Annotated in this window: 97 protein-coding genes, 2 tRNA genes and 1 pseudogene (2 of these 100 running past the window's edge); 50 read left to right on the forward strand and 50 right to left on the reverse strand. The window is 61.5% G+C overall.

What is annotated here, in order from left to right:
• The 11 genes and pseudogenes from EPZ47_RS02690 to EPZ47_RS30715 all read left to right on the forward strand — a co-directional run.
• Positions 1–184, forward strand: the 3' end of a protein-coding gene (locus EPZ47_RS02690; RefSeq protein WP_135843421.1) for an N-acetylmuramoyl-L-alanine amidase. 1,247 nt of this gene lie to the left of the window's left edge; only the last 184 of its 1,431 coding nucleotides appear in the window; its start codon lies off the left edge, out of view; it ends in the stop codon at positions 182–184.
• Positions 181–2,094, forward strand: coding sequence for a DNA mismatch repair endonuclease MutL (mutL, locus tag EPZ47_RS02695; protein ID WP_135843422.1), 1,914 nt, complete (start codon positions 181–183; stop codon positions 2,092–2,094). Before EPZ47_RS02690 ends, mutL begins: the two co-directional genes overlap by 4 nt.
• Positions 2,094–3,065 carry a tRNA (adenosine(37)-N6)-dimethylallyltransferase MiaA gene (gene miaA / locus EPZ47_RS02700; protein ID WP_135843423.1) on the forward strand — a complete coding sequence of 324 codons (972 nt, stop codon included), beginning with the start codon at positions 2,094–2,096 and terminating at the stop codon, positions 3,063–3,065. Before mutL ends, miaA begins: the two co-directional genes overlap by 1 nt.
• 91 nt (positions 3,066–3,156) lie before the next feature.
• Positions 3,157–3,417, forward strand: a complete 261-nt coding sequence (gene hfq, locus EPZ47_RS02705; protein WP_003186419.1) for an RNA chaperone Hfq — start codon at positions 3,157–3,159, stop codon at positions 3,415–3,417.
• A gap of 12 nt (positions 3,418–3,429) precedes the next feature.
• Positions 3,430–4,731 (forward strand): ribosome rescue GTPase HflX, encoded by a 1,302-nt coding sequence (hflX, locus tag EPZ47_RS02710; protein ID WP_135843424.1) that lies wholly within the window; start codon positions 3,430–3,432, stop codon positions 4,729–4,731.
• Positions 4,732–4,816: 85 nt separating this feature from the next.
• Complete coding sequence (gene hflK / locus EPZ47_RS02715) at positions 4,817–5,986, forward strand: FtsH protease activity modulator HflK (RefSeq protein WP_092222426.1); 1,170 nt, start codon at positions 4,817–4,819, stop codon at positions 5,984–5,986.
• Positions 5,986–6,855, forward strand: a complete 870-nt coding sequence (hflC, locus tag EPZ47_RS02720) for a protease modulator HflC (RefSeq protein ID WP_135843425.1) — start codon at positions 5,986–5,988, stop codon at positions 6,853–6,855. The genes hflK and hflC overlap by 1 nt, the downstream gene beginning before the upstream one ends.
• Before the next feature lie 324 nt (positions 6,856–7,179).
• Complete coding sequence (locus EPZ47_RS02725) at positions 7,180–8,367, forward strand: ATP phosphoribosyltransferase regulatory subunit (RefSeq protein ID WP_135843426.1); 1,188 nt, start codon at positions 7,180–7,182, stop codon at positions 8,365–8,367.
• Between the two features lie 54 nt (positions 8,368–8,421).
• The gene (locus tag EPZ47_RS02730) at positions 8,422–9,714 is read left to right on the forward strand and encodes an adenylosuccinate synthase (RefSeq protein ID WP_072340143.1); all 1,293 of its coding nucleotides are present in this window, start codon (positions 8,422–8,424) and stop codon (positions 9,712–9,714) included.
• Between the two features lie 1,125 nt (positions 9,715–10,839).
• Positions 10,840–10,893: pseudogene (locus tag EPZ47_RS30710) on the forward strand (hypothetical protein); the annotation flags it as partial.
• 201 nt (positions 10,894–11,094) lie between these two features.
• Positions 11,095–11,799: a methyl-accepting chemotaxis protein gene (locus tag EPZ47_RS30715; RefSeq protein WP_406550201.1), complete on the forward strand. Its 705-nt coding sequence runs from the start codon at positions 11,095–11,097 to the stop codon at positions 11,797–11,799.
• 227 nt (positions 11,800–12,026) lie between these two features.
• Here the strand turns inward: EPZ47_RS30715 and EPZ47_RS02740 are convergent.
• Together EPZ47_RS02740 and EPZ47_RS02745 are read right to left on the reverse strand one after the other, a co-directional pair.
• Positions 12,027–12,113: transfer RNA gene (locus tag EPZ47_RS02740), tRNA-Leu, on the reverse strand.
• A gap of 176 nt (positions 12,114–12,289) precedes the next feature.
• Positions 12,290–12,376 (reverse strand) — tRNA-Leu (locus EPZ47_RS02745).
• Positions 12,377–12,603: 227 nt separating this feature from the next.
• Here EPZ47_RS02745 and rnr point away from each other — a divergent pair.
• The 14 genes from rnr to EPZ47_RS02825 all read left to right on the forward strand — a co-directional run bounded on the left by rnr (position 12,604) and on the right by EPZ47_RS02825 (position 31,396).
• Positions 12,604–15,222 (forward strand): ribonuclease R, encoded by a 2,619-nt coding sequence (gene rnr / locus EPZ47_RS02750; RefSeq protein ID WP_135843428.1) that lies wholly within the window; start codon positions 12,604–12,606, stop codon positions 15,220–15,222.
• A complete protein-coding gene (gene rlmB, locus EPZ47_RS02755; protein ID WP_135843429.1) occupies positions 15,219–15,980 on the forward strand; it encodes a 23S rRNA (guanosine(2251)-2'-O)-methyltransferase RlmB in 762 nt (253 codons plus the stop codon). Before rnr ends, rlmB begins: the two co-directional genes overlap by 4 nt.
• A gap of 309 nt (positions 15,981–16,289) precedes the next feature.
• Positions 16,290–16,718, forward strand: a complete 429-nt coding sequence (rpsF, locus tag EPZ47_RS02765) for a 30S ribosomal protein S6 (protein WP_003186395.1) — start codon at positions 16,290–16,292, stop codon at positions 16,716–16,718.
• A 28-nt stretch (positions 16,719–16,746) separates the two neighbouring features.
• Complete coding sequence (gene rpsR, locus EPZ47_RS02770) at positions 16,747–16,977, forward strand: 30S ribosomal protein S18 (protein ID WP_002551829.1); 231 nt, start codon at positions 16,747–16,749, stop codon at positions 16,975–16,977.
• A gap of 36 nt (positions 16,978–17,013) precedes the next feature.
• Positions 17,014–17,907: a hypothetical protein gene (locus EPZ47_RS02775; protein ID WP_135843430.1), complete on the forward strand. Its 894-nt coding sequence runs from the start codon at positions 17,014–17,016 to the stop codon at positions 17,905–17,907.
• An 18-nt stretch (positions 17,908–17,925) separates the two neighbouring features.
• Positions 17,926–18,372, forward strand: coding sequence for a 50S ribosomal protein L9 (rplI, locus tag EPZ47_RS02780; protein ID WP_047227319.1), 447 nt, complete (start codon positions 17,926–17,928; stop codon positions 18,370–18,372).
• A gap of 136 nt (positions 18,373–18,508) precedes the next feature.
• The gene (gene dnaB / locus EPZ47_RS02785) at positions 18,509–19,906 is read left to right on the forward strand and encodes a replicative DNA helicase (protein ID WP_135843431.1); all 1,398 of its coding nucleotides are present in this window, start codon (positions 18,509–18,511) and stop codon (positions 19,904–19,906) included.
• A gap of 186 nt (positions 19,907–20,092) precedes the next feature.
• Positions 20,093–22,393: a YgiQ family radical SAM protein gene (locus tag EPZ47_RS02790; RefSeq protein WP_135843432.1), complete on the forward strand. Its 2,301-nt coding sequence runs from the start codon at positions 20,093–20,095 to the stop codon at positions 22,391–22,393.
• 280 nt (positions 22,394–22,673) lie between these two features.
• Entirely contained in the window at positions 22,674–23,600 is a 927-nt protein-coding gene (locus EPZ47_RS02800) for an Ssp4 family T6SS effector (RefSeq protein WP_135843433.1), read from the forward strand.
• Complete coding sequence (locus tag EPZ47_RS02805; protein ID WP_135843434.1) at positions 23,597–24,058, forward strand: hypothetical protein; 462 nt, start codon at positions 23,597–23,599, stop codon at positions 24,056–24,058. Before EPZ47_RS02800 ends, EPZ47_RS02805 begins: the two co-directional genes overlap by 4 nt.
• Positions 24,059–24,232: 174 nt before the next feature.
• Complete coding sequence (locus tag EPZ47_RS02810) at positions 24,233–27,508, forward strand: transglutaminase family protein (protein ID WP_135843435.1); 3,276 nt, start codon at positions 24,233–24,235, stop codon at positions 27,506–27,508.
• Between the two features lie 88 nt (positions 27,509–27,596).
• Positions 27,597–30,083, forward strand: coding sequence for a circularly permuted type 2 ATP-grasp protein (locus EPZ47_RS02815; protein ID WP_135843436.1), 2,487 nt, complete (start codon positions 27,597–27,599; stop codon positions 30,081–30,083).
• Positions 30,083–30,976, forward strand: coding sequence for a transglutaminase family protein (locus EPZ47_RS02820; RefSeq protein ID WP_135843437.1), 894 nt, complete (start codon positions 30,083–30,085; stop codon positions 30,974–30,976). Before EPZ47_RS02815 ends, EPZ47_RS02820 begins: the two co-directional genes overlap by 1 nt.
• A 42-nt stretch (positions 30,977–31,018) precedes the next feature.
• On the forward strand, positions 31,019–31,396 hold the full coding sequence (locus tag EPZ47_RS02825) for an NUDIX hydrolase (RefSeq protein ID WP_135843438.1): 378 nt from the start codon (positions 31,019–31,021) through the stop codon (positions 31,394–31,396).
• Between the two features lie 72 nt (positions 31,397–31,468).
• Here the strand turns inward: EPZ47_RS02825 and EPZ47_RS02830 are convergent, their stop codons facing one another.
• On the reverse strand, positions 31,469–31,660 hold the full coding sequence (locus EPZ47_RS02830; protein WP_135843439.1) for a hypothetical protein: 192 nt from the start codon (positions 31,658–31,660) through the stop codon (positions 31,469–31,471).
• A gap of 68 nt (positions 31,661–31,728) precedes the next feature.
• Complete coding sequence (locus EPZ47_RS02835) at positions 31,729–32,316, reverse strand: LOG family protein (RefSeq protein ID WP_135843440.1); 588 nt, start codon at positions 32,314–32,316, stop codon at positions 31,729–31,731.
• Between the two features lie 342 nt (positions 32,317–32,658).
• On the opposite strand from EPZ47_RS02835, the gene azu reads away from it, so the two are divergent.
• On the forward strand, positions 32,659–33,105 hold the full coding sequence (azu, locus tag EPZ47_RS02840) for an azurin (protein ID WP_135843441.1): 447 nt from the start codon (positions 32,659–32,661) through the stop codon (positions 33,103–33,105).
• A 110-nt stretch (positions 33,106–33,215) separates the two neighbouring features.
• On the opposite strand, the gene nadE is transcribed toward azu, so the two are convergent.
• The 3 genes from nadE to EPZ47_RS02855 all read right to left on the reverse strand — a co-directional run bounded on the left by nadE (position 33,216) and on the right by EPZ47_RS02855 (position 36,328).
• Positions 33,216–34,043, reverse strand: a complete 828-nt coding sequence (gene nadE / locus EPZ47_RS02845; RefSeq protein ID WP_135843442.1) for an ammonia-dependent NAD(+) synthetase — start codon at positions 34,041–34,043, stop codon at positions 33,216–33,218.
• A gap of 4 nt (positions 34,044–34,047) precedes the next feature.
• Positions 34,048–35,274: a nicotinate phosphoribosyltransferase gene (pncB, locus tag EPZ47_RS02850; RefSeq protein ID WP_135843443.1), complete on the reverse strand. Its 1,227-nt coding sequence runs from the start codon at positions 35,272–35,274 to the stop codon at positions 34,048–34,050.
• A gap of 148 nt (positions 35,275–35,422) precedes the next feature.
• Positions 35,423–36,328 (reverse strand): LysR family transcriptional regulator, encoded by a 906-nt coding sequence (locus tag EPZ47_RS02855; protein WP_135843444.1) that lies wholly within the window; start codon positions 36,326–36,328, stop codon positions 35,423–35,425.
• A gap of 178 nt (positions 36,329–36,506) precedes the next feature.
• On the opposite strand from EPZ47_RS02855, the gene amaB reads away from it, so the two are divergent.
• From amaB to EPZ47_RS02905, 8 genes are all read left to right on the forward strand, one after another.
• On the forward strand, positions 36,507–37,997 hold the full coding sequence (amaB, locus tag EPZ47_RS02860) for an L-piperidine-6-carboxylate dehydrogenase (protein WP_135843445.1): 1,491 nt from the start codon (positions 36,507–36,509) through the stop codon (positions 37,995–37,997).
• 157 nt (positions 37,998–38,154) lie between these two features.
• A complete protein-coding gene (gene amaA / locus EPZ47_RS02865; protein WP_135843446.1) occupies positions 38,155–39,438 on the forward strand; it encodes an L-pipecolate oxidase in 1,284 nt (427 codons plus the stop codon).
• Between the two features lie 370 nt (positions 39,439–39,808).
• The gene (locus EPZ47_RS02870) at positions 39,809–40,942 is read left to right on the forward strand and encodes an ABC transporter substrate-binding protein (protein ID WP_135843447.1); all 1,134 of its coding nucleotides are present in this window, start codon (positions 39,809–39,811) and stop codon (positions 40,940–40,942) included.
• 223 nt (positions 40,943–41,165) lie between these two features.
• The gene (locus EPZ47_RS02875) at positions 41,166–42,080 is read left to right on the forward strand and encodes an ABC transporter permease subunit (RefSeq protein WP_135843448.1); all 915 of its coding nucleotides are present in this window, start codon (positions 41,166–41,168) and stop codon (positions 42,078–42,080) included.
• 3 nt (positions 42,081–42,083) lie between these two features.
• Positions 42,084–43,367 (forward strand): high-affinity branched-chain amino acid ABC transporter permease LivM, encoded by a 1,284-nt coding sequence (gene livM / locus EPZ47_RS02880; RefSeq protein ID WP_135843449.1) that lies wholly within the window; start codon positions 42,084–42,086, stop codon positions 43,365–43,367.
• The gene (locus EPZ47_RS02885; RefSeq protein ID WP_135843450.1) at positions 43,364–44,236 is read left to right on the forward strand and encodes an ABC transporter ATP-binding protein; all 873 of its coding nucleotides are present in this window, start codon (positions 43,364–43,366) and stop codon (positions 44,234–44,236) included. The genes livM and EPZ47_RS02885 overlap by 4 nt, the downstream gene beginning before the upstream one ends.
• Positions 44,233–44,949, forward strand: coding sequence for an ABC transporter ATP-binding protein (locus tag EPZ47_RS02890; protein ID WP_135843451.1), 717 nt, complete (start codon positions 44,233–44,235; stop codon positions 44,947–44,949). The genes EPZ47_RS02885 and EPZ47_RS02890 overlap by 4 nt, the downstream gene beginning before the upstream one ends.
• Before the next feature lie 855 nt (positions 44,950–45,804).
• Complete coding sequence (locus EPZ47_RS02905) at positions 45,805–46,569, forward strand: SDR family oxidoreductase (RefSeq protein ID WP_135843453.1); 765 nt, start codon at positions 45,805–45,807, stop codon at positions 46,567–46,569.
• 22 nt (positions 46,570–46,591) lie between these two features.
• On the opposite strand, the gene EPZ47_RS02910 is transcribed toward EPZ47_RS02905, so the two are convergent.
• From EPZ47_RS02910 to EPZ47_RS30070, 8 genes are all read right to left on the reverse strand, one after another.
• Complete coding sequence (locus EPZ47_RS02910) at positions 46,592–47,725, reverse strand: AGE family epimerase/isomerase (protein ID WP_135843454.1); 1,134 nt, start codon at positions 47,723–47,725, stop codon at positions 46,592–46,594.
• Positions 47,726–47,897: 172 nt separating this feature from the next.
• Positions 47,898–48,470, reverse strand: coding sequence for a HupE/UreJ family protein (locus tag EPZ47_RS02915; RefSeq protein WP_135843455.1), 573 nt, complete (start codon positions 48,468–48,470; stop codon positions 47,898–47,900).
• A 31-nt stretch (positions 48,471–48,501) separates the two neighbouring features.
• The gene (ureG, locus tag EPZ47_RS02920) at positions 48,502–49,116 is read right to left on the reverse strand and encodes an urease accessory protein UreG (RefSeq protein WP_135843456.1); all 615 of its coding nucleotides are present in this window, start codon (positions 49,114–49,116) and stop codon (positions 48,502–48,504) included.
• Between the two features lie 9 nt (positions 49,117–49,125).
• Positions 49,126–49,800 (reverse strand): urease accessory protein UreF, encoded by a 675-nt coding sequence (locus EPZ47_RS02925; RefSeq protein ID WP_135843457.1) that lies wholly within the window; start codon positions 49,798–49,800, stop codon positions 49,126–49,128.
• Complete coding sequence (gene ureE, locus EPZ47_RS02930; protein WP_135843458.1) at positions 49,797–50,297, reverse strand: urease accessory protein UreE; 501 nt, start codon at positions 50,295–50,297, stop codon at positions 49,797–49,799. Before ureE ends, EPZ47_RS02925 begins: the two co-directional genes overlap by 4 nt.
• Positions 50,298–50,556: 259 nt before the next feature.
• A complete protein-coding gene (locus EPZ47_RS02935; RefSeq protein WP_135843459.1) occupies positions 50,557–51,189 on the reverse strand; it encodes a TetR family transcriptional regulator in 633 nt (210 codons plus the stop codon).
• A gap of 155 nt (positions 51,190–51,344) precedes the next feature.
• Positions 51,345–51,896 (reverse strand): hypothetical protein, encoded by a 552-nt coding sequence (locus tag EPZ47_RS02940; RefSeq protein WP_135843460.1) that lies wholly within the window; start codon positions 51,894–51,896, stop codon positions 51,345–51,347.
• A 239-nt stretch (positions 51,897–52,135) separates the two neighbouring features.
• A complete protein-coding gene (locus EPZ47_RS30070; protein ID WP_158296346.1) occupies positions 52,136–52,285 on the reverse strand; it encodes a hypothetical protein in 150 nt (49 codons plus the stop codon).
• Here EPZ47_RS30070 and EPZ47_RS02945 point away from each other — a divergent pair.
• Complete coding sequence (locus tag EPZ47_RS02945) at positions 52,284–54,359, forward strand: AsmA family protein (protein WP_135843461.1); 2,076 nt, start codon at positions 52,284–52,286, stop codon at positions 54,357–54,359. The genes EPZ47_RS30070 and EPZ47_RS02945 overlap by 2 nt on opposite strands.
• 130 nt (positions 54,360–54,489) lie before the next feature.
• Here EPZ47_RS02945 and EPZ47_RS02950 read toward each other — a convergent pair whose 3' ends face one another.
• Positions 54,490–55,020, reverse strand: coding sequence for a ferritin-like domain-containing protein (locus EPZ47_RS02950; RefSeq protein ID WP_135843462.1), 531 nt, complete (start codon positions 55,018–55,020; stop codon positions 54,490–54,492).
• 57 nt (positions 55,021–55,077) lie between these two features.
• Positions 55,078–56,031, reverse strand: coding sequence for a LysR substrate-binding domain-containing protein (locus EPZ47_RS02955; protein WP_178084293.1), 954 nt, complete (start codon positions 56,029–56,031; stop codon positions 55,078–55,080).
• 123 nt (positions 56,032–56,154) lie between these two features.
• Here EPZ47_RS02955 and EPZ47_RS02960 point away from each other — a divergent pair, with 123 nt between their 5' ends.
• The 4 genes from EPZ47_RS02960 (at position 56,155) to EPZ47_RS02975 (ending at position 59,535) form a co-directional block, all read left to right on the forward strand.
• On the forward strand, positions 56,155–56,793 hold the full coding sequence (locus tag EPZ47_RS02960; RefSeq protein WP_135843464.1) for an FMN-dependent NADH-azoreductase: 639 nt from the start codon (positions 56,155–56,157) through the stop codon (positions 56,791–56,793).
• A 135-nt stretch (positions 56,794–56,928) separates the two neighbouring features.
• Positions 56,929–57,819 (forward strand): lipase family alpha/beta hydrolase, encoded by an 891-nt coding sequence (locus tag EPZ47_RS02965; RefSeq protein WP_135843465.1) that lies wholly within the window; start codon positions 56,929–56,931, stop codon positions 57,817–57,819.
• A 207-nt stretch (positions 57,820–58,026) separates the two neighbouring features.
• Positions 58,027–58,308 carry a PsiF family protein gene (locus EPZ47_RS02970; RefSeq protein WP_135843466.1) on the forward strand — a complete coding sequence of 94 codons (282 nt, stop codon included), beginning with the start codon at positions 58,027–58,029 and terminating at the stop codon, positions 58,306–58,308.
• 213 nt (positions 58,309–58,521) lie between these two features.
• Positions 58,522–59,535: an AI-2E family transporter gene (locus EPZ47_RS02975; RefSeq protein WP_092171427.1), complete on the forward strand. Its 1,014-nt coding sequence runs from the start codon at positions 58,522–58,524 to the stop codon at positions 59,533–59,535.
• Between the two features lie 133 nt (positions 59,536–59,668).
• Here EPZ47_RS02975 and EPZ47_RS02980 read toward each other — a convergent pair whose 3' ends face one another.
• Complete coding sequence (locus EPZ47_RS02980) at positions 59,669–60,943, reverse strand: Hsp70 family protein (RefSeq protein WP_135843467.1); 1,275 nt, start codon at positions 60,941–60,943, stop codon at positions 59,669–59,671.
• Positions 60,944–61,238: 295 nt separating this feature from the next.
• Here EPZ47_RS02980 and EPZ47_RS02985 point away from each other — a divergent pair, with 295 nt between their 5' ends.
• Both EPZ47_RS02985 and EPZ47_RS02990 read left to right on the forward strand, forming a co-directional pair.
• A complete protein-coding gene (locus EPZ47_RS02985; protein ID WP_024617360.1) occupies positions 61,239–62,177 on the forward strand; it encodes a DnaJ C-terminal domain-containing protein in 939 nt (312 codons plus the stop codon).
• Positions 62,178–62,227: 50 nt separating this feature from the next.
• Complete coding sequence (locus tag EPZ47_RS02990) at positions 62,228–62,527, forward strand: chaperone modulator CbpM (RefSeq protein WP_135843468.1); 300 nt, start codon at positions 62,228–62,230, stop codon at positions 62,525–62,527.
• A gap of 140 nt (positions 62,528–62,667) precedes the next feature.
• Here EPZ47_RS02990 and ureC read toward each other — a convergent pair whose 3' ends face one another.
• The 22 genes from ureC to cbiE all read right to left on the reverse strand — a co-directional run bounded on the left by ureC (position 62,668) and on the right by cbiE (position 84,626).
• Positions 62,668–64,368 carry an urease subunit alpha gene (ureC, locus tag EPZ47_RS02995; protein WP_135843469.1) on the reverse strand — a complete coding sequence of 567 codons (1,701 nt, stop codon included), beginning with the start codon at positions 64,366–64,368 and terminating at the stop codon, positions 62,668–62,670.
• A 141-nt stretch (positions 64,369–64,509) separates the two neighbouring features.
• A complete protein-coding gene (locus EPZ47_RS03000; RefSeq protein ID WP_014336352.1) occupies positions 64,510–64,815 on the reverse strand; it encodes an urease subunit beta in 306 nt (101 codons plus the stop codon).
• Positions 64,812–65,345 (reverse strand): GNAT family N-acetyltransferase, encoded by a 534-nt coding sequence (locus EPZ47_RS03005; RefSeq protein ID WP_135843470.1) that lies wholly within the window; start codon positions 65,343–65,345, stop codon positions 64,812–64,814. The genes EPZ47_RS03000 and EPZ47_RS03005 overlap by 4 nt, the downstream gene beginning before the upstream one ends.
• Positions 65,346–65,350: 5 nt before the next feature.
• Entirely contained in the window at positions 65,351–65,884 is a 534-nt protein-coding gene (locus tag EPZ47_RS03010; RefSeq protein ID WP_135843471.1) for a GNAT family N-acetyltransferase, read from the reverse strand.
• Between the two features lie 9 nt (positions 65,885–65,893).
• Complete coding sequence (gene ureA, locus EPZ47_RS03015; protein ID WP_047227360.1) at positions 65,894–66,196, reverse strand: urease subunit gamma; 303 nt, start codon at positions 66,194–66,196, stop codon at positions 65,894–65,896.
• 165 nt (positions 66,197–66,361) lie between these two features.
• A complete protein-coding gene (locus EPZ47_RS03025) occupies positions 66,362–67,213 on the reverse strand; it encodes an urease accessory protein UreD (protein WP_135843473.1) in 852 nt (283 codons plus the stop codon).
• 30 nt (positions 67,214–67,243) lie between these two features.
• Complete coding sequence (gene urtE / locus EPZ47_RS03030; RefSeq protein WP_135843474.1) at positions 67,244–67,942, reverse strand: urea ABC transporter ATP-binding subunit UrtE; 699 nt, start codon at positions 67,940–67,942, stop codon at positions 67,244–67,246.
• Positions 67,943–68,075: 133 nt separating this feature from the next.
• On the reverse strand, positions 68,076–68,936 hold the full coding sequence (gene urtD, locus EPZ47_RS03035; RefSeq protein ID WP_135843475.1) for an urea ABC transporter ATP-binding protein UrtD: 861 nt from the start codon (positions 68,934–68,936) through the stop codon (positions 68,076–68,078).
• Positions 68,933–70,012, reverse strand: a complete 1,080-nt coding sequence (urtC, locus tag EPZ47_RS03040; RefSeq protein ID WP_135843476.1) for an urea ABC transporter permease subunit UrtC — start codon at positions 70,010–70,012, stop codon at positions 68,933–68,935. Before urtC ends, urtD begins: the two co-directional genes overlap by 4 nt.
• Positions 70,012–71,514: an urea ABC transporter permease subunit UrtB gene (urtB, locus tag EPZ47_RS03045; protein ID WP_135843477.1), complete on the reverse strand. Its 1,503-nt coding sequence runs from the start codon at positions 71,512–71,514 to the stop codon at positions 70,012–70,014. The genes urtC and urtB overlap by 1 nt, the downstream gene beginning before the upstream one ends.
• Before the next feature lie 160 nt (positions 71,515–71,674).
• Entirely contained in the window at positions 71,675–72,940 is a 1,266-nt protein-coding gene (gene urtA, locus EPZ47_RS03055) for an urea ABC transporter substrate-binding protein (RefSeq protein ID WP_025211599.1), read from the reverse strand.
• A 324-nt stretch (positions 72,941–73,264) separates the two neighbouring features.
• Positions 73,265–74,275 (reverse strand): FecCD family ABC transporter permease, encoded by a 1,011-nt coding sequence (locus EPZ47_RS03060; RefSeq protein ID WP_135843478.1) that lies wholly within the window; start codon positions 74,273–74,275, stop codon positions 73,265–73,267.
• Complete coding sequence (locus EPZ47_RS03065) at positions 74,272–75,219, reverse strand: ABC transporter substrate-binding protein (RefSeq protein ID WP_135843479.1); 948 nt, start codon at positions 75,217–75,219, stop codon at positions 74,272–74,274. Before EPZ47_RS03065 ends, EPZ47_RS03060 begins: the two co-directional genes overlap by 4 nt.
• The gene (locus tag EPZ47_RS03070) at positions 75,216–76,004 is read right to left on the reverse strand and encodes an ABC transporter ATP-binding protein (RefSeq protein ID WP_135843480.1); all 789 of its coding nucleotides are present in this window, start codon (positions 76,002–76,004) and stop codon (positions 75,216–75,218) included. The genes EPZ47_RS03065 and EPZ47_RS03070 overlap by 4 nt, the downstream gene beginning before the upstream one ends.
• A 201-nt stretch (positions 76,005–76,205) precedes the next feature.
• On the reverse strand, positions 76,206–77,585 hold the full coding sequence (locus EPZ47_RS03075; RefSeq protein ID WP_135843481.1) for a PepSY-associated TM helix domain-containing protein: 1,380 nt from the start codon (positions 77,583–77,585) through the stop codon (positions 76,206–76,208).
• 130 nt (positions 77,586–77,715) lie between these two features.
• A complete protein-coding gene (locus EPZ47_RS03080; protein ID WP_135843482.1) occupies positions 77,716–79,842 on the reverse strand; it encodes a TonB-dependent copper receptor in 2,127 nt (708 codons plus the stop codon).
• An 83-nt stretch (positions 79,843–79,925) separates the two neighbouring features.
• A complete protein-coding gene (locus tag EPZ47_RS03085) occupies positions 79,926–80,318 on the reverse strand; it encodes a DUF2946 domain-containing protein (protein ID WP_135847940.1) in 393 nt (130 codons plus the stop codon).
• A gap of 57 nt (positions 80,319–80,375) precedes the next feature.
• The gene (locus tag EPZ47_RS03090) at positions 80,376–80,855 is read right to left on the reverse strand and encodes a copper chaperone PCu(A)C (protein WP_135843483.1); all 480 of its coding nucleotides are present in this window, start codon (positions 80,853–80,855) and stop codon (positions 80,376–80,378) included.
• A 49-nt stretch (positions 80,856–80,904) separates the two neighbouring features.
• Complete coding sequence (locus EPZ47_RS03095; RefSeq protein ID WP_135843484.1) at positions 80,905–81,303, reverse strand: DUF2946 domain-containing protein; 399 nt, start codon at positions 81,301–81,303, stop codon at positions 80,905–80,907.
• 302 nt (positions 81,304–81,605) lie between these two features.
• Complete coding sequence (locus tag EPZ47_RS03100) at positions 81,606–82,328, reverse strand: cobalt-precorrin-6A reductase (RefSeq protein ID WP_135843485.1); 723 nt, start codon at positions 82,326–82,328, stop codon at positions 81,606–81,608.
• Positions 82,325–83,422: a cobalt-precorrin-5B (C(1))-methyltransferase gene (locus EPZ47_RS03105; RefSeq protein ID WP_135843486.1), complete on the reverse strand. Its 1,098-nt coding sequence runs from the start codon at positions 83,420–83,422 to the stop codon at positions 82,325–82,327. Before EPZ47_RS03105 ends, EPZ47_RS03100 begins: the two co-directional genes overlap by 4 nt.
• Positions 83,415–84,626: a precorrin-6y C5,15-methyltransferase (decarboxylating) subunit CbiE gene (gene cbiE / locus EPZ47_RS03110; protein WP_135843487.1), complete on the reverse strand. Its 1,212-nt coding sequence runs from the start codon at positions 84,624–84,626 to the stop codon at positions 83,415–83,417. The genes EPZ47_RS03105 and cbiE overlap by 8 nt, the downstream gene beginning before the upstream one ends.
• Positions 84,627–84,907: 281 nt before the next feature.
• On the opposite strand from cbiE, the gene cobG reads away from it, so the two are divergent.
• The 5 genes from cobG to EPZ47_RS03135 all read left to right on the forward strand — a co-directional run bounded on the left by cobG (position 84,908) and on the right by EPZ47_RS03135 (position 96,695).
• Positions 84,908–86,227, forward strand: coding sequence for a precorrin-3B synthase (gene cobG, locus EPZ47_RS03115; protein ID WP_135843488.1), 1,320 nt, complete (start codon positions 84,908–84,910; stop codon positions 86,225–86,227).
• Entirely contained in the window at positions 86,220–86,846 is a 627-nt protein-coding gene (locus EPZ47_RS03120; RefSeq protein ID WP_047227378.1) for a precorrin-8X methylmutase, read from the forward strand. Before cobG ends, EPZ47_RS03120 begins: the two co-directional genes overlap by 8 nt.
• Positions 86,846–87,577, forward strand: coding sequence for a precorrin-2 C(20)-methyltransferase (locus EPZ47_RS03125; protein ID WP_135847941.1), 732 nt, complete (start codon positions 86,846–86,848; stop codon positions 87,575–87,577). Before EPZ47_RS03120 ends, EPZ47_RS03125 begins: the two co-directional genes overlap by 1 nt.
• Positions 87,577–89,268: a precorrin-3B C(17)-methyltransferase gene (gene cobJ / locus EPZ47_RS03130; RefSeq protein WP_135843489.1), complete on the forward strand. Its 1,692-nt coding sequence runs from the start codon at positions 87,577–87,579 to the stop codon at positions 89,266–89,268. Before EPZ47_RS03125 ends, cobJ begins: the two co-directional genes overlap by 1 nt.
• Before the next feature lie 356 nt (positions 89,269–89,624).
• Positions 89,625–96,695, forward strand: a complete 7,071-nt coding sequence (locus tag EPZ47_RS03135) for a TcdA/TcdB pore-forming domain-containing protein (RefSeq protein ID WP_135843490.1) — start codon at positions 89,625–89,627, stop codon at positions 96,693–96,695.
• On the opposite strand, the gene EPZ47_RS03140 is transcribed toward EPZ47_RS03135, so the two are convergent.
• Complete coding sequence (locus EPZ47_RS03140; protein WP_003186248.1) at positions 96,696–97,292, reverse strand: MarC family protein; 597 nt, start codon at positions 97,290–97,292, stop codon at positions 96,696–96,698.
• A gap of 252 nt (positions 97,293–97,544) precedes the next feature.
• Here EPZ47_RS03140 and EPZ47_RS03145 point away from each other — a divergent pair, with 252 nt between their 5' ends.
• The 3 genes from EPZ47_RS03145 to EPZ47_RS03155 all read left to right on the forward strand — a co-directional run bounded on the left by EPZ47_RS03145 (position 97,545) and on the right by EPZ47_RS03155 (position 99,789).
• Positions 97,545–98,354, forward strand: a complete 810-nt coding sequence (locus EPZ47_RS03145) for a hypothetical protein (protein WP_135843491.1) — start codon at positions 97,545–97,547, stop codon at positions 98,352–98,354.
• 62 nt (positions 98,355–98,416) lie between these two features.
• On the forward strand, positions 98,417–99,142 hold the full coding sequence (locus tag EPZ47_RS03150) for a hypothetical protein (RefSeq protein ID WP_135843492.1): 726 nt from the start codon (positions 98,417–98,419) through the stop codon (positions 99,140–99,142).
• Positions 99,139–99,789, forward strand: coding sequence for a hypothetical protein (locus EPZ47_RS03155; RefSeq protein ID WP_238346702.1), 651 nt, complete (start codon positions 99,139–99,141; stop codon positions 99,787–99,789). The genes EPZ47_RS03150 and EPZ47_RS03155 overlap by 4 nt, the downstream gene beginning before the upstream one ends.
• Positions 99,790–99,827: 38 nt before the next feature.
• On the opposite strand, the gene EPZ47_RS03160 is transcribed toward EPZ47_RS03155, so the two are convergent.
• The 7 genes from EPZ47_RS03160 to prmA form a co-directional block, all read right to left on the reverse strand.
• The gene (locus tag EPZ47_RS03160; RefSeq protein ID WP_135843493.1) at positions 99,828–102,605 is read right to left on the reverse strand and encodes a hybrid sensor histidine kinase/response regulator; all 2,778 of its coding nucleotides are present in this window, start codon (positions 102,603–102,605) and stop codon (positions 99,828–99,830) included.
• Positions 102,606–102,705: 100 nt separating this feature from the next.
• On the reverse strand, positions 102,706–104,001 hold the full coding sequence (gene purD / locus EPZ47_RS03165) for a phosphoribosylamine--glycine ligase (protein ID WP_135843494.1): 1,296 nt from the start codon (positions 103,999–104,001) through the stop codon (positions 102,706–102,708).
• 185 nt (positions 104,002–104,186) lie between these two features.
• Positions 104,187–105,794 (reverse strand): bifunctional phosphoribosylaminoimidazolecarboxamide formyltransferase/IMP cyclohydrolase, encoded by a 1,608-nt coding sequence (gene purH / locus EPZ47_RS03170; RefSeq protein WP_135843495.1) that lies wholly within the window; start codon positions 105,792–105,794, stop codon positions 104,187–104,189.
• A gap of 83 nt (positions 105,795–105,877) precedes the next feature.
• Positions 105,878–106,198: a DNA-binding transcriptional regulator Fis gene (gene fis, locus EPZ47_RS03175; RefSeq protein ID WP_025211617.1), complete on the reverse strand. Its 321-nt coding sequence runs from the start codon at positions 106,196–106,198 to the stop codon at positions 105,878–105,880.
• Positions 106,195–107,202, reverse strand: a complete 1,008-nt coding sequence (dusB, locus tag EPZ47_RS03180; RefSeq protein ID WP_135843496.1) for a tRNA dihydrouridine synthase DusB — start codon at positions 107,200–107,202, stop codon at positions 106,195–106,197. The genes fis and dusB overlap by 4 nt, the downstream gene beginning before the upstream one ends.
• Positions 107,203–107,386: 184 nt before the next feature.
• Positions 107,387–108,616, reverse strand: coding sequence for a DUF3426 domain-containing protein (locus EPZ47_RS03185; RefSeq protein WP_135843497.1), 1,230 nt, complete (start codon positions 108,614–108,616; stop codon positions 107,387–107,389).
• Between the two features lie 30 nt (positions 108,617–108,646).
• Positions 108,647–109,525, reverse strand: a complete 879-nt coding sequence (gene prmA, locus EPZ47_RS03190; protein WP_135843498.1) for a 50S ribosomal protein L11 methyltransferase — start codon at positions 109,523–109,525, stop codon at positions 108,647–108,649.
• A gap of 191 nt (positions 109,526–109,716) precedes the next feature.
• Between prmA and EPZ47_RS03195 the strand changes: the two genes are divergently transcribed.
• Entirely contained in the window at positions 109,717–113,691 is a 3,975-nt protein-coding gene (locus EPZ47_RS03195; protein WP_135843499.1) for a dermonecrotic toxin domain-containing protein, read from the forward strand.
• A gap of 77 nt (positions 113,692–113,768) precedes the next feature.
• On the opposite strand, the gene accC is transcribed toward EPZ47_RS03195, so the two are convergent.
• Both accC and accB read right to left on the reverse strand, forming a co-directional pair.
• Positions 113,769–115,130 (reverse strand): acetyl-CoA carboxylase biotin carboxylase subunit, encoded by a 1,362-nt coding sequence (gene accC, locus EPZ47_RS03200; protein WP_135843500.1) that lies wholly within the window; start codon positions 115,128–115,130, stop codon positions 113,769–113,771.
• A 17-nt stretch (positions 115,131–115,147) separates the two neighbouring features.
• On the reverse strand, positions 115,148–115,343 hold the 3' end of the coding sequence (gene accB, locus EPZ47_RS03205; RefSeq protein WP_003197423.1) for an acetyl-CoA carboxylase biotin carboxyl carrier protein. The gene runs 269 nt beyond the window's last position; 196 of the gene's 465 nt are visible here — the last part of the coding sequence; the start codon falls outside the window, past its right edge; its stop codon occupies positions 115,148–115,150.

A 115,343-nucleotide genomic window follows, 5' to 3' on the forward strand; every position in this document is an offset into this window, starting at 1 on the left:
CGGCAAGATCGCCCAAGGCCCGCGGGACCACCGCGTCAACCCTGGCGAGACCCTGGCGATGATTGCCGTGCGCTACCAGGTGTCGCCCGCGCTCTTGCGCAGCGCCAACAATCTCAAGAGCGACGAGCTCAAGATTGGCCAAACCCTGACCATTCCCGGCAATGAAGTGGCGGCCCAGCAATGAGTGATGAAGTGATCGGCAGCAACGCTCGCATCGAACTGCTCAGCCCCCGGCTGGCGAACCAGATCGCCGCCGGTGAAGTGGTCGAGCGCCCGGCGTCGGTCATCAAGGAACTGCTGGAAAACAGCCTCGATTCCGGGGCCAAGCGTATCGATGTGGATGTCGAGCAAGGTGGCGTGAAGCTGCTGCGCGTGCGTGATGACGGTGGCGGTATTTCTTCCGACGACCTGCCGCTTGCCCTGGCGCGTCACGCCACCAGCAAGATTCGCGATCTGGAAGACCTCGAGCGGGTGATGAGCCTGGGCTTTCGTGGCGAGGCGCTGGCGTCCATCAGTTCGGTGTCGCGCCTGACACTCACCTCCCGCACCCGCGACGCCGAGCAGGCCTGGCAGGTCGAGACCGAAGGCCGGGACATGGCCTCTCGCGTGCAGCCCGCGGCTCATCCGGTGGGCACCTCGGTGGAAGTGCGCGATCTGTTCTTCAACACCCCGGCCCGCCGCAAGTTTCTAAAGGCCGAGAAGACTGAGTTCGATCATCTGCAAGAAGTCATCAAGCGTCTGGCCCTGGCGCGTTTTGACGTGGCGTTCCATTTGCGCCATAACGGCAAGACCATCCTCAGCCTGCACGAGGCCCACGACGATGCGGCCCGTGCCCGGCGTGTGGGCGCGGTGTGCGGTGCCGGTTTTCTGGAGCAGGCATTGCCCATCGAGGTGGAGCGCAATGGCTTGCACTTGTGGGGGTGGGTCGGGTTGCCGACCTTTTCCCGCAGCCAGGCGGACCTGCAATATTTCTATGTGAACGGCCGGGCGGTGCGCGACAAGCTGGTGGCTCATGCGGTGCGCCAGGCTTATCGCGACGTGTTGTTCAACGGTCGGCATCCGACCTTCGTGCTGTTTTTCGAAGTCGACCCGGCGGTGGTGGACGTCAACGTGCACCCGACCAAGCATGAAGTGCGTTTCCGTGACGGGCGCATGGTCCACGACTTCCTTTACGGCACCTTGCACCGCGCCTTGGGCGATGTGCGGCCGGAAGATCAACTGGCGGCCCCGGCTGCGGTCGGCGGCATGGTCCGGCCCACCGGGTTGGACGCAGGCGAGTTCGGCCCCCAGGGCGAAATGCGCCTGGCGGCCAATGCGTTGCTGGAACAGCCCCAACCGCAGCCGAGCTACAACACGGCCGGAACCGGTGCTGGCAGCGGCTATCAGTATCAATACACGCCGCGCCCGCAATCGAACGTGCCGGCGGCTGAGGCCCAGGCGGCCTACCGCGAGTTTTTCAAACCCTTGCCCGAACCCGGCGCGGCGGCATTGCCTGACGGCCAGGGTGACATCCCGCCGCTGGGTTATGCCCTGGCGCAACTCAAAGGCATCTATATCCTTTCGGAAAATGCCCAGGGCCTGGTCCTGGTAGACATGCACGCCGCCCACGAGCGGATCATGTACGAACGGCTGAAAATCGCCATGGCCAGCGAAGGCCTGAGCGGCCAGCCGCTGTTGGTGCCCGAATCCCTGGCGGTCAGCCAGCGCGAAGCCGATTGCGCCGAAGAGCATGTGAGCTGGTTCCAGCGCCTGGGCTTCGAATTGCAGCGCCTGGGTCCGGAAACCCTGGCGATCCGCCAGATCCCGGCGTTGTTGAAACAGGCCGAGGCCAATCGCCTGGTCAGCGACGTACTGGCGGACCTGATGGAATACGGCACCAGCGACCGGATCCAGGCGCACTTGAACGAACTGCTCGGCACCATGGCCTGCCACGGCGCGATCCGCGCCAACCGGCGCCTGGCCCTGCCGGAAATGAACGGCCTGCTGCGGGACATGGAAAACACCGAGCGCAGCGGTCAATGCAACCATGGCCGGCCGACCTGGACCCAACTGGGCCTGGACGATCTGGACAAACTGTTTCTGCGCGGTCGTTGATGAGCCAGTTGCCACCCGCGATTTTCCTGATGGGGCCGACTGCCGCTGGCAAGACCGACCTGGCCATCGAGTTGACCAAAGTCCTGCCGTGCGAGCTGATCAGCGTCGATTCGGCGCTGGTTTACCGGGGCATGGACATCGGCACCGCCAAGCCGTCGAAAGAGCTGCTGGCCGAATTCCCCCACCGCCTGATCGATATCCTCGATCCGGCCGAGGCTTACTCGGCGGCCGATTTCCGTCGTGATGCCCTCCAGGCCATGGCCGACATCACCGCACGGGGCAAGATTCCGCTGCTGGTGGGCGGCACGATGCTGTATTACAAGGCCTTGGTCGATGGGCTGGCGGACATGCCAGCAGCCGATCCCGAAGTGCGTGCGCAGATCGAAGAAGAGGCTGCACGCCTTGGCTGGCAAGCACTGCACGAGCAATTGGCGGCCATCGATCCGGAGTCGGCGGCGCGTATTCACCCCAACGACCCGCAGCGGCTCAGTCGGGCGCTGGAGGTTTATCGGGTCAGTGGCCAGAGCATGACGGCCCTGCGCCAGCGACAATCTGCGCAAAGTACTGAAGCAGCCGCTTCGGGACTGCAACAATTGCCCTATACTGTCGCGAATCTGGCCATCGCTCCGGCGAACCGGCAAGTGCTGCATCGGCGAATTGAACAAAGATTCACATTAATGTTGGAACAGGGATTCATCGACGAGGTCGTAGCCCTGCGTGAGCGAAGTGACCTGCATGCCGGGTTGCCGTCTATACGTGCGGTAGGTTATCGACAAGTCTGGGACTACCTGGACGGCAAGCTGACGTCAGCCGAGATGCAGGAGCGGGGGATCATTGCCACGCGCCAATTGGCGAAACGCCAGTTCACCTGGCTGCGCAGTTGGACTGACTTGCATTGGCTCGACAGTCTCGATTGCGACAATCTGCCACGCGCCTTGAAATACCTCGGGACCATCTCCATATTGAGCTGAGTCCTTGCAATTGCCGTCTATCCTTGGGGGTGTGACGGCCCAAGCCATCTGATTCCGATTTTAATTATTGATCCTTAAAGGAGTGCGGCACATGTCAAAAGGGCATTCGCTACAAGACCCTTACTTGAACACTTTACGTAAAGAGAAAGTTGGGGTGTCCATCTATCTGGTCAACGGGATCAAACTGCAAGGCACGATCGAGTCTTTCGACCAGTTCGTCATCCTGCTGAAAAACACCGTCAGCCAGATGGTCTACAAGCACGCGATCTCGACAGTGGTGCCAGTTCGTCCAATTCGTCTGCCTAGCGCAACCGAATCCGAAGGCGGTGACGCTGAACCGGGTAACGCCTGATAGGAGTCTCCTTTGTTCTTTGAGCGCCACGGTGGTGGTGAGCGGGCCATTCTCGTTCACTTGGATGGACAGGACCCTGAGGCGCGCGAAGATCCGCAGGAGTTTCAGGAATTGGCATTGTCGGCCGGCGCCGAGACCGTCGCGTTTTTCAACGTGCCGCGTCATCGGCCAACCGCCAAATTCCTGATCGGCAGTGGCAAGGTCGAGGAGTTACGCGACCTGGTCAAGGCCGAGCACGTCGATCTGGTGATTTTCAATCACATCCTCACGCCCAGCCAGGAACGTAACCTCGAACGTGTTTTCGAGTGTCGCGTGATCGACCGTACGGGGCTGATTCTCGATATCTTCGCCCAGCGCGCCCGCACCCATGAAGGCAAGCTCCAGGTCGAACTGGCCCAGCTTGAGCATATGAGCACGCGGCTGGTTCGCGGCTGGACTCACCTTGAGCGGCAGAAGGGCGGTATTGGTCTGCGCGGCCCGGGTGAAACCCAGCTGGAAACCGACCGACGCCTGCTGCGGGTTCGCTTGCGCCAGATCAAGGGGCGCCTGGAAAAGGTCCGCAGCCAGCGCGAGCAGTCGCGGCGCGGGCGCAAACGCGCGGACATCCCGACGGTTTCACTGGTGGGCTATACCAACGCCGGCAAATCGACCCTGTTCAATAACGTCACCCAATCCGACGTCTATGCTGCTGACCAGTTGTTCGCCACGCTCGACCCGACCCTGCGCCGGCTCGATCTGGACGACCTCGGGCCGATCGTGCTGGCCGACACCGTAGGTTTCATCCGCCACCTGCCGCATAAGCTGGTCGAGGCTTTCCGGGCTACGCTCGAAGAGTCGAGCAACTCCGACCTGCTGCTGCACGTGATCGATGCCGCCGAGCCGGACCGGATGCTGCAGATCGAGCAAGTGATGGTGGTGCTGGGCGAGATCGGGGCCCAGGACTTGCCGATCCTCGAGGTATACAACAAACTCGATTTGCTCGAAGGCGTGGAGCCGCAGATCCAGCGCGATGCCGATGGCAAGCCGCAACGGGTCTGGTTGTCGGCCCGTGACGGCAGTGGCCTGGACCTGCTCAAGCAGGCCGTGGCGGAGCTGTTGGGCAACGATCTGTTTGTCGGCACGCTGAAGTTACCGCAACGTTTCGCCCGGCTGCGTGCCCAGTTCTTTGAGCTGGGGGCGGTGCAAAAAGAAGAGCATGACGACGAGGGTGTCTGTCTGCTGGCTGTTCGCCTGCCTCGGTCGGAGTTGAACCGACTGGTCAGTCGCGAAGGGTTGCAGCCGATGGAGTTCATCGAGCAACACACTTTGCAATAAAAGCCTGAGAAAGCTGTGTCAGGCATTCTGTAGCATTGGTCGGCGCGCCGTGGGTGCGTCTTTGCTTTATCAGATGGAGAGCGCTATGGCTTGGAATGAGCCGGGTGGCAACTCGAATAATCAGGATCCTTGGGGTGGCAAACGTCGTAACAACGGCGACCGCAAGGGGCCACCAGATCTCGACGAGGCCTTCCGAAAGCTGCAGGAAAGCCTGAACGGTTTGTTCGGTGGTGGTAAGAAACGTGGTGACGATGGCGGCGGTCGTCCGGGCAAGGGCGGCGGTTTCGGCCTGCTCGGCATTGGCCTGGTCGTGCTTGCGGCCGTCTGGCTGTACAGCGCGGTCTATGTCGTGGACGAGCAGGAGCAGGCCGTGGTGCTGCGCTTCGGCAAGTACTACGAGACGGTTGGTCCGGGCCTGAACATCTATTTCCCGCCGATCGACCAGAAGTACATGGAGAACGTCACGCGTGAGCGTGCGTACACCAAGCAGGGCCAGATGCTGACCGAAGACGAGAACATCGTCGAAGTGCCGCTGACCGTGCAATACAAGATCACCAACCTGCAGGACTTCGTACTGAACGTCGACCAGCCGGAAATCAGCCTGCAGCATGCGACCGAAAGTGCCTTGCGCCATGTGGTGGGTTCCACCGCCATGGACCAGGTGCTGACCGAAGGGCGTGAGTTGATGGCCAGCGAAATCAAGGAGCGCCTGCAACGGTTCCTCGATACCTATCGCACCGGTATCACCGTGACTCAGGTCAACGTCCAGAGCGCCGCGGCACCGCGTGAAGTCCAGGAAGCCTTCGACGACGTGATTCGTGCTCGTGAAGACGAACAGCGTTCGCGCAACCAGGCTGAAACCTATGCCAACGGCGTCGTGCCGGAAGCCCGTGGTCAGGCCCAGCGCATCATCGAAGATGCCAACGGTTATCGCGATGAAGTGGTCTCCCGCGCCAAGGGTGAGGCTGATCGCTTCACCAAGCTGGTGGCCGAGTATCGCAAGGCCCCAGAAGTCACCCGTGAGCGTCTGTACCTGGACACCATGCAGGAAGTCTTCAGCAACACCAGCAAGGTCCTCGTGACCGGCAACAAGAACGGCCAGAGCAATCTGCTGTACCTGCCGCTGGACAAGATGGTCGAGAGCGGTCGCAACACCAGCGCACCGTCGACCGGCGCGGCAGCCACCAGCAATGAAAGCAACGCCCGTGCGGCGGATCTGCAGCAACAGCAAGCACGTACCAGGGAGAGTCGCTGATGAGCAATAAATCGCTGATCGCCCTTATTGTCGGTGTCGTCGTGGCGATCGCTGCCTGGAACTGCTTCTACATCGTGGCTCAGACCGAGCGTGCGGTGTTGCTGCAGTTTGGTCGCGTGGTCCAGGCTGATGTCCAGCCAGGCCTGCATGTGAAAGTGCCGTACGTCAACAAGGTGCGCAAGTTCGACGCCCGCCTGATGACGTTGGACGCGCCGACGCAACGCTTCCTGACGCTGGAAAAGAAAGCCGTGATGGTCGACGCCTATGCCAAGTGGCGGGTGAAAGATGCCGAGCGCTTCTACACCGCGACCTCGGGCCTGAAGCAGATCGCCGACGAGCGTTTGTCCCGTCGTCTGGAATCGGGCCTGCGTGACCAGTTCGGTAAGCGCACGCTGCATGAAGTCGTGTCCGGTGAGCGTGATGCGCTCATGGCCGACATCACTCGTTCGCTGAACGCGATGGCGGAAAAAGAGCTGGGTATCGAAGTGGTCGATGTCCGGGTCAAGGCCATCGATTTGCCGAAGGAAGTGAATCGCAGCGTATTCGAGCGTATGAGCACCGAGCGTGAGCGTGAAGCCCGCGAGCACCGCGCCAAGGGTAACGAGCTGGCCGAAGGCATCCGTGCCGACGCCGATCGCCAACGTCGCGTGCTGCTGGCCGAAGCCTACCGTGAATCGGAAGAGGTCCGTGGTGATGGTGATGCCCAGGCCGCTTCGATCTACGCCAAGGCCTATGGTCAGGATCAGGAGTTCTACGGGTTCTACCGTAGCCTGCGCGCCTACCGTGAAAGTTTTGCGAACAAATCCGACGTCATGGTCCTGGACCCAAGCAGCGACTTCTTCCGTTACCTGGAAAAGGCCAAGCCTTGATGCGACGTTGACCTGAGGCACTCCGCCTGGCGGCTAAAGCGTCGGGCGGGGTGATCCTTTGGGAAAACGTGTGTATGATGCGGCAGCCGGGAAATTCCCGGCTTTTTTGCGTCTGCACGTTCGATTGCGTTCTTAGTTGCAGGCGTCGGGTTGAACGACTCGACAGGTTTTTCGAGGAAAGTGCCGGGCGAGGCCGATTGTGGGCCATTCGTCACGTCGCCCTTGCGCGTTTTTTGCCCAAGATGTGCGCATGGCTCAGGCATTTTCTGCTTCACTCAAGGCCAGCCCGAAAGCTGGCCGCCCGGACCATAGGGGAATGGCGTAATGGCAACGGTAGACCGCTGGCTGCTGCCAGATGGCATCGAAGAAGTACTGCCACCGGAAGCTGCGCGTATCGAAGTTGCGCGTCGGCAGGTGTTGGATCTGTTCCAGAGCTGGGGTTACGAGTTCGTCGTCACCCCGCATATCGAGTACCTGGAATCCCTGCTGACCGGCGCGGGCCAGGACCTGGATCTGCGCACCTTCAAGGTTATCGACCCGCAGTCGGGCCGGCAGATGGGTTTTCGTGCCGACATCACGCCACAAGTGGCGCGCATCGACGCCCACACCCTGCGCCGCGAAGGCCCGAGCCGGCTGTGCTACGCCGGCAGCGTGCTGCATGCCCAGCCACGCGCCTTGTCGTCTTCCCGGAGCCCCATCCAGCTGGGCGCCGAGTTGTATGGCGACGCCAGCCCGAGCAGCGACGTGGAGGTCATCAGCCTGATGTTGGCCATGTTGCAACTGGCCGACGTGCCCGATGTCCACATGGATCTGGGCCATGTCGGCATCTATCGTGGCCTGGCTCGCGCGGCCGGTCTGTCGGGAGAAGTGGAGCAACAATTGTTCGATGCGTTGCAGCGCAAGGCCATCGACGAAGTCATCAGCTTGACCGAAGGCCTGCCGGCTGATCTGTCGGGCATGCTGCGGGCGTTGGTGGGCCTGTGTGGCGGTCGTGAAGTACTGACGGCTGCCCGCGAACGCCTCGCCCATGCACCGGCGCCTGTGTTGGCGGCGCTGGATGATTTGCTGGCGGTTGCCGAGCGTCTGTCGGTGCGTTTCCCCGAGCTGCCGCTGTATTTCGACCTGGGCGAGTTGCGCGGTTATCACTACCACACCGGCGTGGTGTTCGCGGTGTTTGTACCGGGTGTGGGCCAGTCCATCGCCCAGGGCGGTCGTTATGACGATATCGGTGCCGACTTTGGTCGTGCCCGTCCGGCGACTGGCTTCTCCACCGATTTGAAAACCCTGGTGACCCTGGGGCGTGCTGAAGTCGAGCTACCGTCTGGCGGTATCTGGATGCCTGACAGTACGGATGCGGCACTCTGGCAGGCGGTCTGTCAGTTGCGCAGTGAGGGTCAGCGTGTTGTCCAGGCCTTGCCCGGGCAACCTTTGGCCGCCGCCCGTGAAGCGGACTGCGACCGGCAATTGATTCAGCAGAACGGGCTTTGGCAAGTATTGCCGCTGGCTTCTTGAGTTTTCCCGCCGGCTGCGGCCGGCACCAAGTTTGCGCGAATGAGGACAAGTGTTATGGGTAAGAATGTCGTAGTCCTGGGCACCCAGTGGGGTGATGAGGGCAAAGGCAAGATCGTTGATCTGCTGACCGAACATGCTGCCGCCGTAGTGCGCTACCAGGGTGGCCACAACGCAGGTCACACCTTGGTGATCGACGGTGAAAAAACCGTTCTGCACCTGATTCCGTCGGGCGTGCTGCGCGAAGGCGTGCAGTGCCTGATCGGCAACGGTGTGGTGGTCGCTCCCGACGCCTTGCTGCGGGAAATCGTCAAGCTGGAAGAAAAAGGCGTACCGGTGCGCGAGCGTCTGCGTATCAGCCCTTCCTGCCCGCTGATCCTGTCCTATCACGTTGCGCTGGACCAGGCCCGTGAGAAGGCCCGTGGCGAGCTGAAGATCGGCACCACCGGTCGCGGCATCGGCCCGGCCTATGAAGACAAAGTGGCCCGTCGCGGCCTGCGCATCGGGGATCTGTTCCACCGCGAGCGCTTCGCCGCCAAGCTGGGTGAGTTGCTGGACTACCACAACTTTGTCCTGGTCAATTACTACAAAGAGCCGGCCATCGACTTCCAGAAGACCCTGGACGAGTGCATGGAGTACGCCGAGCTGCTCAAGCCGATGATGCTCGACGTCACTGCCGAGCTGCACGAGCTGCGTCGCGCTGGCAAGGACATCATGTTCGAAGGTGCCCAGGGTTCGCTGCTGGACATCGACCACGGTACCTACCCGTACGTCACCAGCTCCAACACCACGGCTGGTGGCATCGCCACGGGGTCGGGTTTTGGCCCGATGTACCTGGATTACATCCTGGGTATCACCAAGGCCTACACCACCCGCGTCGGTTCGGGTCCGTTCCCGACTGAGCTGTTCGATGACGTTGGCGCTTTCCTGGCCAAGCGTGGCCACGAGTTTGGTGCTACCACTGGCCGTGCCCGTCGTTGCGGCTGGTTCGATGCCGTCATCCTGCGTCGCGCCATCGACGTCAACAGCATTTCGGGCCTGTGCCTGACCAAGCTGGACGTGCTGGACGGCCTGGAAACCATCAACATCTGCGTGGGCTACAAGAATCAGGACGGCGCTGTCATCGACGCACCGACCGACGCTGACAGCTACATCGGCCTGGAGCCGGTGTACGAGCAGATGCCAGGCTGGACCGAATCGACCGTGGGTGCCAAGACCCTGGAAGAGCTGCCAGTGGCGGCTCGCAACTACATCAAGCGCGTTGAAGAGTTGGTCGGTGCGCCGATCGACATTATTTCGACGGGGCCAGATCGCAACGAAACCATCGTTCTGCGTCACCCGTTCGCCTGATAAGTCATTGATGTAAAACACAAAGGACCCTCGTTTGGGTCCTTTGTCGTTTTTGCCTGCCAGACGGCACGACCCTTGCTACACACCATGAATAATAAGTACTTCTTTTGAAGTGCCATCAAATTAATGGCGTTAGTAGAGGGATTCCCTGTGTCGGCCGTTCTCTCACTGTTACAAAGCCGTTTGTTGCGGCCTGTGTTCGTTACCCTCGGTATCGCCCTTTTGGTGCAAGTGCTGGTGGCGGTTGCGCTGACCCGAAGCACGGTTACCGCGCTGGAGGCCGATCTAGGCGCCCGGCTGGGGGGCGACAGCCAAAAGTTGTCTGGCGAATTGGAACAGGCCGGGCGTGAAGTCACCTCGAGCCTGGACAGTTTGTCTGCCAGCACTCGTCAGCGCCTCACCGCCGGTTTATCCGCGCGTTTGAAGGACGAGCAGGCGCAGTTGCGGGCGACGCTGGAGAAAACCCTCAAGGATTCCGCCAATGATATGGCGCAACTCCTGGCCTCCGTCGCACCCCGCGCCATGTGGGACAGCGATGTGCCCACCCTCTCCGAGTTCGCTCGCCGGGCCCAGCGCAATCCCAACGTGTTGTTCGTCATCTATGACGACGCTGCTGGTGAGCACCTGACCCGCTATCTGAATCGGGAGAACCCGATCAACAAGGCCTTGCTGGAAAAGGGCAAGGGCGAGCGGGCGTTGGATAAGGTGTTGGATGCGGCGAAGAACGATCCGTCGGTGTATTACCTTGAGGCGTCGATCAATCCCAATGGCGTGGAGATCGGCAAAGTATTGATGGGGGTTTCCACGGCTTCCGTGGAAGCCGACCTGAAGGCGCTGGACCAGCGTTTCCTGGCCTTGATCGCCAGCAGCGACCAGTTGGTCGGCGACAGCCTCAAGGGGGCGGCGGCTGACAGCGCCACCGCCATGCGCGGCCGCCTGCAATCGGCCCAGGCCACCGCCACGCAAATGCAGACCAACACCGCGAGCACCGTGCAGGAAGCGGCAGGCACCTTGCGCTGGCGCATCGGCATGGGCCTGGCGCTGGTGGGCTTCGGTGTGCTGGTGCTGCTGGCCGTGGTGCTGGGGCGTCGGGTGGTCAATCGCTTGAAGCTGCTGATCGCGGCGATGAACGATCTGGCGGCAGGCGAGGGCGATCTGACCAAGCGCGTACAAATCAGCAGCAAGGATGAAATCGGCGACATGGCCTCGGCGGTCAATCGCTTTGTGGATAAGTTGCAACCCATCGTGCGGGAGGCGGGGGATGTGGCCCAGCGCACGGGTGTGGAAATCGGCGCGATGACCCTGCGCAACTCCGGTGCCGATGCGGCTGCCGGGATGCAGCGTGATGAAGTGGCCGAGAGTCTGCGGGCGCTGTCGCAAATGGCTGACGAAGCGCAGTCGGAAAGCCAGGCGATGCAGGCGGCCTTGCAGCAAGTGGTGGAAATCCGCCAGGCCACTGATGAAAACACCCGCACTTCGACCAAGGTCAGCGGTTTGATTGAGGCGCTGGCCGGGCAGGTGGATACCGGGGCGAAGGTCATCGAGCGACTGGCGCAGCAGAGCGAGCAGATCGAAGTGGTACTGACGGTGATTCACGGGATCGCCGAGCAGACCAACCTGTTGGCTTTGAACGCGGCCATCGAAGCGGCGCGCGCCGGAGAAACCGGGCGTGGGTTCGCGGTGGTGGCGGATGAGGTTCGGGCGTTGGCGAGCAAGACCCAAAGTTCCACGGGTGACATCCAGGCGCATATCGTGGCCCTGCAGCAGGGCGCTCGCGAGGCGGTGGCTGCGATTGGCCAGGCCGGGCGCCAGGCCAATGAGGGTCTGTTGGTGCTGCGTGACAGCGCGCGCTTGCAGCAGTCGGTGCAGGCCTCCGTGGAGCAGGTGCATGCGGCCATCGGCCTGGCGACCCAGGCGGCGGCGCATCAGGCCCAGGGCGCGCAAGCAGTGCGCGGACGGGTGGAAACCATTCATGCCCAGGCCGAGAAAGCGGCCCAGGCTGTGGTCGAGACCACTGCCAGCGGCAAGGTGTTGGATAGTTTGGCGGCGCAGTTGAAGGCGAGCCTGGGGCAGTTCAGGGCTTGATCGGGCGGCTGGGCTGGCCTCATCGCGAGCAAGCTCGCTCCCGCAGTTGATTTTCAGTGGATGCAGATTTTGTGTCCGACATGAATCCCTGTGGGAGCGAGCTTGCTCGCGATAGCGATTTCGGTGATTCAGATATTTTCGCGTCCGTTTCCAAGGCCCAGAAACGCAAAAACCCGCTTTCGCGGGTTTTTGTGAAGCTTGCAGATCATTGATCTGCTGCTTGAAATTGGTGCCCAGAAGAAGACTCGAACTTCCACGACCTTGCGGTCACCAGCACCTGAAGCTGGCGTGTCTACCAATTTCACCATCTGGGCAGCATCTTCAGCGTTGCCGCTGTTGATGTGGCGCACTATACGGAGCGCGTTTTAATCTGTAAACCCCTGTTTTTGTTTTAGTAATTGCCAAACGAAATTGCAGGTGCCAGAAACGCAAAAACCCGCTTTCGCGGGTTTTTGTGAAGCTTGCAGACCGTTGATCTGCTGCTTGAAATTGGTGCCCAGAAGAAGACTCGAACTTCCACGACCTTGCGGTCACCAGCACCTGAAGCTGGCGTGTCTACCAATTTCACCATCTGGGCAGTATCGGCAACGTGTGTACGTCGTCGATGGCGCGCACTATACGGAGCGTGTTTTTAACTGTAAACCCCTCACGGCAAAAAAACCGCTAAATTTCACGAGCGGTGCTTTTTCGGGCTTCAAAAGGTGGCGCAAAAGACTTTAGAAAAGACATCGCGTGCTTGAAATTTCCCGTTTCATTAAGCCTATGCCAAACTAACCCGCATATAGACAAGGTGAAAACTCTCTAATGGCCGATTGGCAGTCCCTCGATCCCGAGGCCGCTCGTGAAGCGGAAAAATATGAAAACCCTATTCCTAGCCGCGAACTGATCCTGGCGCATCTCGCCGATCGGGGTTCGCCTGCTAGCCGCGAGCAACTGGTCGAAGAGTTCGGTCTGACCACCGAAGACCAGCTCGAGGCCCTGCGCCGCCGTCTGCGCGCCATGGAGCGCGACGCACAGCTGATCTACACCCGGCGCGGCACCTATGCTCCCGTGGACAAGCTCGACCTGATCCTGGGTCGCATCGCCGGCCACCGTGACGGCTTCGGCTTCCTGATCCCGGACGATGGCAGTGATGACCTGTTCATGAGCCCGGCGCAAATGCGCTTGGTGTTCGACGGTGACCGGGCCCTGGCCCGCGTGTCCGGCCTGGACCGCCGTGGTCGTCGTGAAGGCGTGATCGTCGAAGTGGTGTCCCGTGCCCACGAAAGCATTGTCGGCCGTTACTTCGAAGAAGGCGGCATCGGCTTTGTCGTCGCGGACAACCCGAAGATCCAGCAAGAAGTGTTGGTCACTCCGGGGCGTAACGCCAACGCCAAGGTCGGTCAGTTCGTCGAGGTGAAGATCACCCACTGGCCAACCCCGCGCTTCCAGCCGCAAGGCGATGTGGTGGAAGTGGTCGGCAACTACATGGCGCCGGGCATGGAAATCGATGTCGCCCTGCGTACTTATGACATCCCGCACGTATGGCCTGAAGCGGTGCTCAAAGAAGCCGCCAAGCTCAAGCCGGAAGTTGAAGAGAAAGACAAAGAGAAGCGCATCGACCTGCGTCACCTGCCGTTCGTCACCATCGACGGCGAAGACGCCCGGGACTTCGACGATGCGGTCTACTGCGAAGCCAAGCCTGGCAAGCTGCGCCTGTTCTCCGGCGGCTGGAAGTTGTACGTGGCGATCGCCGACGTCTCCAGTTACGTGAAGCTCGGCTCGGCGCTGGACGCCGAAGCCCAGGTGCGTGGCAACTCGGTGTATTTCCCCGAGCGCGTCGTGCCAATGCTGCCAGAGCAACTGTCCAACGGGCTGTGCTCGCTCAACCCCCACGTCGATCGCTTGGCCATGGTTTGTGAGATGAGCATCTCCAAATCCGGCGAAATGACCGACTACTGCTTCTACGAGGCGGTGATCCATTCTCACGCCCGTCTGACCTACAACAAGGTCAGCGCGATGCTGGAGACGCCAAAACTGGCCGAGTCGCGCAAGCTGCGCGGCGAATACACCGATGTGGTGCCGCACCTCAAACAGCTCTATTCGCTGTACAAGGTGCTGCTGGGGGCGCGTCATGTGCGTGGTGCGATCGATTTCGAAACCCAGGAAACCCGGATCATCTTCGGTACCGAGCGCAAAATCGCTGAAATCCGTCCGACCATTCGTAACGACGCGCATAAACTGATCGAGGAATGCATGCTGGCGGCCAACGTGGCCACTGCCGAGTTCCTGAAGAAACACGAAATCCCTGCGTTGTACCGGGTCCACGACGGCCCGCCGCCGGAGCGCCTGGAAAAACTGCGGGCGTTCCTCGGTGAACTTGGCCTGTCCCTGCACAAAGGCAAGGACGGTCCGTCGCCCAAGGATTACCAGGCCTTGCTGGCCAGTATCAAGGATCGTCCGGATTTCCACCTGATCCAGACCGTCATGCTGCGCTCGCTGAGCCAGGCGGTGTACAGCGCCGATAACCAGGGCCACTTCGGCCTGAATTACGAAGCCTACACCCACTTCACTTCGCCGATCCGCCGCTACCCCGACCTGCTCACGCACCGGGCGATCCGCAGTGTGATCCATTCGAAGGCGAACACCCCGCACGTCAAGCGTGCTGGTGCGATGAGTATTCCCAAGGCGCGCATCTATCCGTACGACGAGGCAGCCCTGGAGCAGCTCGGCGAGCAGTGCTCGATGAGCGAGCGGCGTGCCGACGAAGCGACTCGCGACGTGGTGAACTGGCTCAAGTGCGAATACATGAAGGATCGCGTCGGTGAGTCGTTCCCGGGTGTGATCACTGCCGTGACCGGTTTCGGCCTGTTCGTCGAGCTGACCGATATCTACGTCGAAGGCCTGGTGCATGTCACTGCGCTGCCGGGCGATTACTACCACTTCGACCCTGTGCATCATCGCCTGGCAGGCGAGCGCACCGGTCGCAGCTTCCGTCTTGGCGATACCGTCGAAGTGCGGGTGATGCGCGTCGATCTCGACGAGCGCAAGATCGATTTCGAGATGGCGGAAAAAACCATCAGTGCGCCGATTGGCCGCAAAAAACGTGGTAGCGAAACCGCTGCGCCTGCGGCCAAGACCGCCGCCGAGCCTGCGTCGTCCAAGTCCGGGCGTCGCGGTCCGGCCAAGGAAAAAGCCGTCGAGGCCTATCGCCCAAGCGATGCGGCGGCGAAAAACGCCGAGTTGCGCAAAAGCCGTGAGATGAAGCAGGCGTTGCTCGCCGAAGCCAAGAGCGGTGGTAAAGCGGCGTCTGGGGGAAAGACCGGAAGGTCGGCCCCGGACAGCGCGACCAGCAAACCGAGCAAACACCGTAAAGGCCCGCCCAAAGCGGGCTCGGCCCCCGCCAAAAGCGGCGGGGCGCGTAAACCCAAGGCCAAGTCATGAGTCAGTTGGAAAAAATCTACGGCGTGCATGCCGTGGAAGCGTTGCTGCGTCATCATCCCAAGCGGGTCAAGCAGATCTGGTTGGCGGAGGGTCGTAGCGATCCGCGAGTCCAGACCCTGGTCGAGTTGGCCAACGAAAGCCGTGTTGCGGTCGGCCAGGCCGAACGGCGGGAGATGGACGCCTGGGTTGAGGGCGTGCACCAGGGCGTCGTGGCCGAGGTCAGCCCGAGCCAGGTCTGGGGCGAAGCAATGCTCGACGAACTGCTCGATCGCACCGAAGGCGCGCCTTTGTTGCTGGTGCTCGATGGCGTGACCGACCCGCACAACCTCGGCGCCTGCCTGCGTTCGGCGGATGCCGCCGGTGCGTTGGCGGTGATCGTGCCTAAAGACAAGTCGGCAACCTTGACGCCAGTGGTGCGTAAGGTTGCCTGCGGCGCGGCGGAAGTGATTCCGCTGGTGGCCGTGACCAACCTGGCGCGCACCCTGGAAAAACTCCAGCAGCGCGGCCTGTGGGTCGTGGGCACGGCGGGCGAGGCTGAGGTCAGCATTTATGACCAGGACCTGACTGGCCCGACCATCCTGATCATGGGCGCCGAAGGCAAGGGCATGCGCCGCCTGACCCGCGAGCATTGCGACTACCTGGTCAAGCTGCCGATGGCTGGTAGCGTCAGCAGTCTCAATGTCTCAGTCGCGACGGGTGTGTGCCTGTTCGAGGCGCTGCGCCAGCGTAGCGTCAAGACTACCGCCAAGAAGCCTTAAGCCGGACGCAAGTCAAATGTGGGAGCGGGCTTGCTCGCGAAAGCGCAGTGTCATTCAACCTATTTGTTGAATGTCGGACCGCATTCGCGAGCAAGCCCGCTCCCACATTGGTTTTTGTGTATGGATGAAGACTGGTTGTTGTTCAAATAATCACCAATCACCTTGCGCCGCCCTCGGCCCTTCTCTACAATTGCGCCCCTTGCTGTGATGGCAGGCACTTATGTGTCTAGCGTCCACAAGTCCATAAGTGTCATTCACTCCTTGTCTGACCGTTTTTGAGCGGCAGGCTACAACCCGTAAGGAGCATTCATGCGTCATTACGAAATCATCTTTTTGGTCCACCCGGATCAAAGCGAGCAAGTCGGCGGCATGGTTGAGCGTTACACCAAGCTGATCGAAGAAGACGGCGGCAAAATCCACCGTCTGGAAGATTGGGGCCGTCGTCAACTGGCCTACGCAATCAACAATGTTCACAAGGCTCACTACGTGATGCTGAACGTTGAGTGCACCGGCAAGGCCCTGGCCGAGCTGGAAGACAACTTCCGCTACAACGATGCAGTGATCCGTAACCTGGTCATCCGTCGCGAAGAAGCCGTTACCGGCCAATCCGAGATGCTCAAGGCTGAAGAAAACCGCAGTGAGCGCCGTGAGCGTCGCGACCGTCCTGAGCACTCTGACAGCGCCGATGGCGATGACAGCGATAGCGACAGCGACAACAGCGATAACGCTGACGAGTAATCCACGGACCTTTTAAGGAGCCAATCACATGGCACGTTTCTTCCGTCGTCGTAAATTCTGCCGCTTCACCGCTGAAGACGTGAAAGAGATCGATTACAAAGATCTCAACACTCTGAAAGCCTACGTATCCGAGACCGGCAAAATCGTTCCAAGCCGCATCACCGGTACCAAAGCTCGTTATCAGCGTCAGCTGGCCACCGCTATCAAGCGCGCCCGCTTCCTGGCCCTGCTGGCCTACACCGACAGCCACGGCCGCTGAGACCGGGCAGTCGATACGTAGCAAAGGATTGAATGCATGCGCGCCATAGCTGAGTTCATTATGCGCGGCCGTATGCAGGCCACTCTGGTAGTGGCTGGATGCGCGGCATTGCCGTTGTTGTATTGGTTGGGTGCTGCCGCGGTGAGTCTTGTACTCCTGCGGCGCGGATTGAAGGACGCCTTGGGCGTTCTTGCTCTGGGACTGCTGCCAGCCTTGTTCTGGTGGTTGTATTCCGCTGACCCGCGGGCACTCATGGTGCTGCTGGGGTCTTCGGCGCTGGCGTTGGTGTTGCGCGCCAGCGAATCCTGGAACCGCGTGCTGCTGGTCAGCATAGCGATGGGAGTGGTGTTTTCAGTGGTGCTCGGGGTGGCTTTTGCGCTCCAGATCGAGATGCTGTCGCAGGCTTTGATAAAAATCCTGCCCGAGGCCCTCGGTGATCTCTACCAGCAGATGTCGGTAGAGGAGCAGGCGCGTTTCGCGTCCCTGATCGCACCGGTCCTGACCGGCCTGATTGCGGCCTTGTTGCAAATCGTCAGTGTGCTGAGCCTGATTGTCGGGCGCTACTGGCAGGCGTTGTTGTACAACCCGGGTGGTTTTGGTCGCGAGTTTCGCGCCATCCGATTCCCGTTTGGGCTGGCGATGTTGCTGCTGGCGGGCATGCTTCTGGGGCCGAACTTCGGTCCGCAGATGGCCATGCTTACGCCGCTGTGCAGTGTACCGCTGGTATTCGCCGCGCTGGCCCTGATGCACGGGCTGGTGGGGCAAAAACGACTGGCCAGGTTCTGGCTGGTGGGGTTGTACGTCACGTTGTTGCTGTTCATGCAACTGATCTATCCGTTGCTGGTGGTCTTGGCCATCGTCGACAGCCTGATTGATTTTCGCGGTCGTATGGCGCCGAAAGACGCCGACAACGCGAACGGTGAAGGTTAAAAGTTAGAGGATTTTCACATGCAACTGATCCTTCTGGAAAAAGTCACCAACCTGGGCAACCTGGGTGACAAAGTAAACGTTAAGGCCGGTTACGGTCGTAACTACCTGCTGCCTTACGGCAAAGCCACCGCTGCGACCGCTGCCAACCTGGCTGCGTTCGAAGAGCGTCGCGCTGAGCTGGAAAAAGCCGCAGCAGACCGTAAGACCTCGGCTGAAAGCCGTGCTGCCCAACTGGCCGAGCTGGAAGTGACCATCACTGCCACCGCTGGCGACGAAGGCAAGCTGTTCGGTTCGATCGGTACTCACGACATCGCTGACGCACTGACCGCCTCCGGCGTTGAAGTGTCGAAAAGCGAAGTTCGTCTGCCGAACGGCACCATCCGCAACGTAGGCGAATTCGACGTAGCCGTGCACCTGCACGCCGAAGTTGAAGCCACCGTACGCGTTGTCGTGGTAGCAGCCTAAGCAACACCTGTCGGTTGGCACCCTCGGGTGCTAGCCGGTAACATCGGGCACGATCCTGTTTACAGGTCGTGCCCTTTGTCTTTCTGCAATTGCTGATTTTCATAACCCCCTGGGTTTCCCAAAGAATCAAGTGGCCATGAACGAAATCACCGCTCCAGAGCAATACGATCTGCAAACCGCTGCCCTGAAGGTGCCTCCGCATTCCATCGAGGCCGAACAGGCCGTGCTCGGTGGCCTGATGCTGGACAACAACGCCTGGGAGCGGGTGCTCGATCAAGTTTCCGACGGCGATTTCTATCGACATGACCACCGCCTGATTTTCCGTGCGATCGCCAAGTTGGCCGATCAGAACATGCCGATCGACGTCGTGACCCTGTCCGAGCAATTGGACAAGGAAGGTCAGACATCCCAGGTCGGCGGTCTCGGTTACCTGGGCGAATTGGCCAAAAACACGCCGTCGGTCGCCAACATCAAGGCCTATGCCCAGATCGTGCGCGAGCGGGCGACCTTGCGCCAATTGATCGGCATCAGCACCGAAATCGCCGACAGCGCCTTCAACCCGGAAGGCCGCACCGCTGCCGAGATCCTCGATGAAGCCGAACGGCAGATCTTTCAGATCGCCGAGGCCCGGCCGAAAACCGGCGGCCCGGTCAGCGTCAACGACCTGCTGACCAAGGCCATCGACCGCATCGACACCTTGTTCAACACCGACAATGCCATCACCGGCCTGTCCACCGGCTACACCGACCTCGACGAGAAGACCAGCGGCCTGCAGCCATCCGACCTGATCATCGTCGCCGGCCGTCCGTCCATGGGTAAAACCACCTTTGCGATGAACCTGGTGGAAAACGCCGTGTTGCGCAGTGACAAGGCGGTCCTGGTGTACTCCCTCGAGATGCCAGGCGAATCGCTGATCATGCGTATGCTCTCGTCCCTGGGGCGTATCGATCAGACCAAGGTTCGTTCCGGCCAGCTGGAAGACGACGATTGGCCGCGCCTGACTTCAGCGGTCAACCTGCTCAATGATCGCAAGCTGTTCATCGACGATACGGCGGGTATCAGCCCGTCGGAAATGCGTGCCCGAACCCGGCGCCTGGTGCGTGAGCACGGTGAGGTCGGGCTGATCATGATCGACTACCTGCAATTGATGCAGATCCCAGGCTCCAGCGGCGACAACCGGACCAACGAGATTTCTGAAATCTCTCGTTCCCTCAAGGCCCTGGCCAAGGAATTCAACTGCCCGGTGGTGGCGCTTTCCCAGTTGAACCGCTCCCTGGAACAGCGCCCCAACAAGCGCCCGGTGAACTCCGACTTGCGGGAATCCGGAGCGATCGAGCAGGACGCCGACGTCATCATGTTCGTGTACCGCGACGAGGTGTATCACCCCGAGACGGAACACAAGGGCATCGCTGAGATCATCATCGGCAAGCAGCGGAACGGCCCGATCGGCTTCATTCGTCTGGCGTTCATCGGTAAATACACTCGATTCGAGAACCTGGCGCCGGGTAGCTACAATTTTGATGACGACGAGTAACGTGTGCGGGCTTGCTCGCGAAAGCGGTGTGCCCGGCAACCTCAGCGTCGACTGACACACCGCCTTCGCGAGCAAGCCCGCTCCCACAGGGGGGAGCGCAATTTCCGACCATAGCCGTCGGAATTGGTTAATTTTTGTGCTATATTCCGCGCCCGCGATTTTTCATCTTTTATACCGGTCATCGACATGCAAGCAGCCAAGCCGTTATTTGACTATCCCAAGTACTGGGCCGAATGTTTCGGCCCAGCGCCATTCCTGCCCATGAGCAGGGAGGAGATGGATCAGCTTGGCTGGGATTCATGCGACATCATCATCGTGACCGGTGATGCCTACGTCGATCACCCGTCATTCGGCATGGCGATCATCGGCCGTCTGCTGGAAGCCCAGGGCTTTCGCGTCGGGATCATCGCCCAGCCGAACTGGCAGTCCAAAGACGATTTCATGAAGCTCGGTGAGCCCAACCTGTTTTTCGGCGTCGCGGCCGGCAACATGGACTCGATGATCAACCGCTACACCGCCGACAAGAAAATCCGTTCCGATGACGCCTATACCCCCGGTGGTCTGGCGGGCAAGCGGCCGGACCGTGCGAGCCTGGTCTACAGCCAGCGCTGTAAGGAAGCCTACAAGCACGTGCCTATCGTGCTCGGCGGCATCGAAGCGTCCCTGCGCCGCATCGCGCATTACGATTACTGGCAGGACCGGGTGCGTAACTCGATCCTGATCGACGCCTGCGCCGACATCCTGCTCTACGGCAACGCCGAGCGTGCGATTGTCGAAGTCGCCCAGCGTCTGTCCTACGGTCATAAGATCGAAGACATCACCGATGTGCGCGGCACGGCGTTCATCCGCCGCGACACCCCGCAAGGCTGGTACGAAGTCGATTCCACGCGCATCGACCGTCCGGGCAAGGTCGACAAGATCATCAACCCGTACGTGAACACCCAGGACACCCAGGCTTGCGCTATCGAGCAGGAAAAGGGACCGGTTGAAGATCCGAGCGAAGCCAAGGTCGTGCAGATCCTGGCGAGCCCGAAGATGACCCGCGACAAAACCGTGATTCGTCTGCCATCGGTGGAAAAGGTTCGCGGCGACGCGGTGCTGTACGCCCACGCCAACCGCGTACTTCACCTTGAAACCAATCCGGGCAACGCCCGTGCCTTGGTGCAGAAGCATGGCGACGTCGATGTCTGGTTCAATCCGCCGCCCATTCCGATGACCACTGAGGAAATGGACTACGTGTTTGGCATGCCTTACGCGCGTGTTCCGCACCCAGCGTACGGCAAGGAAAAGATCCCGGCCTACGAGATGATCCGTTTTTCGGTGAACATCATGCGCGGCTGCTTTGGCGGCTGCACCTTCTGCTCGATCACCGAGCACGAAGGCCGGATCATCCAGAACCGCTCTGAAGAATCGATCATTCGCGAGATCGAAGAAATCCGCGACAAGGTTCCGGGTTTCACCGGCGTTATTTCCGACCTCGGCGGCCCGACCGCGAACATGTACCGCATCGCCTGCAAGAGCCCGGAAATCGAATCCGCGTGCCGCAAGCCATCCTGTGTGTTCCCTGGGATCTGCCCGAACCTCAATACCGACCATTCTTCGCTGATCCAGTTGTACCGCAGCGCCCGGGCCTTGCCTGGGGTGAAGAAGATCCTGATCGCCTCCGGCCTGCGTTACGACCTGGCGGTCGAGTCGCCGGAATACGTCAAGGAGCTGGTGACCCACCACGTCGGCGGTTACCTGAAGATCGCCCCGGAGCACACCGAGGAAGGTCCGCTCAACCAGATGATGAAGCCGGGCATCGGCAGCTATGACAAATTCAAGCGGATGTTCGAGAAGTACACCAAGGAAGCCGGGAAAGAGCAGTACCTGATTCCGTACTTCATCGCCGCCCACCCGGGCACCACCGATGAAGACATGATGAACCTGGCGTTGTGGCTCAAGGGCAACGGTTTCCGGGCCGACCAGGTGCAGGCGTTCTATCCGTCGCCGATGGCCACGGCCACCGCCATGTACCACTCGGGCAAGAACCCGCTGCGCAAGGTCACCTACAAGAGCGACGCGGTGACCATCGTCAAGAGCGAGGAGCAGCGCCGCCTGCACAAGGCGTTCTTGCGTTATCACGATCCCAAGGGCTGGCCGATGCTGCGCGAAGCGCTGACCCGCATGGGCCGCGCCGACCTGATCGGGCCGGGCAAGAACCAGTTGATCCCGTTGCATCAGCCGGCCACCGACAGCTACCAGAGCGCCCGTCGCAAGAACTCGACACCGGCCGGCAGCCACAAGGTGGGCAAGGAAACCACCAAGATCCTGACCCAGCACACCGGCCTGCCACCACGCGCCAGCGACGGCGGCAACGCGTGGGACAAGCGCGAGCAAGCCAAGGCCGCGGCATTCGCCCGCAACCAGCAGGCCGCCAAAGAACGCAAGGATGCCGCCAAGGGCAAAGGTCCGAAGCCGGCGCGCAAGCCTGTCGTGCCGCGCTGATCCTTGAGCGACAACGTAAAACGCCAGCCTGAGTGCTGGCGTTTTGCTTTCTAGCGGCGGTGCTGGCCGTTTGTTATCGTGGCGCCCGCATAGCCCTTGTGGCGAGGGAGCTTGCTCCCGCTCGGCGGCGAAGCCATCGTAAACCGGCTGGCACGGTCTATCTGGGAAAATTGCATTGGTTTGTTTGGGGCTGCTTCGCAGCCCAGCGGGAGCAAGCTCCCTTGCCACAGGGTTCAGTGTGGATAAAAGTCTCACCCTCCGATTCTCAAGGACGATTCATATGAGCAGCGCTTCAACGGGCATCGGCATGGACCTGAACTTCTCCCAGTTCATGGCCCGCAAACGCATCGAAAGCCAGATCAACCTGCCACGCCTGTTCGCGGCCATCGACGCCGATCCAGGCATTGCCGGGGCGGGCGTGGTGTATGTCGATTCCGAATACAACGTCGTGACCCTGCGCGAATTCAAGCCGATTTGCAGCATCGCGCCCAAGCGCATCATTTTGCGCGAGGCGAAAAAATACATCGCGCCGCAGCAATTCATCGATCAGGTAAAAAGCAGCCCGCGCGAGTCCAAGCTTGGACTTGAAGCAACCAACGCCGGCTTGTCCTGTGTCGCCGCGGTGATTGGTTGGGTGGTGGTGTTCAGTGGAAGCGTCGCTGTGCCCTTTACGGCGGGGGCAAGTGCCTTTGTCGTTGCCCTGGGCGCCGCTGCCGCGACGGCCAGTACCGCGCAATGCGTCATTGGCGGGATGCGGGTGGCGAATGAGCTGACCAACCCGACTGGCAACGATGAGATGAACGACGCTGACTGGTACAACATCGTATCCCCGGTCCTTGACGGGGTTTCCCTGGTGGGCGTCGGCGGGTCAGCCCTGACGACTGTTCGTCTGCTCAAGGCCAATAAAGCGTCTGCCACCGGAAAAAGCTGGTACCAGTTGCTCAAGGGGTTGAACCGGCAGGAACGAAGCAAGTTAACCAAGGAACTGTTGACGCTGAAGGACCCTAGCCTGACCGCAAAATTGCTCAAGCTGCAGCAACGAGCGGGGGCCGTCCCCAAGCGTTATTCTTCTGCGGAAATCAGGCACGCTACGCTGACCCAGATTAAAGACTCCCTGGGTGGCGCTCTGGGCGTTATCGGCAGTTATACAGGGGGCGGCCATGTGAAAACCGTCGCCGTCGGCCTGTACGAGGAGTTCACGGAGTGATCGGCGGGGGCTCACTGAAGAGCTTTCTTGCCCGCTATTTTCCGGTTTTCATGGGCACCATTCTGCTCGGGTGCTTTTCAGGATCAACGCTGCTCGTCTTGGCTGGGACGACTTACTGGCGTGCCTTGGAGGCTTCCGTCAGGGTTGATTATGTCGGGCTCGGCACTTTGGCTCTGGTGGTCATTTTGGTCTTGGGCAACCTCATGATCGCTCGCGGGCGCGCCTGGGCGGTCTGGTGGGTGGCCGGCTATTTCCTGTTATGCCTGGCAGCGGTGTTGCCGATGTTTGCCTACCGACCGCATCAAGGCGTCTACCTGTTCGCTGTGCTACTGCCGCTGCTGGGGCTGTTGCTGCTCAATAGCAAACGCCATCGGGAAATGCGCAGCAAACTGATAGAAATCCGTCGCCAGCGTGAGCTCATCATCCAGGCCGCCAAAGCTGAACGCACACGCCGCTGAGTCGATTCGCTACCTCGGTGCCACATTTATGTGCGCCGCTTTGCACCCGAATGCGAGCATCGCGCGTTTTTAGTGCTCTACTGCGCTATGTAGACGAAGAAAGTGTCCGGCCTGCCTGCATGGCATAAGTCTTGCGCCGCTTTCGATAACGCCCAGGCTCGCAGGAGGCACGCTGTGTCGATCCATGTCGCATTGCATCACGTCACGCATTACCGCTACGACCGCGCTGTCGAACTCGGCCCGCAGATCGTTCGCCTGCGCCCGGCGGCCCATAGCCGCACGCGCATTCTTTCGTATGCGCTGAAGGTTTCGCCCGACCAACATTTCATCAACTGGCAGCAGGATCCCCAGGGCAATTATCTGGCGCGACTGGTGTTTCCCGAGAAAACCCGGGAGCTGCGGATCGAAGTCGATCTGCTGGCGGAAATGGCGGTGTTCAACCCGTTCGATTTTTTCCTCGAGCCCTACGCCGAAAAGATCCCGTTCTCCTACGCGGCCGATGAACGCAAGGAGTTGGCGCCTTATCTGGAAACCCTGCCGCTGACGCCGAAGTTCCAGGCTTATCTGGACGGCATCGACCGCACGCCGCTGCCGGCGGTGGATTTTCTGGTGGCGCTCAACCAGCGCCTGAGCGAAGACATCAACTACCTGATCCGCATGGAGCCCGGCGTCCAGACCCCGGAGCACACCTTGGAGCACGCGTCCGGCTCCTGCCGCGACTCGGCCTGGCTGTTGGTGCAGTTGTTGCGCAACCTCGGCCTGGCCGCGCGGTTCGTGTCCGGTTACCTGATCCAGTTGACCGCCGATGTGAAAAGCCTCGATGGCCCGTCCGGAACCGAGGTGGACTTTACCGACCTGCATGCCTGGTGCGAGGTATACCTGCCCGGTGCCGGCTGGATCGGCCTGGATGCGACGTCCGGGTTGTTCGCTGGCGAAGGACACATCCCATTGGCCTGTAGTCCCGATCCGTCTTCTGCAGCGCCCATCAGTGGCTTGGTGGAGCCTTGCGAGTGCGAGTTCAGCCATGAAATGTCCGTGGAGCGGATCTGGGAAGCTCCTCGCGTAACCAAGCCTTACACCGAAGAACAATGGCTGGCGATCCAGGCGTTGGGTCACCAGATCGATGCCGACCTGCTGGAGGGCGACGTGCGCCTGACCATGGGCGGCGAACCGACCTTCGTGTCCATCGATGACCCGGACGGCGCCGAATGGAACACCGCCGCGCTTGGACCGGACAAGCGCCGGCTCTCCGCCGAGCTGTTCCAGCGCATGCGCAGTCACTACGCGCCCAAGGGGCTGGTGCATTTCGGCCAGGGCAAGTGGTATCCGGGCGAGCAACTGCCGCGCTGGTCGCTCAACTGTTATTGGCGGCGTGATGGGGTGCCGATCTGGCACAACGGCGCATTGATCGCCGACGAGCAGCAGGACTACGGCGCCGATGGCGAATTGGCGGGGCGTTTTCTGACGAGCGTCGCCGAACGCCTGAACATTCCTGCGCGGTTCGTGTTCCCGGCCTACGAAGACAATTTCTATTACCTCTGGCGCGAAGGCGCGTTGCCGTCGAATGTCACGGCCGAGGATCCGCGTCTGGAAGACGCCCTGGAGCGGGCACGCCTGCGCAAGGTCTTCAGCCAGGGCCTGGACAAAGTGATCGGGCAGGTCCTGCCGCTGGCGCGCACCGCCAAGGGCGATCAATGGCAAAGTGGTCGGTGGTACCTGCGGGACAACCACTGCCGGTTGGTGCCGGGGGATTCGCCCCTGGGCTATCGCTTGCCACTGGCGTCCCAGCCTTGGGTGACGGCGGCCGAGTACCCGTTTATCCATCCCACCGACCCGAACCAGGATTTGCCCGAGTTGCCCGACACCGAGCGACTGGCGCGTCATGGCGAGCCGGCCGTCGAACTGGATCGTGTTCCGCAGATCGATAAGTCCGCGGACTGGCTGACGCGCACCGCCTTCTGTGCCGAGGCCCGGGAAGGCCGGTTGTACCTGTTCATGCCGCCACTGGAGCGGGTCGAGGATTACCTGGAACTGGTCAGCGCCATCGAGGCGACGGCCGAAGAGCTGCAATGCCCGGTGCTGTTGGAAGGCTATGAGCCGCCGAGCGATCCGCGCTTGAGCAATTTCCGCATCACCCCCGATCCGGGTGTGATCGAGGTCAACGTGCAGCCATCGGCGACCTGGGATGAGCTGGTCGAGCGCACCGAATTTCTATACGAAGAGGCGCGACAAACCCGACTGACCACCGAGAAGTTCATGATCGACGGTCGGCACACCGGCACCGGCGGCGGAAACCATTTCGTACTGGGGGGGGCGACACCGGCTGACTCACCGTTCCTGCGGCGTCCCGATCTGCTGCGCAGTCTGATCAGTTACTGGCATAACCACCCGTCATTGTCCTACCTGTTTTCCGGATTGTTCATCGGCCCGACTTCCCAGGCACCTCGGGTGGACGAGGCGCGCAACGACGCGTTGTATGAGCTGGAAATCGCTTTCGCGCAAATGCCTCAGCCCGGTGAGGAATGCCCGCCCTGGTTGGTTGACCGGCTGTTGCGCAACCTGTTGATCGACGTGACCGGCAACACCCATCGCGCCGAATTCTGTATCGATAAACTCTATTCGCCGGACGGCGCCACCGGGCGCCTGGGCCTGTTGGAGTTACGCGCTTTCGAAATGCCGCCTCACGCGCGCATGAGCCTGGCCCAGCAACTGTTGCTGCGGGCGCTGGTGGCGCGGTTCTGGCGTGAGCCCTATGCACCGGCGAAACTGGCGCGATGGGGCACCGAGTTGCATGACCGCTTCCTGTTGCCACACTTTATCGAGCAGGATTTTGCCGACGTCATCGAGGAGCTGAACGCTGCCGGCTACCCGCTGCGGACCGAGTGGTTCGCCGCGCACCTGGAGTTCCGCTTTCCCAAGGTGGGCGATTACGCGGTCAGTGGCATCGAGTTGCAATTGCGCCAGGCCCTCGAACCCTGGCATGTGCTGGGGGAAGAGGGCGCGGTGGGCGGCACCGTGCGTTATGTGGATTCATCCCTGGAGCGCTTGCAGGTCAAGCTCAGCGGCCTGGCGCCGCAACGCTACCTGCTGACGTGCAATGGCGTGCCGGTACCGTTGCAACCCACCGGGCGGGTCGGCGAGTTCGTCGCCGGGGTGCGGTTCCGCGCCTGGCAACCGGCCAACTGCCTGCAACCGACCATCCCGGTCCATGCGCCGCTGGTCTTCGATGTGCTCGACACCTGGATGCAACGCTCCGTGGGCGGTTGCCAGTACCATGTGGCCCATCCGGGCGGGCGTAACTACGACAGCCTGCCGGTGAATGCCAACGAGGCGGAGAGTCGGCGAATGGCGCGTTTTTTCCGCATCGGACACACGCCTGGGAAACTTCCGATACCCAACCTGGCAATGGATGACGAGTTTCCCTTCACTCTCGATCTGCGACGTTTTTAACGCCTACACGACACCCGGATATTTCAACTATCCGGGCGTCATCTGCTTGCGCTAGTCTGACCGTTCATTGCTGTCTGCCGAGCTTTCCATGCCTGACCTGCTTGACCGTTACCCGCTGACGACGGGCACCTATCACGAACTACTGGACGACAACGGCGCCGTGCGTCCGCACTGGCGGCGCTTGTTCGACCAATTGCAGCGCAGTACGCCGGCCCAGCTGGTTCAGCGCCAGGCGCTGCTGGCCCGGCAGATCCAGGAAAACGGCGTTACTTATAACGTCTATGCGGACCCGAAAGGGGCGGATCGGCCATGGGAGCTGGACCTGCTGCCCCATGTGATCGATGCCCAGGAATGGAAGCATCTGTCGGCCGGGATCGCCCAGCGCGCACGCCTGCTCAATGCGGTGCTGGCCGACCTGTACGGGCCGCAGCGGCTGATCAGTGAAGGGCTGTTGCCGGCGGAGCTGGTATTCGGACACAACAATTTCCTCTGGCCCTGCCAAGGCATCGCCCCGCCGGACGGGAGCTTCCTGCATTTGTATGCCGTGGATCTGGCGCGCGCACCTGATGGGCGCTGGTGGGTCACGGCGGACCGGACCCAGGCGCCTTCCGGGGCGGGTTATGCGCTGGAAAACCGCATGATCGTCTCCCGCGCCTTCCCCGACCTGTATCGCGACCTGAGGGTGCGACACCTGTCCGGTTTCTTCCGCACCTTGCAGGAAACCCTTGCGCGGCAAGCCCCCAGCGATGGTGAGGCGCCGCTGGTGGTGCTGTTGACGCCAGGGCGGTTCAACGAAAGTTATTTCGAGCATCTTTACCTGGCGCGCCAGCTTGGTTATCCGCTGGTGGAAGGGGGCGACCTGACGGTTCGGGACGCTACGGTCTATCTCAAGACCCTCAGCGGGCTGCGCCGGGTCCACGCGATCATGCGCCGGCTCGACGATGATTTCTGCGACCCGCTGGAGCTGCGTACCGATTCGGCCCTGGGCGTGCCGGGGTTGCTGGAGGCCGTGCGCCAGGGCCGGGTGTTGGTGGCCAATGCCCTGGGCAGCGGCGTGCTGGAGTCACCAGGCCTCTTGGGATTCCTGCCGAAGATCAACCAGTTTCTGTTCGGTGAAGAGCTGATGCTGCCGTCCATTGCCACCTGGTGGTGCGGTGAGCCGCCGGTGTTGGCCCAGGCCTTGGAAAAGTTGCCCCAGCTGTTGATCAAGCCGGCGTTTCCCTCCCAAAGCTTCAGCCCGGTGTTCGGTCGCGACCTGAACGAAGCGCAGCGCGGCCAACTGGCGGCGCGTATGCAGGCAAGGCCCTACGCCTATGTCGCCCAGGAGTTGGCGCAACTGTCCCAGGCACCGGTCTGGCAGGCCGAAGACGGTCACATCCAGCCTCGGGCCATTGGCATGCGCGTGTATGCCGTGGCCGGGAAGGACGACTACCGGGTGCTGTCGGGTGGCTTGACCCGCGTGGCCGCCGAGGCTGACGCCGAAGTGGTGTCGATGCAACGCGGTGGCGCCAGCAAGGACACTTGGGTGCTGGGGGAGCAGGCGCCCGGCGGTGAACAATGGACGGCCCAGCGAACCGTAGGGGTCCACGATCTGGTTCGGCGCGATCCGTACCTGCCTTCGCGGGTGGTGGAAAACCTGTTCTGGTTCGGCCGTTACTGCGAGCGCTGCGACGACAGCGCGAGGTTGCTGCGGATCATGTTGGCGCGCTATGTCGATGGCGACGATCCGCTGGCCCTGCAATCGGCGGTGTCCCTGGGTGAAAGTTTGATGCTGCTGCCCGATGAGGGCGAATTGCCCGAGCGTCTGCTGGCGGCGTTGCTGGGGGACGACTGGTCGTTCAGCCTGCGCTCCAACCTGCAACGCTTGCAGTGGGCGGCCTCGCAGGTTCGCGGCAAGCTTTCCCGGGAAAACTGGCAGGCGCTGGTGGAGTTGCAGCGCGAAGCCATGGAGTTGGAAACCGAGGAACCGGATTTCGGCGAACTGCTGGATTTCCTCAACCGATTGGTGATGTCCCTGGCAGCGTTGTCCGGGTTCGCCCTGGACGACATGACCCGTGACGAGGGCTGGCGCTTCCTGATGATCGGCCGACGCCTGGAGCGCCTGCAGTTTCTCAGCAGCAGCTTGGCCGCGTTCCTTCGCGGTGAAGCGGTGTTCGACCAGGCCGGCCTGGAGTGGTTGCTGGAACTGGGCAACAGCAGCATCACCTACCGCTCGCGTTATCTGGCCGTCGCGCAATTGATCCCGGTGCTCGACCTGTTGCTGCTGGACGAGCAGAACCCCCACGCGGTGCTCTTCCAGTTGAAATTGGTGACCCGTACCCTCAAGCGCCTGAACGATGATTTTGGCGCGCCGCGGGAGACTGCTCTGCCTGAACTGGTGACGCGCCTGTCACGCTTTGATCTGCGCTGCCTGGAAAATCCACTGTTTGGCGAAGCCAGCCTGCGCGCAGCCCTCGACGGGCTGGCCGATCTGTTGCAGGAAGTGGCCGATGTCAGTGGCCAGGTTTCCGATCGCCTGGCCTTGCGTCATTTCGCTCACGTCGATGACGTCAGCCAACGCACGGTGTCCGTCTGATGAACGCTCGCTACCAGATTCTCCACGATACCCATTACCACTACGACAGCCCGGTGTCCCTGGCCCAGCAGCTTGCCCACCTGTGGCCGCGGCCCTGTGACTGGCAGCGTTGCACCGAGCAGCTGTTGCTGATCAGTCCGGAGCCGACGACCCGGCGCGATGAGCAGGATGTGTTCGGCAACCCGCTGACCCGCCTGGCCTTCGAGCGGCCCCATGACGAGTTGTTGGTCAATGCCCGCCTGAGCGTCGAAGTCCTGGCCCGTCCTGAACTGGATTTCACCCTGTCCCCCGCCTGGGAGTCGACCTGTAAAGCGTTGACCTACAGCAGCCGACCGCTCGCCGCGCCGTTGCTGGACGCTTGCCGCTACCGTTTCGAGTCGCCCTATGTGCACCTCAAGCGCAGCTTTGTCGAGTTTTCCGAAAGTTGCTTCCCGCCGGGGCGCCCGTTGATGCTTGGCGTCCGGGCGCTGATGGAAAAGATTTTCGAGGAGTTCACCTTCGACGCCGAAGCGACCCAGGTGGCGACGCCGCTGGTGGAAGTGCTGGAGCGGCGGCGAGGTGTGTGCCAGGACTTTGCCCATCTGATGCTGGCCTGCGTGCGTTCTCGCGGGCTGGCGGCGCGTTACGTCAGTGGCTATCTGCTGACCCAGCCACCGCCCGGCCAGCCCCGGCTGATTGGCGCCGATGCGTCCCACGCCTGGGTCTCTGTGTATTGCCCGGTGCTGGGGTGGGTGGACTTCGACCCGACCAACAACGTGCAACCGGCCCTGGAGCACATCACCCTGGCCTGGGGCCGGGATTTTTCCGATGTGTCGCCGCTGCGGGGGGTGATCCTGGGGGGCGGTAGTCATGATCCCGAGGTGCGGGTGACGGTGATGCCGCTTGAATCGTAAGCAGATCCCACAGGGTATGTATTGAATTGATGAGGAAGGTGCATGTTCCCGGTTTCCATCAAAGGCGTGCTGCAATCCCCCGAAGGTCTGGTCGTGCTGATGCTCAACGAACGGGATGAATGGGAGTTGCCCGGCGGGCGGATCGAGTTGGGTGAAACGGCGGCGCAATGCCTGGCCCGGGAAATCGACGAGGAGCTGGCTGTTGCGGTGAGTGTGGGGGAACCGCTGGATTCGTACTTGTTCGAGGTCATTCCCGGCAAGCACGTCTTCATTTCCACTTACCGCTGCCAGTTGTTGGGCGGTTTTGTGCCGACGGTCAGTCATGAGCACAAGGAAATCGGGCTGTTCGAGCCGGGCCAGTTGCCGGTCAATCTGCCATGGGGTTATCGCGAGTCGATTATCAAAGCGCTGGGGTTGTGAGGGCCGGCAGCGAGGCTGCCGGCCCTGGACACAAACCGTGGGGCCGGATTACATCACCGGGCCCGGAGGGGCTCAGGCGTCGGGCGCCTGGTCTTTCGGTGCATCAACATCATCTTCTGCCGTCACTTCGCCTTCGGTATCCGGGGTCAGTGCTGCTGCTTCTTCTTCAGCTGTAGCTTTCTTGCGCTGAAGCTTTTCCTCTTTCTTCTGCTCCTTGGCCAAGTCTCTCTGACGTTTGGCGAAGGAATAATTGGGTTTAGCCATGGGCGATCCTCTGGGGTCGAAGGTGAGGTTGAGCGGCGCGTATTCTGCCCTGTATTGGGGCCAAGCCGTTAGCTGGGTTTTTGTTCGGCCCATTTTGGCTGCACCGACGGTTGCCACTCGTCCAGCGCATCGAGCAGGCTGTGGGGCGACTCGCTCACTTGCAGCATGTCACGATGCGGCGCGCGGACGAAGCCCTCGCCGACGATATGATCGAGAAAACCGGTGAGTTGGCTGTAGAACCCGTTCACTTCCAGCAGACCCAGCGGTTTACCGTGGTAACCGAGCTGGCCCCAGGTCCAGACTTCGAACAGCTCCTCCAGTGTGCCGAGGCCGCCGGGCAGGGCGATAAAGGCGTCGCTGAGTTCGGCCATGCGCGCCTTACGCGCATGCATGCCATCCACTACCTCCAGGCGGGTCAGGCCGCTGTGGCCGATTTCCTTGTCTTTGAGGCTTTGCGGGATGATGCCGATGACCTCGCCGCCGGCCGCCAGGGCCGCATCGGCGACGATGCCCATCAGGCCCACGGCGCCACCGCCGTAGACCAGGGTCAGCTTTCGTTCCGCCAACGCTCGTCCCAGGGCCTGTGCCGCTTCTCGATAGGCTGGATGGGTGCCGGTGCTGGCGCCGCAAAATACACAAACAGACGCTATGGACATGCTTTACTCCATGATCGGTAACCGATCCAGAGTAAAGCTTGGCCTTGGTTGCGCAAAGCGATTAAACCTCGCGTTGGGGTTTTTCGTAGGTGCCACTGGCGCCGCAGGCGTAGGCGGCGAGCAAGCTGCATAACAGGCTGTTGACGTTCATGAAGGGCGCTCCAGAGAGGTGATGGAGTCGATCATAGAGGGGTGTCATACGTCTGGCTGGTTGATTGTGTCCATCAGGCTGATAGCCTTAAGTTGTATACAATTTTTGATTCAGGTCATAGGAACTTGTCTCAAATTCAGGCAGTCTTCCCCTTTGACGGAATTTTGTTAACCATGCCTTGGAGATTCACGATGTTTGCCAAAATTGTTGCAGTATCCCTGTTGACGCTGGCCAGCAGCCAACTGATGGCAGCGGAGTGCAAGACCACCATCGACTCGACCGACCAGATGTCCTTTAACACCAAGGCCATCGAGATCGACAAGAGCTGCAAGACGTTCACCGTTGAGCTGACGCACTCGGGCAGCTTGCCGAAAAACGTCATGGGCCATAACTGGGTGCTGAGCAAAGAGGCGGACATGCAGCCGATCGCCACCGATGGCCTGGCCGCTGGTATCGACAAGAACTACCTCAAGGACGGTGACGCTCGCATCATCGCCCACACCAAACTCATTGGTGCCAAGGAAAGCGATTCGGTGACCTTCGACGTGTCGAAATTGGCTGCCGGTGAAAAATACGGTTTCTTCTGCTCGTTCCCGGGCCACATCTCGATGATGAAAGGCACTGTTACCCTGAAGTAATCCTACCAGGCACAAAAAAGCGCCCGTTTCAGGGCGCTTTTTTGTGCCTACAAACACCCCCTGTGGGAGCGAGCTTGCTCGCGATGGCGTCAGGCCAGGCACCTCAGAAGTCACGGCGCGTACGGCATCACTCGCTTGTGCTCGGTCTTGCGATAGGTTTCGCAAATGATCCTGAATGCCTCGTCCCGCACCGGCTCGCCGTGCAGGAACGCATCGATCTCGGCATAGGTCACGCCGTGGGACGCTTCATCCGGCTTGCCTGGCGACAGGTCTTCGAGATCGGCGGTGGGGATTTTTTCCACCAGCGATTCCGGCGCGCCAAAGTCACGGGCGATGGCTCGGACCTGGTTTTTCACCAGCCCGCTCAACGGCGCCAGGTCGCAGGCGCCGTCGCCGAACTTGGTGAAGAAGCCCATCACCGCTTCGGCCGCGTGGTCGGTGCCGATCACCAGGCCCTGCTCGGTACCCGCGATGGTGTATTGCGCCACCATGCGCATCCGCGCCTTGGTATTGCCCAGCACGAAATCCCGTGAGAGCGCTGCTTTGCCTTCAAACGCCGCAACTTGATCGGCCAAGGCCTTGACCGCCGGGCCGATGTTGACGGTATGGCGTTCGTCGGGGTCGATGAAGTCCACACAGGCTTGCGCTTCATGCTCGTCGAACTGTGTTTCGTACGGCAGGCGCACGGCGATGAACTTGTAGGCCGCGTTGCCGGTTTCCTCCCGCAATTGGCGCATGGCACGCTGGGCCAGCAGGCCGGCGGTCAATGAATCGACCCCGCCGCTGATGCCCAATACGAGGGTCTTGAGTCCGGAGTTGACCAGGCAATCCTGGATAAAGCTCACCCGGCGAGCGATTTCGGCCTTCAGAGCGGCGTCATCGACGAACGGTGGCTGGACCTTGAGCTGTTCAGCAATCTCACGCTGTACGGCTTGCATGAATTCACTCCTTGCTTGATGTGTCAGAAAGGGCGGCAGGTACTTGGAAAACATGTCGCATGTAGGCGACGAAATTCGGGTCTTTGCAATGGGTCTTGCCGGGCTCGTCTGAAATCTTGGCCACGGGTTGCCCGTCACAACTGATCATTTTAAGCACGATGCTCATCGGCTCCACACCCGGAATATCACAGGTCAGGTTGGTGCCAATACCGAAGCTCACATTAATGCGACCGCGCAAGGCCCGAAATATTTCCAGGCATTTGGGCAATGTCAGGCTATCGGAGAACACCAGGGTCTTGCTCATCGGGTCGATGCCGAGCTTGTGGTAGTGGGCAATGGCTTTTTCGGCCCAGATCACCGGGTCGCCGGAGTCATGGCGCAAACCGTCGAACAGCTTGGCGAAGAACAGATCGAAGTCCTTCAGGAACGCGTCCATGGTGATGCAATCGGTCAACGCGATCCCCAGCAGGCCGCGGTACTCACGCACCCAGCAATCAAGGGCGGCGATCTGGCTGTCGATCAGCCGCGGGCCCAGTTGCTGGTGAGCCATGATCCATTCATGGGCCATGGTGCCCAGGGGCTTCATGGCCAGCTCTCGGGACAGGTGCACATTGCTCGTGCCGACGAAGCGCCCGGGGAAGTCGTGCTTGAGTACGCTCACGACTTCTTCCTGGACGCGGTAAGAAAACCGACGACGGGTGCCGAAGTCGGCGACTTGCAATTCGGACAATTCGTCGGTGCTGGCGTTGGCGGTCAGCCAGTCGAACTTGCGATACAACTGCTCCCGCGCCTGTTCCAGGACAATTTCACGGTAGCGATAGCGATTGCGCACCTCGCTGACAATCGCCAGCAACGGCACTTCGAACAGAATCACATGCAACCACGGCCCGCGCAGGCGGATAAACAGCTCGCCGTTGTCGATGCCGGTGTGGACGTAGCGCAGGTTGAAGCGAAACAGTCCGAGGAAGCGCAGGAAGTCCGGCTTGAGGAAGCTGATGCGCTCCAGGAAGCTCAACTGGTCGGCGCTCAGGTTCAGCTCGGCGAGGCGTTCGATCTGGAAGCGGATTTCCGCCAGATACGGGCGCAGGTCTTCACTGTTGCGGCAGCGAAATTCCCATTCGACTTCGACGTTGGGGTAGTTGTGCAGCACCGCCTGCATCATCGTCAACTTGTAGAAGTCGGTGTCGAGCAGGTTCTGCACGATGCGATCGGCAAACACACTCTCGCTCATAACGGGAATCTCCAGACAGGCCGCTGCGCTGGGCAGCGGGGTGCAGCGGTTTGTGGTGAAGGGGCTAGTGGCGCATAACCTTGGTGGGTATTGCCAGCGATTTTTCGTCACTCTTCTTCTGTGAGGGTGGTTTTACCTTCGGCAGCTCCTACGGCGTGTCAGAGCTATCGATCTGTTCCAGCATCCACTCCACAAAAAGTCGTACCTTGGGCACCTCTGCCGAATGTTCCGGGTAGGCCAGGTAATAAGCATTGGTGCTGGGCATCGCGTGTTGCCAGGGGATGATCAGTTTGCCGTCGGCCAGTTCTTCTTCCACCAGGAACTTCGGCAGCAGGGCGACACCGCAGCCGACCTGGGCGGCACGGATGCACATGTAGAAGGTCTCGAAGCGCGGCCCGTGGTAGCTGTGTTCGGTGTGGTAGCCCTGGCTGTCGAACCAGTCGTGCCAGGCCTGGGGGCGCGAGGCGTTTTGCAGCAGCACCAGGTCGGCCAGTTGGGTCGGGTCGGTGAAGGGCTGGTCCGGCAGGCTGCCCGGCGCGCAGACCGGCACCAGTTCTTCGCCGAACAGCTTCAGTGATTCGGTGCCGGCCCGCGAGCCTTGACCGAAGTAGAACGCCAAGTCGCTGCGCCCTTGCAGCAAGTCATCGGCCTCCTGCTCGCTGCACAGATCTAGATGAATCGTCGGATGCCGCAGGCGCCAGCCCTTCAGGCGTGGGACCAGCCAGCGGGCGCCGAAGGTCGGTGGCGTAGACACTCGCAGGACTTCGGTATCGCCGCCGTAGGAGCGCAGGTAGTGGGTGGACATTTCCACCTGCGTAAGGATCTTTCGCACCTCCCCCAAGTACAAATCCCCGGCCGGTGTCAGTTGCAAGCGTCGGCGCACGCGCCGGAACAACAGGTGCTGCAGCAATTCCTCCAGCTGCGCGACCTGTTTGCTGACGGCACTCTGGGTCAGGTTCAGCTCTTCGGCGGCGCGGGTGAAGCTCAGGTGACGGGTCACCGCTTCGAAGCACTGCAACGCCGTGATCGACGGCAAATAGCGTTTATTGAGCATGATGAGGCCTTATTTCTTGTCGCTCTGCTTATCTAGAGGGAGGCAGCATGAATAAACGGAATGATATCTCGCTTAAAGGTCGTTTGTTGGCAAGACTCAGGCCAGCTACAACTACAGGTCTGATCAGCCGTGATCGTCCGGCTGCCCATTCTTTGTCTTTCGTTTGAGGAAACTCCCCATGGTTGCTGCATTGCTTGATCGTCTCGGCGTCAGCCCGGCCCTTTACCAGAACGGCACACAAGCGGTGCATTCACCCATCGATGGCAGCCGCATTGGCGCCGTGAACTGGGAAGGTGCCGCTGAGGTCGAGCAACAAGTCAGCCGCGCCGAACATGCTTTCGATCTGTGGCGCCAGGTGCCGGCCCCGCGTCGTGGCGAGCTGGTGCGTCAGTTCGGCGACCTGCTGCGCGAGTACAAGGCCGATCTCGGCGAATTGGTGTCGTGGGAAGCCGGCAAGATCACCCAGGAAGGCCTGGGTGAAGTGCAGGAGATGATCGACATCTGCGATTTCGCCGTCGGCCTGTCCCGCCAGCTGTACGGCCTGACCATTGCCTCCGAGCGCCCAGGCCACCACATGCGTGAATCCTGGCATCCCCTGGGCGTGGTCGGGGTGATCAGCGCCTTCAACTTCCCCGTCGCGGTCTGGGCCTGGAACACCACACTGGCCCTGGTCTGCGGCAATTCGGTGATCTGGAAACCGTCGGAAAAGACCCCGCTCACCGCCCTGGCGTGCCAGGCGCTGTTCGAGCGTGTGCTGAAAAACTTCAGCGATGCGCCGCCGTACCTGAGCCAAGTGATCATCGGCGGCCGTGATGCCGGTGAAGCACTGGTGGACGATCCGCGCGTGGCGTTGATCAGCGCCACTGGCAGCACCCGCATGGGCCGTGAAGTGGCGCCGAAAGTCGCCGCGCGTTTCGCCCGCAGCATCCTCGAGCTGGGCGGCAACAACGCCATGATCCTGGCCCCGAGCGCCGACCTGGACATGGCCGTGCGCGCCATCCTGTTCAGTGCCGTCGGCACCGCCGGCCAACGTTGCACCACCCTGCGCCGGCTGATCGCCCATGAATCGGTGAAGGAAGAAATCGTCACCCGCCTCAAGGCCGCCTATTCGAAAGTGCGCATCGGCCATCCGTTGGAGGGCAACCTGGTCGGGCCACTGATCGACAAGCACAGCTTCGACAACATGCAGGACGCGCTGGAGCAGGCCTTGAGCGAAGGCGGGCGGGTGTTTGGTGGCAAGCGCCAGCTCGAAGACCAGTTCCCGAATGCTTACTACGTGTCCCCGGCCATCGTCGAGATGCCGGAGCAGAGCGACGTCGTGCGCAGCGAAACCTTCGCGCCGATCTTGTACGTGGTCGGCTACAAAACCTTCGCCGAGGCCCTGCAACTGAACAATTCTGTGCCCCAGGGCTTGTCGTCGTGCATCTTCACCACCGACGTGCGTGAGGCCGAGCAGTTCATGTCGGCGGTGGGCAGCGACTGCGGCATCGCCAACGTCAACATCGGCCCGAGCGGCGCGGAAATCGGCGGCGCATTCGGCGGCGAGAAAGAAACTGGCGGCGGTCGCGAATCCGGCTCCGACGCCTGGCGTGGCTACATGCGCCGCCAGACCAACACCGTGAACTACTCGCTGGAGCTGCCGTTGGCGCAGGGGATTACCTTTGATTAAGGCTTGAGCCAAGCGGTGACCCCATGTGGGGGCGGGCTTGCTCGCGAAGGCGGACGGTCATTCAACATTAATGTCGACTGGTCCACCGCCTTCGTGAGCAAGCCCGCTCCCACAAAGGGAATGTGTAGTGGTTGGGTTTCATTTCCGGAGTCTGGCAATGCCGTTACGCGAAGAGTGTCTGTGGGAAAAGCTGACGCCGCAAAGGCCTGAAAATACCGCGCTGACGGGTGAAATCACCGTTGACGTCTGTGTGATCGGTGCCGGTTTCACCGGGCTGTCGGCGGCGGTGCACTTGCTGGAACAAGGCAAGCGCGTGGCAGTGTTGGAGGCTCATCGGGCCGGGCACGGTGGGTCGGGACGTAACGTCGGCCTGGTCAACGCCGGTATGTGGATCCCGCCGGACGACATCGAGGCTGGATTCGGCGAAGCGGTGGGCAGCCAGCTCAACCGCATGCTGGGCGCCGCGCCGGCCTTGGTGTTCAGCCTCGTCGACAAATACAACATCGATTGCCAACTTCGCCGCGAAGGCACCTTGCACATGGCCCATAACGCCCGGGGCGAGGCGGACCTGCGCAGTCGCGAAGAGCAATGGAAACGCCGTGGCGCTCCGGTGGAGTTGCTCACCGGAGCGGCCTGCGCCGAGGCTACTGGCACGTCGAAAATCGCTGCTGCGTTGCTGGATCGGCGCGCCGGTACGCTCAACCCGATGGCCTACACCAGCGGATTGGCCAAGGCTGCGAAGGATCTGGGTGGCCAGCTGTTCGACCATTCAGGCGTGACACGTCTGGAGCGCCAGGGCCAACGCTGGTCAGTGCAGACTGCCCAGGGTTCGGTACTGGCCGAGCAGGTGGTGATCGCCTCCAACGCTTACACCGAGGGCGATTGGACTGAGCTGCGGCGCAATTTCTTCCCCGGTTATTACTACCAGGTCGCCTCCGCTCCACTGACCGACGAGGCGGCCCGACGCATTCTGCCGGGTGGGCAAGGTTCGTGGGACACCCGCCAGGTGCTGAGCAGCATCCGCCGGGACAAGGACGGCCGCCTATTGCTGGGTAGCCTGGGCAATGGCAACCGCAAGCCGACCTGGTTCCTCAAGGCCTGGGCCGACCGGGTGCAACAGCACTATTTCCCCTACCTCAAGCCGGTGGAGTGGGAGTGCACCTGGACTGGTTGCATTGCCTTCACCCCCGATCACTTGATGCGCCTGTTCGAACCTGCCCCGGGCCTGGTGGCGGTGACGGGCTATAACGGTCGGGGTGTGACCACCGGTACGGTGGTGGGCAAGGCTTTCGCCGATTACCTGTGTCACGGTGACGCCAAGGCGTTGCCGATCCCCTTCGCGCCCATGCAGCCACTGGCCGGGGTAGGGTTGCGCAGTTGCTTGTATGAGGCGGGCTTTTCGCTGTATCACGCGGGCCAGTGCCTGCGGATCGTTATTTGAGTGTTGAAAAATGTTGCCGGAACCGACGTTTTCCGGCGCAGCGTCTAGCCTGTTATGGTGCGGGTTGTAGCAGTCACGCACCGACAGTGTGCAGTTCGGTGACGCAGGTTGTTACACAGCGGTTGCACGTCGATTCGTACGATGGTTGCAATGATGGCTCATGGAGGGTTTCACCTATTTAAATAAAAGGTTGCACCTCGTGCGGTTTAGACGGTTGCACGCCCTGTGAAAAAGGGTCAGAAACAGTCGAAATAACAATAAAGCAGCGACTTTTTTCAGAATAAAAAACCGATGGCACGGCCCTTGCTCTTAGCTTCTCAGTGAAATGAAGTCGCAGTGCCAACTAAAAAAAACCTTGGAGCACCACCTCATGTCCCAGACGTTTTACAAGAAAGGCTTTCTGGCCCTCGCAGTGGCAACTGCGCTGGGTGTTTCTGCGTTTGCCCAGGCCGACATCAAGATCGGCGTAGCGGGTCCCATGACAGGCGCCAACGCGGCATTTGGCGAGCAGTACATGAAGGGTGCACAGGCCGCGGCAGACGAGATCAATGGCAAGGGCGGCGTGAACGGCGAGAAGATCGTACTGGTCAAGGGCGATGACGCTTGCGAACCGAAGCAGGCTGTTACGGTAGCCAAGGACCTGACCAACCAGAAAGTGGCGGGCGTGGTCGGTCACTTCTGCTCCTCCTCCACCATCCCGGCCTCCGAGATCTACGACGAAGCAGGCATCATCGCCATCACCCCGGGTTCTACCAACCCGGCTGTTACCGAGCGCGGCCTGAGCGCCATGTTCCGTATGTGCGGGCGTGACGACCAGCAAGGCATCGTCGCCGGCGACTACATTGTCGACGTGCTCAAGGGCAAGAAAGTCGTCGTGCTGCACGACAAGGACACCTACGGCCAGGGCCTGGCGGATGCGACCAAAGCTCAACTGGCCAAGCGCGGCGTTACGCCAGTGCTGTACGAAGGCCTGACCCGTGGTGAAAAAGACTTCAGCACCATTGTCACCAAGATCCGTGGCGCCGGTGCCGATGTTGTGTACTTCGGTGGCTTGCACCCGGAAGCCGGTCCCCTGGTTCGTCAACTGCGTGAGCAAGGCCTCAAGGACGTCAAGTTCATGTCCGACGACGGTATCGTGACTGACGAACTGGTCACCACCGCTGGCGGCCCGCAATTTGTCGACGGCGTGCTGATGACCTTCGGTGCCGACCCGCGCCTGCTGCCAGACAGCAAGGCTGTAGTGGACGCATTCCGTGCCCAGGGCACTGAGCCGGAAGGCTACACCTTGTATGCCTACGCTTCGGTCCAGACCCTGGCAGCGGCCTTCAATGGCGCCAAGTCCAACAAGGGCGAAGCTGCGGCTGAGTGGCTGAAGAAAAACCCGGTTAAAACCGTGATGGGCGAGAAGACCTGGGACGCCAAGGGCGACCTGAAAGTCTCCGACTACGTGGTTTACCAGTGGGACAAGGACGGCAAATACCACCAGTTGGAAAAACAGAAGTAAACGCGATCGGCTAGATCCCCGATTCCGTGTGGGAGCGAGCTTGCTCGCGATGGCGGACTGACAGGCGACATCTTTGTTGAATGTCCGTCCGCTCTCGCTGGCAGGCCAGCCTCCACAAGGGATGTAGTGTTCTGACTGACATTGCTCCGACGTAAATCTGTATTTTCCTTAGAAGAACCGCACACTCAAGGGTGTGCAGGTTCTCACTGCGTGAGATTGCGTTATGGATGGTATTTTCCTGCAGCAACTGGTCAACGGCCTGACCCTCGGGTCGGTCTATGGCCTGATCGCCATCGGCTACACAATGGTCTATGGCATCATCGGCATGATCAACTTCGCCCATGGCGAGGTTTACATGATCTCTGCGTACCTCGCGGCGATCAGTCTGGCTCTGCTGGCATACTTCGGTATTGAATCCTTCCCTCTACTGATGCTTGGCACACTGATCTTCACCATCGTCGTCACGGCGGTGTATGGCTGGGTCATCGAGCGTGTCGCCTACAAACCCCTGCGTAACTCCACCCGACTGGCACCGCTGATCAGCGCCATCGGTATTTCGCTGATCCTGCAAAACTATGCACAGATCGCCCAGGGCGCGAAGCAGCAAGGCGTTCCCACCTTGCTGACGGGTGCCTGGCGCGTCGAAGTCGGCACAGGCTTCGTGCAACTGACTTACACCAAGGTTTTCATTCTGGTAGCAGCGTTTGCCGGGATGGCCCTGCTGACCTACGTCATCAAGTACACCAAGCTCGGCCGCATGTGCCGCGCGACCCAGCAAGACCGCAAGATGGCCTCGATCCTGGGGATCAACACCGACCGGGTGATTTCCTACGTCTTCATCATCGGTGCCGCGATGGCCGCACTGGCCGGCGTGCTGATTACCATGAACTACGGCACGTTCGACTTCTATGCCGGTTTCATCATCGGGATCAAGGCATTTACCGCAGCGGTACTCGGCGGCATCGGCTCACTGCCTGGTGCGATGCTCGGCGGGATCATTCTTGGGATCTCCGAGTCGCTGTTCTCCGGCCTGGTCAATTCGGACTACAAAGACGTCTTCAGCTTCTCGCTGCTCGTTCTCGTTCTGGTCTTTCGGCCCCAAGGCCTGCTCGGCCGTCCTCTTGTGTCGAAGGTGTAAGCGATGTCATCAACCACTAAAAAAACCATTGATATCAAAAGAAGCCTGGTTGACGCGATTCTTGCCGGCCTTGTCGCCCTGATTGTGTTCGGCCCGATTGTCGGCGTGGTCCTGGACGGCTACGGCTTCAACCTGCAACCGACCCGTGTGGCGTGGATTGTCGCCATCGTCATGGCGGGCCGTTTTGCCCTGAGCCTGTTCCTGCAAAGCCCCAAGGGCCTGAAGATTCTTGACGGCTTCGAAAGCACGGGCTCCGGGGTTCATGTACTGCCGCCCGATTACAAAACCCGGTTGCGCTGGATCATCCCGCTGGTGATCGTCATTGCCGTGGTGTTTCCGTTTTTCTCCAACTCGTATCTGCTGGGCGTGGTCATCCTTGGGCTGATCTACGTGCTGTTGGGCCTGGGCTTGAACATCGTGGTCGGCCTGGCTGGCCTGCTTGACCTCGGTTATGTGGCGTTCTATGCCATCGGCGCCTATGGGCTGGCACTGGGGTATCAATACCTGGGGCTGGGCTTCTGGACGGTGCTGCCCCTGGCGGCGATCACGGCGGGCCTGGCCGGTTGCATCCTTGGTTTCCCGGTGCTGCGCCTGCACGGAGACTACCTGGCGATCGTGACCCTGGGCTTCGGTGAAATCATTCGGCTGGTGCTCAATAACTGGTTGTCCCTGACTGGCGGCCCGAACGGCATGCCGGCGCCGTTGCCAACCTTTTTCGGTCTCGAATTCGGCAAAAGGGCGAAGGACGGTGGCGTACCTTTCCATGAGTTTTTCGGCATCGCCTACAACCCGGACGTGAAGTACTACTTCATCTACGCGGTGTTGTTCCTCGTCGTGCTGGCTGTGCTGTACATCAAGCATCGCCTGACCCGCATGCCGGTCGGTCGCGCCTGGGAAGCCTTGCGCGAAGATGAGATCGCCTGCCGCTCAATGGGCCTGAACCACGTCCTGGTCAAACTCTCGGCGTTCACCATCGGCGCCTCGACGGCTGGCCTGGCCGGGGTTTTCTTCGCCACCTACCAAGGCTTCGTCAACCCGACATCGTTCACCTTCTTCGAGTCGGCCCTGATTCTCGCCATCGTAGTGCTGGGTGGTATGGGCTCGACCATCGGCGTGGTGATTGCGGCGTTTGTGCTGACCGTGGCCCCGGAACTGCTGCGCGGCTTCGCGGAATATCGGGTGCTGCTGTTTGGCATACTGATGGTGTTGATGATGATCTGGCGGCCTCGCGGCCTGATCCGCATCAGCCGCACGGGTGTGACGCCGCGTAAAGGAGTAGCGCCATGAGCGAAGTCGTACTCAGCGTTGAAAACCTGATGATGCAATTCGGTGGGATCAAGGCTCTCAACGACGTCAGCCTGCAAGTCAAACGTAACTCGATCTTCGCCCTGATCGGCCCCAACGGCGCGGGCAAGACCACGGTGTTCAACTGCCTGACCGGGTTCTACAAGGCCACGGGCGGCAAGATCGAACTCAACGTGCGTGGTGAGCAGACCGATGTCATCAAGTTGTTGGGCGAGGCGTTTCGCCCAACCGACTTCGTGTCGCCGAAATCCTTCGCCAGCCGGATGTACTACAAGATGTTCGGCGGCACCCATCTGGTGAACCGCGCCGGCCTGGCGCGCACTTTCCAGAACATTCGCCTGTTCAAGGAAATGTCGGTGCTGGAAAACCTGCTGGTGGCCCAGCACATGTGGGTCAACCGCAGCCTGGTGGCGGGCATTCTTAACACCAAGGGCTACCGCCAGGCCGAAAGCGATGCCCTGGACCACGCCTTCTACTGGTTGGAAGTGGTGGACCTGGTGGATTGTGCCAACCGCCTCGCCGGGGAGCTTTCCTACGGCCAGCAGCGGCGCCTGGAGATTGCCCGGGCCATGTGCACCCGTCCGCAAATCATTTGCCTCGACGAACCGGCCGCCGGCCTCAACCCTCAGGAAACCGAAGCGCTGAGCGCGATGATCCGGCTGCTGCGCGACGAGCACGATCTGACCGTGGTGCTGATCGAACACGACATGGGCATGGTAATGAGCATTTCCGACCACATCGTGGTGCTGGACCACGGCACCGTGATTGCCGAGGGCGGTCCCGAGGCGATTCGCAACGATCCGAAAGTGATCGCGGCCTACCTGGGTGCCGACGAAGAGGAGCTGGTATGAGTGGACCTATCCTCGAACTCAAGGAATTGGACGTGTTCTACGGGCCGATCCAGGCCTTGAAAAAAGTCTCGCTGCACATTGGCGAAGGCGAGACCGTTAGCCTGATCGGCTCCAACGGTGCCGGCAAGTCCACGCTGCTGATGTCGATTTTCGGCCAACCGCGAGCGGCGGGCGGGCAGATCATTTACCAGGGCGTGGACATCACCCACAAATCGTCCCATTACATCGCGTCCCACGGCATCGCGCAGTCACCGGAAGGGCGGCGGGTATTCCCCGACATGACCGTCGAGGAAAACCTGCTGATGGGCACCATCCCCATCGGTGACAAGTACGCCAGCGAAGACATGCAGCGCATGTTCGAGCTGTTCCCACGGCTCAAGGAACGCCGCAACCAGCGGGCCATGACCATGTCCGGCGGCGAGCAGCAAATGCTCGCCATCGCCCGGGCATTGATGAGCCGGCCGAAGTTGTTGCTGCTCGATGAGCCGAGCCTGGGTCTGGCGCCGATCGTGGTGAAACAGATCTTCGCCACCCTGCGTGAACTGGCGGCCACCGGGATGACCATTTTCCTGGTGGAACAGAATGCCAACCACGCCCTCAAGCTGTCGGACCGAGCCTATGTGATGGTCAACGGTGAAATCCGCCTGACCGGCACCGGCAAGGAACTGCTCGCCAACGAAGAGGTGCGCAACGCGTATCTGGGCGGGCATTGAGGCGGGGGCAGCAATGACAAACCGGCGAGTGATCGCCGGTTTTTTTTACCTCTCGAATCCACCAAAAATCTCCTGTGGGAGCGAGCTTGCTCGCGATAGCGGAACGTCAGTCACTTGATGGGGCACTGACCCACCGCCTTCGCGAGCGAGCTCGCTCCCACAGGGATTTTCTTTGTAGTGAAGAATTGTGGACAACAATCCTGACCCCTTGCGAAACCGCGACATAAAGTCACCGCAAATAGTTGTTTTGTCACAGTTTTGACTTGTCCCCGTTTGCTGTGGAACCGACTGTGGGTAACGTGGGAGTAGCTGGCTGTAAGCCTTTAAAACCGTGGCTTTCAGGCATGTGATCGTTTTTTGATCAGGCGTTTTTGAGTGGGCTGGAGTGAGGCTTGTCAACACATTTATGCACACAGCAAAGGGCTCGAAAACCGGTGTGCGAGCCTGTGGATAAGTCTGTGACTAAACTCTGGAAAGACCGCGCTGAGGGCCGTCGTTACTGGCTTGGAGCCATCCCTCCCAGGGCGCCGACTTATAGCAGATAACCTGAACTGCACAACCTGTGTTGCACGGTCAAGCGAAAAAATTTTCCAAACACCCCGCAAAGCCTTATGCACAGCGGCTTTCAGAGTTTGCACTTGCCCCCGATTACTGTGGACGTGCCTGTGGATAAGGTGCGGGCAATTGGCTGCGAGCCTTGTTTGATAAGGCTTGGCGGCAGTTGGTTGTTTTATGAGCAGTCGCTTTGCAAAAAGTGCGTTTCCACAAGCCTTGCCCGTAGCCTGTCAGGCCGGGCATGCTGTTGGCCGATTTCCATTCAAATGGCTGCCTTAAGCCCGAAGCAAGGAGAACACGATGTCCAACACCCTGTTTATCACCGGTGCGACCTCCGGTTTTGGTGAAGCCTGTGCCCGTCGGTTTGCCGAGGCAGGCTGGAAGTTGGTGCTGACCGGTCGTCGTGAAGAGCGCCTTAGTGCCCTGTGTGCCGAGTTGTCGAAGCAGACCGAAGTCCATGGCCTGGTGTTGGATGTGCGTGATCGCAAGGCCATGGAAGAAGCCATTGCCAACCTGCCGCCGTCCTTCGCCAAGTTGCGCGGGCTGATCAATAACGCCGGCCTGGCCCTGGGCGTTGACCCGGCGCCCAAGTGCGACCTTGATGATTGGGACACGATGGTCGACACCAACGTCAAAGGCCTGATCTACAGCACTCGCCTGTTGCTACCGCGGCTGATTGCCCATGGTCGTGGCGCCGGGATCATTAACCTGGGTTCCATCGCTGGCAACTATCCGTACCCCGGCAGCCATGTGTATGGCGCGAGCAAGGCGTTCGTCAAACAGTTCTCCCTGAACCTGCGTTGCGACCTGCAGGGCACGGGCGTGCGAGTGAGCAATATTGAGCCGGGCCTGTGTGAAAGCGAGTTTTCCCTGGTGCGCTTCGGTGGTGACCAGGAGCGCTACAACGCCACTTATGCGGGGGCCGAGCCGATCCAGCCGCAGGACATCGCCGATACGATTTTCTGGGTACTCAACGCCCCGGCGCACATCAACATCAACAGACTGGAGCTGATGCCGGTGAGCCAGACTTGGGGTGGGTTTGCGATCGAGCGCAATAAGGGATAAGACCGCGATAGCGATTTACCGATCAGCCTAGATATTCGGCCAACCCGCGATAGCAGGTCAGCAGGTGATACGGCGTGGTGGACGGCATGTCCCGACGGCTGACGATGCCGTCGGTGTCCAGGCATTCATTCCAGCCCTTGGCATGCAGGAACTGTTGTTGCAGCGCCTGCAATTGACGCAGCAACGCTGACTGGCTGCCCGGGCGCAATGTGAGCGCGCGCAGGTACTCGGCCTGGGCCCAGATGCGCTGGCTGGCGTCGCGTGGCGTGCCTTGCGATTCCAGGCCCAGCATGGCGCACACTGCGCCCGACTGCGGGTTTACACCTTGTTGCTCGGTATAGCTGAAGCTGCGTTCCAGGGCGGTGTGCAGCTTACCGTTGCGCAATAGGGGCGATGAGGCGAGCAGGTAATACCACTCGAACTGGTGTCCCGGCTCGAACCAGTTATCCACAGCCTTGAGCGGCTTTTCCATCATGACGCGCTGCTGCGGGTCGATGAAGCGCTTGAACATTCCGTCGCACAGGCTCAACAACGCTTGGCGGACATGGGTGTCTTCGCGAACCGAGAGGGTGGCGAGGAAGGCTTCGGCCAGGTGCATCAACGGGTTTTGCAACGGGCCGGATCCGAGCGTTGACCAATCGCGTTTGAGGCTGGCTTCGTAGAGGCCGTCGCCGGTGGCAAAGCGTCGGGCGATGACTTCCAGGGCGGCGTTGAGCACCGATTCCACCAGCGGCTCGCGGACTTTGCCCCAGTAATGGGCGCAGGCGAACAGGATGAAGGCGTGGGTGTAGAGGTCTTTGTCGGTGTCCAGCGGCGCGCCTTGCGGGTCGATGCTGTAGAACCAGCCGCCGTGCTCGGCATCGTGGAAATGCCGTTGCAGCGAGCGGAACAGGGCGCCAGCTCGTTCCTCGGCCTGGGGTACTTCGCCGATCAGGCTGGCGAACACATACAACTGCCGCGCACATGCCATGGCGCGGTAGCGCTGGGGGGGCAGCGGCGTGTGTTCGGCGTCCAGGGATTCATAGGGCAATGCCAATTCGGCATTCCAGCCCGGGCCTTGCCACATTGGCACGATCACGTCGTGAAAATGCTGACGCACCGTTGTGAACAGGGCGGTCAATTCAGGCTGGGGAGCGGGGCGGGAAGCATCAGGCATTGGCGGACGTCGTCACGGCAGGGGGCGATTGCGCGACATGGTAGCAGAGTGACCGACTCCAGAGAGGTGGTGCCTGTAAGTCCGTCATCGCGAGCAAGCTCGCTCCCACAGGGATCGACCAAACCGTGGGAGCGAGCTTGCTCGCGATAGCGGCCGGGCAGGCGCTAAAGAATCAGCCCGCCAACAACCAAACCCCAGTCGCCGCCGAAGCCGCCCCGGCCAGCCGCACCAGAGGTGCAGCCGCTCGCGGTAACACGCGAACCAGGGCGAAACCAGCGCCATGCAGCGCCGCCGTGGCCGCGACGAAGCCCGCGGCATAGGCCCACGGGCTCGACATGGCTGGCAGCTCCAAACCGTGGGCCACGCCATGGAACAGCGCAAACATAGCCGTTGCAGCAACCGCCAGGCTCAACGGCGGACGCACCGCCAATGCCACCGCCAGGCCGAGGGCCAGTACCGAAGCGGCAATCCCACTTTCCAGCGCTGGCAGGTTCAGGCCCTCAAAGCCCAGCAAACCGCCGATCAGCATGGCGCCAACGAAGGTGCACGGCAGTGCCCAGCGCGCCGCGCCTTGTTGTTGCGCGGCCCACAAGCCAACCGCCAGCATCGCCAGCAAATGATCGAGCCCGCCGACCGGGTGGCCGAGGCCGGCGATCAGGCCATTGTCGCCGTGGCCAGGGTGGGCGAAGGCCAGGGCTGGAGTCAGGAGCAGGGCGAGGGCGCCGAGGATGCGTTTGAATGTCATGGATGAGCTTCCTTGTTGTCAGTGGAAAAAATCAGGCAGCGGTCAGCAGGCCTTGGCGCTCGATGAACGCAATGATGGCGTCCAGGCCCTGGCCGGTCTTCTGATTGCTGAACACGAACGGCTTGCCGTTGCGCATCCGTTTGGTGTCGCTGTCCATCATTTCCAGGGACGCGCCCACCAGCGGTGCCAGGTCGATCTTGTTGATCACCAGCAGGTCGGATTTACAGATGCCCGGCCCGCCCTTGCGTGGCAGCTTGTCGCCGGCCGAGACGTCGATCACGTAGATGGTCAGGTCCGACAGCTCGGGGCTGAAGGTCGCCGAAAGGTTGTCGCCACCGGACTCCACCAGGATCAGGTCCAGGCCCGGGAAGCGCCGGTTCAACTGATCCACCGCTTCGAGATTGATCGACGCGTCTTCGCGAATCGCCGTGTGCGGGCAACCGCCGGTCTCCACGCCGATGATCCGCTCCGGCGCCAGGGCCTCGTTGCGCACCAGGAAGTCGGCGTCTTCGCGGGTGTAGATGTCGTTGGTGACGACCGCCAGGTTGTAGCGTTCACGTAGAGCCAGGCACAGGGCCAGCGTCAGGGCGGTTTTGCCGGAGCCCACCGGGCCGCCGATACCGACGCGCAGAGGTTGTGTATTCATGGGTCTCTCCTAGGAACGGAACAAGCGGCTGTACTGGCGCTCATGGGCCATGCACGCCAGGGACAGGCCAAACGCGGCGCTGCCATATTGATCGGGGTCGATGTTCGAGGCGTTGTGCTGGGCCTGTTGCAGCAGTGGCAGCAATTCACTGGTCAGGCGCTGGGCGGCTTGCTGGCCCAGGGGCAGGGTTTTCATCAGCACCGCCAGTTGGTTTTCCAGCCAGCTCCACAACCAGGCGGCGAGGGCGTCCTGGGGGCTGATATGCCAGGCGCGGGCAGCCAGGGCCCAGCCCAGGGCCAGGTGCGGTTCGCTGCGTTGTTCGAGGAAGCCCCGGGCGGCGGCGTCCAGTTCCGGCAGGCCGCCAAGCAACTGCTGCAACGAGTAGCCCATCTGCCGGCTTTCCTGATACAGCTCGCGGGTTTCCCGGCTGGCGCGGTGTTCTTCACAGTGTTGCAGCAGGGTGTCCCAGTCGTCGGCGGCGGCTGCGCTGCAGTGCGCCAACAGCAAGGGCGCTTCGAAGCGCGCCAGGTTCAGCAACAGTTGATCGCTGATCCAGCGGCGTGCGTCGTCGGGGTTTTTGACCTGGCCGTTATCCACCGCCATTTCTAGCCCTTGGGAATAGCTGTAGCCGCCAATAGGCAGTTGCGGGCTGGCCAGGCGCAGCAGCGCCCAGGCCGGGTTCATGTGCGCACGCCGAATTGATGCAGGCGTGGCGCGTAGTTGAAGTCTTCGTCGCCGTGCCGCGAATGATGATGGCCGCCACCATAGGCGCCATGTTCCGGCTGGAACGGTGCTTCGATGGGTTCGGCGACGGCGCCCAGTTGTTCGAGCATCGCCTTGAGCACGTAATCGTCCAGCAGGCGCAACCATCCATCGCCCACTTGCAGGGCGACGTGGCGATTGCCCAAGTGATAGGCGGCGCGGGTCAGTTCGAACGCGCTGGTGCAGGTAACATGCAGTAATTGTTCGGGGCGGGCACAGACACGCACGATGCGACCGTCTTCGGCTTGCAGGCATTCACCATCGTGCAGCGGCGGCTGGCCTCGCTCCAGAAACAACCCAACGTCCTCCCCCGCGGCACTGAAACAGCGCAGGCGGCTTTTGCTGCGGGCGTCGAAGGCCAGGTGCAGCTCGGCGTCCCAGCGGGGTTGAGTGTCGATTCTGCGGTGAATCACCAACATCGGAAGGCTTCCAGCAATGAACGGTGCTGTGTTTAGAGCAAGGGGCTTGCCAATCGAAGGGGGTGTAGGAAATAGCGCTAGGAAGGCCGGAGAAGGTGCTTTTTGGTGCGCTTTTTTGGTGCTTGGCCTAGTGGTGGTGCGCCATTTTGTGGCTTGCAGGTAACGGGTAGGAGCGGGCTTGCTCGCGAAGGCGGTGTCCCATGCCACATCAATGTTGCCTGACTCACCGTCTTCGCGAGCAAGCCCGCTCCCACAGGGGTTACTCGGTGCTGCCCAACCCTTGCCAATGCTTGAGCCCAATAAAGATAAACCGCAGTTGCTGGGTGATTTTCACCTGCGGGGTGAGGTGCTCGGGCAAGGCTTCGGCAGGCGGGTCGATGATGTCCGGCAGGGTGGCGAACACACTCTTGACGATGAGGTCGGCCATCACGCTTAACCCGGCCAGATCCAGATGCTGCAGTTTTGGCATGAGTGCCAGGTCGGCGGCCAGGTCCGAGCTGATGCCTTCGCGCAGCCGGCCGATGGCTTGGCGTACCGGCAGGGAGCCGCCGTATTGTTCACGGGCCAGGAACAGGAACTGCGAGCGGTTGGCTTGCACCACGTCGAGAAAGATCCGCACCGACGCATCGATAATGCCGCCCATGACGAATTCGTTGTGGCGCACCAGGCGGATGGTTTCGCGGAAGGTCTGCCCGACCTCGCTGACCAATGCCAGGCCCAGTTGATCCATGTCGTCGAAGTGCCGGTAGAATCCGGTGGGCACGATGCCCGCCGTCCTGGCGACTTCCCGCAGGCTCAGGCTGCCGAACCCCCGGCCGCACTCCATCAAATGACGGGCTGCATCCATCAGGGCAATTCGGGTCTGTTGTTTCTGTTCGGCACGGGGCAGCATTGCGGGCTGACTTCTGGTTTACGGGAGCGATGCACTCTAGCAAATCGGCTTTGCCGGCGTCGAACGGTAGAAGGGGGTCAAGCGGGGAAGACCAAGCTTTTAAAAGTCAAAAGCCCGATTGGAGGAATCGGGCTTTTTTCAGGACCACCATGGGCTCAGCTCACTGCACTGTTGCGTTCGATCACACGGTCACCACCGTCAGCTGCCAGGGTTTCGCCCAGTGGGGTGCGGTCGGAACCGTCGGCTGCCAGGGTCTGGCCTTGTGGCGTGCGGTCGGAACCGTCAGCTGCCAAGGTCTGGCCTTGTGGGGTGCGGTCGGAACCGTCGGCTGCCAAGGTCTGGCCTTGTGGAGTGCGGTCGGAACCGTCGGCTGCCAAGGTCTGGCCTTGTGGCGTGCGGTCGGAACCGTCAGCTGCCAAGGTCTGGCCTTGTGGGGTGCGGTCGGAACCGTCAGCTGCCAAGGTCTGGCCCTGTGGGGTGCGGTCGGAACCATCAGCGGCCACGGTTTGGCCTTGTGGGGTACGGTCAGAACCATCTTCAACCAAGCCGTTTTGTTCCAGGCGATCACGACCGCCTTCGGCAACGGTCTGGCTGTAGACAGAATGGCTGTCCTTGACCTGTGGCGTGGCTTGTTCGGAGGCTGGCAGTGCAAAAGCAGTCGAGGCCAGCAGTGAAAGGGAAAGGCTCATCAGTAATTGGCGTTTCATGATCGTTGCTCCTTGGGGGGGCGATAAAGTGGGTACGAGGGCAATGCTACTCTCGATAAGTCGATATAAAAGTTCATAAACGCAATGGTAATAATCAACGGAATTGATTGTTCTGGGGGAAGGCTCTAGAACGGGCGTTTCAGAGGTGCTGCTTTGCACCGTGGTGGGTATTTTGTACCCATGTTCGCCTCGTAAAAGTGCGGGGGAGGTAACAGTGAGTTGTCTGATTGGTCAGGATTTCAGGCTTTTTTTGTACCGTTCATCGCCCTTGGTGTTAAACCTGTTGGCCGTTTCGCCAGTCCTACCATTAACAACGAGCCGACTACAGGTTCGTCTTTCGAAAAGCGTTGCAGTTCGGACGCCGTATTGTCATCAGGAGCCTTGTGCATGACGCGCACCTCAAAAATCCTCGCCTGGAGCTTTGCCAGCCTTGTTGTCCTGCTGGCGGTGCTGGTGCTGGTCATCGCGTTCTTCGATTGGAACCGGATCAAGCCCCCGCTCAACGCCAAGGTTTCCGAGGAGTTGCACCGACCGTTCGCGATCAACGGCAATCTGGCGGTGATCTGGCAGCGTGAGCCGCAGGAGGGAGGCTGGCGGGCTTGGGTGCCGTGGCCCCATGTGGTGGCCGAAGACTTGAGCCTGGGTAATCCGGACTGGTCCAAGACTCCACAGATGGCGACGCTCAAGCGTGTTGAATTGCGCATCTCGCCCTTGGCCTTGCTGGTCCGGCGAGTGGCGATTCCCCGTATCGACCTGACTGAGCCCGACGCCAACCTGCAACGCCTGGCCGACGGCCGCGCCAACTGGACCTTTCAGTTCGACCCCAAAGATCCAGATGCCGAGCCGTCCAGTTGGGTGGTGGACATCGGTGCCATCGGCTTTGACAAAGGTCACGTCATTCTTGATGACCAGACGCTGAAGACCCGCCTGGACTTGTTGATCGACCCGTTGGGCAAACCCATCCCGTTCAGCGATATCGTCGGTGAGAAGGCCGCAAAAAAAGCCCTGGACCAGGGGGCGGCGCCCCAGGACTACGCGTTTGCCTTCAAGGTCAACGGGCAGTACCACGGGCAAAACCTCACCGGTTCCGGCAAGGTTGGCGGTTTGCTGGCGTTGCAGGACGCTTCACAACCCTTTCCGCTTCAGGCCCAGGCGAAGATTGGTCAGACCGGCGTTGAACTGGCCGGCACTCTCACCGACCCGATGAACCTCGGGGCCCTGGATTTGCGTTTGAAACTGGCCGGCACCAGCCTGGCCCATCTCTATCCATTGACCGGTGTGACCCTGCCGGACTCGCCACCTTATTCAACCGATGGGCGCCTGATCGCCAAGCTCCATGAGCCTGACGGGGCGCTGTTTCGCTATGAGGCGTTCAACGGCAAGATCGGCGACAGCGATATCCATGGCGACCTGGCCTACGTGGCCAGCCAGCCGCGGCCGAAACTCAGTGGCGCGCTGGTCTCCAATCAACTGTTGTTCAGTGACCTGGCACCGCTGATCGGCGCCGATTCCAACGCCGAGCAAAAGGCCCGTGGCGGCGCCAGCAAGCAGCCGACCGACAAGGTCTTGCCCGTGGAGGCGTTTCGCACCGAGCGCTGGAGTGCGATGGACGCCGATGTGGAGTTCACCGGCAAACGCATCGTCCACAGCGAGAAATTGCCGTTCACGGATCTCTACACTCACCTGGTGCTCAACGATGGTCAGCTAAGCCTTGAGCCGCTGCGCTTCGGCGTAGCGGGTGGTCGTCTCGACGCGCAGATCCGCCTCAATGGACACACCCAACCCCTGGAAGGCCAGGCGAAATTGACTGCGCGGGGCTTCAAGCTCAAGCAACTGTTCCCAGGTTTTGAACCCATGAAAACCAGTTTCGGCGAGCTGAACGGCGATGCCGATATCAGCGGGCGTGGCAATTCGGTGGCGGCGTTGCTGGGTACGTCCAACGGCACGCTGAAAATGCTCATCAACGATGGTGCTATCAGTCGTGAGTTGATGGAGCTGGCCGGGCTGAACGTCGGCAACTACGTGGTGGGGAAAATCTTTGGCGACAAGGAAGTGAAGATCAATTGCGCAGCGGCGGACTTCGACATCAAGACGGGCCTGGCGACCACTCGCCTGTTCGTATTCGATACCGAGAACGCGATCATCTACATCGACGGCACGGCGAACATGGCCACGGAAAAACTCGACCTGACCGTCACGCCTGAGTCCAAGGGCTGGCGGCTGATTTCCTTGCGCTCGCCATTGTACGTGCGGGGCACGTTCGCCAAGCCCGCCGCTGGCGTCAAGGCGGTGCCGCTGATGCTGCGCGGTGCCGGGATGGTGGCACTGGGTGTGATTGCGGCGCCGGCGGCCGGGTTGCTGGCGCTGGTTGCCCCCAGCGGTGGCGAGCCAAACCAGTGCGCGCCGTTGTTGGAGCAGATGAAGGCGGGCAAGGCGCCGGTGACGGTGAAGCCCACTCGTTAAACGCCGGATTTGTTGTGAGGCTTAGGGCCCTTTCGCGAGCAAGCCCGCTCCCACATTCAACCGAGTTTTGTCTGAAGGAGCGCGGTCGAGTGTAGGAGCGGGCTTGCTCGCGAAGGGGCCTTCAAGTGTATTAAAGGTCGGCCAGAATGTCGGCCATATCATCAGCATGCTCTTCTTCCTGGGCCAGGATGTCTTCGAAGATGCGCCGGGTAGTGGGGTCTTTTTCGCCGATGTACTGGATGATTTCCCGATAGCTGTCGATGGCGATCCGCTCCGCTACCAGGTCTTCGTAGACCATTTCCTTGAGGGTATTGCCCGCCACGTACTGAGCATGGGAATTGCGGCTCAACAGGTCGGGGTTGAACTCTGGCTCGCCACCCAGTTGCACGATGCGTTCGGCGAGTTTGTCGGCGTGTTCGGCTTCCTGGGTCGCGTGTTCGAGGAACTCACTGGCGGCCACGCTGGCCCGGAGTCCGGTGGCCATGAAGTAGTGGCGCTTGTAGCGCAACACGCACACCAGTTCGGTGGCCAATGATTCGTTGAGCAGGCGGATGACTTCTTGTCGATCGGCGCTGTAGCCCTCGGTCACCGCGCCGTTCTGCACGTTTTGCCGCGCGCGTTCGCGCAGGGTGGTTACATCGGATAAGTGCATGTCGCTCATCTCGTTCTCCTGGAGGCTGATCCGGTTGAGGCGTCACGCTCTGCAGGCGCGATCACTCTAAATCTGAGTGATGCGGTCCTGAAAAAGTTTTACTGGGTTTTTCAGCGGGTAGCCGGACAGCCGCGCCTCTTCCCCCAGCCACTGGAAGAACGCCCGCACCGGCGGATGGCGTTCGCGACCTGGTACGCACAGGGCGCTGTAGCCGGCGCCGTTGACCTGGATCTGCGGGCGATAACCCACCAGCAAACCGCTGGCGACGCTTTCGGAAGCCAGGATATTGCTCGCCAACACCAGGCCCTGCCCGGCAATCGCCGCTTGCAGGGCGTAATGTTCCTCGTCGTACTCGCGCACGCAGGGCTGCGAAGCGAGCCAGTTTTCTCCGGCCTGGGCGCACCAGGCATCCCAGCCGTGGGCATACAGCTTGGAGTTGTGCCAGTGCACGCTGATCAAGGTCGGCGGCCGCCGGGCCGCCATGGCCACCTGTTCCGGTGAGCCATAGACGCCGAAGCTTTCGTCGAACAGGCACTGACCGTACAAGTTCGGGTAGCTATCCAGGCTGTAGCGCACCACCAGGTCGATGCTGGCGTCCTGGTGCAGGTCGATCACTTCGCAATGGGTGTCCAGGCGCACGTTGATGTTCGGATGGCGGGCATAAAACCGGCCCAGGCGTGGCACTAGCCACAGAGCGGCAAACGCTGCGGTGGTGGAGAGTGTCAGGTGGCTGTTGCTGCGTTGCGGGCGCAGGGTGTCGACGCTTTGCGCCACTTCCAGCAGCGCCCCGTGCAGGCTCTGGAACAAGCGTTGCCCGCCTTCCGTGAGTCGCACCTGGCGTGGCAGGCGTTCGAACAACATCAAGCCAAGCCAGGTTTCCAGCGAGCGAATCTGATGGGAGACCGCCGTGGGTGTCACCGACAGCTCCGCGGCAGCCGCCTTGAAGCTAAGCAGGCGCGCAGCGGACTCGAAGGCGCGTAACGCATTGAGGGGCAGGTTGGCGAACATGGCAATCTCCAGAACTACAATGGATGAAATTAACTCATCCAGGTGAACTTACGCTCATTTGTCGGCTGACGGCGCTGAGCTTCAAGCTAAAAGCCACAAGCAGTATTGATTGTAGCCGTAGCAAAGGAGATTCAGATGAGCAAAATTCTTGTGGTACATGGCAGTCCCCGTGGCGAGCGCTCGCACTCCCGGCGGCTGGCCGAAACATTTTTATCCGCCTGGCAGGCCGCCCATCCGCAGTCCCAACCCACTCGTCGCGAAGTGGGACGGACGGTGATTCCGCCGGTCAATGAGGCCTTCATCGCGGCGGCGTTCCACCCCGAACCCCAAGCCCGATCGTTGACCATGCAGGCGGACCTGGCGCTGAGCGACGCGTTGGTCGCGGAACTGCAGGCCCATGACCGGCTGGTTATTTCCGCGCCCATGCACAACTTCAGCGTGCCCAGCGGCGTGAAGGCCTGGATCGACCAGATCGTGCGCATCGGGCTGACGTTCAACCACAGCCTGGATAACGGTGTGTCTCACTACGAGCCGCTGGTATTGGGCAAAAAAGCCCTGATCGTGACCAGCCGCGGCGATTTCGGTTTCGGTCCCGGCGGTCAGTTGGAGGGGATGAATCACGCCGATGCGCTGCTGCGTACGGTCCTGGGGTTTATCGGCATCACTGATGTGACGGTGGTTGCCGCCGAAGGCGAAGAGTCGGCCGAGCGCAGCTTTGCCCTGTCTTGCGCCGAGGCCGAGGAGCGCTTGCTGGCGCTGGCGCGGACCTTTTGAAAGGGGGCTGCTACGCAGCCCAACCGGGAGCAAACCCTGGCCACGGATTCACACGTACTTGAAGTGGCGCGAGTGTCATAGACTGGTCATCATCGATATCGATGCTGACCACCTCTTGATCACAAGGATGTCTCCATGTCGCAACGCTGCGCCACGCGCTACCCGCTGATATTGGTCCCGGGCATGTTGGGGTTCATCCGCCTGGTGTTGTATCCGTACTGGTATGGGATCGTTTCGGCGTTGCGTCGGGGTGGGGCGGTGGTGGTGGCGGTGAAGGTTTCGCCGCTGCATTCATCCGAAGTACGTGGCGAGCAGTTGCTGGCGCAGATCGAGCAGATCCTGCGACAAACCGGTGCGCAGAAGGTCAACCTGATCGGCCACAGCCAGGGCAGTCTCACCGCCCGCTACGCCGCCGCCAAACGCCCGGACCTGGTGGCGTCGGTCACATCGGTGGCCGGCCCCAATCACGGCTCAGAACTGGCCGACTACCTGCAACTCCACTACCCGGCCGACAGTGCCCGGGGCCGCCTGCTCAGTATCTTGCTGCGGCTGATCAATGCCTTGATGAGCCTGATGGAAACCGGCTATCGCGGGCCGAAGCTGCCGGTGGATATCCAGGCTTCCCATGCCTCTCTCACGAGTGCGGGCGCGGCGCTGTTCAACCAACGTTATCCACAGGGCTTGCCACAAACCTGGGGCGGGCAGGGGCCGGAAGAGGTCAACGGTGTGCGTTATTACTCCTGGTCCGGGACCTTGCAGCCGGGCAGGACCGATAAGGGGGGCAACCTGTTCGACGGCACTAATCGCAGCTGCCGGCTATTCGCCCGCACCTTTGTGCGCGAGGCGGGGCACTGCGACGGTCTGGTCGGGCGCTACAGCTCGCACTTGGGCACGGTGATTGGGGATGACTATCCGCTGGATCACTTCGACATCGTCAACCAATCGCTGGGGCTGGTGGGCAAAGGGGCCGAGCCGGTCCGGTTGTTTGTCGAGCATGCCGAGCGGTTGAAGGCTGCCGGTGTATAGCCAGGCGGACCGGGTTATCGTTCTTCGCGAGCAAGCCCGCTTCCACATTGATGGCGTTCACAAATCCCCTGTGGGAGCGAGCTTGCTCGCGATAGCGTCAGTCAGGGCACCGCGGGTCTACGACTGAACACAGATGAAGGTGTAACAGGCTTTGTCTACAATGCAGCTCATCGCCCCACCCATCGTGCGGCAACCAGGAGAAATACCATGAAGATGCTGCGTGTCCCTTTGTTGATGATCGGTTTGCTGTTGTGCTCCCAAGGCTTCGCCGCCACCGCTCAACAAACCAAGATGACCACCTGCAACGCCGATGCCACCGCCAAGGCCCTCAAAGGCGATGAGCGCAAAGCCTTCATGAGCACCTGCCTCAAGGCTGCCCCTGCTACGCCCCAGGAACGCATGAAAACCTGCAACGCCACGGCGACTGAGCAGGCATTGAAGGGCGATGCCCGCAAGGCGTTCATGAGTGATTGCCTGAAGAAAAAATAAATGGCGCCTGTGGGGGCCCCATCGCGAGCAGGCCCCCACAGTAGATTTGCGTTGCACGGTCCATTGTGTGCGAGCCTGCTCGCGATGAGACCCTTGCAGGCGCGGCCAGAAACTTCTGAACTGCGATCAAGGTCGGCCGATACAATCTCTAGTGCTGCTGGTGGAAGGCTGGCAGACTGCCAATCCTTTTACGCCGTTTCGTCCTGAGGCTGTATGCCAACGTTTTCTCAGCGTCATGTGTTGTTGGTGATCAGTTGGGTGATCATTTTTGGTGGGTTGCTGCTGGTACTGCCGCTGCGCCTGTTGCCGAGCCTGCTGGCCGGGTTGCTGGTGTTCGAACTGGTCAACATGCTCACCCCACAGTTGCAACGATTGATCGAAGGCCGGCGCGCACGCTGGCTGGCGGTGGCGTTGCTGGGCACGCTGGTGGTCAGTGTGCTGACCTTGATTTTCGCCGGTGCCTTCAGCTTCCTGCTGCATGAAGCGGAAAATCCAGGCGCGTCCCTGGACAAGTTCATGGCGGTGGTCGACCGTGCACGTGGGCAGTTGCCGCCGTTTATCGACGCCTATCTGCCGGCCAGTGCCGCCGAGTTCCGGGTGGCGATCGGCGACTGGGTGAGCAAGCACCTGAGCGACCTGCAACTGGTGGGCAAGGACGCGGCACACATGTTCGTGACGTTGCTGATCGGCATGGTGCTGGGGGCGATCGTCGCCTTGCAACGCATCCCCGACCTGACCAAGCGCAAGCCCCTGGCCGCCGCGCTGTTCGATCGCTTGAATCTACTGGTCAAGGCGTTTCGCAACATCGTCTTCGCCCAGATCAAGATTTCCCTGCTCAACACCTTCTTCACCGGGATCTTCCTGGCGGTGGTGCTGCCGCTGTTCGGTATCCACCTGCCATTGACCAAGACCCTGATCGTCATGACGTTCCTGCTGGGGTTGCTGCCGGTCATTGGCAACCTGATGTCCAATACCCTGATCACCATCGTCGCGTTGTCGCTGTCGATCTGGGTCGCCGTGGCGGCGCTGGGTTACCTGATCGTGATCCACAAGCTCGAATATTTCCTCAACGCCCGGATCGTTGGCGGGCAGATCAGCGCCAAGTCCTGGGAACTGCTCATGGCGATGCTGGTGTTCGAGGCGGCGTTCGGTTTGCCAGGGGTGGTGGCGGGGCCGATTTACTATGCCTATTTGAAGAGTGAGTTGAAGCAGGTGGGGATGGTTTGATCTGGTGGGTGTGGCGTCTGATCTAACGCCATCGCGAGCAAGCTCGCTCCCACAGTTGACCGGATTTCTTCAGAAGGAATGCGGTTGATTGTGGGAGCGAGCTTGCTCGCGATGCAGGCGCCTCGGTCTTGGATCAGACCTGGGTGCCGTAGCGCTTCATCGCCTCGATCGCCAACCCGCTGCCGATGCTGCCGAAGATGTTGCCTTCCACATGCCGGGCCTGGGGCAGCATTGCCGAGACGCTGTTGCGCAGGGCCGGGATGCCGCTGGAACCGCCGGTGAAGAACACCGTGTCCACCTGATCGACGCGCACGTTGGCATCGTTGAGCAGTTGCGTGACGCTGCCGCGTACCCGCTCCAGCAAGCCGTCGATGGCCGATTCAAACAGCGCCCGGCTCAAGTCTACGCTCAGGCCCGGCTCGATCCGGTCCAGTGGCACATGGCGCTGGTCGGCGTGAGTCAGTTGGATCTTGGTTTCTTCCACTTCCATCGCCAACCAGTGCCCGGCACGCTGTTCGATCAACTTGAACAGCCGGTCGATGCCGCCGGTGTCTTCGATGTCGTAGCGCATGCTGCCCAGGGCCAGGGTGGATTTCTGCGAGTACACGGCGTTGATGGTGTGCCAGGTCGCCAGGTTCATGTGATGGCTGGTGGGCATGTAGGCGCCGCTTTTCATGCGGCTGCCGTAGCCGAACAGGGGCATCAGGCCTTGCAGGCTCAGTTGCTTGTCGAAGTCGGTACCGCCGATGTGGACGCCGCCGGTGGCGAGGATGTCGGCGTGACGGTTGTCATGGGTGCGCCGCTCGGGTGACAGGCGCACCAGGGAGAAGTCCGAAGTACCACCGCCGATGTCGACGATCAGCACCAGCTCTTCTTTCTCGATGGTCGATTCATAATCGAAGGCCGCCGCGATAGGCTCGTACTGGAATGAAACTTCCTTGAAGCCGATAGCGCGAGCCACGTCCACCAGGGTGTTTTCCGCTTCCTGGTCAGCCAGCTCGTCGTCATCGACGAAAAATACCGGACGGCCCAGTACCACTTCTTCGAATTCCCGACCGGCGGTGGCCTCGGCACGTTTCTTCAGTTGGCCGATGAACAGCCCCAGCAGATCCTTGAACGGCATGGCCGTGCCCAACACGCTGGTGTCGTGCTTGATCAGCTTGGAACCCAGCAGGCTCTTGAGCGAGCGCATCAGTCGGCCTTCATAGCCTTCCAGGTATTCGTGCAGCGCCAGGCGGCCGTAGACCGGGCGGCGCTCCTCGAGATTGAAAAAGACCACCGAGGGCAGGGTGATCTTGTCGTCCTCCAGCGCGATCAACGTTTCCATGCCGGGGCGCAGCCAGCCGACGGTGGAGTTGGACGTGCCAAAGTCGATGCCGCAGGCACGGGCCGGGGATGCGTTTTTCATGTCTTTCGGGTTCCAGTTGAAAAAACGGCCGCGCAGTGTATGTCAGTGCGGCGCGGATTCGAAGGCCGGTTATCCGCTAATTCATAACCGTTGGCCTTGAAAGCGGCTCTTTTACCCCCAAACTTGCTGGCATGGGCCTGGCAGCACAGGGCGATACAAGAACCGCCGCCGGCTGCCGATAAACTTCTGAAGCGCCGCCCGGTCACAAACCTTGAGATCGGTCAAACCCCTGGACTTGTACCACGAGCATGCTGCGGGTGGCGGTGCGATATCGATAACGGATGGTGATCCTTCAATGGACTTCAAAGACTATTACAAGATCCTGGGTGTGGAGCCGACGGCGGATGACGCCACGATCAAGGCCGCCTATCGCAAACTGGCGCGCAAGTACCACCCGGATGTGAGCAAGGAAAAGGACGCCGAGACTAAGTTCAAGGACGTCTCCGAAGCCTATGAAGCGTTGAAAAGCGCTGACAAGCGCGCCGAGTACGACGACCTGCGTCGTTATGGCCAGCACGGCCAGCCGTTCCAGGGCCCGCCAGGCTGGCAAAGCCGTGGCGGTTTTGGCGGTCAGGACACAGGGGATTTCTCGGACTTCTTCAGTTCGATTTTCGGTAATCGCGGGCCGGGTTTCGGTGGCGGGCAGTCAGGTCGCAGCGCCGGCCGTCGAGGGCAAGACGTGGAAATGGAATTACCGATCTTCCTGGAAGAAACCCTGTCGAGCGAGTCGAAAAAAGTCAGCTTCCAGGTGCCGCAGTACAACGCGGCCGGCCAGCATGTGAGCAACACCAGCAAAAGCCTGAACGTGAAGATTCCGCTGGGGGTGACCGACGGCGAACGCATCCGCCTCAAGGGCCAGGGTGCGCCAGGTATCGGCGGTGGCGCCAACGGTGATTTGTACCTGACGATTCGCTTCGCTCCGCACCCCAAGTTCGACGTCGAGGGCCAGGACCTGATCATCACCTTGCCCCTGGCACCGTGGGAATTGGCGCTGGGCACCGAAGTGGCAGTCCCGACCCTCACTGGCAAGATCAACCTCAAGGTCCCGGCCGGCAGCCAGAATGGCCAGCGCATGCGCGCCAAGGGCCACGGCCTGCGCAACAAGGCCGGCGAGCGCGGCTACCTGTTCGTGCAGCTCAAGGCCGTGATGCCCAAGGCCAGTGACGAGGCGGTCAAGGCGTTGTGGGCGGAACTGGCGAAGAAGGCTGCGTTCGATCCGCGGGAGAACTTTTGACTGTTTTGAGGGGCTAGACTCGACAGTTAAAGCATTGGGAGAAGCAGACCATGAACAACCCGATCATTGAACTAAACCTGATGGAGTTTTGTGAGGCCGCCGCCTTGCAAGATATCCATGTGATCGAAATCGTCGCCCATGGCATCCTCGAACCCCACGGTACGGCGCCGACCGATTGGCGTTTCACTGATTACGAACTGGTCCTGGCCCGCCGCGCCGCCAAGCTGCGCCGCGAGTTGGATCTGGAGTGGGAAGGCGTTGCCCTGGCGCTGGATCTGTTGGAAGAGGTGCAGCAACTGCGCAGCGAAAACCGCATGCTCAAGCAGCGGTTGGGGCGTTTGGTGGAGTGAAAAGCGGTCTATAAGCAAGCGCCAACCTGTGGGAGCGAGGCTTGCCCGCGATGAGTTCAACTCGGTTCTCAAGAGTTGAGGCGCCTGTATCGCGAGCAAGCTTTGCTCCCACAAGTCTTGCTCTCAGGCCCTCATTCCATTCAAAACAGAAAATACCGCTGCGCCATCGGCAGCACGTCAGCCGGCTCGCACCACAGCAACACCCCATCGGCCTTGACCTGATAGGTCTGCGGATCGACGTCGATGCTCGGCAGATAGTCGTTGTGGATCAGGTCGGTCTTCTGCACATCGCGGCAGCCCTTGACCACGGCGATTCTCTTCTTCAGCCCAAGCTGCTCCGGTAGTCCCGCCTCGGCGGCGGCCTGGCTGATGAAGGTCAGGCTGGTGGCGTGCCGCGAGCCGCCGTAGCTGGCGAACATTGGTCGGTAGTGCACTGGCTGCGGCGTCGGGATCGAAGCATTGGCGTCGCCCATCAGGCTGGCGGCAATGGCCCCACCCTTGAGAATCAGCGTCGGTTTGACCCCGAAAAACGCTGGGCGCCACAGCACCAGGTCGGCCCACTTGCCGACTTCGATGGAGCCCACTTCATGGCTGATGCCGTGGGTGATCGCTGGGTTGATGGTGTACTTGGCGATGTAGCGCTTGATGCGGAAGTTGTCGTTGCCTTCGCCATCGCCGGGCAGGGCGCCGCGTTGCTTCTTCATTTTGTCGGCGGTCTGCCAGGTTCGGGTGATGACCTCGCCGACGCGGCCCATGGCCTGGCTGTCGGAGCTGATCATCGAAAACGCGCCGAGGTCGTGGAGAATGTCTTCGGCGGCGATGGTCTCGCGACGGATGCGGCTTTCGGCGAACGCCACGTCTTCGGCGATGCTCGGATCCAGGTGATGACACACCATCAACATGTCCAGGTGTTCGTCGATGGTGTTGCGGGTGAACGGCCGGGTCGGGTTGGTGGAGCTGGGCAACACGTTGGCGAAGCCGCAGGCCTTGATGATGTCCGGTGCGTGACCGCCACCGGCGCCTTCGGTGTGGTAGGTGTGGATGGTCCGGCCCTTGAACGCGGCCAGGGTGGTTTCGACGAAACCGGACTCGTTGAGGGTGTCGGTGTGGATCGCCACCTGTACGTCGTACTGGTCGGCCACGCTCAGGCAGTTGTCGATGGCCGCCGGCGTGGTGCCCCAGTCTTCGTGCAGCTTCAAGCCGATGGCCCCGGCCTTGACCTGTTCGATCAACGGCTCCGGCAGGCTGGCGTTGCCCTTGCCGGTGAAGCCGATGTTCATGGGGAAGGCATCGGCGGCCTGGAGCATGCGCGCCAGGTGCCATGGCCCGGAGGTGCAGGTGGTGGCGTTGGTCCCGGTGGCCGGGCCGGTGCCGCCGCCGATCATGGTGGTGACGCCGCTCATCAATGCTTCTTCGATCTGCTGCGGGCAGATGAAATGGATGTGGGTATCGATACCGCCCGCCGTGAGGATCATGCCTTCGCCGGCGATCACTTCGGTGCTGGCGCCGATGGCGATGGTTACGTCGGGCTGGATGTCCGGGTTGCCGGCCTTGCCGATGGCCGCGATGCGCCCGTCCTTGAGACCGACATCGGCCTTGACGATGCCCCAGTGGTCAATGATCAGCGCGTTGGTGATCAAGGTGTCCACGACCTCGGCGGCCAACAGCTGGCTCTGGCCCATGCCATCGCGAATCACCTTGCCACCGCCGAACTTCACTTCTTCGCCGTAGGTGGTGAAGTCTTTTTCCACTTCGATCCACAGTTCGGTGTCGGCCAGGCGGACCTTGTCGCCGACGGTGGGGCCGAACATGTCGGCGTAGGCTTGGCGGGAGATTTTCATGTGCTTGCCTTGAGATTCAATTGAATGTTGAAACCGTTCGCTGCGCTCACTTATCGCGAGCAAGCTCGCTCCCACAGGGATACGCGATCAAAATGTGGGAGCGAGCTTGCTCGCGATGAGGCCAGTACAGGCCTCCATGGCTTAAAGGTCGCCCATCACCCGCCCGGCAAACCCGAACACCCGGCGATGCCCGGCCAGGTCCACCAGTTCCACTTCGCGGCTCTGGCCGGGTTCGAAGCGCACGGCGGTGCCAGCCGGGATGTTCAGGCGCATGCCACGACTGGCGGCGCGGTCGAAGGTCAGGGCATCGTTGGTTTCGAAAAAGTGATAGTGCGAGCCGACCTGGATCGGCCGGTCACCGCTGTTGGCGACGTTCAGCGTCAAGGTGCGGCGGCCGACGTTGAGCTCGATGTCGCCGGGCTGGACCTGGTATTGGCCTGGAATCATTGCGGTTGCCCCAAAGTCTTGTAGTAAATGGCGGTCGGAGTGGAGGTCCCATCCGGGCTCAGGCAGTAGTCCGGCAGTTCACCAACGCGGGTGTAACCCATGGCGCGGTAGAACGCCTCGGCCTCGGAGCCGGCCTGGGTGTCGAGGTACAGCAGGCCGCGCTTGTGCTGGCGGGCGCCGAGCTCCAGGGCGCTCATCAATTGCTGGCCCAAGCCCCGGCGGCGGGCATCGCCGCGTACCAGCAGTTTTTGTACTTCGGCACGGTTGAGGCCGTTGGGCTTCTGGCACAGGGCAAGCTGGACGCTGGCCTGCACTTGCTCATCCTTGACCACCACCCACAGCAGCAGGCTGCCCTGGTCAAGACTGGCCTGAACCTCGTCGAAGTAGGCGCGTGCCTGGGCGGCATTGAGGTCAGCCATGAACCCCACGCTGGCGCCATAGCCGACGGCGTCGAGCAACAGATCGATCAGGCCCTGGCGATAATGGGCAAAGCTTTCAGCGTGGACTCGACGCAACTGGGCGGGGTTCATAGGCATCACTCCTTGTCAAAGGCAGGCGGTTGCGCCCCGGGATCGAGGACCAACTGCATGAAAGTCAGGTCCAGCCAGCGGCCGAACTTGGTACCCACCTGGGGCATCTGCCCGGTGGTGATGAAGCCGGCTCGCTCGTGCAGGCGAATCGAGGCGGCGTTGCCGCTTTCGATGGCGGCGACCATGACGTGTTTACCGCAGGCCCTGGCACGCTCGATCAGTGCGCTCATCAACCGCGGGCCGAGACCATTGCCGCGCTGATCGTTGCGCACATACACCGAATGCTCCACGGTGTGCCGGTACCCGTCGAATGGTCGCCAGTCGCCGAACGAAGCATAGCCGAGCACGTTTTCATCGGCATCGACGATCACCAGCACCGGGTAGCCCTGGGATTGCCGGGCGCTGAGCCAGGCTTGGCGATTACCCAGGTCCACGGCCTGTTCGTTCCAGATCGCCGTGGTATTCAGGGCGGCTTCGTTGTAGATGTCACGGATCGCTGGAAGGTCCGTATGTAGGGCGTCACGAACGTGGTAAGTCATGGCGCGGCCTCAGGCGATGGGCTGGTGGACGGTGACCAGTTTGGTCCCGTCGGGAAACGTCGCCTCGACCTGGATCTCCGGGATCATTTCCGGGATGCCTTCCATCACTTGCTCGCGGGTCAGCAGCGTGGTGCCGTAATGCATCAGCTCGGCCACGGTCTGGCCGTCACGGGCACCCTCGAGCAGCGCTGCGGAGATGTAGGCCATGGCCTCTGGGTAGTTGAGCTTCAAGCCACGGGCCAACCGCCGTTCGGCGACGAGGCCGGCGGTGAAGATCAGCAGCTTGTCTTTTTCGCGTGGGGTCAGGTCCATGTGCAATCCATAAGGGCAGATAAAAAATTCAAACTCAAAACACAAATACCTGTGGGATCGACCCTGTGGGAGCAAAGCTTGCTCGCGATAGCAGCGCCTCGGTCGATCAGAAGGACCGGGTTATCGTTCATAGCGAGCAAGCTTTGCTCCCACAGAAAAGTAAATTCAGGTACTCCAGATTCTGGGTGGTACGGCCTCTCTTCCAAGCAACGCAGGCCTGAGCAAACGCCACAACGCAATCAACCACCCCCGCGCCAGCAACGCCTCTTTCGCCAGGCACCGAGCCACGACCAGGCCGGGCAATTGGGTCAGGTCGCCGCGCACGTCATGGCCCAGGGATCGGCACTGCTCCAGCAGCTCGCTGTCGATCTCGCCAGTCACCAACAGCGTGGCGAACACCGGATCGCCGCCCAGCCCGATGGGCGAGTCGAGCAAGCCATCACCGCCCACAATGCGCTGGCGTTCATGCCACAGCAACTGGCTGTCGCGACGGATGTCCAGCCGTGACTGGAAATGCCCCAGGTCGAATCGCTCGCCGCTGGCCGGCCGGCCGAGGGCAACCATGTCCCAGTAGAACAGCCGCCCATCGCCGTGCAGGTCGATGCTCGTGCTGAGTTCGGCCTGGGCCGCGCTGAAGACGATGGTCTCCTGGGGCAACCATTCCAGCGTCGCACCGGCGGCCACGCTCAGGGTCAGTTGCTGATACGCCGGGTCGGCAGCCCGATACCACTTCGCCGCGCCGGGGCTGGTCAGTTGCGCCCAGGCGCCCGGGCTGACGTGGGCCGAGATGTCCAGCCGGTCGCCGCCGGCAATCCCGCCAGGCGGGTGGACGATGATGTGTTGGCACACTTCGGGGCCTTCGGCGTACAGGTGCTTCTGCACCCGCAGCGGGCCTTTGTGGCGACGCTGTACCGGACGCGTGCAGTCGCCGAATCGGGCGTAGCCCAATTCCAGCTCAGCGTGCCAGCTGGGGGTGAACAGGCCCGAAGGCACCAATGCAGAGACAGGTAGATTCATGATTTCTGCTTATCGTCAGGACGTTACAGACTAGATCGTAACCAGCCCGCGCACACCCTCGGCTTCCATATTTTCTCCGCGCCCCTGCTGCACGATCTCGCCCCGGGACATCACCAGGTATTGATCGGCCAACTCGGCGGCGAAGTCGTAGAACTGCTCCACCAGCAAAATCGCCATGTCGCCCCGGGCCGCCAGTTTCTTGATGACCACGCCGATCTCCTTGATCACCGACGGTTGGATGCCTTCGGTGGGCTCGTCGAGAATCAGCAGCCGTGGACGGCTGGCCAGGGCCCGACCAATGGCGAGTTGCTGTTGCTGCCCGCCGGACAGGTCGCCGCCACGGCGCTGCTTCATCTGCAGCAGCACCGGGAACAATTCGTAGATAAACGCTGGCACCTCCTTGGCCTCGGAACCGGGAAAACGCGACAGGCCCATCAGCAGGTTTTCTTCCACCGTCAGCCGCCCGAAAATCTCCCGGCCCTGGGGCACGTAGGCGATGCCGGCATGCACCCGCTGATGCGGCTTGAAGGTGGTGATGGGCTTGCCTTCCCAACTCACCGCGCCTTCCTTGGCCGGCAACAGGCCCATCAGGCATTTGAGCAAGGTGGTCTTGCCCACGCCGTTGCGACCCAACAGGCACGTCACCTCGCCAACCTTCGCGTCGAACGACAAGCCGCGCAGGATGTGGCTACCGCCGTAGTATTGGTGCAGTTTGTCGACTTGCAGCATCTTCCAGATTCTCCTCAAGTCCCTTGTGGGAGCGAGCTTGCTCGCGATAGCGGTGGGTCAGCTTGCTTATTTGTTGAATGTGTCGCCGCCATCGCGAGCAAGCTCGCTCCCACAGAGAGCAGTGTTTGCCGGGCTACCGACCGAGATACACCTCGATCACTCGCTCATTGTCCTGCACCTGTTCCAGCGACCCTTCGGCCAGCACACTGCCCTGGTGCAGCACGGTGACGTGGTCGGCAATCGCGCCGACGAAGCCCATGTCGTGTTCCACCACCATCAGCGAGTGCTTGCCCGCCAGGGATTTGAACAGCTCGGCGGTGAACTCGGTTTCGGCGTCGGTCATGCCCGCCACCGGCTCGTCGAGCAGCAACAGTTGTGGGTCCTGCACCAGCAGCATGCCGATCTCCAGGAACTGCTTCTGCCCATGGGACAGCAACCCGGCGGCGCGATTGACCGACGACGTGAGGCGAATGGTCTCCAGCACTTCGCTGATGCGCGTGTGTTGTTCGCCGGTGAGTTTGGCCCGCAGGCTGGCCCATACCGATTTGTCGGTCTTGAGCGCCAGTTCCAGGTTTTCGAACACGCTCAAGGCTTCGAATACCGTGGGTTTCTGGAACTTGCGACCGATGCCGGCCTGGGCGATTTGCACCTCGCTCATGCTGGTCAGGTCCAGGGTTTCGCCGAACCAGGCCTTGCCATGGCTGGGCCGGGTCTTGCCGGTGATCACGTCCATCAGTGTGGTCTTGCCCGCACCGTTGGGGCCGATGATGCAGCGCAATTCGCCGACGCCGATGTACAGGTTCAGATCGTTCAGGGCCTTGAAGCCGTCGAAGCTGACGCTGATGTCTTCCAGGGTCAGGATCGTGCCGTGACGGGTGTTCAGGCCAACGCCGGCCGCCTGGCCGAGGCCGATGGCGTCGCGGCTGCTGCCCTGGTCTTTGTTGGGTTCGAGGATGGGTTCGAGCATGAAATCGGCCGTCGGTGTGATTCTCATTGTTCGCCTCTCTTCTTCAGCAAGCCGATCACGCCTTTAGGCAGATACAGCGTCACGACGATGAACAGCGCGCCAAGGAAGAACAGCCAATACTCGGGAAACGCCACGGTGAACCAGCTCTTCATGCCGTTGACTACACCGGCGCCCAGCAGTGGTCCGATCAGCGTTCCGCGCCCGCCGAGGGCGACCCACACGGCAGCTTCGATGGAGTTGGTCGGTGACATTTCGCTGGGGTTGATGATGCCCACCTGCGGTACGTACAACGCCCCGGCCAGGCCGCACAACACCGCGCTCAACACCCAGACGAACAGCTTGAAGCCACGGGGATCGTAGCCGCAGAACATCAGGCGGTTTTCCGCGTCGCGCAGGGCGGTCAACACACGACCGAATTTACTGCGGGCCAGGCGCCAGCCGATGAACAGGCTCGCCACCAGCAACAATACCGTGCTCAGGAACAGCACCGCCCGGGTGCCCGGCTCGGTGATGCCAAAGCCCAGGATCGAGCGGAAGTTGGTGAAGCCGTTGTTGCCGCCAAACCCGGTTTCGTTGCGGAAAAACAGCAGCATCCCGGCGAAGGTCAGGGCCTGGGTCATGATCGAGAAATACACGCCCTTGATCCGCGAGCGGAAGGCGAAGAAACCGAATACCAACGCCAGCAACCCCGGTGCCAGCACCACCAGGCACATGGCCCAGATGAAGCTGTCGGTGCCCGACCAGTACCAGGGCAGTTCGGTCCACGATAAGAAGGTCATGAACGCCGGCAAGTCATCACCGGCAGCCTGGCGCATCAGGTACATGCCCATGGCGTAGCCGCCCAGGGCAAAGAACAGCCCATGCCCGAGGGAGAGCAACCCGGCGTAACCCCAGACCAGGTCCAGGGCGAGGGCGACGATGGCGTAGCAAAGAATCTTGCCCACCAGGGTCAGGGTATAGGCCGAGACGTGCAGCGGGTTGTCCGTCGCCAACAGCGACAGCAGCGGCAGGCTCAGCAGCACGGCCAGGATCAGCACACCGACGGCGAGAGTGACTTTGGGACCGGCCTTTTGCGTGGCCGTGAGCATCAGGGGCTGGTTCATCAGTCGATTACCCGTCCTTTGAGCGCGAAGAGGCCTTGCGGACGCTTCTGGATGAACAGAATGATCAGCGCGAGGATCAGGATCTTGCCGAGTACGGCGCCGATCTGCGGTTCGAGAATCTTGTTGGCGATGCCCAGGCCGAAGGCGGCGAACACGCTACCGGCCAACTGGCCGACGCCACCGAGCACCACCACCAGGAACGAGTCGATGATGTAGCTCTGGCCCAGGTCCGGGCCGACGTTGCCGATCTGGCTCAGGGCCACGCCACCGAGTCCGGCGATGCCCGAGCCGAGGCCGAACGCGAGCATGTCCACGCGGCCGGTGGGCACGCCGCAGCAGGCAGCCATGTTGCGGTTCTGGGTGACGGCGCGCACGTTCAGGCCCAAGCGGGTCTTGTTCAGCAGCAGCCAGGTCAACACCACCACGAACAGGGCGAAGGCGATGATCACGATGCGGTTGTACGGCAGCACCAGGTTCGGCAACACCTGGATCCCGCCCGACAGCCAGGCCGGGTTGGCGACTTCGACGTTCTGCGCGCCGAACAGCAGGCGCACCAGTTGGATCAGCATCAGGCTGATGCCCCAGGTGGCGAGCAGGGTTTCCAACGGACGCCCGTAGAGGTGGCGAATCACCGTGCGCTCCAGAGCCATACCGATGGCCGCGGTGATGAAAAACGCCACCGGCAGGGCGATCAGTGGGTAGAACTCGATGGCGTTCGGGGCGAAGCGCTGGAACAGCATCTGCACCACGTAGGTGGAATAGGCCCCCAACATGAGCATCTCGCCGTGGGCCATGTTGATCACCCCCAGCAAGCCGAAGGTGATTGCCAGGCCGAGGGCGGCGAGCAGCAGGATCGAGCCCAGGGACATGCCGCTGAAGGCCTGGCCCAACAACTCGCCCACCAACAGTTTGCGCTTGACCTGGCTGAGGCTGGTTTCAGCGGCGGTGCGTACGTTGGCATCGGTTTCGACGCCGGGTTCGAGCAGGCCTTCGAGGCGGGTACGGGCCAGTGGGTCGCCGGTTTCCCCCAGCAATCGCACGGCGGCCAGGCGCACGCTCGGGTTGGCGTCCACCAGTTGCAGGTTTGCCAGGGCCAGGCTCAGGGCGGCGTGCACGTCTTCGTCCTGCTCGCCGGCCAGTTGTCGGTCGAGGAAAGCCAGTTGGGCTGGACGGGCGCTTTTTTGCAATTGCTGCGCGGCGCCCAGGCGCACGTGGGCATCGACGGCAAGCAGTTGATGGCTGGCGAGGGCGGTTTCGATCAGCCCGCGCAAGCGGTTGTTCAGGCGCAGAGTCTTGGGTTGGCCGTCGACGGTCAACTGGCCTTGCTGCAAGGCATTGATCAGTTCGACACGCTCCGGCTCAGGCTGCGCGGCCCAGGTTTCCAGGAGCTTGGCCTGCTGGGTCGGATTGGCGGCGACGAAGTCTTCGGTGTCACCGGCGTGGGCCTCCAGCGGCAACAGCAGCACCAGGGCGAGGATGAGGCGGTAAAGGGCGGTGGGCATATGCTAGGCCTTGCGCAGTGCTTTTTGTGGGAGCGGGCTTGCTCGCGAAGGCGGTGTGTCAGACGACTCAAATGTTGAATGTGAATCCGCATTCGCGAGCAAGCCCGCTCCCACAAGGGAGTTGTGTCGGCCTCGATATCCGGGGCCGACACCCATGGACTCAGTTGCTCTTCACCGCATAGTCAGGCTTCTTGTCGTTGCCGGCGATGAAGGGGCTCCACGGTTGGGCGCGGATCGGGCCTTCGGTCTGCCAGACCACGTTGAACTGACCGTCGGCCTGGATCTCGCCGATCATCACCGGCTTGTGCAGGTGGTGGTTGGTCTTGTCCATGGTCAGGGTATAGCCCGACGGCGCGGCGAAGGTCTGGCCGGCCAGGGCTTCGCGGACTTTGTCGACGTCGGTGGACTTGGCTTTTTCCACCGCTTGCGCCCACATGTGGATACCAACGTAAGTTGCCTCCATCGGGTCGTTGGTCACGGCTTTATCCGCGCCTGGCAGGTTCTTGGCCTTGGCATAGGCCTTCCAGGAATCAACGAATTTCTTGTTCGCCGGGTTATCCACGGACTCGAAGTAGTTCCACGCCGCCAGGTTGCCCACCAGCGGTTTGGTGTCGATGCCGCGCAGTTCTTCCTCGCCCACGGAGAACGCCACGACCGGTACGTCGGTGGCCTTCAGGCCCTGGTTCGCCAGTTCCTTATAGAAGGGCACGTTGGAGTCGCCGTTGACTGTGGAAATGACCGCCGTCTTGCCGCCGGCCGAGAACTTTTTGATGTTCGCCACGATGGTCTGGTAATCGCTGTGGCCGAACGGGGTGTAGACCTCTTCGATGTCCTTGTCCGCCACACCTTTGGAGTGCAGGAACGAGCGCAGGATCTTGTTGGTGGTGCGCGGGTAGACGTAGTCGGTGCCCAGCAGGAAGTAGCGCTTGGCGCTGCCACCTTCTTCGCTCATCAGGTATTCCACCGCCGGAATCGCCTGCTGGTTCGGCGCCGCGCCGGTGTAGAACACGTTTGGCGACATCTCTTCGCCTTCGTATTGCACTGGGTAGAACAGCAGGCCGTTGAGTTCTTCGAACACCGGCAACACGGATTTACGCGACACCGACGTCCAGCAGCCGAACACCACGGCAACCTTGTCCTGGGTCAGCAGTTGACGGCCCTTTTCCGCGAACAGCGGCCAGTTCGACGCCGGGTCCACGACCACCGCTTCGAGCTTCTTGCCGTTCACACCACCCTTGGCGTTGATCTCATCGATGGTCATCAGCGCCATGTCCTTGAGGGACGTTTCGGAGATCGCCATGGTCCCGGACAGCGAATGCAGGATGCCGACCTTGATGGTTTCGGCGGCCTGGACGGTCCAGGCCATGCCCATCGCGGCAATGCTTGCCGAGAGTGTAAAAGCCTTGATCAAGCTACGACGCTTCATTGTGCGATCTCCGTGGTCTTTTGAGTTTTTTTCGAGGGCAGATGCAAACGCTGAAGGCGCTTTTGCAAGGGGTGTGCCCGGTCGGCAAAAGGCATTGGAAATGCGGGGTTGGCGGGGGATGCGCGCGAGGTAATGCACCATGAACGAACGCATTGCGGGGGCTGGTGCGAGGAGGTGCGCCACATTGGGGCGAGAGGGTTGCAAGTCCCCTGTGGGAGCGAGCTTGCTCGCGATGGCGGTGTGTCAGTCACTTCTAATCTGATTGATCTACCGCTATCGCGAGCAAGCTCGCTCCCACAGGTTGTTTTGCAAGTCAGGTAGAGCTCAGCGGCGGCGCATCAGGCCGATGAAGAACAGACCGCCGATGGCGGCGGTGGCGACACCAATCGGTAAATCCTCGGGGGCGATCAGTGTCCGCGCCGCCACGTCCACCCACACCAGGAACAGGCTGCCGAGCAGCACGCAGGCCGGCAACAGCCGCCGATGTTCGGCACCGACCAGCCGCCTGGCAATGTGCGGCACCATCAGCCCGACAAAACCAATCGAGCCGCTGATGGACACCAGCACACCGGTCATCAGCGACGCGATCAAAAAGATCCACAACCGTACTTTCGCCGCGTTCAAACCCAAGGTCACGGCGGTCTGTTCGCCGGCCATCAGCGCATTCAGCGGGCGGGCCATGCCCAGCAGTAACACCAGCCCCAGCAACACACTGGTGGCCGGCACCGCCAGCAGTTCCCAGCGCGCCAGGCCCAGGCCGCCGAGCATCCAGAACATCACCGCGGAACTGGCGCGATGGTCACCCAAAAACAGCAGCAGATTGGCCGCCGCCATCATCACGAATGACACCGCCACGCCGCACAGCAACAGCCGATCACTTTCCAGGCGACCCTGGCGACTGGCAATGGCCAGCACCAGCAGCATGCTCAGCAGCGCGCCGATGAACGCGGCCAGTGGCAGGGTCAGCAAGCCGATGATCTCGCCGACATGCAGCACCACGATGACCGCGCCCAGGGTCGCGCCGGACGTGACTCCCAGCAGGTGCGGATCGGCCAGCGGGTTGCGGGTGACCGCTTGCAGCACCGCACCGATCAGCGCGAGCCCCGCGCCCACCAAAGCACCCAGCAGCAAGCGCGGTACACGGATCAGCCAGACGATATGTTCCTGGCCTGGAGTCCAATAGGCGTTACCGACACCAAAAGCCTTGTTCAGCAAAATGTCCCAGACCACCGCCACCGGCACCCGCGCTGGACCAAAACCCAGGGACACCACGCACGACACCAGCATCAGCGCGCCGAGGAGCACCAGCAGGGCGCCATAGCGACGACCGTTCATTGGCGGTGAAAACCCCGCGCCAGGGTTTGCACCGCCAGCACGTTATCGATGCCCGGCGTGGCCTGCACGTAGGGGATCACGATGAAGCGTCGGTGCTTGATCGCCTCCACCGATTGCAGGGCCGGGTTGTCCAGCAGGAATTGCTGTTTCTGCTCGGCGCTGACTTCGCCGTAGTCGACGATCACGATCACCTGCGGGTTGCGCTCCACCACGTTCTCCCAGTTCACCCGGGTCCAACTGGTCTCCACGTCATCCAGAATGTTGCGCCCACCAGCCGCGTCGATCAGGGCCTGGGGCATGCCGAGGCGGCCGGAAGTCATGGCGCGATCTTCGCCGCTGTCATACAGGAACACCCGCGGCTGGTCGGCTGGCAGATGTTTGCGCACTTCGGCCACCTGGGCCTGCATCGTGGCGATCAGTGCGTTGGCGCGATCCTGTACGTCGAAAATCCTGCCGAGATTGCGCAGGTCGTTGTAGGTGTCTTCCAGCGAGGCTGGCGGACGTTGCATCACGAACGCGCAGGATTCGGTCAACTCATACACGTTGATGCCCAGCGGTTGCAGGGTCTGTGGCGTCAGGTCGCCGCCCACCCGCATGCCGTAGTCCCAGCCAGCAAAAAAGAAATCGACATTGGCACTGAGCAGGGTTTCCACCGACGGGTACTTGGCCGCCAGTTCCGGCAGGCCATCGAGAATCTTCGCCATCTCGGGCGTCACCGACTTCCAGCCACTGATGCCGCTGTAGCCGACCATGCGCGGCTTGAGGCCCAGGGCGAGCATCATCTGGGTCATGTTGATGTCATGGCTGACGGCGTGCCGAGGTGCCTCGTTGAACACCACCTGGCGGTTGCAGCTCTGCACCGTCAATGGGTAACGGGTCGCTTCGGCAAGGGCATGGGCACTGACCAGCAGCAGGGCAAGCGACAGCAGGGAACGCAGGGTCATGGTTGGGTTATCCAGGTAATTCGTGGGTAGCCGGACAGCGGGTGTTCATCCACCAGCGCGTCGACGCCGAACACCTCGCGCAACAGCTCGGTGGTCAGGACATCCTTGGGTGTGCCGCTGGCAACGATGCGCCCGTGTTCGATCACGTACAGTCGGTCACAGAAGGCGGCGGCGAGGTTCAGGTCGTGGAGGCTGGCGAGGGTGCCGATGCCCAGGCCTTTGATCAGTTGCAGCAATTGCAATTGATAGTGGGGGTCGAGGTGATTGGTCGGTTCGTCGAGGATCAGCAACTGCGGCTGCTGGGCCAGGGCCCGGGCGAGGATCACCCGTTGCTTTTCACCGCCCGAAAGGGTGGCGAAGCCGTGCTCACCAAAGCCTTCAAGCCCCGCCGATTGCAGTGCCTGGAGGACCAGGCGGCGGTCCTCGAGGTTGTCGCCATCGAACAGGCCTTTGTGGGGCGTGCGGCCCATGGCGACCACTTCTTCCACCGTCAGGCCGAAGGCGTCGGGAAACTCTTGCAGCACCACGGCGATGCGTTGGGCGCACCAGCGCGAGGATTGTTTCCAGACGTTGTGATGCTCGAGTTTGACCTCGCCGTGTTCCGGCCGGCTGAAACGGTAGGCACAGCGCAGCAGGCTGGTCTTGCCGCTGCCGTTGGGCCCGATCAACCCGACGAACTCCCCGGCCGCCACCTGCAACGTCACGTCACGCAGCTGGAACTGGTGATGGCAGTGGCCATGGCCCAGGGGCGTCCAGGCGAGGTGGGAGAGGGTTAGCGAGGTCATGCATACACTCAATTGTTGGGCCGAAACACAATCCCATTGTGGGAGCGGGCTTGCTCGCGAAGGCGTCTGCACATCCAACATTAATGTGACAGATACACCGCTTTCGCGAGCAAGCCCGCTCCCACATTTGGATGGTGTTCACAGTTCGAAAGACGGGCGCGATTGTAGAGGTTTCGCGTGCCTTCCGTTAATGCACCGTCTTCAGCTTGAAGATGAGACAACCTCAGGCTGGCGATTGAAGCGGGTGACGAGCCGATCCAACACCCACACCACCACCAGCGAAGCCCCAACCAACGGGAACACCACCGCCAGGGCCAGCATGATGAACACCCCGGTTTTCCACGTCGGCAGATCGTGACGCAGTGGCGGTACGCCGAACTTGCCCTCTGGCCGGCGCTTCCACCAGATCACTACGCCACTGACAGCGCTGAGCAGGATCATCAGGCAAATCAGCAGCACAATGATCTGGTTCAGCGGGCCAAACATCTTGCCTTCGTGGAGCATCACCCCGGTTTCGGTGGCGCGGGCCACCACGCTGTAGTGCGTCCAGCGCACGTCGGCCAGGACCTTGCCGGTGTACTGGTCCACGTGCAGGGTGGCGTCATTGCGCGGGTCGTCGGCGAACACGGCGATGGTGAACACACCGGTGGACGTGGTCGGCAAGGTGATGCTGTAGCCGGGCGTGACCTGGCGTTCGCTGGCGATGTCCTGCACCGCTTGCAGGCTGACGGTCGGGGCGGCGGGGCCGTCGTGCATGCCGCCGTGGGCCATGTGTTCGGCATGGTCGCCGGACATTGGCATCGGCGTGTTTTCCACGGCCCAGGGTACGGTCTGGCGGTGGGCGTTGTTGAGACTGCCTGCCTCCACGTCGGACTTGGGCACGTCGTTCCACATCGCCGCCGGAAAGCGATTCCAGAGGTTGGCGTATTGCTTGCCCCAGAAGCCGGTCCAGGTCATGCCGCTGAGTAGCATCACCAGCAGGAGCGCCGCCCCCCAGAAGCCGATGACCACGTGCAGGTCGCGCCAGAACAAGCGGCCACGACTGCTCCAGCGTGGCCACAGCACACCGGCCGACGATTGTCCGCGCGGCCACCACAGGAACAGCCCGGACACCACCAGCACCACGCCCCAGCCGGCGGCCATTTCTACCAGGCGATCACCGACGGTGCCGATCAGCAACTCGCCATGGATGGCCCGGGCCATGGCTTGCAGGTTGTTTTTCGCATCCTGCTCGCCGAGGACATCGCCATGGTACGGGTCGATGAACACGTTCAGTTCCCGGCCTTTGTCGATCACCACGAACTGCGCGCTGCGCTCGGCGTTGGGCGGCGGCAGGTACTGTTTGACCTGGCCTTCGGGGTAGGCCTGGCGGATCTGCTTGAGCAAGTCGTCCGCCGCCAGGGTGTGATGGCCGGCGGGCACGTTCAGCAGGCTGCCGTACATCAACGGGTCGAGTTGCGGCTTGAACAGGTAAATGATGCCGGTCAGGGCCAGCATCACCATGAAAGGCGCCACGAACAGCCCGGCGTAAAAATGCCAGCGCCAGGCCAGGTTGTAGAAATTGGGTTTCGGTTGGCTCATTGCAAAGCGCTCCGCAGGGCAAATTGGGTTGTTATGTTGTGCGGTCAGTCAAGGTGGACCGAAAACCCTGTGGGAGCGAGCTTGCTCGCTCCCACAGTGGGTGTCCTCGCTGACAGATCTCCGGTGCTGGTTAGAAACTCATATCCACCTTGGTCCAGAGCGTGCGCCCCGGTTCGTTGATGGCTTGCGGGTCGCTCGCCGGGTAACCGAACCCGGCGTTGCCGGCCAGGTTCAAGTGTTCGGCGTAGGCTTTGCCAAACAGGTTGTCCACGCCGCTGCTGACCTTCCAGTGCTGGTTGATGCGGTAGGCGCCGTTGAGTGAGAACACGCCGAAGCCCGAGCTTTTGCCGTAGTCCTTGCCCACCACGTTACCCTTGTTCTCGTCGACCCGGTGCTGCGCCGCCACCACACGCCACAAAGCGCCGGCACTCCAGCGGTCTTCGCTGTAGGTCAGGCCCAGGCGTGCGTCCAGTGGTGGCATTTGCGCCAGGGCGCTGCCGTCGCTGCTGTTCTTGCCCCAGGCGTAGGCCAGGGTCGCATCGGCTTTCCAGCGCTCGGTCAGCTTGTAGGCCGCGCCCAGTTCGCCGCCCATGATCCGCGCGTCGATGTTCTCGGCCCGGGAGGTGGTGCCCATCATGCCGGGGGTGTAGTCGAACAGGATGTAATCGCGCACCTGCCCGACATAACCCGACGCCCAGGCTTCGAGAGTTTCGGTCTTGTACTGCAGGCCGAAGTCGAGCTGGGTGGTTTTCTCCGGCTTGATCGAGTCGAAGGCATTCAGCGAACCGCTGGGGCCGGCGTTCGGCGAGAACAGCTCCCAGTAGTCGGGGAAGCGTTGCGCGTGGCCCACGCCGGCATAGAGGGTGGTGGGACTGTCGGCCAGGTCGTGTTCATAGCGGACGAAACCGCTGGGCAGAGTATCGGCACGGGTCTCGTCGGCAGTCGGATTGGGCCGGGCGGACATGCCGGAGCCGATGCTCTGGCGATAGTCCTTGGCCGAGGCGCGGTCGAGCCGGGCGCCGGTAATCACTCTGTCGCGGTCGGCGGCGTACCAGGTCAACTCACCGAACACGCCGTAGTTATGGAAATCGGCGTCCTTGGTGCGCGGCAGGTCCTTGTAGGTGTCGACACCCATGCTGCTGCGCTGGCGATGCTCGTTGGTCTGGGCATCCAGGCCACTGATCAATTGCACATCGGCCCAGCGCCAGGTGGCCTTGATACGCGCCCCCAGGGTGCGGCGGTCGACGTTGGAGGCCATGGGCCCGGCCATCATCCCGGTGCCGGACGGTGTGCGCAGGGTGTAGTTGTCCATCACATGGTCGGCGTAGTTATAGTAGACCTGCGCCTCGACCTTATCCAGCACCTCGCCGATGTTCGAACGCTCGAAACGCAGCCCGAGGCTTTCGCGCTTGAACTGTGAGCCGTCCATGCTGCGCCCGGCGTAGCGCGCTTCGCCGTCGCCTTTGCCGGCGGTCAGCTCCAACAGGGTGTCGGCGTCCGGTGTCCAGCCCAGCGTCACGTCGCCGTTCCACTTGTCGTAGCGCGACGGTACGGTGTCGTTGTTGCCGTCGCGGTAATCGTCCGAATGGGCGGTGTTGCCAATCACCCGTACATAACCCAGCGGCCCACCAGCGGCGGCATCCACCACTTTGTCGAAACGGCCGTTGGAGCCGGCCAGCACGCTGGCGTTGACCCGGGTGCCGAGTTCGCCGAACTGCTCAGGCTCGCGCTCGAACAGGACGGTCCCGGCCGATGCGCCAGGGCCCCAGAGCACGGTTTGCGGGCCTTTGATCACGGTGAGTTTGTCGTAGGTTTCCGGTGAAATGTAGGAGGTCGGCGCATCCATCCGCCCCGGACAGGCGCCCAGTAGCATGCTGCCGTTGGTGAGGATGTTCAGCCGCGAGCCGAACATGCCCCGCAGCACCGGATCGCCATTGGTGCCACCGTTGCGCACCAGGGCAAAGCCGGGAATGGTCTTGAGGTAGTCGCCGCCATCACTGGCCGGCACCGGCTGACGCGGATCCTTGGGGTTGGTGACGACAGTCAGGGGCGAACTGGGCGCGATGGCGGTGATGACCGTCGGGCTCAGCTCTTCGATCTGAGCCTCGTGATGCTCGTGCTCATCGGCAAGTACATAGGGCGTGAGCAGCAGGCCGCACAGTGCGGCGACCGTATGACGTAAACGAACCCGTGGCTCGTTCAGGGGGCAGCGAACCTGGGCAGTGCCCAAAGCGGTGCCAGCAGAAAACCTGGACATGATGATTCCATCGAACAGACGTAAACGACACGGTCGGGCAGCCTGGGGCTGTCTTGTGCGACCGGGTGAGGTAAGTGTCGGGTTTACGCGACGAGGGGCGGTGCGCGGGTGCGGGCACCCGGGAAGAACGGTTGCCGGGCATGGCCCAGACGTGGGGAAGGGCTGGTGTAGGTGCTGGCCGACGGTGTGTCGAAGACAGCGAAGGTGTGGCCGCCCGGCAATGCGGGACAGTTGAACAGCAGGCTGCAATAGCCGCACTTTTCCCACAGTGCGTGATGCTCACTCTTGGGCTGGCAGTGTTCGGTCGCCGGTGCCGCATGCTCGGCGTGGTCTCCCGTCGACATGTCCATCTCCATGCTCATGGACATGGACGAGGACATGCGCTGATCCATCGGCATCGACTGAGAAATCAGTGGACCGATAAAGATCATCAGCATGGCGAACAGGCTGAGCCAGCTGCCGCGTGTCAGGCTCATCGGCTGACGGCGGGGCATGGCGGACCTGCTGCGGGGAAGAGCCACGGGCAGACGTGCTTAGTGCATGTGCATTTGAGCTTTGTCGCCGTCAGGGGCATTTTTCTGCACCGCCACCTCAACGGTCACGTCCCCGGCTTTTTCGAAATGCAGGGTCATGGCAAAGCGTTTGCCATCACTGAGCAGGCTGCGGTCTTTCAGCTCCAACAGCATCACGTGGTAAGCCATCGGCGCGAAGGTGGCCGTCGCTCCGGGGGCAATATCCACAGCGGGCACCGGCTGCATTTTCATCAGGCCGCCTTGCATCACATGCTCGTGGAGCTCGGCTTTGCCGGCAATCGGCGAGTCGACGCTGAGCAGTCGGTCGGCGGTGTTGCCGTTGTTGTGAATCACGAAATACGCGGCCACGGTCGGCGCGTTGGGCGGCAGTTCCTGGGACCAGGGATGGGCGATCTCGATGTCGCCAACTTTGTATTGATGGGCATGGGCGAAGCCGACGGGAAGCAGCAGGGCAGCCAGCAGGATAAGTCTGTTCAACATGGGGTGATTCTCCAGAACGATTCAAGGCGCAGGTTCAAATGCGGAGGAATCAGACCAGAGGTGAGGCGCGGGGATTGAGGCTCGGCCATTGCTGGCGCGGTGTGGGGCTGTCGAGTTTCGAATGGGCGATTCTGCGATGAGCCAGCTGTGCATCCAGATACAACTGTGGGACATGGCCGGTAAGCGCCACCAACGGCGCGGAACCTGAGCAGCACCAGCAATGCTGCATCGTCGAATGATTGTCTTTCTGTGGCGTGCCCTGCTCGAACTTGCCCAGGGAAATCGCCAGCATTTTCGTGCCGCTGGAGGAACAGAAGCTGCCCCACAGCACTTGTTCGGTCGGTGCACTAGCCGCCGTGCCACCGCTGCCGGAAAGCGGCATGGCAAGCATGTTGAACAGCACTGCGAAGCAGGCGATCCAGGCAAATGCAAGCCGTTGTCGGGACATGGGGCAATCCGCTCGGTTGGGCGATCAGGTGGCGGTATTTAGCCTGATCGGGGTTGAGAAGTAAAAAAGCCACGTGCGGTGTAGGGTCGCAGGGCTGGTGTTAACAGTAGCAACAGATCGTCAAGTGAGTGTTCTTGTGGCGGGGAAGCTTACCCTCGCTGGGCGACGAAGCGGTCCTCAATCCTGATACAGCGTTTGACAGGGGAATGGCATCTGCTGTTTTGGGGCTGCTGCGCAGCCCAGCGGGAGCAAGCTCCCTCGCCACGGGGTGGGCTAAACGATTTTGATCAAACCAAAGACCGTCAGCGCAGATGTTGTAAACCCTGCAGTACCTCATCCACAGTCCCAAACTCCCTGTCCACCCTTGGTAACTCTGGTCGCTGCAAAATAAACACCGGCAACCCACGTTCCCGAGCCACCTCCAGCTTCGGCTCAGTGGCGGTACTCCCGCTGTTCTTGCTAACCAGCACATCAATCCGCCGCTGTTCAAACAGTTCACGCTCGCCCTCAATATGAAACGGTCCACGGGCACCAATGACTTCGCAGCGCTCATTTCCGGGGTAAACGTCCAGGGCACGCAGGGTCCAGAATTGCTCTGGCGGGATTTCGTGCAGGTGTTGCAGGGGTTCGCGACCGAGGGTGAACAGCGGGCGGTGGAAGGGTTGCAGGGCCTGGATCAGTTCGGCCCAGTCGGCCACTTCGCGCCAGTCATCGCCGGCCTGGGGTTGCCATGCCGGACGGCGCAGGGCCCAGCAGGGAATGCTGCAGGCGCGCGCTGCCTGGGCGGCGTTGTGGCTGATTTGCGCGGCGTAGGGGTGGGTGGCGTCCAGCAGCAGGTCGATGCCTTCGGCGCGGATGAATTGCGCCAGCCCTTCGGCGCCGCCGTAGCCGCCGACGCGCACCTGGCAGGTCAGGTCGGTGGGGATACGGCCAATGCCGGCCAGGCTGTAGATATGCTGGGGCCCGAGGGTGCGGGCGATGGCCAGGGCTTCGGTGACGCCGCCCAGTAGCAGGATGCGTTTCATTGCAAGGCTCCTGCGTGGCCAACGATGCCGCCCTGGCGGTCGATGGCGAAGACTTCAACCTGGACCTGGGCCGGCACCACGCTGCGAGCGAAGGCCAGCGCATGCTCACACACCGCGTCGCCAAGGGCGATGCCGGCGGCGCTGGCCATTGCCAGGGCTTGCTGGCTGGTGTTGGCTTGGCGGATGCCTTGCTGCAACGCCTCATCGGCACCGATGGCGGCCGCCCATTCGGCCAGTTGTGGCAGGTCGATGCTCGAATGACGGCTGTGCAGGTCCATGTGGCCAGCGGCGAGTTTGCTGATTTTGCCGAAGCCGCCGCAGAGGCTGAGTTTTTCCACCGGCACCTTGCGCACATGTTTGAGCACAGCGCCGACGAAGTCGCCCATTTCGATCAGGGCGATTTCCGGCAGGTTGTAGACCCGGCGCATGGTGTCTTCGCTGGCATTGCCGGTGCAGGCGGCGATGTGCAGGTAGCCGTTGGTTTTCGCCACGTCGATGCCCTGGTGGATCGAGGCAATGTAGGCCGCGCAGGAGAACGGCCGGACGATGCCGCTGGTGCCGAGAATCGACAGGCCGCCGAGAATTCCCAGGCGTGGATTCATGGTTTTCAGCGCCAGGGCTTCGCCGCCCTCGACGTTGATCGTGACTTCGAAACCGCCGGCATAACCGCTGTCTTCGGCCAGCCGCCCAAGGTGATCGTTGATCATTTTGCGCGGCACCGGGTTGATCGCCGGTTCACCGACATCCAGCACCAGTCCTGGTCGCGTCACCGTGCCGACGCCGCGACCGGCAATGAAGCGCACCCCGGCTTCGGCGATCAAGCGTACCTGGGAAAACAGCAGGGCGCCGTGGGTCACGTCCGGGTCGTCGCCAGCGTCCTTGATCGTCCCGGCTTCGGCGCCCTGTTCGGTCAGCCGGCAGAACTCCAGGCGCATCTGCACCTGCTTGCCCTTGGGCAGCACGATCTCCACGGCATCGGCGTGGATGCCGCACAGCAGCAAGCGGGCCGCCGCCAGGCTGGTGGCGGTGGCGCAACTGCCGGTGGTCAGGCCGCTGCGCAGGGGCGCGGGTTGTTCGGCGGTTTCGTCACGCATCGAGGGGTTTGACCAGGTCGAGCAAGGTGATTGGTAATGCCTGGCGCCAGGTATCGAACTCGCCCAGTGGCTGGGCTTGGGCGATGTGGATCCGGGTCAGTTCGCCTCCGTGACGTTCGCGCCAGTTCATGAGCGTCATCTCGCTTTGCAGGGTCACCGCGTTGGCCACGAGCCGGCCGCCGGGCTTGAGCTGCTCCCAGCAGGTGTCGAGTACGCCTTCGCGGGTGACACCGCCACCGATGAACACCGCGTCTGGACGCTCCAGGTTATCCAGCGCCTGCGGGGCTTTCCCGCGAATCAGTTGCAGGCCGGGCACGCCAAGGGCGTCGCGGTTGCGTTCGATCAGCGCTTGGCGGCCTTCGTCGGCCTCGATGGCCAGGGCCCGGCAACTGGGGTGGGTGCGCATCCATTCGATGCCGATGGAGCCGCTGCCGGCGCCGACATCCCAGAGCAGTTCACCGGGCGTCGGGGCGAGGCGGGCGAGGGTGATGGCGCGTACGTCGCGCTTGGTCAACTGGCCGTCATGTTCAAAGGCCGCGTCCGGCAAACCGGGCAGGCGCGACAGGCGCAACGCCGAGGGTTCGGCGCGGCATTCGAGGGCGATCAGGTTCAGGTCGGCGACGGCTGGGTCGGACCAGTGTGCCGCGCAGTTGTCGGTCCGCCGTTCTGCCGCACCGCCGAGGTGTTCCAGCACGGTCATGGGGCTGGGGCCGAACCCGCGTTCGCGCAGTAATGCCGCCACGGCGGCAGGGCTGTGGCGGTCATTGCTCAGTAGCAACAGCCTGACGCCGGTGGATAAATGGACATTGAGGGCCGCCAGGGGGCGCGCCACCAGTGACAGCGTGACCACGTCCTGCAAGGGCCAACCCATGCGCGCCGCCGCCAGCGAGCAGGAGGAGGGTGTCGGGACGACCAGCATCTCATCGCTCGGTACCTGTTTGGCCAGGCTGGCGCCCACGCCGTAGAACATTGGATCGCCGCTGGCCAGTACGCACACCGACTCGCCCCGTCGCGCCAGCAGAGGTTCCAGGGAGAACGGGCTGGGCCACAGCTCCCGTTCGCCACGGATACACACCGGCAACAGCGCCAGTTGCCGGTCGCTGCCGACAATGTGTGACGCCCGCAGCAAGGCATGGCGAGCCGTTCGGCCCAGGCCCTTGAAGCCGTCTTCACCGATGCCCACTACGGTCAGCCAGGGTGTCATCTGTGTTCCTCGAATAGATCTGTTGATCGACGGGTCTGTTTCACCCGCGAACCGGGCCGCCATCATACCGCGCCCTGGCTGATCAGGCGCCTGGCGCAACATCATCGTCACAGCCAGGCCGCCATCGCGAGCAAGCCCGCTCCCACAATTTGAGTGGGGTTGTTCACAGGTTTTGTGCCCGGCCCTAATAATCCGACCGGCAAGCTTTTCATGACCCCCGGCAAAGCAGGCATAATGGCGGTCCTTCGCCGTCATGGCGTGCCTTATCTCCCGGTCTGCCCTTGAACGAACGTCCATCCTCCAACGTCATCCGCCCCTCGGGTTGCCCGGGGTTGCTGCGGGTTGTCCAGGCGTTGGACGGTGGGATCTGCCGGATCAAGCTCGATGGCGGTTCCATCCAGGCGGATCAGGCCGAAGCCGTGGCGTCGGCGGCCGAGCGGTTTGCCGGGGGTGTGATCGAAGCGACCAACCGTGGCAACCTGCAAGTGCGCGGCATCGGCCTCGAACACGCTGCGTTGATCGAACAATTGCTGGCCGCCGGGCTTGGGCCCCGGACCCCGGCTGGCGATGACGTGCGCAATCTGATGCTCAGCCCCTCGGCCGGGATCGACCGGCAGATGCTGTTCGACACCCGCCCGTTGGCCACGCAGATCCTCTTCAGCCTGCAAACCCATGAACGCTTCCATGAGCTGTCGGCCAAGTTCGCCGTGCAGTTGGACGGCGGTGAAGCCATGGCGATGCTCGAACATCATCACGACTTGTGGTTATCGGCCCTTGTCCGCGACGGCGAGCCTTGGCTGGCCTTCGGCTTGGCCGGCGCCCCGCTGGATGAGCCGGCAGGCAGAGTGCCCTTGGCCCTGGGGCATGCCCTGGTGGTGGCGGTGCTGGAATTGTTTCTCGACCTGGCCCGCCCGGACCAGATCCGCATGCGCCACCTGCTGGCTGAAATCCCCCCGGATGAATTCATGAGCCAGTTGGCCCGCCGCGTGCCGCTGCAAGCTTGTCTCGATTGGCGGCGGGACGTGTCCATCGACGGACTGCACCTCGGCATCCATCCGCAGCACGACGAGCGGGTCTACGTTGGTGCGGCGGCGCCGCTTGGGCGGCTCGATACGCACATGCTGCGGGGGGCGGGGCAGTTGGCGCGGGAGAAGGGCGACGGCAGCCTGCGCTTCACCCCTTGGCAAAGCCTGCTGCTGCCCAACGTGCGTCGCGCGAAGGCCGAGCAAGTGTTGGCGGGGCTCGAGGGATTGGGCCTGTTGTGCTCGGTCGATCAACCCCTGGCGCAACTCATTGCTTGCACCGGCTCCAGTGGCTGCGGCAAAGCCCTGGCCGATACCAAGGCCGATGCCCGCCGACTGGCCGAGCTGCTGCAACGCCAGGGTCATGCCCTGAAGGTCCATCTATCGGGTTGCCCGCGTTCCTGCGCGGCGGCTCATATCGCGCCTGCCACCTTGCTGGCGGTCGCCCCCGGTCGTTACGACCTGTATTTTCGCGATGCCACGCTGCCGGGTTTCGGCGCGTTGCAGGCACACAATCTGACTATTGAAGCGCTCGGCCACTGGCTCGACGCTCGCCCCCGGAGCCCCCTTGATGCTTGATTACATCCGCGACGGTCAGGAGATCTATCGCAACTCCTTCGCGATCATTCGCGCCGAGGCCAACCTGGCGCGCATTCCGGCCGACCTGGAAAAACTCGCGGTGCGAGTGATCCACGCTTGCGGCATGGTCGAGGCCGTCGATGGCCTGCAGTTTTCCGAAGGCGCGGGCACGGCGGGGCGCCAGGCGTTGGCCGCGGGTGCGCCGATCCTGTGCGATGCGCGGATGGTGTCCGAAGGCGTGACCCGGGCTCGGCTGCCGGCGAACAACCCGGTGATCTGCACCTTGCGCGACGAGAGCGTGCCGGCGTTGGCCCTTGAACTGGGCAACACCCGTTCGGCCGCCGCTCTGGAATTGTGGCGTCCGCACCTGGAAGGCAGCGTCGTGGTCATCGGCAACGCGCCGACCGCGCTTTTTTATCTGCTGGAAATGCTCGACGCTGGCGCGCCGAAACCGGCGCTGATCCTCGGCTTTCCGGTGGGCTTTGTCGGCGCCGCTGAATCCAAGGCGATGCTGGCTGCCAACAGCCGTGGCGTGCCGTTCGTGATCATGCAAGGCCGCCTCGGCGGCAGCGCCATGGCCGCCGCGGCCGTCAATGCCCTCGCCACGGAGATTGAATGATGCAGCAGCCTGGACGTCTGATTGGCCTCGGCGTGGGCCCCGGTGACCCGGAACTGATTACCGTCAAGGCCCTGCGCCTGCTGCGCGAGTCGCCGGTGGTGGCGTACTTCGTCGCCAAGGGCAAGAAGGGCAATGCCTTCGGCATCATCGAGGGGCATTTGCAGGAGGCGCAGACCTTGCTGCCGCTGGTCTACCCGGTCACCACCGAAGCCCTGCCGGCGCCGTTGTCCTATGAGCAAGTGATCGCCGATTTCTACGACACCGCCGCCGAACAGTTGGCCGTGCACTTGGATGCCGGGCGCGACGTGGCGGTGATCTGCGAGGGCGATCCGTTCTTCTACGGCTCCTACATGTACCTGCACGATCGCCTGGCCGAGCGCTATGACGCCGAAGTCATTCCCGGCGTGTGCTCGATGCTCGGTGGCGCCTCGGTGCTCGGTGCGCCGCTGGTCTATCGCAACCAGAGCCTGTCGGTGCTCTCCGGTGTTCTGCCCCATGAAGAACTCAAGCGGCGTTTGGCCGATGCCGATGCGGCGGTGATCATGAAACTGGGGCGCAATTTCCCCAAGGTTCGCCAGGTGCTCCAGGAACTGGGCCTGGACGGGCGCGCGCTGTACGTCGAACGGGCGACCATGGCCAACCAGAAAATCGTCCCGCTGGATGACGTCGAGCCGATGTCCTCGCCGTACTTCTCGCTGATCATCGTGCCGGGCGAACGGTGGCAAGGCTGATGACATCCAAGACAGCGGCCATCGTCATCCTCGGCCCGGGCAGCCTCGCCACCGCCCGGCGGATCCAGCAGCGCTACCCTGATGCCCTGATTCACGGCCTGAGCGGACGGGTCGAGGGCGCGGATCGTTCATACCTCGAATTCGGCGCGACGTTGCGTGAGCTCTACCAACAGGACACGCCGATCATCGCCTTGTGCGCGGCCGGCATCGTCATCCGCACCCTGGCGCCGCTGCTGCTGGAAAAAGGCGTCGAGCCGCCGGTGCTGGCGGTGGCCGAGGATGGCAGCGCCGTGGTCCCGCTGCTGGGCGGCCTGGGCGGGGTGAATGTCATGGCCCGGGAAATCGCCGCCGCGCTGCAAGTCGCCCCGGCGATCACCACCAGCGGCGAATTGCGTTTTGGCACTTGCCTGCTCAATCCGCCGAGTGGCTACAGCCTCGGCGACCTGGAGCAAGGCAAGCGTTTTGTCTCCGATCTGCTGGCCGGTGAATCGGTGCGCATCGAAGGCGCCGCGCCGTGGCTGGATCAGGCGCAGTTGCCTGAGGATATACAGGCACGGCTGGCGATCCGTATCGACAGTGCTGCGGGAACACCAGCGGCGGATGAGCTGCGGATTTATCCGCGCAATGTGCTGGTGGCGTTGAGTGCAGGGGCGTCGGCGGACATTGGCACGATCCTGGAGGAGGCCGGCCTCGCGCCGCAGTCGCTGGCGTGCCTGTTGGCGGCGGACAGCGACATGGCCCGTCCTGAGTTGCACGAAATGGCTTCGACCTTGGGTGTGCCGCTGCGTTTTGCCGCAGCCAATAGCAACCTCGAAACGTGGTTGAGCGACGTCCTCGGCCAACCGGCATCGCTACAGGTCATGGGCAGTCATGCCATCGCCGTGACCGAGCAACCCCTCGATCCGCAGCAGATCGGTCGCCCGCGCGGGCGCCTGGCCGTGATCGGCCTCGGCCCGGGCGCTGCGGAGTTGATGGTGCCGGCGGTGCGCGCCGAACTCGACCGTGCCACCGATGTACTGGGCTATGAAACCTATGTGCGCATGGCCGGGCCCTTCCGGGGCGATCAGGTGCAGCACTGCACCGACAACCGCGAAGAAATGCAGCGGGCCCGACACGCCTTTGAACTGGCGGCCCAGGGGCGGTCAGTGGTTGTGGTGTCGTCCGGCGACCCGGGCGTGTTCGCCATGGCTGCCGCCGTCCTGGAAGCATTGCATGAGTCGACGGATGCCCATTGGCACAACGTCGATTTGCAGATCCTGCCGGGTGTCTCCGCCTCCCTGGCCACCGCCGCCCAAGCCGGTGCTCCGCTGGGTCATGACTTCTGCGTGATGTCGCTGTCGGACAATCTCAAGCCCTGGTCGATCATCGAGAAGCGTCTCGACCTGGCGGCCGAAGCCGACCTGGCCCTGGCCTTCTACAACCCGATCTCCCGCTCCCGACCTTGGCAGTTGGGCCGGGCGCTGGAGATCGTCGGGCAACATCGCACGGCGCAAACGCCTGTGGTGCTGGGGCGCGATATCGGTCGCCCGGGCCAGACGTTGCGTGTCACCACGCTGGGGGCGTTGACCCCGGATCAGGTGGACATGCGCACCATGGTGTTGATCGGCTCCTCCACCACGTGCGTATTCCCTCGCGCCCAGGGTGGCGACTGGGTGTACACACCGCGATGGTATGGCAACAAACCTCTCTGAGGAAACCGGTGGCCCGCTCGGGCTGCCGTCACCTGAGTCCGTAACGCTCTGGTATCTGTACGGGCAGTCTGTTCGGTCATTTTTTATATGGAAAATATATAAGTATCTTTCCAGTACCCCAATTGTCGAGTTGTGAGGAAACAAACTTGCAGTTGTTGTGGCTGGAAACTTATTGAATTCCTTGTTAGTTGAGTAGTGACCGAATGGCCGTTATGTTCTTGTCTGCCTTGTTGGGACGAGCTGCCACCTGAGTGGATCTTCATCGCTTGGCCAGGCAGCCGATTCTCAAAGGTCTATCAGCGCATGGATGCGTGAAGTTTATTTTTGTCTCTCTACAATAAATGGAAGTGTTGTATATGAGTGAATCCAAGTTCTCATCGACGGACAGTTACGTCGATTTTGTGGGTTTATTGAAACTCAAGGATCTTGAACAGGCATTAATTTCCCACAAGGGCTCCGATCAATATGATGCGGTGCTCCGGTATTACTTCGGTTGTATCGCCTTGTTGGATTCGCCGCGCATGTTGGAGCCGCTGGGGCTGCTCAAGCAAGCGGTGGGCGCTTTGCGGGGCAGTAGCCGACCGCGTCGTGCGACAGGGCCGTTGAGTTCGGAGGGCGCCGGGACAGTGGATCTGGCGCAAACGTACAACAAGATCGAAGGGTTCGAAACGCGTCTGCACAACAGTGTTGAGCAATTGAAAATGCCCGCCACCGAGGTGCCGAAAAATCTGCACTTTGTCTGGCTCGGCGGCGGTGTCGGGGCGATTCAGCGTGACTACATCAATGTCTGGAAACAGGTGATGGGCGCAGAGGGTTATCGCCTCAGCTTCTGGTATGACAGCGACGCGCTGTTGGCCCATGAAACCAACCGGATCATTGTCGAAGCCGCCAAGGCCGATGCCATGCTCAATGGCGGGCAGGCCAGCAGCGATGCGTTGGCGTTGGGCGACCGTTACGAAGAGCGCGTCATTGTGCTGAAGCAGCAGATGTACGCGCATATCCAAAAGGCCGTGGAAAACGGCGGCAGCGCCGATGACGCGAGAATCGATCTGCTGGTTCGGGCCTATGGGCAGGATAAGGTGCGGCTGAAGGCCCTGATGAACGAAAACCGTCTCAGCTTGAGGGCCTTGGCTGGGGACGGCCTGACACTGCGCGACGTTGCCATCGGTGAAGCACCCTTGAATTTGCGGGATATCTACGAACGCGAGATCAGCCTGCGCGGGATGTTGGCGGGGGGCTCCGATATCGTGCGGATCGAAGCCTTGCTCGCCGAGGGTGGCAGCTATGTCGATATCGATCACCTGCCGCCCTTGTTGGACAAACTGGGCGAGGTGGACATTCGCGGGTTCAAGACCGACGCACGCCTGGGCGTGCTGCAGTTGCTGCTCGATCAAAATCCCGAATGGATGCCAGGCCGTCAGGCCTTGCGCGGCCAGTATACGGATTATTCCAGCGCAATCCCGGCCGAGCATCGCGATGCACTCGAGCGTTTCGCGAAAAGCCGACCCGAGTTGAAACGCGTTTTCTGCCCGCCAGCGGAGCGCCTGGCTCGCCCGTACGAGCTGCGAGCCGTGACCGTACGAAACTCGTTGAGCAACGCCTTCCTGATGGCCCACCCAGGGGCGGCAATGCTCAACAGCGTGCTCGCGCGTTTCAGGCGCAATTATGCAATCGTCGATACCACCGCGCGCCTGGCAGATGAACAGAACGTGGCCCTCACCGATGTCGAGGCCATGAGCGGTCTGGCGCGGCAGGCCGCGACGCAGGTTTTCGGCGCGTTCCATGAGCTGCCGCCGGAAGTGGAAATGGGCGCGGCTTTCCTGGTCGAGGCGGCCGCCACTTACTACAGCGACGGCATCCGTCCCCAGAGTGAAGGGACGATCTATCTGACTGGCCCCGGCGCCATGCGTGAGGGGGTGGCGCACTACCTGAGCACGCACCTTACGCCGCGAACCGCTGAGCAGTGGCGAGAGGGGGCTGCCATTGCCGCCATCGGCACTGTCAACGGCGCCACCGAGGAGGAGCAGGATCACTCCTGGAAAGAGAACCAGAGTGACACCCGGCAATGGCTCAGCGATGAGATAAAACGCTGGCAAGAGGGCCGGTTCAAGGCGCGTTATGCGGGTGAGATGGCTGAGCTGCTCAAATACCGCACTCTCCAATTCGATGATGGCTGGCCGGTGATCGAAGGGCGGTATGTGCTGTCCACCGACCTGTTGCAGCACCTGGCCGATGAGCTGGGTGAGCCGTTCAAGCAGAGCATGAATCGTAGCCATGACGGCGTGGTGACGTTCGACAAGGCCATACCGCTGGGCTTTGATGAGCGCCAGGCGATCCTCGCCCGAAGCGCCGACGTGTTGCCGCCTGCTTCGTTGGGTGATGCGCAGACGCGGCAGTTGTCCATCGCCGAGCTCTTGAAGCAACTGGCCGAGGGGCGGTTCGAAATCGCGCAATTGAGCCCCCTGCAACGCTTGCTGCTGGGCGCCTTGATCGGTGCGAAGAGCTTGGATAATCGCAGCTTCGACGCGGTTCGCCCGCAGTTGGATAACCTGGCCAACAACCTTGCCACTCACGGCACCGCTGGCCGCTACGCGACGATCGAACAGGCCTTGTATCAGCGTAAGGCCCCCGCCTTCCTGGCCGGGCTTGCCAGTGCCACCGATGACCCGCCAGGGCATGACGAAACCGCCTTGGGGCTGAAGAAAGCGGCGCTGGAACAGCCTTTGACGTTGCGCCAATGGGGCCGGCAGGTAGCCCGCATCCGGCAGGTGGCGCAGCTGGAGTACCGTGTTCGGATCGTGGAGCGCCTGGGTAGCGTCCTGGACGATTTCGAAGCGGACACGATCAAGCTCGTGCCCCAGGATTTACTGCTCCAGGGCGAAGGCGACAGGATCGGCGGACGTTGTTATCCCCTGGCCCTGGCAATGGCGGCTGCCTTGACCGAGGGCAAGGCGGCGGTCAACACCCTGCGCGAGCGTTTCTACCTGGGAGTTATCGAGCCAGGGTCCAGCGATTCGGCGACTCTTGTGCAGTGCGTGGAGTCATTGCGCGATGTGCAGATCGGCGATGTCGGCAGTGCGCTGGCGCGCTCGGATCTGAATGCGGTCGTGGACATTCTGCAAGCCAGGACAGCCACCAGTACGCTGATGCTCAACTCTGACAATCACGCCATGCTGGTGGCCAAGACCCTGGAGGGCGAACGCAGCACTTTTCATTTCTACGATCCGAATTTTGGGCTATTCGAATTCGAGGATTCGACTCGGTTCAGGCAGGCGTTGGAGCAGTTCTTCCTCCAGCAGAAGATGGCCAGTCATTACGCGGCGTATGGCGATGCGGCTCGCCCGATGTTCGACCTGATCGAACTGGACGGCGCGCGGGTGTCACGAGTGACGTTGGCGGGGGCCATCCAGGTCTCGAAACTGCTGCAGCCCGGCGCGTTGCCCGGCCAAGTGCAACGTCCTGTCCGGCAGCGGTTGATCAACGCTCGTGGGCAGTCGCTGCAGAGCAATCCGCGACTGGGTAATTGCCTGCTGGCGCTGGATGGTCACTGGTGGGGCCAGCAGATTGAACATGTGACGAGCGGCCTCCAGCAGAAAAATCAGTTGGCCCCCCACCTTGTGCCGTTGTTCGAAACCCTGGAGGTCCTGTCGAACGGATCGTACCGGATAAGCCTGATCGATCCTGGGAATCCGGAACACCTGGTGCGGGCCGTCACGGACGACCATCGACTCCTGCGGATAAAGAACTACCTCTCGGAACGTTTTTCAGCCTTGGCCAATAGATCCTCCGTCGTGAACGATCCGACCGAGGTCGGCAGCGTTCACACCCTGAACGCCGGCTTCGCCATACAAGCGCTGATGAACGCCTTACGGGGCCGAGAGGGGCCTGAGCGGCCATTGAGCCTGGCGGTCCGCTTGCATGCCTATGTCAATTACGCGCAATTGGTGCATGGCAACGTGGCCGAAATCGCCGGCCTGGTCGGCCTGGTTCGACAGGCACTGGCCCAGGAGAAACTGATTGCCCGTACCGTCGCGCCAGTGGTCAAGGCGGCAGTGGGAAGCAGCGTGAGCGAAGCGACCGGGGGATTGCTGCAATTGGCGAATGTCGGATTCGACATCTATCAGTTGTCGGCTGCACAAACCGAAGTCGAGCGCGCTCAGTTCGCTACCCAACTGGCGTTCGACTCGGCCAGCCTGATGTTGTCGGTGGGTGCCTACGCCGTCGGTGCCACCACCGCTGGAGCATTGCTGGGCGGTGCTGCCGTGATGCTGGGCGGGTTGGCGGTGGGAGTGGCGGCACTGGCCCAAGGTTTTGCCACCATTGCCGAAGAAGCCAAGCAGGTCGGGCTGTTTTTCGATGAGGTGGCAACCGCCCATCTCCAGCCCTATCGCCCTGATGCCAGCGGTGGTGCATGGCTGCCGCGTTCGTCGCTGATCGTTCATACACTGGACCTGACCCGCGCCGAGCTGATGCTGGACAGCCCCAAACTGTATCCGTTGCGCGATCATTTCGGGGTGCCTACCTTTGATGACGATTACGAGCGGGCGATCGATGTCCGTCGGTATCTGAATCTACCGGGGCGAGCCAAATTCGCGCCGCCCGCGGGTTCAGTCATCGTCCTGCCCTGCACACCGCAAACCTGTTATCGCTACGAGTACAAGGCATTACCCTTCGCCAGACTGCGCCATGACACCGGGTTCGACACGGCGCGGCGCCTGGAGAAAAAGACCGCGCAGGGAGGATGGCTGTTTCTGTTTTCCTTCTACTCGTTCCCCAGTGACTACATCCTTTATCGCCTGGTCCCGGATTATCGACCGACAGCGATCAAGGTGTTGCTCGATGGCATCGATCGCTCTCTGGTGGTGCCCGTGCTGCCACCGGATTGGCACGGAAAAATCACCTATGAGATCCAGGGTGCCGGCAAGCGCTGTGCATTGGTGCTCCATCCCGGCGTGAGCCTGACCCTCGATACGACGCGTCCGTTGAACTCGAGTTGGGTGTTGGACGCCCCTTGGGCCCAGGAGAGTGATATCCGGATCGAGCGTTACGCAAGACTGTTCATCGGTGACGTTCAAGTGACGCTCAGTGGATCGGGGCGTCATGACGTGCTGCTGCGGATCAGCCAGGATCAAGTGTTCAAGATGGGGGCGGGCAAGCTCGTGGTTGTCGAGCAGGAGGTGCCTGCGAGCATGGATCGGCAGGCGTTGCAGGAGCACTTCCAGACCCTGGCCAGGCAGCACCGCCTGGTGATGCCGTATACACCGGTTCATCGTTACCTGGTGCCGTTCGAGAAGCCGGACGAACCCCGCTACGTCACGGCCTGGTATGACGCCAAGGACGACCGTTTCCTGTTCATGCGTGACGAGTTGCCGGGCGTCGATGAAGCGGTGCTGGGAGCGGTGGCGGGCGGTTCCTGCTATTTCTACGACCCGCAGAATCTGATCATCTGGCAAGCCGACGCGGTCACCGGGCTGCTGAGCCATCGCTATTGGTTGCGCAGCACAAGGAATGTGACTGCCATCATCCAGCGTGTCGAGGCGGATGCGCAGGGGGTGATTCATGTCGTACAGCAAATCACTCGCGAGGATCAGACCTACGATGTACTGGTGTATGTGATTCATGAGGGGCAATTGCTGCTCAGTTCAGTCACGCGCGATCTGGATCCAGCGTTGGAGTCCATTTTCAGCGCCAGCGAGACACTGGCCGACTGGTCGCAGGTCTTGGGCAGCGATTACCCCTTTGTCCCGTATGTTCGCAACGAGGACAGCTTTGCCACCGTCAATTGGCAACCGGCGCCCTTCGTTTCGGTCTGCTGGAAGAGTGAGGCGCAGTTACGGGACATGGCCTGGGTGCGCGACAGAGACGGCTTGATCATTCGTCCTTCGTCCAGACCCAACCAGCACCGTGGCTGGGCCGATTCGATCAAGAACATGACCGATCTGACGCTGCTCACGCTGGCCGACGACAGTGATATGTTCGTGGTTTATGACCGGCTCAGAAAGGAACTCTGTCGTAGGCAGCGAACCTTGGTCGCGGGCAAAGGGCAGTGGTCCAACAGATGGTTGCAGTCCGACAAGCTGGAGGATGTGATCGCTGTCGAGAGTGGATACGTGGCGCTGACATCCGATGGCCGGTTCTTCAACCTGACGAGCCTGGGCGATCTCGAGCTGGGCGGCGTGAACGAGGCATGGTTCAAGGATCGGGTGCATTGGTGGTTGGCGTTGGAGTCGCTGGCCCGGCAATACGCGAGCGAGTGCTTTGCCCTTATCGGTTTGAGCAACTTCAATGACGACGCCAAGTTGTGTGCCTGGTATGTCGGCAACAGGCTGTTGCTGGCTGAACTGGGGCACGCCAAGGAAGTACGCCTGCTCGGCGCCACCCCGGATGGCGAGGCGGCCTGGTTATTCGATGTTTCGAGTGGCGAAGTCTATCGCCAGGCTTTTATCGATCCACAGAAATTGGCGGCGATATTTGGCCAGGGCTCACGCGTGCTGCAGGCTGATGCATTGCCCCGCGCGGAACGTGAATGGGCGCCCTGGCAGTTTGTCGAGCTGAAGGCCGAAGGTGTGGGGCTGCGTGGCGTGACATTCGAGGGGGTGGTGCTCGCGTTACGCGACCAGGAGCCGGCGTTGATTACCGGTGTCACTCGTCAATGGGTGGTCGCACAGGATGGACGGGAGCAAGAGGGGCTCAGGCTATTGGCGGCCCAGCCGTTCCATAGCGCACTGCTGTCGGTGGAGGAGCCTGAGAGCCTGAAGTGGTTCGTCGCCAGGACCGGGCGTGTCATCCGGGTTCCCAGGGCCGCCATTCCGGAATCCTTCGCGTTATTGGGAACCCAGCGGCAGACCCAGGTATTACTTCATGAAAGCAAGAATGGACAGCTGCTGACCTTGCCCGGCACGGGGCAAATGGGACCACTCAGTTATGTCCAGCGTGAAGGCGAGGTGCTGGTTGTCGAGGGCCAGGAGGTGAAGATCGATGATCTCCTGGCGCTGATGCCGGACGATGTCACGACCCTGATCCTGCGCATGGGGCAAGGCGCGGTGAGTTACCGGCTGTCAAGAGCGGCCTGGCTGCGGGTCAAGTCGGTCATCCTCGACTGCCGACATTCACTGGGCAGCGCGGTGACAGTCCCCGGCAAATTGATCTGGGACCTGGATGAGCCTGACCCGTTGTTGCTCAGTCGCGTCCATGAACACCTGGTGATCATTGATCCGGACAGTGGGCACAGTGTGATTGTTCGCGAGGTGTATGCGGCAGATATCAACTTGCGCGGGGAAGTCCTGCTCAGTTTTGGCGGGAATCGGCATTATGCCGTTTCGACCCTGATAGAGCGGTTGGATGCCTTGCCGGATGTCCAGGGCGGCGTCACGCTCAAGGCGTTGTCGAACGTGTCGTCTGTGGTGGAAACCAATGAGGTGGGTTGATTACGGCACCAGATAGCCCTTGACCCCGGTAAAGATGATCTGCGCCGCCAGCGCGCAGACAAATAGCCCCATCAGGCGACTGACGATCTGCAAGCCCTGGTCGCCCAGAATCCTCTCGATGCGGCTGGACAGGTACAGCACCACGCCGACGGTGAAGCTGGCCAGGGCGATGCTGATGATGGCCATGAGCTTATCGTCCCAGTGCGGTTGGCTCACGCCCATCACCAGCAGGGCGCCGATGGTGCCGGGGCCGACGGTCAATGGAATGGTCAGCGGGACGATGGTCACGTCCTGCTGCACGTTGTCGGTCTGGACCGCCGACTTGCCTTGGGCCATGCCCAGTGCCGAAATGAACAGCACGCTGCCGGCGCCGATACGGAACGCGTCCACGGTGATGCCGAACACGCTGAAAATCACCCGCCCGAACAAGTACAGCAATACGCTGGACACCAGCGTCGCGGTCGCGACCTTCCAGGCCAGGCGGCGTTGTTCCTTGCGTGAATAGCCGCGAGTCAGGCCGATAAAACACGACAACACGAAGAAGGGGCTGTAGAGCACCAACATCTTCAGGTAAACGCTGAACAGCACATGGAGCATGGTCGAGGCTCACGACGAATGAAATTGGCGTGGAGTTTATCAGGCGCCGGGGTGCCTGTCGGCTTACCGTGAGCGTTTTAAGTGCAGAAAAACTTCTCTTTATTGTGGCGATGTTGTTTCAGGAGGGCAGGGGGTTTTTAGTGTCGCAGGTATTATGTGTGGTTACAGTTTTGCGCTTGTTGTTCGGGGCTGGATTACGTCATTTTGTGCTTGGGATCCATGGAGGATCTTAATTGAATAAGGGAACTATGTATGAGCGCTAACTTTGATTCAGTTGTAACGTTGACGGATCGTCTTGATCGCCTGAGTAATTATGATGTCACGTCGGACAATGTTGTTGTTTCTTCGCGTGCCGCCAAGGTGGGTTTAGTTGGGTTTAATGAGACTGTCGAAAAACCCGACCGTGCTTCCATTGTCGGGGACAGTATCCTGGCATTTGTATCGGGCATGACGGAGCAGAATCAAGCGGATATTCAGCACTCCTATCTGTTTGCATCGTTAGTGGCTAACAGGCAGTACCCGCGGGACGAACAGGGTAAAGAGTGGTATCAACTATTTCTTAACGTCATGCAGGATTGCGGCTGGACTATTCTGCAACGGTATTACGACACGGTTGCGGCTTCCGGCAAGAGCTTCCAAATGGATCAACTGGTGTTGAAAATTCTGGGTTCGGCCGTGGCCGCAGCTACTGTTCCCGGCCCAACCTCAATGCTGATGCTTAAAGTGGCCGGTGATGCAATAGCTGCGCTGCAAACCGGTGGTAAACCGCTTCGGGTTTTTGATCAGAACATCAGAGACTCCGGTGCGGGAGGATTTGGTGTGGCGGCCTGCCACGAAACTCCGGACGGCGAAGTTATTCTGGCCCTGGGCGCCGTGCGCTTCATCAATCGGACCAATCAGACCAAAGTTCTGTTTGTGGACTGGGACAGCGGTTCGGTCGATCTGTATCGCGGCGAATGCCATATGACCATGGTACCGGCAGTTATTAATCGTACCCGAGCCACGATCATTGCCAGGTTGGGTGATCGTGCGCAGAAAAGAATCGAAGAGTACGAGATCTGATCTCTTGTGAACTTTTGGCGACTACACAGTAGTCGCCATCCATTGGCGAAGCAGGTGATGATATGAAAGATCAGTATTCGGTTTTTATTAATGCCGGGGCTGTTGTCTTGCTGGCAAACGATATGCTGGAACAGGAAAGGCGTGATGTACTGAGTTCGGTGCTATTTGCGCAGCTGGTCGCCAACAAGAAATATCCAGCTCTTTCGCAGCCGGGTGAATGGTATGGTGCCTATCGGGAAGTTCTACAGAACGGTTGGTTGCAGAGGGCTGTAGCGTGGGACAGATTTACACTTAATGCCTCAGAAAAATGCAACATAATTGCCTGGGTGGAAAAACAACTGGAGGCGCATGTTGATCGAACTATTGTGACGGACGTCACTCGCCTATTGAATCGCGTCGCTCAATTGTCTTGCACCCTGCCGGCCATTGATCTATTGCGCGAGCATGTTCAGGGGCCTAGACAGCCGGAGCCTGCCAAAACAACCGTTGAAAGAGGTTACAGGGTCAGGCTGCAAGTCATTCTGGCGCAGCCAGGTCCTGTGCTGAACAGTGTCTGCGTCGACTTTGAAGCCGGGCAGGTGACTTCCAATCCTCTTGGGGCACTCTTCTCCACCGATCAAGTACTGGGCAATATTCAGCTGAGGTGTTTCCAGGCGAATTTGTCAGATGCGCTCTATGCGCCCCTGCGCGATGCGATTGTCAAAAAACTGGGGGGTAAGGCGACCGAGAATATTTTTGATATTTCTGACGCTGTTGAGCATCAGGTGTCGGGGGCTGTGTCTTTATGAATGACATGGGCCGCAGTGACGTACCGAGGGCTGCCGTCGTGGGCGGGAGTATCGTGTCATTTGATGAGAGGCTGTCCCTCCAGGACCGAGAAGATATCTACCTGAGCAACCTGTACGCGCAATTGGCAACACGTTCGGCATACAGGGACGGCCTGGTAGGCAACTGGTTCGACTACTACAAGAATAAGCTCAGGTATTTGGGATGGGATTCGGCGCGTCCTGTCAGGCCCGAGCAGGCTGGACAGGGATTAATGGCCGATAGCGTTTCACGGCAAATATCCCAGTCGTTTGGCGGGAGTTTTTCACGGCAGGCGAGTCACGCCTTAGGAGCCCTGGAGCGTAATCCCGAGGCCCTTGAGGTGTTCGAAAGAACAAGCCTGCTGCGTGATACGGGATTCTTCCAGGTGATTCCTTGTACGTCCAAGTCCTCCGGAAAAATAGAGATAGGCCTCTATCACAAACAGTTCCGCACCCGCAGAACGGTCTCCGGATTTCTGTTTTGGCCAATAGAGGAAGTGGTGGAAAGCAGCCAGGAAGAAATGGCAGTCGTTACATTTAGCACGCTGCATTACGCAACCTTCAGAGCAAAAGTTGCAGCCGCTGTGATCGCTGAAACCAACCGCCATTTGCACGCATTGGAACTTTAAGCCGCGTGGCGGCGCGCCGTTGACCGTCCTGTCGCCACTTAGGACGTGTGCGCCGCTGACCTGTTCTGTTGATCGCGCTGGGCCACCCAGTGCTCGATCAGCTCGCGCAGTTGCGACAACTCCACCGGCTTGGCCATGTGTCCATCCATCCCGGCCTGACGCGCACGTTCCTTGTGTTCGGCGAGGATGTGCGCCGTGAGCGCCACCACCGGGGTGCGGGTCCGCTGGTTGCCCACTTCCCAGGCGCGCAGTTGCTGGGTGGCGGAAAAACCGTCGAGCACTGGCATTTCGCAGTCCATCAAGACCAGGTCGTAGCGCTGCTCCTTCATGGCCTTGAGGGCTTCTTCGCCATTGCTGGCGGTGTCGGGTTGCAGGTTGAGCTTGCCGAGCATGCCGCGGATGACCTTGGTGGAAATGCTGTTGTCCTCGGCCACCAGGATGCGGAAGTCGCTGGGTACCTTCACCGGGGTAACCGGGCCCGCGTTCACCGGCACGTTCTGCGCCTGGCCTTTGTTGCGCTGGTTCAGCTCGTCCGCCAGGGTGGTCTTGAGGGTGTAGCCGGCCACTGGTTTGGCGAGAATGCGCTTGACCCCGCTGTTGCGCGCGACAATCTTGCTCGGCGCGTTGCTGATGCCGGTGAGCATGATCAACAGGATGTCGTGGTTCAGGCTCGGGTCTTCCTTGATCTTGGCCGCCAGTTGCATGCCGGTCATGCCGGGCATGTTCTGGTCCAATAGCACCACGTCGAAATAGTCCCGCAAGTGAGCCTTGGTGCGCAGCAGCGCCAGGGCTTCCTTGCCCGACGGCACCGCGCTGACATTCAGGCCCCAGGCGCTGCACTGCTGCACCAGCACCTTGCGACAGGTGTCGTTGTCGTCGACGATCAGCACGCGCGCCCCTTGCAGCGGGCTATCGAGGTCGGAGGTCGGATGTTCAAGGCGATCCGGGTCCAGCGGCAACGTCAGCCATAAGGTGCTGCCCTGGCTGCTGCCGCTTTTGATGCCGAATTCCCCGTGCATCAATATGATCAGCTGGCGGGCAATGACCAGGCCCAGGTTGCCGCCCAGGCGCGTGGCCGAGAGGAAATTCTTGCTGTGCAGCTCGGCATGCATCAGCGTGTCGCGCTCTTCGGCGTCCATCGGCGATCCGCTGTCCTGCACGGCAATGCGCAGGCGCGGCTGATTGCTGCGCTCGTCGAGGGCCACGACGATCAACACCTCGCCCTCGTCGGTTTTTTTCAAGGCGTTTTCCAGCAGGCTCAGCAGTGCCTGGCGCAGGCGCGTCGGATCGCCGCTGATGACCCGTGGTACTTGGGGTTGGATGAAGCTGATCAGCTCGACATTCTGCTGTTCTGCCTTGGCGCGGAAGATGCTCAGGCAGTCCTCGATCAGGGCATTGAGGTCGAACTGCACATCATCGAGTTCGATCTGCCCGGATTCGAGTCGGGAAATGTCGAGGATCTCGTTGATCAACGTCAGCAGTTCATTGCCGGCGCTGTGGATCGTCTGCACGTAGTCACGCTGCTTGACCGACAGGGGGGTGCCCAGCAGCAGTTCGGTCATGCCCAGCACCCCGTTCATCGGGGTGCGGATCTCGTGGCTGATCTTGGCCAGGAACTCGGCCTTGGCATTGATCTCGGCATTGCTGGCCGCCAGGTCGCGACTGATGCTGAAACGGCTCTCGTTGATGGAACGCTGGCGTTCACCCAGGGCGACACTCATCAACAGGCCGCTGATGCAGATAAATACCAGCAGCGTGACGATCAGCCCCTGGGGAGGGACTTCCGTGAGCCCTTGCAGGGCCGGCAGGGTGATCAGCGTACCGAGGTTGAAAACCACCATCGCCGCGACAAACAGCCGTGCCGGGCGGTAACCCTTTTGCCAATGCCAGGCGCTGACGAACAGCATGCTCAGGCCAGCCAGGGCCACCAGGGCATAGGTCATGATATTGAGCGGCAGGGTGTTGACGAACAACAGCAGCAAGCTGCACAGCATGACGAACACAATGTCCCCCAGCAGCAGCCGGTTCAACGGATGCGGTCCCAGGGGCGCGAAGAAACGGTAGGCGAACATCAGGCCGCAGGGCGCGGTCAGCAGCAGGGCCAGGTAGGCCCCGGGGGTCTGGATCGCGGGCCAGTCAGGCAGCCAGGGCCCCGCCAGGTTCAGCAGCAGCACCAGGCTCAGCATCAGCAGCCCTTCACAGGCCGCCAGCCACAGGCAACTGCGTGAACGGGTATAGGCGTAGCGGGTGAGGTTGTGCAGGATCAGCATGGCGATGCAGCCGAACAACAACCCATAGATCAGCGTCTGGTTCTGATTCGCCGCCGCCAGTACCGCCGGTTGCAGCGTGACGTAGGGGCGCAGTTCGTGCCGGGACGCCAGTCGCAGGTAGACGTCCAGCGGTTTATCGCTGTGGGGCAGCGCCAGCATGAAATCGCTGGTGGGCACGGGGAGTTCGGTACGTGGCAGGGTATCGCCGCTGACTTGTTGGTCAATCAGGGCGTCGCCGTCCAGCACATAGAGATTCAGGCGAGACAGGTCGGGCGCGAAGATGCGCAGTATTTGTTCATGCCTGTCGGGGGCCAGCCGGAAGCGCAGCCACAGTGCGCCGCCAGGCTCGGCGGCCCTGAGGCGGTCGAGGTCGATGGGGCTGAATTGATTGGTGTAGCGGGCAGAGCGGATGTCGCTCAGCTTCAGGTCGCCCTGTTCGTCGAGCAATACCGCCCAGCCACTACCGGGCGCGGCCTGTGCGGGGAACATACAGAGCAGCGTCAGCAGGGTGACGGTTAAGCCTATGGCAATCCTGAGCCAGCGCACGGCGAAATCCCTTCGTAGGTTGATGCCAGATTATAACTATGCGCGGCGCCCGAGTAGACAGGCAAGGGCCATAGACCCTTGCCTGGCTGAATGACCGGATTTATTCCAGATTTTCGCCACGCTCGCGGGCAATGGCGCGGTAGCCAATGTCCTTGCGGTAGAAACAGCCTTCCCAGTCGAGCTCGGCGGCAAGCTTGTAGGCTTGCTGCTGAGCAGCGTCGACACTGGCGCCCATGGCGGTGGCGCAAAGCACACGACCACCGGCGGTGACCACTTGGCCGTCCTGCAACGCAGTACCGGCGTGGAACACCTTGCCTTCCAGCTGGGCCGCTGCTTCCAGGCCACGGATTGCGCTGCCTTTGGCGTAGTCGCCCGGGTAACCGCCGGCTGCCAATACGACACCGACGCTTGGGCGCGGATCCCACTGGGCTTCGACCTTGTCCAGCGCCTGGGCCAGGGCGGCTTCGACCAGCAGCACCAGGCTCGATTGCAGACGCAACATTACCGGCTGGGTTTCAGGATCGCCGAAACGGCAGTTGAATTCGATGACTTTTGGGTTACCAGCCTTGTCGATCATCAGGCCCGCGTACAGGAAGCCGGTGTAGACGTTGCCTTCCTCGGCCATGCCACGCACGGTCGGCCAGATCACCAGGTCCATGACCCGCTGATGCACTTGGGAGGTGACCACCGGGGCCGGGGAGTAGGCACCCATGCCGCCGGTGTTCGGGCCGCTGTCGCCATCGCCGACTCGTTTGTGGTCCTGGCTGGTGGCCATCGGCAAGACGTTCTTGCCATCGACCATGACGATGAAGCTGGCTTCCTCGCCGTCGAGAAACTCTTCGATCACCACCCGGGAACCGGCGTCACCGAAGGCATTGCCGGCCAGCATGTCGCGCACGGCGTCTTCGGCTTCGGCCAGGGTCATGGCAACGATCACGCCTTTACCGGCGGCCAGGCCATCGGCCTTGATCACGATCGGTGCGCCTTTCTCGCGCAGGTAAGCCAGGGCCGGCTCGATTTCGGTGAAGTTCTGATAATCGGCGGTCGGGATCTTGTGACGCGCCAGGAAGTCCTTGGTGAACGCTTTCGAGCCTTCCAACTGCGCGGCGCCGGCGGTCGGACCGAAGCAATCCAGGCCGCGGGAGCGGAACAGGTCGACCACACCGGCGACCAACGGCACTTCCGGACCGACGATGGTCAGCGAGACGTTCTTCTCGGCGAAATCGGCCAGTTGTTCCAGGGCCAGCACGTCGATGGCGACGTTTTCGCATTTGGCTTCGATGGCGGTGCCGGCATTGCCTGGTGCTACGAAGACCTTCTGCACACGGGGATCCTGAGCCACTTTCCAAGCCAGGGCGTGTTCACGGCCACCGCTGCCAATGATCAAAACATTCATTTCAAAAACCTCGGATGACGCTGATTCTGTTGAGCACCACAGAGATGCTTTTCTGTGGGAGCGAGTTTGTGTGGGAGCAAGGCTTGCCCGCGACGCAGGCAACTCGGTTGATCAGGCGAACCGAGGTGATGCTATCGCGGGCAAGCCTTGCTCCCGCACAAATCCAGCTCCCACATTGATCGATGTTAGTGACGGAAGTGACGCATGCCAGTAAAGACCATGGCGATGCCAGCCTCGTCGGCCGCAGCAATCACTTCAGCGTCACGCATCGAGCCACCTGGCTGGATCACCGCGGTGATGCCGACCTTGGCCGCGTTGTCGATGCCGTCGCGGAACGGGAAGAATGCATCGGAGGCCATGACCGCGCCCTGTACCTGCAAGCCTGCGTGTTCGGCCTTGATCGCGGCGATGCGGGCCGAGTTCACGCGGCTCATCTGGCCGGCGCCGACGCCGATGGTCTGACGGTTCTTGGCGTAGACGATGGCGTTGGACTTGACGTACTTGGCGACTTTCCAGGCGAAGATCAGGTCGTTGATTTCCTGTTCGCTCGGGGCGCGCTTGGTCACCACTTTCAGGTCTTCGCTACCGATCATGCCGATGTCACGGCTCTGTACCAGCAGGCCGCCGTTGACACGCTTGTAGTCCCAGGCCGGTGCACGGTCGGCCGACCATTGGCCGCAAGCCAGCAGGCGCACGTTGGCCTTGGCGGCGACGATGGCGCGGGCTTCTTCGCTGACCGAAGGGGCGATGATCACTTCGACGAATTGGCGCTCGACGATAGCCTTGGCGGTCGCGGCGTCCAGTTCACGGTTGAAGGCGATGATGCCGCCGAAGGCCGATTCGGTGTCGGTGGCGTAGGCCAGTTCGTAGGCTTGACGGATGCCGCCCTCGGCGTCCGGGCTCACGGCCACGCCGCATGGGTTGGCGTGCTTGACGATCACGCAGGCGGGCTTGACGAAGCTCTTCACGCATTCCAGCGCGGCGTCGGTGTCGGCCACGTTGTTGAACGACAGTTCCTTGCCTTGCAGCTGGGTGGCGGTGGCGATGCCGACTTCGGCAGGCTTGGCTTCCACGTAGAACGCCGCGCTCTGGTGCGGGTTCTCGCCGTAGCGCATTTCCTGGGCCTTGATGAACTGGGTGTTGAAGGTGCGCGGGAATTCGCTGCGGCCTTCGGTCGACAGGGTTTCAGCGGCCTGGTTCACTGTGCCCATGTAGTTGGCGATCATGCCGTCGTAGGCGGCGGTGTGTTCGAAGGCCTTGAGCATCAGGTCGAAACGCTGGGCGTAGGTCAGGCCGCCGGCCTTGAGGTTGTCTAGCACGCTGGCGTAGTCGCTGGCGTTGACCACGATGGCCACGTCTTTGTGGTTCTTGGCTGCCGAACGGACCATGGTCGGGCCACCGATGTCGATGTTCTCGATGGCGGTCGGCAGGTCGCAGCCTGGCTTGTTGATGGTGGCTTCGAACGGGTAGAGGTTGACGGCTACCAGGTCGATCGGCTTGATGCCGTGTTCGTTCATGATGGCGTCGTCGATGCCGCGACGACCCAGGATCCCGCCGTGGATTTTCGGGTGCAGGGTCTTGACCCGACCGTCCATCATTTCTGCAAAACCGGTGTAGTCCGCGACTTCCACTGCGGCGACGCCGTTGTCCTGCAGCAGCTTGAAAGTCCCGCCGGTGGAGAGAATCTCGACGCCCAGCTGTTGCAGCTCGCGGGCGAATTCGAGGATCCCGGTCTTGTCGGAGACGCTGATCAAGGCGCGGCGGATCGGCAGGCGGGTGGTCTGGTCGGTCATTTCAATTTCCATCAAAAGCAAGGGAAGTCAGCAAAAAAGGCGACCGTTTTTTACGCGGGCGCCTTTCTGGTTTGATTGAATGCTTACAGCAGATCGTACTGCTTGAGTTTCTTGCGCAGGGTGCCGCGGTTCAGGCCCAGCAGCTCACTGGCCTTGGTCTGGTTGCCCTTGACGTAGTTCATCACGCTTTCGAGCAGAGGTGCCTCGACTTCGGAAAGCACCAGGTTGTACACATCCGTGACGGCAGCGCCCTCAAGGTGGGCGAAATAATTGTGCAGCGCCTTCTCGACACTCCCGCGAAGGGTCTGACCTTCTTCGCTGGGCGTGTTGAGGTGCTGTTTCAAATTCACGTTGTCGCTCACGGGTGTTATTCCACTCACTAAAGTCTCGGTCATCATCGTCATGCGGCCACCCCTTCGTCCCCTGTCAGGCTCTTGTAACGCTCAGCGAAGAACCCCTGAACGTCGGCGCATTGTGCTTGTGTACCATCCAAACGATTGAAACGGGCGCGAAACTCCCTGGCGCCCGGCAGGGTTGCGAGATACCAGCCCACATGCTTGCGAGCGATGCGTACACCCATGACTTCTCCGTAGAAGGCATGCAGCGCGGCCAGATGCTCTAGCAGAATACGTTCCACCTCGGACAACTGCGGCGCAGCGAGCTTTTCGCCGGTGCGCAGAAAGTGTTCGATCTCACGAAAAATCCATGGGCGCCCTTGGGCGGCCCGGCCAATCAACAGTCCGTCGGCACCGGTCGCGTCCAACACATACCGGGCTTTCTCGGGCGAATCGATGTCGCCGTTGGCAAAGACCGGGATCGACACCGCCTGCTTGATCGCGGCGATGGTGTCGTACTCGGCTTCACCGGTGTACAGGTCGGCACGGGTGCGGCCATGGACCGCCAACGCCGTGATACCTGCCTGTTCGGCAATCTTCGCCACCGTCAGGCCGTTCTTGTTCTCCCGGTCCCACCCGGTGCGGATCTTCAGGGTCACCGGCACATCGACTGCGGCGACGACGGCCCGCAGGATCTCGGTGACCAGGGTTTCATCTTTCAACAGGGCGGAGCCGGCAGCCTTGTTGCAGACCTTCTTCGCCGGGCAGCCCATGTTGATGTCGATGATCTGCGCGCCCAGTGCCACATTGGCCCGGGCCGCCTCCGCCAGCATCTGGGCGTCGCCACCGGCGATCTGTACCGAGCGGGGCTCGGGATCACCTTCGTGGATCATGCGCAGACGCGATTTGCGGGTGTTCCACAAACTCATGTCGCTGGTGACCATTTCCGAAACCACCAGACCTGCGCCCAGTCGTTTGCACAGCTGACGAAAGGGCTGGTCGGTGACGCCCGCCATAGGGGCGAGAATCAGGCCGTTCTGCAATGTATATGGGCCGATGCGTACCGCCGACATAGGACTTCCCTGAAGTGGGGCCGGATCATGAGACTTCGAAAAAGGGTTGGCATGATACCCGCTCTCGATGACTGGATAAAGGTCGAATTGGATAAAATCTGAACAGCTATTTTGTTATCGCCAGCGGTTTGGTCCGGGTGGGGTCAGTCAGAAAGCTGCCGTCAATCGGCCGACCCTGGCCGCTTCACTCGGGCGAATGGAAGCTCAAGCTGTAGTTCACCGCTTTAGGTCCTGGGTCCAGGATGTCCAGTGCGATGTGGATGGGCGTCTGCGGCGGCATTTCGCCGCGGCCTTCGAGATCGCCACCCAGGTATTCCCCGGGCTTGAAGCGGCGGCTGGCGATCAGGTGCCCGTTCAGGTCGGCGAAACGCAGCTCCAGCAGCGGAAAAGGCTGGGAGAAGGGCGCACGGTTGTAGATGATCGCGTCTACCACCAGGGCACCGCTGAACTCCGGATGGCTGCGTACCACCAGGTTGCTGCTCTTGATCTTGGCGATGTCGACCTTGGACGGAACGTCGCAGCCGATGGTCGGGCAGATTTGCAGGAACCATGGGCGGTACTGGTCCTGGCGGGCCAGTTCTTCGAAATGGTAGGCAATGTACTGGCCGGCCAGGGCTGCGCTGGCGAGCAGTATCAACAGGCCCCACAGCAAGCGTCGACCCCAGGGCGAGCGGCGTTTGCGCCAGTCCAGTTGCAGCGGGTCGTCGTCCAGGTCGTGGAGGGCCTCGGCGCGTATTCCCGGTTCATGGCGCTCGCGCGTCTTGCGCAACGGCACCGGCGGCACCGGTTCCTCGTCGTGATCGTCGGTGGCAGACAGGCGTTCGAGATGTTCGTGGGGCTCGTCGTCTGGTTCCAGGCGCAGCAGGGTGACAGGCTCGTCATCCGGCTCCAGCGGTTCCAGTGCCAGGGACAACGACGGCTCGGTGCGCGGTGGCCGGGCGGGTTCATGGGGTGCGAATGACTCGACGGGCGTCAGGGTGACGGCTTCGGCGCGCTCGGTAGTGGTTTCGCTGTACAGGCTATCGGACCACGGCTCCTGCTCGTTCGAGAGGTGGTCGCGTTGCGCGCTCAGGTTGTCTTCGCGGCGTCGGCCGAAGGTGTCCGGTGCCCGCTTGTCACGCCGTTCCAGGCGTGCCAGTTCCTTGTCCAGATCATCGAGGTCGAGCTCGGCGGCGGTCCATTGTTTCTGGCTGATCGCCCGAGGTGGCGTTTCTGCGGCAGGCGTCTTGATCGGCGGCGCCAGGGGGCTGACGGTTTCCTTGCCAGTACGTTGTTCCAGCAATTGCCGCGCGGCATTGAACACTTGCAGGCACGAGCCGCAACGAACCACTCCGCGGGCCACGGTCAATTGACCATGGTTGACGCGAAAACTGGTGTGGCAATGCGGACACTGGGTGACGAAGCTGTCAGTCATGCGGCAATCCGGTTGATACAGGCGGCCATTCTAGCGCCGACGTCCGGTAATGCGCACCCAGCCATCGCGATTGGCGATCGGGTCCAGGGCAAAGTCCGTGGCATAGGCGGCGGCGACTTCCTCGCCCTGTTCGGCGAGGATGCCCGACAATGCCAGGCGCCCACCCGGCTTGACCAGGCTGGACAATTGCGGCGCCAGGGACACCAGCGGGCCGGCCAGGATATTGGCCACCAATACGTCGGCCTGGACTTGTGGCAAGTCCTGCGGCAGGTATAGCGGGAACAGTGCTTCGGCAATGTTGTTGCGTCCGGCGTTGTCGCGGGATGCTTCCAGGGCCTGGACGTCGATGTCGGTACCGACCGCCTCTTTGGCGCCCAGCAGCAGCGCGGCTATCGCCAGAATCCCCGAGCCGCAGCCGAAATCGAGGACGTTGCAGCCCTTCAGGTCCTGGCCGTCGAGCCATTCCAGGCACAGCGCGGTGGTCGGATGCGTGCCGGTGCCGAACGCCAGGCCCGGGTCCAGCAGCAGGTTCACGGCCTCGGGCTCTGGCGCCGCGTGCCAGCTCGGTACGATCCACAGGCGCTGGCCGAAGCGCATCGGCTGGAAGTTGTCCATCCAGCTGCGTTCCCAGTCCTGGTCTTCGATCACTTCGCTGTGATGCTCGGGCAGCGGGCTGCCGGTCAGCAGCTCAAGATGGGCCAGCACGCTGGCGGCCTCGGTGCCGCCTTCGAACAGGGCCAGCAGGTGGGTGTGGGACCACAGCGGCGTGGTATTGAGCTCCGGCTCGAAGATCGGCTGGTCTTCGGCGTCCATGAAGGTCACCGATACCGCGCCTACTTCAAGAAACGCGTCTTCGTAGGTTTCGGCTTGTTCCGGGCTGATGGCCAGACGTACTTGCAGCCAAGGCATGGCGGGCACCTTTGGAAAAAATCTACAGGGGGCAGCGCAGGGCTGCAAAGGCGCGCAGTGTACGCCAGGTCGCGGTCAAAGTGGATAAGTGAGTCTGTGCCGGCGGGGTTGGTGTTTCGATATATATATGTATGGCATGGCCGTGTTGTCGGGCGGATAAGGTGCGGGTCCACACAACAGGGAGGAATGTGATGGACAACACGGCCGAGCGGCAAACAAACGTGAACGGCGCGGGGCCGGTAGCTTCCCCGCAGGTGGCAACGGTACAGGCAACTTTGGAGAAATTGTCCCGGTGGCAGGCGGCTATCGAGGCGCGACTGCAAACCCAGATGAGCTTGCTGGAGGTGCTCGAAGAGTATGTGTTGGTCGAGCTGCGCACTCACTATTACCAAGGCAACATTGACCCGCACTTCATTGGCACCCTGCTCGACACGGTGTTGCAACGCATGATCGACCACAAGCCTGTGGTCACTGACGAAGAACAGAATGCGCCCTATCGCTGGCCGGACGGTGCTGACCTGGGGTTCCCGGTCGAGCGCCGGGAGGTTATCGCCCAGGCGGTGGAGGGAACCGCCGCGGGGTTTATCCAGCACTACAAGGACTATCTACGCCGCCATTGGCAAATGACAGAGGGCGACGCTGCGCTTGAGGAGCTGATCAGGCAAAAGCTCGGCGAGCATAGGGTCGCGATCGACAGGCTGTTCCAGCCTGACCAGTTGCTCGGCATGGATGTCGACGGGTTACGGGAAAACATCGAAAAACTCCAGGATTCCTGGCGTCGGACAAATCAATTGGCCGCCTTGGCAACCGCTGGCGAGCGCCAGAATCTCAAGGCGCTAACCCGGTTGCAATTGCCTGATTGGTTGCGGGGGCTGAGCAAAGCTGAACATAAAAGGTTGAGGGCTTTTCAGGAGCAGACCTCGCAAGCTCAGGTGCTGGTGGATGAACTGCTCGATGGCCTGGGTTCGTTGCGTGCGTTCGCCCGGCACTTGGCCAAGGACTATGTCCGGCGCGAACTGGACATGGAGGTCGAGCCCGACAGCATTCGCGTGCAATTGCAGTGGCGCTCCATCATTGACCAGCCGGTGCAAGTCCACAGCCTGAGCGAGCTGCTGGCAGCGGGGCCGGTAAGGCCGGACAGCGTGTCGGTATTCCTGGTGGAAAACGGCGGCATGTTGCGTAACCAGCCACTTTCGCCAGCCTTCATTACCCAACTGCTGGCGGATGTGGATGCTCCAGCCGGGTACTTGTCGGCATTGCTCAGTCAATATGAACGCCCGGATCTGAAAGACGCCATGCTCGATTGGTTCGTGGCGCGACTGGAGCAAAGCGCGTTTATCGCTCGTTGTGCAGGTCATTTGCAGGCGCCTCACCACGAGGCTCTGAAAGCCCTGTGGGAACCTGAGGCCTCGGGACGATCGGTCACCGTTTGGCGTGTGTCCTGCCTTGCCCTTCCAAACGAGCTGAAGTGTTCCGACCTGCTGTTGTTCTACCGCGAAGACCGGTCGGGTGAGCTCAGCGAGCTGTTGCTGTACGCCCCCGGCAAGCCTGATGGCCAGGAGTGGATCGAGTTGCCCTCGCTTCGGGCCGTGAGTGCGCAAATAGGTGCATGGATTGAACGTGAAGCGGGTCGCCAATACCTGCTGCAGCAACTCTCTGTGGCCGAGCGTGATGTGGCCCGGGAGTACTTTGCCGCCGTGGCGGACAAGCCGACGGCATGGGATCTGAACAAAGATCCCAGGGCCACGACGACTGCCTTCAAGGCCTGCCTCGAAGCGTCCGTTGCCATGGGCTTGGCCAACAACCTGGCGCAGGTGGAGCAGGACGAATCGCCTCGGTGGTACGCCGCCCTGCCGCTTGACTCCCGGCGCATCATCAGCAGTTTGAGCCAGGAGTTTCGGGTTCATCAGCAGGTCTTCAACGAGCAGCTTGCGGGCTATGAAGTCTTTGTGGATTTCGCCAAGCGTACTGTCAGCCAAGCCATCGCGCCGTACATGCGCAGCACGGGTGTGCAGGAAGTGGTCGACCCCGCAACGGTGCTCATCGACTACAGCCCGGGGCTGGCGGATGGCAAGACGAAGGTCGCCAGCCTGCTGGAACTTGCCATCCATGGGTATGACGACAATTGGGGCATCGACAACCCCAGGAAGGGCGTGCGCTCATCGGTTGGGCAGGACCTGGGGCAGGTCCGCAGTGCGGAGCTGGCGACCTACATTCGACGGGCTTACGTGGGCGAGCAGTATGCGCGCCAGGTTCGCGCCCGGTTTCTCGATGCTAATGCTCCCGAATACACCAAGCGACGCACGGCCTATCGCAACCTGTTGCTGACCAGGATGGACCGCGACCTGCGTGTCGCGACGGGCAAATCCTTGGTGAACGCTCGTGAGTTCTGGTGGCTCACTCGGCAAATCACGCTCCTGAGTGAGTCGATGCCTGTGAACGGTGCAGTGAGTTCCGAGGCCGTCGCACAGCGCGAAGGCGTGTTCAGGTTTACCGTCGGCGGCCATGTCGTATTGGGTGTCTATGTCTTTGCCTACTTTGATCCCAAGGGGGTCTATTGGCTGTACACCCCCGACGCTCCGGATGGCGTCATGTTTCGCCAATACCAGGACTTCCCCGGGGCGGTCGCCGCACGCCTGCGTGATTACGTGCTGGAGCGCGTGGCAGTCGGTGCCCGTGCCGCCGCCAGGAGCTCGCTGATGGGGTTGGCGGCAACGAGCGTCGGCCTCGATGCGGTGCGCGAGTTCAATCGGGTGATGGATATCTCGGCGGAGTTCGATGCCTACATCGAACGCGCTGTCACTGACGTGGAGGACGTCACCAACAGTCGCGGCGAGGTGATCAGGCATCAGGTGATCAAGGGGCTGCTCTTTGCCTCCGCTCCCGTGTGCATGGTTTATCCGCCCTTTGCCCTGCTGCTGGATGCCGGTTTTATTGCCCTCAGTTCCAGGCAGGCGATCGAGGCGCATGTGCAGGGCGACACGGATCGGGCGCTCGGCCATTGGCTGCAAGCGACTTGGGGGGCACTGTTCGGCATGCTTGGGGCAACGAGCATGGCCCCATTGCTGGGACAGGCTGTCAGGAGCCTGAAGCTCGCCGTGAGGCCGATGTCACTGGCCGCCCAGCGCTTGAGGCATGTGCCATCGGTCGCCGCCAGGGAAGCCGGGCCGCTGATCCAACCCATCCGTTTCAATCCGAAACAAGCGGTCAGGAAACCGCCCAAGAATTTGCAGCGGGTGACCGAGGGGGCTTTCCAGGGCACCTATCTCAGCCCGTCCAGCGCAACGCAGCCGCGAAATGCCTTCTACATACGGCATAAAGGCCGGTACTACCAGGTAAGGGGGGATATCTATTTCGATGGTTTGTGCCTGGTGGATGCCCGTCGGCCCGGCGCGTTTTACAAACCGCCCGTGTACCGGATGGCGAATGGCAAATGGGCACGTAAAACCGTCGGCATGAGCGGCGGCAATGATGACGTACGCAACCTGGGGCGAGTGAGCGATCTGCGGGAGGCGTTTCCCGGGCATATCTTCCCGGATGTGGCGCGAGGCGCGTTGCAAGGCGAGGCGGTGGTGGCGAGGTTCAGCGAAGCGGCGGCGGACAATTATCTGTTCTCGTTGAACGCGCAGACCTGTGTGATCGCTTCGTTGTACAACCCGACCACCAGGGTGGGGGCAGTCATTCATTTCGATCACAATATCCGCGCGCTGATCGAGCGCAGTGTTCGTGATGTGACGCAGCGCCTGGGAGGGGCCGCCAAGGATATCCGCGCCACTCTGGTGGGGGGAGACTGGTTGACGGGGGCCGATATTGGCGGGCGGGTGAGATCGGCGATGAGGCGCAAGGGGCTGCAGCCTACCTGGGATCATTGGTCGTATTCTTCCTGCTTCGGGAATACCTACGGCGTGTCACTGGATCTGCGCAGTGGGGTCACCTCGGTATTCAAGACCTCACAGAGTCAGGTTGAGCGCTACTACATCCCAGTGCTGGCGAGGGCGAAAAAGAGTTCTGATCCGGTGTCGGTGCGTGCCCGTGGGTTCATGGCGCGCTTGCGCAGCGAACCACTGGTAGCCAATGCCAATGGTGCGGTTCACACCCCGCAAGGCAGGCCGGCGACGGCGGCGCAGATCGAAGCGCACGCGTTCCCTACCGTGGCGCTGAGTTGATTCATTCGCGTGTCTGAAAGACTGGCAAAAAAAGACCCCGGCCAATGACCGGGGTCTCTTTTACATCACTTGAAACATCAGTGCTGGTTGCCCAGCTTGTGTTCCAGGTAATGGATGTTGACGCCGCCTTTGCAGAAGCCTTCGTCACGGACCAGGTCGCGGTGCAGCGGGATGTTGGTCTTGATCCCGTCCACGACGATTTCGTCCAGCGCATTGCGCATGCGCGCCATGGCTTCTTCGCGGGTCGCCCCGTAGGTGATCAGCTTGCCGATCAACGAATCGTAGTTCGGCGGAACCGCATAGCCGCTGTACAGGTGCGAGTCGACACGTACGCCATTGCCGCCCGGGGCATGGAAATGCTTGACCGTGCCTGGGCTTGGCATGAAGGTTTTCGGGTCTTCGGCGTTGATCCGGCATTCCAGCGAGTGACCGCGGATAACCACATCGTCCTGGGTGAACGACAGCTTGTTGCCAGCGGCGATGCTGAGCATCTCCTTGACGATGTCGATACCGGTGACCATTTCCGAAACCGGGTGCTCCACCTGAACTCGGGTGTTCATTTCGATGAAGTAGAAACGACCGTTCTCGTACAGGAACTCGAAGGTACCGGCGCCGCGGTAGCCGATGTCGATGCAGGCCTTGACGCAGCGTGCCAGGACTTCTTCGCGAGCCTGCTCGTCGATGCCCGGTGCCGGCGCTTCTTCGAGGACCTTCTGGTGACGACGTTGCAGCGAGCAATCGCGGTCACCCAGATGGATGGCCTGGCCCTGGCCGTCGGACAGCACCTGGACTTCGACGTGGCGTGGGTTGGTCAGGAATTTTTCCAGGTAGACCATCGGGTTGCCGAACGCCGCGCCAGCTTCGGAGCGGGTCAGTTTCGCCGAGGAAATCAGGTCTTCTTCCTTGTGCACCACACGCATGCCGCGACCACCGCCGCCGCCAGCGGCCTTGATGATCACCGGATAACCGACTTCGCGACCGATGCGCAGGGCGGTTTCTTCGTCTTCAGGCAGCGGGCCGTCGGAACCCGGAACGGTAGGCACACCGGCAGCGATCATGGCGTGCTTGGCCGACACCTTGTCGCCCATCAGGCGGATGGTGTCGGCTTTCGGGCCAATGAAGGCAAAACCGGAGTTTTCGACCTGTTCGGCGAAGTCGGCGTTTTCCGCCAGGAAACCGTAGCCCGGGTGAATGGCGGTGGCGCCGGTCACTTCGGCAGCGGCGATGATCGCCGGGATGTGCAGGTAGGAGTGCGCAGCCGACGCCGGACCGATGCAGACGGATTCGTCGGCCAGGCCCAGGTGCATCAGTTCCTTGTCAGCCTTGGAGTAAACGGCGACGGTCTTGATGCCCATCTCTTTGCAGGCACGCAGGATCCGCAGGGCAATTTCACCGCGGTTGGCGATCAGTACTTTTTCCAACTTCGCAGGTTTCAACATCGAAAGCTCTCCGCGGTTCAAACGATGGTGAACAGCGGTTGGTCGTACTCAACCGGCTGGCCGTCTTCAACGAGGATGGATTCGATCACACCGCTGGTTTCAGCTTCGATGTGGTTCATCATCTTCATGGCTTCGACGATGCACAGGGTGTCGCCTTTCTTCACGGTCTGGCCGACTTCAACGAAGGACGGCGAGGACGGCGAGGACTTGCGA

The organism is Pseudomonas viciae, from assembly GCF_004786035.1.
GTDB classification, from domain to species: domain Bacteria; phylum Pseudomonadota; class Gammaproteobacteria; order Pseudomonadales; family Pseudomonadaceae; genus Aquipseudomonas; species Aquipseudomonas viciae.

Coding starts and splice junctions, on each gene's coding strand:
- EPZ47_RS02940 (WP_135843460.1), bottom strand. CDS start 51,896: ATGAAACGCCAATTACTGATGAGCCTTTCCCTTTCACTGCTGGCCTCG.
- EPZ47_RS03140 (WP_003186248.1), bottom strand. CDS start 97,292: ATGCTCCATGTGCTGTTCAGCGTTTACCTGAAGATGTTGGTGCTCTAC.
- EPZ47_RS03125 (WP_135847941.1), top strand. CDS start 86,846: ATGCAGCAGCCTGGACGTCTGATTGGCCTCGGCGTGGGCCCCGGTGAC.
- EPZ47_RS03000 (WP_014336352.1), bottom strand. CDS start 64,815: ATGATTCCAGGCCAATACCAGGTCCAGCCCGGCGACATCGAGCTCAAC.
- EPZ47_RS03060 (WP_135843478.1), bottom strand. CDS start 74,275: ATGAACGGTCGTCGCTATGGCGCCCTGCTGGTGCTCCTCGGCGCGCTG.
- EPZ47_RS03005 (WP_135843470.1), bottom strand. CDS start 65,345: ATGAACCCCGCCCAGTTGCGTCGAGTCCACGCTGAAAGCTTTGCCCAT.
- urtC (WP_135843476.1), bottom strand. CDS start 70,012: ATGAACCAGCCCCTGATGCTCACGGCCACGCAAAAGGCCGGTCCCAAA.
- amaB (WP_135843445.1), top strand. CDS start 36,507: ATGGTTGCTGCATTGCTTGATCGTCTCGGCGTCAGCCCGGCCCTTTAC.
- EPZ47_RS02730 (WP_072340143.1), top strand. CDS start 8,422: ATGGGTAAGAATGTCGTAGTCCTGGGCACCCAGTGGGGTGATGAGGGC.
- ureC (WP_135843469.1), bottom strand. CDS start 64,368: ATGAAAATCTCCCGCCAAGCCTACGCCGACATGTTCGGCCCCACCGTC.
- EPZ47_RS02835 (WP_135843440.1), bottom strand. CDS start 32,316: ATGTCCATAGCGTCTGTTTGTGTATTTTGCGGCGCCAGCACCGGCACC.
- EPZ47_RS03100 (WP_135843485.1), bottom strand. CDS start 82,328: ATGAAACGCATCCTGCTACTGGGCGGCGTCACCGAAGCCCTGGCCATC.
- EPZ47_RS02925 (WP_135843457.1), bottom strand. CDS start 49,800: ATGAACCCGGCCTGGGCGCTGCTGCGCCTGGCCAGCCCGCAACTGCCT.
- EPZ47_RS30070 (WP_158296346.1), bottom strand. CDS start 52,285: ATGCACAAGGCTCCTGATGACAATACGGCGTCCGAACTGCAACGCTTT.
- ureE (WP_135843458.1), bottom strand. CDS start 50,297: ATGTTGGTGATTCACCGCAGAATCGACACTCAACCCCGCTGGGACGCC.
- purH (WP_135843495.1), bottom strand. CDS start 105,794: ATGACCGACCAGACCACCCGCCTGCCGATCCGCCGCGCCTTGATCAGC.
- EPZ47_RS02950 (WP_135843462.1), bottom strand. CDS start 55,020: ATGAGCGACATGCACTTATCCGATGTAACCACCCTGCGCGAACGCGCG.
- hflC (WP_135843425.1), top strand. CDS start 5,986: ATGAGCAATAAATCGCTGATCGCCCTTATTGTCGGTGTCGTCGTGGCG.
- EPZ47_RS03145 (WP_135843491.1), top strand. CDS start 97,545: ATGAGCGCTAACTTTGATTCAGTTGTAACGTTGACGGATCGTCTTGAT.
- livM (WP_135843449.1), top strand. CDS start 42,084: ATGTCATCAACCACTAAAAAAACCATTGATATCAAAAGAAGCCTGGTT.
- rplI (WP_047227319.1), top strand. CDS start 17,926: ATGCAACTGATCCTTCTGGAAAAAGTCACCAACCTGGGCAACCTGGGT.
- EPZ47_RS03120 (WP_047227378.1), top strand. CDS start 86,220: ATGCTTGATTACATCCGCGACGGTCAGGAGATCTATCGCAACTCCTTC.
- EPZ47_RS03080 (WP_135843482.1), bottom strand. CDS start 79,842: ATGTCCAGGTTTTCTGCTGGCACCGCTTTGGGCACTGCCCAGGTTCGC.
- dusB (WP_135843496.1), bottom strand. CDS start 107,202: ATGTCGGCGGTACGCATCGGCCCATATACATTGCAGAACGGCCTGATT.
- EPZ47_RS02935 (WP_135843459.1), bottom strand. CDS start 51,189: ATGCTGCCCCGTGCCGAACAGAAACAACAGACCCGAATTGCCCTGATG.
- fis (WP_025211617.1), bottom strand. CDS start 106,198: ATGACGATGATGACCGAGACTTTAGTGAGTGGAATAACACCCGTGAGC.
- hflK (WP_092222426.1), top strand. CDS start 4,817: ATGGCTTGGAATGAGCCGGGTGGCAACTCGAATAATCAGGATCCTTGG.
- EPZ47_RS03195 (WP_135843499.1), top strand. CDS start 109,717: ATGGACAACACGGCCGAGCGGCAAACAAACGTGAACGGCGCGGGGCCG.
- EPZ47_RS03025 (WP_135843473.1), bottom strand. CDS start 67,213: ATGAATCTACCTGTCTCTGCATTGGTGCCTTCGGGCCTGTTCACCCCC.
- EPZ47_RS02790 (WP_135843432.1), top strand. CDS start 20,093: ATGCAAGCAGCCAAGCCGTTATTTGACTATCCCAAGTACTGGGCCGAA.
- EPZ47_RS02825 (WP_135843438.1), top strand. CDS start 31,019: ATGTTCCCGGTTTCCATCAAAGGCGTGCTGCAATCCCCCGAAGGTCTG.
- EPZ47_RS02815 (WP_135843436.1), top strand. CDS start 27,597: ATGCCTGACCTGCTTGACCGTTACCCGCTGACGACGGGCACCTATCAC.
- prmA (WP_135843498.1), bottom strand. CDS start 109,525: ATGCCTTGGCTGCAAGTACGTCTGGCCATCAGCCCGGAACAAGCCGAA.
- urtA (WP_025211599.1), bottom strand. CDS start 72,940: ATGAAGCGTCGTAGCTTGATCAAGGCTTTTACACTCTCGGCAAGCATT.
- dnaB (WP_135843431.1), top strand. CDS start 18,509: ATGAACGAAATCACCGCTCCAGAGCAATACGATCTGCAAACCGCTGCC.
- EPZ47_RS02910 (WP_135843454.1), bottom strand. CDS start 47,725: ATGCCTGATGCTTCCCGCCCCGCTCCCCAGCCTGAATTGACCGCCCTG.
- urtE (WP_135843474.1), bottom strand. CDS start 67,942: ATGCTGCAAGTCGACAAACTGCACCAATACTACGGCGGTAGCCACATC.
- EPZ47_RS02965 (WP_135843465.1), top strand. CDS start 56,929: ATGTCGCAACGCTGCGCCACGCGCTACCCGCTGATATTGGTCCCGGGC.
- miaA (WP_135843423.1), top strand. CDS start 2,094: ATGAGCCAGTTGCCACCCGCGATTTTCCTGATGGGGCCGACTGCCGCT.
- EPZ47_RS03075 (WP_135843481.1), bottom strand. CDS start 77,585: ATGAGCCAACCGAAACCCAATTTCTACAACCTGGCCTGGCGCTGGCAT.
- mutL (WP_135843422.1), top strand. CDS start 181: ATGAGTGATGAAGTGATCGGCAGCAACGCTCGCATCGAACTGCTCAGC.
- EPZ47_RS03090 (WP_135843483.1), bottom strand. CDS start 80,855: ATGTTGAACAGACTTATCCTGCTGGCTGCCCTGCTGCTTCCCGTCGGC.
- EPZ47_RS02970 (WP_135843466.1), top strand. CDS start 58,027: ATGAAGATGCTGCGTGTCCCTTTGTTGATGATCGGTTTGCTGTTGTGC.
- EPZ47_RS03010 (WP_135843471.1), bottom strand. CDS start 65,884: ATGACTTACCACGTTCGTGACGCCCTACATACGGACCTTCCAGCGATC.
- EPZ47_RS02830 (WP_135843439.1), bottom strand. CDS start 31,660: ATGGCTAAACCCAATTATTCCTTCGCCAAACGTCAGAGAGACTTGGCC.
- rpsR (WP_002551829.1), top strand. CDS start 16,747: ATGGCACGTTTCTTCCGTCGTCGTAAATTCTGCCGCTTCACCGCTGAA.
- EPZ47_RS02980 (WP_135843467.1), bottom strand. CDS start 60,943: ATGAAAAACGCATCCCCGGCCCGTGCCTGCGGCATCGACTTTGGCACG.
- EPZ47_RS03150 (WP_135843492.1), top strand. CDS start 98,417: ATGAAAGATCAGTATTCGGTTTTTATTAATGCCGGGGCTGTTGTCTTG.
- EPZ47_RS02820 (WP_135843437.1), top strand. CDS start 30,083: ATGAACGCTCGCTACCAGATTCTCCACGATACCCATTACCACTACGAC.
- cobJ (WP_135843489.1), top strand. CDS start 87,577: ATGACATCCAAGACAGCGGCCATCGTCATCCTCGGCCCGGGCAGCCTC.
- amaA (WP_135843446.1), top strand. CDS start 38,155: ATGCCGTTACGCGAAGAGTGTCTGTGGGAAAAGCTGACGCCGCAAAGG.
- EPZ47_RS03070 (WP_135843480.1), bottom strand. CDS start 76,004: ATGACCTCGCTAACCCTCTCCCACCTCGCCTGGACGCCCCTGGGCCAT.
- EPZ47_RS02890 (WP_135843451.1), top strand. CDS start 44,233: ATGAGTGGACCTATCCTCGAACTCAAGGAATTGGACGTGTTCTACGGG.
- pncB (WP_135843443.1), bottom strand. CDS start 35,274: ATGAGCGAGAGTGTGTTTGCCGATCGCATCGTGCAGAACCTGCTCGAC.
- rlmB (WP_135843429.1), top strand. CDS start 15,219: ATGAGTCAGTTGGAAAAAATCTACGGCGTGCATGCCGTGGAAGCGTTG.
- EPZ47_RS02915 (WP_135843455.1), bottom strand. CDS start 48,470: ATGACATTCAAACGCATCCTCGGCGCCCTCGCCCTGCTCCTGACTCCA.
- EPZ47_RS02975 (WP_092171427.1), top strand. CDS start 58,522: ATGCCAACGTTTTCTCAGCGTCATGTGTTGTTGGTGATCAGTTGGGTG.
- EPZ47_RS30715 (WP_406550201.1), top strand. CDS start 11,095: ATGGCTGACGAAGCGCAGTCGGAAAGCCAGGCGATGCAGGCGGCCTTG.
- EPZ47_RS02905 (WP_135843453.1), top strand. CDS start 45,805: ATGTCCAACACCCTGTTTATCACCGGTGCGACCTCCGGTTTTGGTGAA.
- purD (WP_135843494.1), bottom strand. CDS start 104,001: ATGAATGTTTTGATCATTGGCAGCGGTGGCCGTGAACACGCCCTGGCT.
- rnr (WP_135843428.1), top strand. CDS start 12,604: ATGGCCGATTGGCAGTCCCTCGATCCCGAGGCCGCTCGTGAAGCGGAA.
- EPZ47_RS02800 (WP_135843433.1), top strand. CDS start 22,674: ATGAGCAGCGCTTCAACGGGCATCGGCATGGACCTGAACTTCTCCCAG.
- EPZ47_RS03135 (WP_135843490.1), top strand. CDS start 89,625: ATGAGTGAATCCAAGTTCTCATCGACGGACAGTTACGTCGATTTTGTG.
- EPZ47_RS03185 (WP_135843497.1), bottom strand. CDS start 108,616: ATGACTGACAGCTTCGTCACCCAGTGTCCGCATTGCCACACCAGTTTT.
- EPZ47_RS03085 (WP_135847940.1), bottom strand. CDS start 80,318: ATGAGCCTGACACGCGGCAGCTGGCTCAGCCTGTTCGCCATGCTGATG.
- EPZ47_RS02875 (WP_135843448.1), top strand. CDS start 41,166: ATGGATGGTATTTTCCTGCAGCAACTGGTCAACGGCCTGACCCTCGGG.
- ureA (WP_047227360.1), bottom strand. CDS start 66,196: ATGGACCTGACCCCACGCGAAAAAGACAAGCTGCTGATCTTCACCGCC.
- EPZ47_RS02885 (WP_135843450.1), top strand. CDS start 43,364: ATGAGCGAAGTCGTACTCAGCGTTGAAAACCTGATGATGCAATTCGGT.
- EPZ47_RS02945 (WP_135843461.1), top strand. CDS start 52,284: ATGACGCGCACCTCAAAAATCCTCGCCTGGAGCTTTGCCAGCCTTGTT.
- EPZ47_RS02725 (WP_135843426.1), top strand. CDS start 7,180: ATGGCAACGGTAGACCGCTGGCTGCTGCCAGATGGCATCGAAGAAGTA.
- EPZ47_RS02990 (WP_135843468.1), top strand. CDS start 62,228: ATGAACAACCCGATCATTGAACTAAACCTGATGGAGTTTTGTGAGGCC.
- urtB (WP_135843477.1), bottom strand. CDS start 71,514: ATGCCCACCGCCCTTTACCGCCTCATCCTCGCCCTGGTGCTGCTGTTG.
- EPZ47_RS02985 (WP_024617360.1), top strand. CDS start 61,239: ATGGACTTCAAAGACTATTACAAGATCCTGGGTGTGGAGCCGACGGCG.
- EPZ47_RS03095 (WP_135843484.1), bottom strand. CDS start 81,303: ATGTCCCGACAACGGCTTGCATTTGCCTGGATCGCCTGCTTCGCAGTG.
- EPZ47_RS03065 (WP_135843479.1), bottom strand. CDS start 75,219: ATGACCCTGCGTTCCCTGCTGTCGCTTGCCCTGCTGCTGGTCAGTGCC.
- accC (WP_135843500.1), bottom strand. CDS start 115,130: ATGTTGAAACCTGCGAAGTTGGAAAAAGTACTGATCGCCAACCGCGGT.
- hfq (WP_003186419.1), top strand. CDS start 3,157: ATGTCAAAAGGGCATTCGCTACAAGACCCTTACTTGAACACTTTACGT.
- EPZ47_RS03105 (WP_135843486.1), bottom strand. CDS start 83,422: ATGCGTGACGAAACCGCCGAACAACCCGCGCCCCTGCGCAGCGGCCTG.
- rpsF (WP_003186395.1), top strand. CDS start 16,290: ATGCGTCATTACGAAATCATCTTTTTGGTCCACCCGGATCAAAGCGAG.
- ureG (WP_135843456.1), bottom strand. CDS start 49,116: ATGAATACACAACCTCTGCGCGTCGGTATCGGCGGCCCGGTGGGCTCC.
- EPZ47_RS02870 (WP_135843447.1), top strand. CDS start 39,809: ATGTCCCAGACGTTTTACAAGAAAGGCTTTCTGGCCCTCGCAGTGGCA.
- EPZ47_RS02960 (WP_135843464.1), top strand. CDS start 56,155: ATGAGCAAAATTCTTGTGGTACATGGCAGTCCCCGTGGCGAGCGCTCG.
- azu (WP_135843441.1), top strand. CDS start 32,659: ATGTTTGCCAAAATTGTTGCAGTATCCCTGTTGACGCTGGCCAGCAGC.
- EPZ47_RS02775 (WP_135843430.1), top strand. CDS start 17,014: ATGCGCGCCATAGCTGAGTTCATTATGCGCGGCCGTATGCAGGCCACT.
- EPZ47_RS03155 (WP_238346702.1), top strand. CDS start 99,139: ATGAATGACATGGGCCGCAGTGACGTACCGAGGGCTGCCGTCGTGGGC.
- urtD (WP_135843475.1), bottom strand. CDS start 68,936: ATGAGAATCACACCGACGGCCGATTTCATGCTCGAACCCATCCTCGAA.
- EPZ47_RS02855 (WP_135843444.1), bottom strand. CDS start 36,328: ATGCTCAATAAACGCTATTTGCCGTCGATCACGGCGTTGCAGTGCTTC.
- nadE (WP_135843442.1), bottom strand. CDS start 34,043: ATGCAAGCCGTACAGCGTGAGATTGCTGAACAGCTCAAGGTCCAGCCA.
- cbiE (WP_135843487.1), bottom strand. CDS start 84,626: ATGACACCCTGGCTGACCGTAGTGGGCATCGGTGAAGACGGCTTCAAG.